We start from the raw sequence: 115,343 nt of genomic DNA, 5'->3' as shown, positions 1-115,343 counted from the left end.
TGTCAAGGCCGAGGAAGCCGTCACCACCGTGCGCGAGACCGCCGAGGCGGAGCGTCGCAAGCAGGTGCGGCTGATCGAGGCCGCGGAGCAGGCCGAAACCCAAGCCGTCGGGGTGACCACCCAGGCCGAGGCCGAGAAACAGGCCGCCGAGGACAGGGCCGAAGCCGTGCGTATCGAAGCCGCCGCGCAAGCCGAGGCGACCCGCGAGACCTCCATGGCCGAAGCCGAGGGCCTGGAAAAAATCAACGAGGCGAAAAACCGCCTGAGCCCCGAGCAGGTCGACCTCCAGGTGCGCCTGGCGCTGATCGAGCGCCTGCCCGAAATCATTCGCGAGACGGTCAAGCCGGCGGAGCAGATCGAGTCCATCAAGATATTCGACGTCAACGGCCTCGGAGCCATTGGCAGCGGCGGCGGAAATGCATCCGGTGGCGGCAACGACGTCGCTGGAGGTATTGTCAACGGCATGTTGAAATACCAGGCAACCCATCCGCTACTGACCCAAATGCTGCGGGAAATGGGCCTGAACGGCGTCGAGGACATCCACTCCCCCGCACTGTCCAAAGCCCTGGGTTACCAGGCAGCGGAGCCCGGGAACGCCGATACTGGCGCTGGGGAAGATGCCCCCGAGAACGACGGGAGCGGGACGGCCTCCACCAACAATCAGCCATGGGAAGAAGGCGAGTCGACCCCGCCGGCGACCTGATTTCCACAAGGTCGCCCCGGCGCCGGCCCGGGGCGGCCATCCACTTCGTCGCAGCGGATTTTTCCAGTGGTTCGCGAATGGCGACCCCGCCAGTGTTTTCGCTATCGAAACGTCTCTGTACAATGAGTTAGCATGTGCAAGTATTGAGCCCACCGTGGTGCTCAGCCAGTTCCAGTGGAGTAATACGTGGCTACAACCAAGACCGGAAAGACCGGAAAGACCGGAAATAAAGGCGATGGCGCAAAAACGGCCTCGACCGCGAATCAGATCGGCCGGCGATTGCGCCAGCTGCGCAAGGATCACGATTGGACACTTGCTGAAGTCGCCCAGCGGACAGGCATCTCGGCCGGGACGCTATCGAAACTCGAACACGGTAAAACCGAACTCAATTTCACCAGTGTCAACAAGCTGGCGAATGGGCTCGGGCTGCCCGTCACCGACCTGACCAACCCCGCCAGCGGCATGCAGGGACGCAGGGCAATCACCCTGGGCGGGCAAGGCGCGGTGTTCGAGGCATCGGACATGGAATACGAAGTGTTGTGCAGTGACGTGTCCAACCACAAACAGGGCTACCTGAAGGCCACAGTCAAATCCCGGAGGTTTGATCCGGAGATGCCCTGGCACCGCCACAACGGCCAGGAGTTCCTCTATGTGCTTAGCGGCAAGCTGGAGCTGTATACCGAACTGTATGAGCCAGTGCAGCTGGACGCGGGAGACAGCATCCTGTTCGATTCCTCCATGGGGCATCAATACGTGTCGCTGGGGCGCAAGGATGCCCAGATTCTGATGAGCATGCTGTTGGAGGGCTACCAGAACGTCTCCGACATTTTCCGCACCTGAGCCATCGGAACCAGCTTTCCCCCGGCAATGCCGGTGGCGCAACTCCCCATACCTCACATGTCCCCTCCTACGGGTAAACAGCGGTAGCGCTTTACCCCGGCGCCGGGTAGTTCACTGTCAACTCCGCGCCCTTCCTTCGGGTCACCGACCTCGCCGTGCTCGATCCTCCTTGTGCCGGACAGATACTGGCCCGATCAATCTTCTGCCTGTCTGAAAAGCTTGCCTTGGCTAACCGGCCCCATACACAACCGACATGACAATATTTCGCTGGATTTAAAAAACTTTCCAAATCGAAAACTCCGTGATAGTGTTGCTCTCGGTCGATACAGTTGATCAACAGATAAGATAAACTGCCGATAGAGAAAGCCTACATGAAACCGTCAACGCTTAAGGTTAAGCACCTCGCCGGTGCTATCGCCCTGATTACCGCCGCCCACCAACCCGCCTTCGCGGAGCGCGCGAAAGGCGCGGTGATCGAAGAAATCACGATTACAGCCTCGCGACTGAAGGAGTCCGGCTACGAGGCCCCGACGCCGGTCACCATGCTGGGAACGGATGATATGGAGGCCCGCGGGGTCACCAATATCGCCGACCTCGTCAACGAGGTGCCGTCGTTCAGCGCCACGCTGAGTACCCAATCCACCACCCTGAATTCCCGCCAGAATGGCGTGAGCGGCCTGGACTTACGCGGACTGGGGGCCAATCGCAACCTCGTGCTGGTCAACGGTCGTCGTCATGTGCCATTTGACGAGAACGGTATCGTGAACGTCGCCGCGATACCAACCGTCATTATCAAGCGGGTTGATATTGTAACGGGGGGTGCATCCGCGGCCTGGGGCACCGATGCCGTGTCAGGCGTCGTCAACATTGTATTCGACGACGAACTGGAGGGCGCCAAGATCGATGTGCAAGGTGGCCAGTCGGCGGAAGGCGACGCCAAGAACGGCCGGATTTCCGCGGCCTTTGGACAGAAATTCGCCGACGATCGCGGGCATTTCATGGTTGCCGCGGACGTGTTCGACAACGACGGCGTGCCGGCCTCCTCCGCGCGGGACTGGTCCAATGAGCATTGGGCGATTCTCAGCAACCCGAACGATACCTCGCCCAACGACGGCATTCCGAGCCGCATTATCCGACCCAATGCCGCACTGTACCTCGCTTCACCCAACGGGGTGACCCTGGGGAACGGCTCGTCGCCCATCGACAACCTGGAATTCCTGCCGGATGGCACGGCAATTCCCCGGGAGCTTGGCGCTTACGCAAGCGGCAGCCACATGCTCGGCGGCAGTGGCTCCTATCTGAGTGACAATACCGCGCTGGATGTCCCCGTGGAGCGCAACGCGCTTTTGGGGTCTGTGCGATTCGACCTGACCGATACCCTGCGGATTTTCGCTGAAGGCAGCTATACCGTATCGGAATCCGATGGCGCGCTGATCAACGCCTTCCGCTTTGGCGACCCGATTATCAAGTCGGGTAATCCCTACCTGCCGGATAGCGTCCAGGCGCTCATGGACGAGAACGGCATCGAGGCCTTCCCCCTGTTCAGAACCTTTGAGGAAATCCCGCCGATTGCCTCGGTTTCCGAAAACAAAAACAAGCGCTTTGTTCTTGGCGCCGAAGGCGACTACGGCGACAGCGGCTGGTGGGAAGCCTATTACCAGTACGGCAATGCCACCTTCAGCAACAAACAACCCTACAACATGCTGGTGCAGAACCTGCGCAACGCGGCCGACGCGGTGATCGACCCCGCCACTGGCGAGATTGTTTGCCGGGCCAATCTCGGCGGCGCCAACGGCGCGCCCGGCTGCGCGCCGGCCAACCTGTTCGGCAAGGGGTCCCTGAGCCCCGAGGCGATCGATTACATCACCGACACCGGCGGGTCGTGGACCAAACTCGACCAGGACGTGTTCTCGATCAGCATGGGTGGCGATGTTTTCGAGGGTTGGGCCGGTCCGATCGTCGCCGCCATCGGCGCCGACTACCGGGAAGAGTCCTTGCGGCGCAAGGTCACCGACAACGACGACAACTCCGCCTTCATTATTGTGAATGCCAAGCCACTCGCCGGCGAGATGGATGTCAAGGAAATCTTCACCGAGTGGGGCGTGCCGCTGATTTCCGGCGAGCAAAGCCTCGACTTCAACGCCGCCGTGCGCTGGGCGGACTACAGCTCCGTGGGATCGGCCACAAGCTGGAAAACGGGCATGGTCTACCAGCCCACCGAGTCGCTGGTCGTGCGCGGCACCGTTTCACAGGATATCCGCGCGCCCAGCATTGGTGAGCAGTTCCTGGAAGCCACGCTGCTGTTCGCCAATATTACCAACCCCTTTACTGGCGATAGCAACGCGATATCTCGACTGCTGACGGGTAACGAGAACCTCGACCAGGAAGAATCGAAAACCAAGACTATTGGCGTTGTGTGGTCGCCAATGGCCGCCGACCTCCAGTTCTCCCTGGACTGGTACGACATCAGCATCACCGATGCCATCGACAGAACCACCGACCAGCAGATCCTCGATCGCTGCTTCGGCGGCGAGAATGAGATGTGCCAGCTGATCTCCTTTGGCGCCAACCAGGAAGTCACCGAGATCGTCAACCCGCTTCTCAACCTCGGCTCCGTGGACGTCGAGGGACTGGACTTCTCCTCCGACTATTCCATGGACCTCGGCGGCGGCACGCTGGGCATCAACCTCCTGGCCAGCTACCTGATCAACAAGGAGTTCGACGCCTCTGGCAACAATCCTGTCGACGTGGTCGGGGAAATGGGCCTGGTCAGCAATTTCGGCGCCCCCGAAACCAAGGCGCGCCTGGGCCTGTCCTACGACCGGGGTCCCTGGGGCATTTACGGCCAGATGCGCTATGTCAGCTCCGGTTACTACAACCCCAACTGGGGGGCAGAGGACATCTCGGCGTCGGATAACAGCATTCCGTCGGTAACCTACTTCGACGTATCGGGCTACTACCGCTTCGACCTCAACGGCATGGATAGATTTGAACTGTACGGCGGGGTTACCAACCTCGGCGATAAAGATCCGCCCGTTGCTCCGCGTGACTTTATCAGCAATATCGCCACCAACCCGGTGCACTACGACGTTATTGGGCAGCGCTTCTACCTGGGCCTGCGGATGACGTTCTAACACGGCAAGCCTCGCCACCGGTCATTTTTTGGCCGGTGGCGCATTTCCTACCTCCACTAAATCGATTCCTCTTTGCGCGAAACCGGCGCGATCAATACAAAATATCCCATCGCGCGGTGAAACTTTACGACCGCCGCGGACTCTGAGTAGGCGGATTTCTGTCAACCGGACCGCGCACGCGCACAAACCATGACTTTTAACGACCAAATTCGCCGTTCCGGTGCCCGCTGGGCACTGCTCGCGTTTGTGCTCGCGTTGTCCTGGTGCTGGCTGAAACCCGTGTTGTCGACGGATGCAAAGGCCGCGTTCTCGGCCGCGCAGCTACAAGAGCTACCGTCAGCAACCGGCGATAGCGTTTGCGATACCGCTAAAAACGCGCTCACTCCGGGGGCCCAGCTGGCGCTGGAGCTCGGCATGGCGGTCATCGCGCTGTATCTGTGGCCGTTGCCGTGGCGTCGGCATACACGCGGTACCCGGCAATACCCGCCGCCGCCCCCCCTCTTCCCCTGCCGTCCGCACCAGCTGCACTGCGTCTTTCTCGAATAGGCCCTCTCCCAGGCCAGGGCTCGCGCCCGCTATTGCCGGAAAATCCCGGCGTTCCCGCCCAACCGGGCCATTTAACTGCAAGGGTCGCCGTTGCGATCCCCAGGGAGAAATTGCATGTATTGTATTGCGCGCCTAAAAAGGGGCGTTCACCTGCTATTGGCGGCCTGCCTGCTCGCACCGGCGGCACTGGCCGGGCCCCCGCCCCCTGACGCCATTAACGACACGGGGTGGCTCACCGCCCCGGAGCACCCGCCGGTGTCGGTGCGGCTCGCCGTGCCTGGCACCACGGACACCCGGGCCGGAACCATTGACGCCGTACTCGCGGTCAATCTGGACAAGGGCTGGAAAACCTACTGGCGTTCACCCGGCGAGGGCGGAATCGCCCCCGCCATGGATTGGTCGGACTCTGAAAACCTCAGCGATATCACCTGGCTCTGGCCGGCACCACAACGCTACCAGATGCAGGGTATCGAAACCGCCGGTTACGAGGGGCTGGTGCGCTTTCCACTGCGTTTGAAATGGAGCGAACCCGACGAACCGGTGCGATTGCGGGCGACGCTGACCCTGCCATCCTGCACCACGATCTGTGTCCTCACGGATTTTGAGCTGGCGCTCGATTTTACCCCCAAACAACTGCGCATTGACGACGATCTTGCCTACCGCTTCAACCAGGCCATGGGCTCGGTACCGCGCGCCCTGCCCGGCGCCGCCGTCAACGATGCCCGTTGGGACGCCCGGCGGGAACTCCTGCAGTTGACTCTACAGCGGGACACTCCCTGGCAATCGCCCCAGGTATTTGTCGACGCTCCGGACGCGCGTCTCGCCGAGCTCAATTACCAGCTGGAACGCCTTGAGGTGGACAACAATACCCTGCGGATTCAACTTAGCCCCAGCCACTGGCTGGAACTTCCCGAGCTGGTGGGCGAACGCATCCGGCTGACTGTCACGGATGGGGCCTTCGCGGCCGAATACGACAGCACGATTCGCGCCGGCGACGTGGCGGTGTCCGCGCAGCGTTCGTTGGGCTGGATACTATTACTGGCGTTGATGGGAGGTCTTGTTCTCAACGTTATGCCCTGCGTGCTACCGGTACTCGGGCTCAAACTGCACGGCCTGGTGGCGGGAACCACCCGCGACGGCAAGCGTATCCGGCGGCAGTTCGCCGCGTCCGCCATGGGCATCGTCATCGCGTTCTGGCTGCTTGCCGCCGGCACCTTGTTGCTACAGTGGTCGGGCGCGGCCGTGGGTTGGGGGGTGCAGTTCCAGAACCCCTGGTTTATCGCCGCGCTGGCGACCGTCACTTTTGTGTTCACACTCAATCTGGCCGGTGTTTTCGAGTGGCGCCTACCCGTTGGCCTCAATACCTGGGCAGCGAAACAGGGCGACAACAGCTACCGTGGCCACGTACTGCAGGGCATGCTGGCAACGCTGCTGGCCACTCCCTGCACCGCGCCCTTCCTGGGCACCGCCGTGGCCTTTGCCCTGGGCGCCAGCCCCGGTGAACTGGTCGCGGTATTCACCGCCCTGGGGGTCGGCATGGCCCTGCCCTGGCTGTTGGTCGCGGCACTGCCCGCCACCGCGTCGCTGCTGCCACGCCCCGGCCCCTGGCTGCATTGGGTCAAACCGCTGTTTGCGCTGATGATGGGCGGCACGTCCCTGTGGTTGTTCGGTCTGCTCAGTCCGCATACCGGCCTGACAGTGGTAGCGCTGGCCTGCGCCACGCTGGTGCTGCTCACCGTTTCCCTGTTATGGCTGCGCGGCGGATCCAGGGCGGGACTGCTGGGTGTCGGCGCCGCCACCCTGGCGGTGGCCGCCGTTCTGGCCCTTGGAGGTATCTCGGGACAGTGGCAATCACCGAACCAACGGCCGCTGTCCTGGCAGCCCCTCGACAGTGACGCCATAGCACGGGCCGTGCAAGGCGGCGAAACCGTGTTTGTGGACGTAACCGCCGACTGGTGCATTACCTGCCAGGCCAACAAAATCGGCGTGCTGTTGCGCGAGCCGGTCTACAGCGCCCTACAGGAAGACGGCATCATTCGCCTGCAGGGCGACTGGACCCGCCCGGCGTCGGATATCAGTGCATACCTCAAGGACAACGGCACTTACGGCGTCCCCTTCAACAAAGTCTACGGCCCCGGGGCGCCAGCGGGCATCGACCTGCCTGTACTGTTGACCGACCAGGCCGTGTTGCGCGCCCTGGAAACCGCGAGGACCGGCCCGTGACCACAAACCAAAAACCATCATCGGGCCTGCGGCGCTGGCACTTGATCCTGTTGTGGTTACTGGCCATGGCCAGTGTGCCCTTGCTGATGGACCAGTGGCGTCACCGGGACACCCCGACCGAGGCGCCGCGGCAGTTGTTGCCTGACCTGGATGGCGCGCACCTGGACATTCGGCGCATGAGCATGGAAACACCGGTACTGGTTTACTTCTGGGCCACCTGGTGCCCGGTATGTCGGCTGGTGTCCCCCTCCGTGAACGCCCTGGACGAGAAGCACCCGGTCGTCGCGATAACCCTGACTTCCGGCCCGCCGGAGCGCATAGCGGCCTATGCCCGGGAACACGCACTCGGTTTCCGTATGGTCAACGACGCCAATGGCCACGTCAGCCGCGCCTGGGGCGTTCGCGCCACGCCGACCATCGCGGTGGTTTATCGCGGTGAAATCCGCTCGATCACCAGCGGCATCACCACCCTGCCCGGCATTATGTTCCGCCTTTGGCTGGCCGAACACATAGCGACACCTACAGAAAGCGACGCCCAAACACTATCCACTACCGAACAGGAATCCACACTATGAAACAACTACTCGCCGTCCTGCTAATTACCCAGATGTGGGCTAGCCAGGCCTGGTCGCAGGTGCTGCGCGAAGCCGCTGGCGAACAACAGCTGCTGGATGAAATCGTCAGTATGTTGCGGGAGCACCCACAACTGATACCGGACCTGCACGCAAACCTGCAGCTATTTATCGCCAACGAGCAGGGACGCGAAGCCGCGCTGGAAACCCATCGCAGCTGGCTGTTCGAGGAAGATGTTCATCCCCGTTTCGGCCCGCGCAACAGTGAGCGCACCCTGGTGGTGTTCACCGATTACAACTGCCCCTACTGCAAGCGCCTGGAACCGGTTCTACAACGGCTGCACAAGCAATACCCCGAGCTCGGTATCGTCAATGTCTATGTACCCCTGCGCCAGGGCGGCGCCCCGGGTACTGACACCGGCTCCGCGCAATATGCGCTGGGAGTCTGGCGCGATCAGCGGGAGGATTTTGCCGACGTGCACGACCTGCTACTGAAGAAAAACGGCCTGCACAGCGGGCAATCCCTCAACCAGATCGCCACGCGTACCGGCACCGACTCGCTGCTGCAAAAGGACGCGGCGGCCGAGGCCGTGATCGCGCGCAACCTGGAGGCCTTTCACGCACTGGGCCTGCGCGGGACGCCGAGCCTGTTGATCGGCGACGAAATCGTTCCCGGTTACCTGCCCTACGAACAGCTACAGCCGATCGTGGAACAGAAATTGGGGGATTGACAGAGCCACGGCAAACGCCGGTGGTATTACCGGCGGACCGCGGCAAAAAGCCCTACACCGCGAGGGTGTAGCCGCCGTCCACCACCAATGTCTGTCCGGTAATGAAACCCGCCTGCTCGCTGCACAGGTAGAGGGCCGCGCCGGCCATGTCCTCGGGCTGTCCCCAGCGCCCGAGCGGCGTGCGCTCGATCACCGCGCGGTCCATTTCCGGCATGTCCTTCACCGGCCGGGTCATGCGCGATTCGGTCATGCCCGCGGCAATGGCATTCGCGCGTATGCCGCGATCGGCCCAGGTCAGGCCCATGGATTTGGCCATCTGTGCAATACCGGCCTTGGCGGCGCCGTAGCCCGGTACCATTTCGTTGGCGAAAAAGGAGGTGAGCGAGGCGATGCCCAGCACAGAGGCGCCGCCGCGCATCTTGCTGGCGGTCAGGTGGTCGAGGCAGGCGCGGGACAGGTGGAAGGCGGATAGCAGATTGAGCTGTACCGAGGCTTCGAAGCCCTCGTGGCTCCATTCATCGCCGGCGGGCATGCTGGCCCCGGCATTGTTGATTAGAATGTCGAGCTGTTCCAGGCCGGCGGCGAAAGCCTTCAGCGCCGCGGTGTCGCGCACATCCAGCGATTGGAATTCGAAGGCCTCCAGGTTTACCCCGGGATAGTCCGCGGCGGTTCCCCGGGTCCCGGTTACGGTCACCCGGGCGCCGGCTTCGGCAAAGGCGCTGGCGATGCCGTGGCCGATACCGCTGGTGCCCCCCGTCACCAGTACGTGGGCGCCGCTGTAATCGAAAATCGCACGGTTGTTCATCCGCTTGCTCCTGTTAGCCCAGTTCCCGCAGGGAGGGATAGGCGTCGTAGTAAAAATCGAAGCGCTGGCGCAGGGTGTCGGGCTCAATACCAAACTGGCCCTTGAGGTCGTAGCGCACCCGGCCATAGTCATTGCGGTGCTCGCGCACAAAAGCCTCCAGCGCGGCGCGGGCCTCGCCGGTCATGGCCAGACCGGCCAAATCATAGATCCCCTGTACAGTGCCCACATCGTCGCGAATCAATTGCCTGAACGGCACATCGAGCGACTGCGTCGCCGGCCACGCCGCGCGGTCGGCCACACAGGCGCGCAGCAGGTGTTCCACCCGATCGGTCCAGTACCGCAGCAGCTCCTGTATGGCCACGCGCTTGCGGTTCATACGCTGGCCATAGGCGAGCATGGTCACCGCGGACTGGATCACGGCAACCGGATCCCGGTGGGTAATGGCGACGGTGGCGTCGGGAAAGACCTCGCGCAGCACCGGCAACTGTTCCAGATGCTGCGGGCACTTCAGGACCCAGCGCCGCCTGTTGCCGCTGTCGCGCTCGCGCTGCTGCCAGGTCAACAGCTTGAGCACATCGCGCATGTACTCGTACTGTGGCGTCTGGTCCTCGCCGTAATAGTGGTCGCGCCAGCGCGGACAGGGACTCAACCACTCGTAGTTGTAGGAACCGAAGTTGGGGCCCATCAGCTCCAACTCCTCGTGAATGTGATCCGGGTGCATCGGGTGCATCGCCGCCAGCAGCGGGGTCATCGCCTGCATGCCCTCCCAGGCCTGCATGCAGCGCTGATAGCGTGGGTCGGTGCCGTCTTCCAACAACCCCTCCCCGGGCCGCGGCACGGGCTCGTAGGATTCCCACAGCGGCAGTGAACGCTGGCGCCGGTCGGCGGCCATCAGGTTGAGCAGGTGGGTGGTACCGGAGCGCGGCAGCCCCGCGACAATGATCGGCGCCTCGATATCAACGTCGAGGATTTCCGGGTGCCGCTTGAACTGGTCCCGTATCAACAGGCGACTGATGGCGTGCTGCACCAGCTTGCCCCGCAGGCTGAGCCGGCCGAGGTTGCGCAAGCCCGTGTCACTGCCCCATTCGTCGCAGAGCAGGTCCAGGCGCGGGCGAAAATCCATCGCGCCCCAGTCATTCAGGCCGGTGGTGGCTTCGGCCTCGGCGATGATGGAATCGCTGCCAAGCTCAACCGATAGCTGATCGGTGTGGGCAATGGCGGCCCGCTGTGCCGCGTTCAGTCGCGGTTGGGCGAGGTCATCAATGATTATATCGTTCACGCGCCCCCCAGCCCTTTGCTCGCCTCTCTATTCGCCTCTCTATTCGTCTCTCTATTCGACATCGAGGGCCTCTGTCTGTCCGCCCCTGAGCAGCTTGACCTGGTTTTCGAGCCAACCGGTGAGCCAGAAATTGCCGGCGCCTTCGCGCAACACCTCGTGCGCCTGGATCGCCAGACCGGTCGCCGCCGCGTGTCCCGGTTCGGTACCCAACACCATATCCAGCAGGTGCAGGGCCTCTTCCGGCCGCCCGTTGGCCAGTTTACTCGATGCCCGCTCCACCAGCGCGTCGGCCCCGGCCAGTTCCACCAGGTCGGCGTGTACGGATTGGGCCGGCACGCTGTACAGCTCGGTGGTCGACTGCTGATGGAACCAGCCCGCGTAGTATTCCCAGATGGCGCGTACACCCCAGGATACCTTGCCATAGCCCTGCCCCACTTCGCACTCGGGCGGCAGGGCGATCTCGCGCATCAGTGTGTGCACATCCCTGCCCGCGTTCATCCCCTTCACCGTCTCCTCGTGCACGTGGTGGATGGCGTCGCGGTAGGCCGCCAGTTCGCTAGCGATTAGCTCCGCCCCCTCGACCGGGGCGTGGTGACCGTAGAGGATCGTCTCGGCACCCAGATCCAGTACGACCTGGGCGGCGGCGGCGCAGGTCAGCGGGTCCCGATAGCGGTCGCCCCGGATCGTACTCAGGTTGGGAAAATGGCCGAAAGGGCAGCCGAACAGGTTGCCGGTCAAGCAGATACGCTGCCGCGGCAGCCAGATCACCAGGGAGTCATTGGTCTCCGCCCCCGGTACGGCGATCAGCTCCAGTTCGAGTCCGCCCAGTTGCAAGCGGTAGCGTTCCTCGAAGGTGATATCCGGCGTCGGCCGGTCCTGCGGATTGATATCGGTATAGCCCTGCGCCGCGTAGTAGGCGAAATCCGCGGCGAAGGCCTCCTGGAAGCGAAAGGCCGAGCGCCGGGCGCGAAAGGCCTGCAGTCGCGCATCGTAGGCCTGGTGCTCGGTGTTGCCGGCCTGGGCAATGTAGCGCAGGCCGGGATTGCGGTCGCGGAAGTACTGCACGCCGCCCACATGGTCGACGTGCCCCTGGGAGGTAATGACGTAGCACAACTGGTCGGCCCGCGCCGACAGCCCCTGGAAGTTGGCGTGATGCACCGGCGCCTCGAAGCCCATGCCGGTATTGACCAGCACGCCGCCCTCCCCCGTCTCGATCAGGTAGCTGTTCGAGCAGCCTTCCGACAACAGGATAAAGTCGTTGATCCGCTCGCCGCCGAAACGCGCGGCGGCGGGCGCGACCGGGCGGTGTTTGTAGATGGGGTCTCTCATGGTTGTCTCGTCCTCTGCCCAGGCATTGCGAATCACCATTGCGGACACTGCCCTATGGTTTCGCGGCTGGTCGAGTACTCAACCACGAAGGACCAGGCAAGGTGCTCAGTTACAGACCTGCATTATTAATTGCCCGGCCATTGACGACGCAACGTTCAGCACCTTCCCGTGCGCGCCGAACCGTGCCTGAGTATAGTTGAGTGAACCCCTATGCCTGGAGAACGCATCTCCTTGAGCCGGGTGCCAAACCTCTGCTCGGCATTCAGGCACGCGCTTTCAACAGTGATGCCAGCTGCTCGACAGCCGCGGAGGTTTCCGCTTCGGTCAGCGCACCGAAGCCGAAACGTATGTGCCCCTGACCGGATCTACCGGACCCAAACTGGCTGCCGTGATTGAAATCGCCGTGCTGCAAGGCCTCCAGTTGCCGCCGCCCCATGCCCTCCCCGACGTTGACCCACAAGGCCATGCCGCCGGCGGGCAGCTCGAATTCAACCCGGTCGTTGAACACCCGCCGAAACGTTTCCGCCGCGAAGTCGCGCCGGGCCCGGTAGAGCTTGCGTACCCGGCGGATATGCTTCTTGACCTCGCCGGACTCCATGAGCCCGGCGACGGCGAGCTCCCCCACGGCGCTGCCCTGCCGGTCGATCAGCAGGATTTCCTGGGCGATGCGGTCGATGAACTGGCTGCCGGCCACCAGGTAACCCAGGCGGAGACCCGGCGCGAACACCTTCGACAGGGAGCCGATATGGATGACATTTTCCGAACCCGGCAGGCTGGCCAAAGGGGGGATCGGCCGGCTTTCATAGTGAAATTCGTGATCGTAGTCGTCCTCGAGTACCGCGAAACCGTACTCCCGTGACAGTTTGAGCAGCATCAGACGGCGCTCCATTGCCATGGTCACCGTGGTGGGATACTGGTGGTGCGCGGTGGTGAACACCGCCGCCACCTTGTGCCGCTTGAGAATGCCCTGTAGCGCGTTGGTATCCAGCCCCTGCGAGTCGAGCTTGCAACGTACAACCCGGAATCCGTTGGCTTCAAAAGCCGCCAGCGCCGGCGGGTAACTCAGTTCTTCCAGCACAATGGCGCCCTGCCTGGGATCGAGCACCCTGGATGCCAGAAAGATGCCCATCTGGCTGCCGCGCACGATGCAAATCTCGTTATCGGCAACGCGCATAAACCGGTCCATCACCAGCATTTTCTGGATCGACTGGCGAAGTTCCACGGTACCACGCGGATCGCCGTAGCCCAGGTGTTGCTGCTTGATCGAGCGAATCAGCGCGCGGCGATAGGCCCGCGACAGCAGTTCGTAGGGAATCAGCCGAACATCGGGGGTGCCGTCGTTGGCCCCCGGGGATTGATCGCTTGCCGACAGTATATTGCTGTACAGGCTGGCCACCAGCGGGCTAGCCGGCCGCATGGCCTGCCCCGCTCGCGCCAGGCGATCGCTATCGCCCGGGAAGTCCCGCTCCGGCAATACATCGGCAACAAAAGTCCCCCGCCGCGGCTGCGATACCAGCCAGCCCTGGGCTTCGAGTTCCTCGTAAACCGCCTGCACGGTCTTTCGGTTCAGGTCCAGTTGCTGTGCCAGCGTCCTCGAACCCGGCATCCAATCACCGGGGGCCAGGCGCCCGCTTTGTATATCCAGGGTCAACTGGTTGACGAGTTTGTCCTGTAGGGAATCGCCCGGGGCGTCACTGAGCCAGAACCGGGTCTGCCAGGGCCTGAGCATGGCGCCTCCAAGCTGGACCATTGTGAATTTGGAAACTGGATGTTTCTGTGGGTCCAGTAGATTCGTAGTCTGTAACCACTGCTTGCTGAAGTCAATTGCAAGCGAACGCGAATCAACGAAGGAGAGCCTCAATGGAAACAGCTTCAATGAGCAAGCAGGCGCTGATGCACAGTGCCGAGCAAAGCATGAGCAGCCTGATTCCGGACATGGACCTGGGCAGCCGGGAAAAACTCGCCCTCACCTGCCGCATCCTGTTCGACCAGGGCCACGATGCCGGGCTGTCCGGCCAGATCACCTGCCGCTCGGAACAGCCCGGCGCATTTATTACCCAGCGCTTCGGCCTGGGCTTTAACGAAATCACCGCCGCTAATCTTCTGGAAGTGAACGAGGACCTGGTGCCGGTGGATGGCGAGGGCATGGCCAACCCCGCCAACCGTTTTCACACCTGGATCTACCGCGAACACCCCGAGGTCAATTGCATCATCCACACCCACCCCACCCACGTCTGCGCGCTGTCGATGTTGCGGGTGCCTTTAATGGTGTCGCAAATGGATATCTGCGCCCTCTACGACGACTGTGCTTTTCTCGCCGACTGGCCAGGCGTCCCCGTTGGCAACGAAGAGGGTGTCATTATATCCGAGGCCCTGGGGCAGAAACGGGCGATCCTGCTGGCCCATCACGGGCAACTGGTTGTCGGTAAAAGTATCGAGGAAGCCTGCAACCTGGCCATCCTGATTGAGCGCGCGGCCAGGCTCCAGCTGCTGGCCATGTCCGCCGGCCAGATTCAGCCCCTGCCCAACGCACTCGCCGCCGAGGCCCACGACTGGGTGACGACGGAGAAACGCAGCCGGGTCAACTTTGCCTACTACGCCAGAAACGCTTTGAAAACCCACCGCGATTGTCTTTAGCCCAAGGAGAACACCATGAACTTATCCGGCATCATTGCCTATCCCATCACACCGTTTTCCGCCGATGGACGCGGTATCAACCTGCCCGTCCTGACGCAATCCCTGGAACTGTTGCTCGCCAGCGGTTGCCACGCCATTGCCCCCCTGGGCAGCACCGGCGAGAGCGCCTACCTGAGCGAGGACGAGTGGCAGCAGGTCGCGGCCCATACGGTAACCACCGTTGCCGGTCGCGTTCCGGTCGTTATCGGGCTGTCGGAACTGACTACCGAGGGCGCAATCGGCAGGGCAAAATTTGCCGAATCCATCGGCGCGGACGCGATCATGGTCATTCCGGTGTCCTACTGGAAACTCACCGACCAAGAGATCCACGCCTACTATCGCGAGATCGCCGCTGCGGTTTCGCTGCCGATCATGGTGTACAACAACCCGGCGACCAGCGGTGTGGATATGTCGCCACGCCTGATCGTTGACATGTTCCGGGACATTCCCAATGTACAGTGGGTCAAGGAGAGCACCGGCGACATCCAGCGCATGCACGCCATCGCCGAGTTATCCGCCGGGGAGCTGCCGTTTTTCAACGGCAGCAATCCGCTGGCATTTGAAGCGCTGTGCGCGGGGGCCAGTGGCTGGTGTACCGCGGCCCCCAATGTGCTTGGCGATCTACCCCGGGCTCTTTACGAGTACGTATACGATGGCAACCTGAAAGCCGCTCGCGACCTCTTCTATCGCCTGCTGCCGATGTTGCGATATGTGGTCGCCGGTGGACTGCCCAAAACGATCAAGGCCGGGCTGGAGCTCCAGTCCATTGCCGCGGGCGCGCCGCGCAAGCCACTGGCAGCGGCGAGCGACGAGGACATCAGTGAACTGCGCCGGCTACTAGCAGCGGTACAGTAGAGCTAACACCCTAATACGCCGTAGTGAATCGGTCCGCTTCACTACGGCGCCCCCTCTTGCCGCTCGGAGTTATCGAAGAGCCCGGTTAAGATCAGCTCCCCAATTTTTCCCGCACCCACGCTATCGCCTTTTCCAGTTGCAGATCGCGACCCGAAAGGAGCATCCCGGGCGTGTTCTCCACACGAATATCGGGCGTTACGCCAATATCGCCGCCGGTTCCCCAGTTGCCGTGCCGATCCTGCACCCGCTGTGGCGGCGCAGATATCCGGCCATTGTTCACCAGCGGCAGGGGCAAGCTCGGCCCAACCAGTCCGCCCCAGGTTCGCGTGCCCAATACCGGGCCGAGCTTTGCCTGCTGGAAAAGAAAGGGGAAACCATCGCCACCCGAATAACTCCAACCGTTGGTCAGGGCAATTTTGGGCCCGCCATTGGCCAACTCCGGTAGGGGATAATTACTGGAGTTTCGAAAATTGAAGTAATTCAGCACAGGACGATTCAGCAACTCGATCAAACGATCGCCGAGAGCACCCCCTGTATTAAAACGGGCATCCACGATCAATGCGGTTTTGTGGCTTTGGGCGCGATACTGCCGCATCAGGTCGTCCTGCCCGTTGCGAGCCGTATTGGTCAGGTAGATGTAGCCCACACGGTCGTCGGTGGCTTCCGCCACCGCGTGGCGATTGCTCTCCACCCACTCGAGCTCACGAAGCCTGCGCTCGGACAGAATTGTCTCGATTTCCACATACCGCAGCCTGCCGCCTCGAGGCCGGTCGCTCACCGTGAGCCGCACCCGTCCGGTCTTGTGCTCCAATGCCCGCCAGGGCGTCATTTGAACGTCGAGCTCCCGGTCATCGACCGCGATGATGTAGTCGCCTTCGGCAATATCTATTCCCGGCCCGGCCAGCGGGGAACGAAGCGAACTCAACCATTGGTTAGCCCGCATAATATGCTCAATGCGATACCCGCCATTGACAAACCTGATGTCGGCGCCAAGCAAGCCAGTGGAATCATTGGACCAGCGCTTGCGAGCGAATGACTCCGTAGCCCAGATGTGCCCGGCCGAAAGCTCGCCACCAACGTCCCGCACCAGTTGGTTGAGGTCATCTTGCGTCACCACTTCGGGAAGCAGATTGGCGTACCGCTGGTAAATCATTGGCCAATCCAGCCCATGCATCTGCGAATCGTAGAAAAAGTCACGCAGGTACCGCCAGGCCTCCCTGAGAATCTGGCGATTTTGCAGTTTCGGCTCAATCCACACATTCAGCTCGGGTAGTGGAAACTCCTTAATCCGGTCATTGCCGTTGAGATTGCGCAGTACGTACTGGTCCCGGTGACGCAACAGCACCCTATTCTCCGCGACGGCAAGGAGTTCACCATCGGCGAGCATGCGCTCTTCCGTCCCTGTTCGCCAGTCATAGCGGTATACGCCCGCGCCTTGGGGGTCCTGCTCGCCGCGCTGGTACAGTAACTGGTGGCCAATACTGCGCAAGCGGAACAGGTCTCCGTCAGGCACGGGAACCTTGACAACCCGGCGGTCGATGACGCCGGATTCAGGTTCGCCCGGAGAATTTTCAAGCATCGCTTCCTGCTGGCCCTGGAAGGGTACCGGGGTAGCGACGTCCAGCGGTATCACATACACCCCTCCAGATCGCGTATAGGTCCACGTGGTGTCGATATCACCGAAAACCGGGTTAAATTCGCGCCGTGACAACATGCAAATGTATGCATTCTCACCACAAAATACGGCTTCGAAATCATCGTGATAGCCCGAACTCAACGCAATGCTTTGCCCTTTGGCGACATCGTGGGCGTAGACAGCCTTATTGCGGTTTTTTCCCCCCACGGTATAGAGTAGCCAGCGGCTGTCGGCAGACCACGACAGCGTTGCATTTTCCAGATCAAAATGCCCGCGCCAGGCTCCCTGGTTCACTTGCCTGTGTTCTCCGTTGGCAACTCGCACAATGAACAGGCGCTGCCGCTGATCGAACAGCGCCAGGTAGCGACTGTCTGGCGACCATTGCGGCGGGTAGAGGAATCCAGGAGCGAAGTCGCCAAGCTGCCGGGAGTCTCCGTCAGGCCCGCGAACATACAACTGATACTCACCGGTCGAGTCCGATACGTAGGCGGTTTGCTCGCCATCGGGAGAAAAACTCGCGTAGCGTTCGGCAACGCCGCTGGTACCGCTCAGATTCTCCAGTAACTGACTTTCGGGCTGGTAGACCAACAGCTCCCCGCCCGGGGAGAGCAGAAGTTTGTCGCCTTCATGCGACAGGTTGACCTGACCGACCTGGTCGTTCACTGAAACATAGCGCGCTTGTTGATGAGGGTGGTTTGCGGGGAGTTCCAGCGGCACCTCCACGAATTGTTCGGATTCCAAATCCAGCAAATACAGCCGGCCCGCCTGGGTAAATACAATCTTGTCCGCGCCGATTGCGGGATGCTTGACGTCGTACTCGCTGAAATTAGTCAACTGCCTCAGATTACCGGTGCGGTGCTCCCGCAGCCACAGATTGGCGCGCTGCTCGGCGCCGCGCTCGGAAAGAAAATAGACCCCCCTCGCTCCCCACATAGGGTCGGTGTCCACGCCCTCATCCGATGTCAACCGGTCCGTGCTATCGTCAGAGAAGCGGTAGCTCCAGATATCCGGCGCGCGGCCACCACGGTAACGCTTCCAGGTTTCATTACCATCCTGGAAGTCCTTCTTGTAGGTGAAGACTATTGACTTTCCGTCTGGCGAAAACCCCGCCTTCTCGCCGTATACCAATGGCTGCTTTTGCGGAAGACCGCCTTCAACAGACAGGCGATAAAACTGATTGAAGTTATGGCGGAAACTTTCCCTCGAAGAGGCTATTAGCACAGCGCTTCCATCGGGATACCAGTCCAGAACACGATCTGGTTCCGGGTGAAAGGTAAGCCTGATTGGGGTGAGAGTATCCAGGTCCAGAGTGTAAACATCCTCGGCGCCCGAGGGCGAAACACCTGTGAAAGCCAGCGAACTGCCGTCCGGAGAAAAGCGGCCGTGAATCTCCCGCCCTTCCAATACCGTCACCCGGCGAGCCTTCCCACCGCCGAGAGGTACTACCCACAAATCGTCGGCATAGCTGAAACTTATCAATGTGCTGGATACATCCGGGTGGTGTACCAGCGCTTGCACTTCGGTTCCCATCAGCGCAATACAGCACCCAATCCAGCAGGCAATTCGTCGCAATGAATCCAGCATTTGCATGGTTTTCCTTAGTGATCAGTCGATTTCGTGAGAGCCGGGTTCCGATCCAAAGGCACGGGTATACCGGCTTTCACCACCATTACGACACGCCTTAAATTACTGACATCGTCCAGAGGGTCCCCATTTACGGCCACAAAGTCAGCCGCCATGCCTGGTTTCAGGCGCCCTACCCTATCCTCCAAGCCGAGTAACCTGGCTCCGCCCACGGTGGCTGCAAAAATGGCGTCCTTCGGGCTCATACCAATCTCCACCATCCATTCGAGTTCCCGGACATTTTCACCGTGAGGCACTACACCGGCGTCTGACCCCATGGCAATTGGTACTCCGGCCTCATAGGCCTGACGCATCACCTTTGGCGTGGTCTTTAAAATCAGGTGTGCGCGCTTTTGAATATACTCCGGTTCATCCTCTCCGAGGTCGCTTAGGTTATCCCTGACACTCAAGGTTGGAACCAGGTAGACCCCTCGTTTGCTCATGGCACGAATAACACCGGAATCGAGGAAGGTGCCGTGCTCGATGGAGTCGACCCCGGCGGCAACCGCCATTTCTATTCCCTTGGTGCCATGGGCGTGCGCTGCAACTTTCCGCTCCATACGGTGGGCCGTGCTAACGATCTCGGACATTTCATCCATGGTGAACTCGGGATCGGCATCCGGCCCACCCTGGGGTTTTCCTCCGCCACCGGTGGCTGTGATTTTGATGACGTCGGCCCCGCGCTTGATTTGATGGCGCACAGCTCGCCGGCAATCGGTTGCCCCGTCACAGCGACTGGCGACATTGTCCGGGCTCCACAGCCCCTGATTCGGCCCAACGTCATCAGAATGTCCGCCGGTTATCGACAGAGAAGCACCGGCCGACAGTACGCGTGGACCGGGAATTCGTCCCGCCGCTATGGCATCGCGAAGATAGAATATGGCGGCGCTATCGGCCCCCAGATCACGCACGGTGGTCACACCGGCTTGTAGCGTGGCGCGGGCATTGGCGGCCCCCGCCAGGGCGAATTCCGCGGCGGTCATTTCGTAGGCGCGCTGTTTACCCTGAAAATCAGACAATAAATGAACATGGGCATCGATAAGGCCCGGCAATACAGATTGTTCGCGCAAATCAACCACCTGAATCGTTCCCGCGATCCCCTTGAGCCTACTATCACCAGGGTCTAGAAAGCCTTTGTGAACCGCGACCACGGAACCGTCGGCGACCAGCAGCGATGCCTCGCTCAGCGGTGCGGCCGCGGGATCCACGAGCAGCTTTCCCGCATGGACCAGTAGAGGCGGCGGGGAGGTGTCCGGTTCGATGTCGCTGCTGGCGAGCCCGGCCGCCAGCGCGGTCCGGGCACCCGCCAGAGCCAGTACGGCCAGGGCCTTCAACGCGCGCAATTGACGAGGTTTGAACATATTTACACTCCACTATTGTGAATCAGAAGCACCAAAGCCTTTGAGGTACACCCGGACAGGCGTCGTCAATAGACACCTGTCCGGGTACTCAAGGGGATTGGGGATAATTCGGGCGTGGCTCGCCCGCGACCTTCATGGCCTAGTTGGTCATGAAGGTCCACTTCAGCAGATAGGTAGTGGGATGCACTCGTACGTGTATGCCCGCGGTTCCCGCGCCGGCGCCAGATACAAAGTCATCGTCTTCGTTGAGGTTATTGACAACCAGGGCGAGCCTTTGCCGATCCCACTCAAGCCCGGCATACAGATTGACGATATAGTAGGAGTCGGCGGTATAGGGGTACTCGCCACGGGTCTCGTCCACTATGGACGCCTGGTTGAACACCGAGTCGCGGTAATTGGTATCGACTCGAATATAGCCGTCTACCGCACCAATCGTATACTGGTATTCCAGATATGCGCTGGCTGTGTTCTCTGGTGCATTCGGCAGCGGATAGCCCGAAAGGTCCACATTTCCGCCATTGAGTACGGCATTTTCAAAATCCACATACTCGGCATCGAGATAGCCATAGCCCAACCCCGCGCGCCAGCTCTCTCCCAGCAGGGTATCGACACTCAGTTCAAAGCCGTCTGACTTTGCGCTGGGTGCGTTCTGAATTCTGTCCAGGGGCACAAACTCGCAGTTTTCATTGCCATCCTGGGGACGCAGTGAGCCATCGGCTTCACGACAGAATGTTTCCCGGGTCGTGGTCTGGAAGTCGTCCCAATCCATGGAGAAAATCGCCGCGGACAGGCGCGTGCGGCCTCCGTTCAATTCAGCCTTAACCCCCAGCTCCATATTGGTGAGTTTTTCCTTGTCGTACACGCTGGAGTTGGCGCCCCCAGAGTCCGGGTTGGCACGCGCGCCAGCGGACTTGTACCCCTGGGACCAAACACCATAAACCGTCCAGTCTTCGTTAACATCCCAGTTCAAGGCGAGGCGCGGAGAAAAATCCGTACTGTCGTTTCCGGCTCGGGTGCCTTCGATCTGGGCCGTGCGCCCGCCGCTTATCCGGCCATCGATTACCGGCAATGGAGTCATCTGGTCGGGCCGCAACGTGCAGCCATCAGCCAGGGCATCGCCTTCGGCACGGTTAGCACAGGCTGCGAATACATTGCTCCATACCTGCTCTTCTTCGTCGGACGAGTATCTGCCACCAATGGTGAGCGTTAGCGCGTCGCTAATGTGCCAGTTGATATCACCAAATAACGCCCACCCCTCCCGTTCAAGATCGATGGTGTTTTCATTGGCATAATCCCCCGCCATCCACGGCCCCAGAAAATCGCGGATGATGATCCTGTTATTCGCGGTCAGTTCATCTTTGTAGACAAGGCCGCCTATTGTCCACTCCAACACCTCGCTGTCGGTACTGAACAGCCGCAATTCCTGGCTGACAGATTCGGCGCTGTAATCGTTTTCGCGATCAACTAGCGGCGTGCCACCTCCGTCGAGATCATTGAGCTGATCCAGCTCACTGGTGGAGCGTCCGGTAATGGACACAAAGCCAAACTCATCGCCGGTGTATCGCAGGCGAAGGTTTAGCACATCGTCTTCAAGATCGGTAAAGCCCGCAGTATCCCGACACGCTTTGTCGTCGGTATTGAAGCTCAGGCCGCAGGTAATGCGTTCGTCATCCAACTGCGAATTGGGTCCAAAGCGTGACTCAATACCCACCGAAACGCGGGGCGGCAGGTCACTGTCTTCGCGGATTCGAGTCGCGGAAAAGTCCGCTTCCCAGTGCTGGGAAATATCCCAATGAAACGCCAATCGAACATTGTCATTGTCATAACTGCTCTCGCCACCACCAGGGCCCACATTCTCAACGGGCCCATCACTGGTGGCCTGCTCCACCGTGAGTCGGGTAAAGAAATTTTCTGTAATTGGTACGTTGAGAACGCCGCCAATTTGGTGGGTTTGGAAGTTTCCAATCCCCAGGTCTACCCGCGCGAACAACTCGTCGCTCGGCTTTTTGGTGGTGATATTTATTGCCCCCCCGGTCGAGTTGCGGCCAAAGTAGGTACCTTGGGGGCCGCGCAGAATCTCCAGGCGCTCAATATCATACAGCTGGGGATTGGGGGTACCACGCGCCGCGGTTCCCACGCTGAATTCATCCACGTAGACGGAAAACGCACTGGTCGCGGACACACGCTCGGCATTTTGCAGGTCTGAAATCCCCCGGATAGATATGTTCAAACCCTTGGGGCCCTGCCCGCCCACCTCTGTGTACGACACGTTCGGTGTTGCCTGAAGATAATCGGTGGCGCTTTGCAAATTCTGTTTTTCGATTTGTGCGGCGCCAAATGCCGTAATACTGATCGGTACATCCTGAAGCGACTGCTCGCGTCGCTGCGCCGTTACAACCACCTCCTCCAGTGCGCCCGGCTCGGCCAAGACCATTGGTGATGCAAACGTAGCCAACGCGGTAGCAACACCCAAGCTAAGCGCATTTGTTCGACCAAGGTTTTTTTGCACGGCTCATTTCCTCCAATCAACGTTTATTCAGTTATTTTCGTCAACCGCCACGGCACGGAGCCCAGCTCGCGCCACAACAAGAGCCCAACATATAACCCGATCTTATTTTTAGCGTCAAATATTTTATATATAAAGACATGCGGCAAAATATATCGTCATTATCGCCTTAATTCGTCTATTTTGCGCTATTTTGCTTACATTATCTGCAATTTACTCGACTTATATGAGGCCATCCGCACTTCAATATTCACATTTAAACCCATTATTTTTTATAGAAACACGCGATGATCGTGTTGAGCTGTCGGGGATGTGAGCAGGTATGCCAGGTACCCACGGCTGTCATCGTCGCGACTGAGACGCGGCTCACGAAGAGGAGAATGCAAAGTTTACGGGCTGCCAGGCTCGCGCTGCCTGGCCGACAGTGCGTTCCACCTATCCTGAAATTACTATGGGCAGCAAAACCGGGAAAGCAGGTCAATCAACCGGAGCCCGACCCCATCATCCGTTGAATCAGCGACCAAGCAGCAATACGTCACCCGTGCGACGCCGCCTGCAAGCGGGCTGAACATCTGGGAGAAGAACAGGAAAAAGCTGGAGAACCACAACAACCGGGTGACATTGCACGCGATTCTTGGGCGAATCGATCCGGGCAAAAGCCCACGGCCAGGACTTCTTGCCCGGATGAAGTGGAAGACTGGGGCCACCAGGCAACGGACACCCTGCCTGAAAGCGGCCCAGCTTACCTGTCGCGGATCACCGCTTCGGGGGCGGCGTTGGCTTGGCGCCCTCCCGGGAGGGCCTTAATCCCCGGGTCGCTCACAGGGCGACGCGCAATGCACGTTTGTCACCGACCCGCCGGCGGCGAGTTCGCGAATCCAGTCCAGCGCGCGGACGCCGCCGCTGCTGCGTGTATAGAGCTCGGGAAAGCGCAACACGGTGTGAAATTCCCCGTCGGCGGTGTAGCCCTGGAAATGGGGGAGCGACGCGGCCAGGTCCTCCCGGTTCGCGTCCAGCCCGGGCAACAGCTCCGCCGGGTGGCCCAGCCGGGCCATGAACAGCTCCTGCACCTGGTCGTAGGCATTGTCGTACTGATGGAAGCGAATATCGGGGAAGGCCCCGGCGGCGACCCGGTACAGGTCCAGCAGACCGGTGTTGTCCATGGTGTGGCGCTCGGCGTCGAACCAGGCCGGCAAGTCGTTGAACACGCCCCAGTTGCGCCACAGCATCACCGGCGGTGGCATGCGGTAGCCGCCACCGCCTCCCGCGAAGTGAATCACTTCGGCTTCGGGAAAATCCACGGCCACTTCCGCCGCCAGGATGGGCGAAGCCACCGCGCCGGCGCTGGCGCCGGAAACCAGGATGTGCCCGGCGTCGCCGAAGTGCTCGCGGGCGTAGTCCAGCACGGCCCGGGCATTGATACGGCCGCGGTGATGTATGGCCACCTCGCTGCCGTCCTCGCGGCGATAGGTTATGTCACGGGTGCCCAGGTGCACGTCCCCGGTGCAATAGGCGGCGAACACCTGGGTCCAGTCACGGAAGGGGTTCTCGGGATTGTCCTGGGCGAAGGCGCCGTCGAGTGTGCGTGGGTCGTTGCCCCACTCCCGGCCAGCCTGCACACGGTAACTGAAGCCGCCCTCGGCGCGATTATTGGCCGGATCGCAGCTGTCGGCGGACCAACAGGCCCCGCCGCCGTTAAAAAACAACATCAGTTTGTCACTGCTGCCCTCGCGCACGTGAAAGGCATAGGGACTGCCGTCGGCGCACAGGGTGTCGCCGCCGGGGTGGACAGTCCGCCAGTCATCTGCCTGCGCGCCAGCGCCCAGCAGCAAGCCGGCGAGCGCCAGATACCGAACAGTGTGAGTCATGGTGTGTCTCCGTAGGCGGCGATACATTCGACCTCCACCCGGCCACCCAGTCCCAGGCCGTTGGTGCCAAAGGCGCTGCGGGCGGGAAAGTGTTTGTCAAAAAAGGTTCGGTAGACCGCGTTGAAACGTTCCCACTCGCCGATATCCGCCAGCATCGCGGTACACTTCACCAAGTCGTCCATGGTCAGGTCGTTCCGCTCCAGTACCGCGCGGATATTCTCCATGGCCTGGCGCGCCTCGCCCTCGATGCCCCCCGGCGCCAGCTCCAGCGTGCCCGGCTTGACGCCCAGCTGGCCCGCGAGGTAGAGCGTATCGTCCACCCGCACGGCCTCGGAAAAGGGCAGTTGCGCATCGATCACCCCGCCGCTGTTGCGGTATTCCACTTCCGCCGTCCAGGCTCCCGCCGGCACCAGGCACAGCGCCGCCAGGGTGTACCGCCATTGTCTTGCTATCATCGTCAACTCCTTCCAGCCCTTCCCGGGCACAGGTAATGGCCGCTCCGGAGAGCGGCCGTGGGTACCTAGTCAGCAGGTCCCGGTCAGCAGGCCCTAGTCAAAGGTATAGGCCAACTCAATTCCGTAGGTCCGGGGGTCCCCGGGAAAGTCCACAATGGTGCCGAAGAAGTCGGACTGGTTGTTGTCGGAATACTCCTCGTCAAGCAGATTGCGTGCCCACAGGTAGACCGACCACTGCCCCGGCGCTTCCAGGCCGATACGGGCGTTGAGAATGTCATAACTGTCGACATAGCCGAAGGGAATGCTGCTGCCCGGGCTGGCGACCTTGACGTTGTCCTCGGTGGTGTAGGTGCCATCGGTGTAGGTCCAGTCCACCCGGGTGACAAACTCCGCGTTCCACGCATCCAGGGGGTGGTTGTACTGGGCGGCGAAGGCCGCGCTCAACTCCGGTGCCAGGGGTAGTTTGTTGCCGCCCAGATCGGCGCCGAGACCCGCCGGGTTGCGGCTGGTGCCGCCGCCGGGGAACTCGTCGAACTCGGCGTCGTTGTAGCCCACCGAGCCCTGCAGCATGAGCGCCGCGCCGGGGTACCAGGTGGCCTCGGCCTCGAAACCTCGCGACTGCACCTTGGCGGCGTTGCGAATGGTGATGGCGGAGAGATTGTTGCCCAGCTCCACGAACTGGTTCAGCTGGTAGTCGTCGAAGTCCATCTGGAAGCCGGCCAGGGCGAAGCGCAGGGAATTGTCCAGCGCGGTGCCCTTGAGCCCGATCTCATAGGCGTCGACGGTTTCGGTGTCGAAATCCAGACCGTCGTCGAATACCGCCTGGGGCACAAAGTCGACGTTGAAGCCGCCGCTCTTGAAGGCGGCGCTGTACTTGGCGTAGATATTGATCGTGTCGGTAATGGCGTAGGTCAGGCTCAGGGTCGGCGAGAAATCGTCATAGGACTTGTCGTCCTCGTACACCGCGGTGGTGCGTCCGTCCACGATCGGACCTTCGGCGACGCCGAAGATCTGTGCCACGGATACCGGAATGGTGCCCAGGACATAGACCACGTCACCCAACATGGTGTAGTCGACGGTCTTTTCCTCCTCGGTGTAACGCGCGCCGAAGCCCAGGGTCAGGCGATCGCTCAACTCGTAGGTACCGTTGATGAATACCGCCCAGCTCTCGGTATCCACCTCGCCGTAGGTATTGAGCTTGGCGCCGGTGAACAGGTCGCTGAAGGGCGCCAGCGGCACGCCCAGCGCACTGAATAGCACGTCGGTCTGCGAGCCCAGGGTGGGAACCCGCTCGCTGGAGGCGCTCTGATCGTAGAGGTACAGCCCGGCCACGTACTGCAGGCGCTCGCCCTCCGGGGAGAAGAACTGGAATTCCTGCGACCACTGCTCGTACTGGTCGGGGTAATCGACCGTGAGGATATCGTTGGCGGAATGGTCGGAATCCTGGATACGCCGCGAATCGGTGTCGCGATAGGCGGTGATCGAGCGCAAGCTGTAGTTGTGTCCCAGGTCGATGTCGGCGGTGGCCGACACGCCCCAGACCTCGCGCTCCTCGTGGTTGTCGATGTTGTTCGAAATGCGATTGCGCTTTGGCGCCAGCGGGTCCGGGGCGACCGTTCCCGACCAGTCGGTCTGGGCTTCGCCGAAGAACGACACCCGTTCGGACTCCAGGTAATCCGCGGCCAGGTTGATATCCAGACGGTCGCCCTGGTAGCGCAACTGCCCGCGATAGGAGGTCCCGTCGCGCTCGTTGAATTCGGTGCCAGTGGTAATGTCGCGGATATAACCGTCGCGGTGATTGTCGCTGACCGAAAAACGCGCGGCGAGACTGTCGGTGATGGGCGCATTGACGATCGCGGCGATGCGGTGGGAGTCGAGATTGCCGTATTCGCCGCGCACCTCGGCCATGAATTCCCGATCCGGCTTGTTGGTGATCAGGTTAATGGCCCCGGCCACGGTATTCTTGCCGAACAGCGTCCCCTGCGGGCCGCGGGCGATTTCCACCCGCTCCAGGTCGAGGATGTCCAGGTTCTGGGCCGGCGACTGGCCGAGGTAGACCCCGTCGAGGTACATGCCCACCCGGGTATCGAAACCGATGTTGCGCGTGGTGGCGCCGACGCCGCGGATACGCACCGCGGTGTTGGTGTCGTTACCCGAGGTCAACGACACATTGGGCACGAACTCCGCCACTTCGCGCATCTGCCGCACGCCGGTCTTATCCATCGCCTCGCCGTTCATAACAGCAATGGATATCGGCACGTCTTCCAGGCTTTCACTGCGCTTCTGCGCGGTGACGATCACTTCTTCGATCATTCCCTGCTGGGCCATGGCATCCAGTGACAGTATCACGGTGGCGATGCCGAGAGACAGGGCGAGGGGTTTCTTCTGCATGGCGTAATGGTCCTTTTTGTCTATTGTTGTGGCTTATTTTCTGGATCGTGCAGGGTACCGGTCGGGTGCGGCACTAACCGCGGCGTCGCCGCCCCTTGGCTGCTCGATATACCGACTCGTCTGACAGCGTGGCACAGTAAAGTATCAAAGTTTGCCAGCCGTGGCACCTGACATTAAGAGACTCAAACACAACATTTGAGGACATTGCGATCGGCAAAATGTCGCCGTATACGGTGGCGACTGACTGAGCCAGCAAATTTCTTCCCATTGAGACGGCGCGCGGGGGGCGACGAGGGAGAAGGACAACTCCGCGTCGATTACTTTGTTGCGAAAATCGATTGGGCCGCTCCCCGGAGCGGCCGCGGTCAATCAGTCAAAAGTATAGGCCAGTTCGATGCCGTAAGTGCGCGGATCCCCGGGGAAATCCACGATGGTACCGAAGAAATCGGACTGACTGTTATCGGTATATTCTTCATCCAGCAGGTTGCGTGCCCACAAGTACACCGACCACTGGCCAGCGGCCTCAACACCGATACGGGCATTGAAAATATCGTAACTTTCAACATAGCCAAAGGGGATGCCGCTGCCGGGGCTGGCGACCTTGACATTGTCTTCTGTAGTGTAGTGACCCTCGGTATAGGTCCAGTCCACGCGGGTGACAAACTCCGCGTTCCACGCGGGCAGAGGATGGTTGTACTGGGCCGCGAAGGCCGCGCTCCACTCCGGCGCCAGGGGCAGCTTGTTTCCGGACAAATCGGCACCAAGGCCGCCAGGATTGCGGCTGGTGCCGCCACCGGGAAACTCGTCGAATTCTGCGTCGTTGTAGCCCAGTGAGCCCTGCAACATCAGCGCCGCGCTCGGATACCATGTGGCCTCGGCCTCGAAACCTCGAGACTGCACCTTGGCCGCATTGCGGATAGTGATGGCGGACAGGTTACTGCCCAGCTTTACGAACTGGTTCAGCTGGTAGTCGTCGAAGTCCATCTGAAACCCGGCCAGGGCAAAACGCAGGGTATTGTCCAGCGCGGTGCCCTTAAGTCCGATTTCGTAGGCATCGACCGTTTCAGTGTCGAAGTCCAGGCCGCTGTCGAGTACTTGCTGGGGCACGAAGTCGACATTGAAACCCCCGCTTTTGAAGGCGGAGCTGTACCTTGCGTAGATATTAACGGTGTCGCTAATCGCATAACTCAAACTCAAGGTAGGCGAGAAATCATCGTAGGACTTTTCGTCCTTGTACACCGCGGTGGAATATCCATCTATGATGGGACCTTCGGCGATACCGAACACCTCAGACAAAGATACCGGAATGCTGCCCAGGATATAGACCACATCGCCCAGCATCGTGTAGTCGACGGACTTCTTCTCCTCGGTGTAGCGAGCCCCAAAACCCAGGGTCAAGCGATCGCCCAGCTCGTAGGTGCCATTGACGAACAGCGCCCAGCTCTCGGTGTCGACCTTCCCGTGGGTACTTAGCCTGGCACCTGTAAACAGATCGCGAAACGGCGCCAGCGGCACGCCCAGGGCATTGAAAAGCACGTCGGTCTGCGAACCCAGGCTGGGAGACCTTTCGCTAATGGCGACCTGGTCGTAGAGGTAGAGCCCCGCTATGTATTGCAGCCGCTCGCCTTCGGGAGAGATAAACTGAATTTCCTGTGACCACTGTTCGTACTGGTCGGGGTAGTCGAGCCTCAGGATATCATTGGCCGATTGATCGGAATCCTGGATGCGCCGCGCATCCGTGTCGCGATAGGCGGTGATCGAGCGCAGACTGTAGTTGTCACCCAGATCGATATCGGCGGTGGCCGAGACGCCCCAGACCTCGCGCTCTTCGTGGTTGTCGATATTGTTGGAGATGCGATTGCGCCCGGGCGCCAACGGATCAGGGTATACCCTGCCAGACCAATCGGTCTGGGGCTCGCCAAAGAAGGATACGCGCTCGGATTCAAGGTAGTCCGCCGCAAGATTCACGTCTATCCGGTCGCCCTGGTAGCGCAATTGGCCCCGGTAGGAGGTACCGTCGCGCTCGTTGAATTCCGTGCCGGTGGTGATGTTCTTGATAAAACCATCACGATGGTTGTCGCTGACCGACAATCGAGCGGCGATACTCTCGGTAAGAGGGGCATTGACGATAGCGGAGATGCGATAGGAATCGAGATTACCGTACTCGCCGCGCACATCGGCCATGAAACTTCGATCCGGTTTGTTGGTGATCATATTAATGGCGCCGGCCACTGTGTTCTTGCCAAACAGCGTCCCCTGCGGGCCTCGGGCGATCTCCACTCGCTCCAGGTCCAGGATATCGAGGTTCTGGGCCGGGGACTGGCCGAGATAGACTCCATCCAGGTACATCCCAACCCGGGTATCAAAACCAATGTTGCGTGTATTGGCTCCAACGCCACGTATACGTACCGCGGTGTTGGTGTCGTTGCCCGCGGTGAGCGACACATTCGGTACGAATTCGGCCACCTCGCGCATCTGTCGGACACCGGTTTTGTCCATCGCTTCGCTACTCATGACAGCGATGGAAATTGGCACGTCTTCCAGGCTTTCGCTGCGTTTTTGCGCAGTGACAATCACTTCTTCAATCAATCCCTGCCGGGCAGAACTGTCCAGGCATACGACCAAAGTGGCGATACCGACAGACAGGGCAAGAGGTTTCTTCTGCATAGCGTGCTGGTCCTTATTGGTTATTTTTCTGGGCTCTTTTTTCAATCTTCAGCTGTAGTAAGCCGTTGCGGATGCCGCTGGTTTTTCCGTATCACCCTCGTAGCAATGTGTGATTCATCGGATCGCCAAGCAGCATCCACGGAAAGTATCTAGGAATGGTCACAAAGACGCTTGACAGCAAGCGACGCTCGTATGACATTAAAAGACCATGGAGATTTTCGGCGTTTTCCACGTTCCGGCGCTCGCAGCAACCGAGGATTCACGTGTCACCTGATAAAACAATGCTAATCAGCAGCGCCATCATGTCCGGCCTGCAAGCCGCCGCAAAGGAACTCAACATCGACCTCGATCCGGCACTTCGATCACGAGGCCTCGACCCTTCCCTATTATCGAGCCCGGAAGGTTTTATATCCCGGCAGGCTTTCAATCAATGCATGGAAAACCTCGCGCGGGAATATCGCTGCCCGCATCTGGCCCTGGTAGTTGCAAAACATGGCAAGTCGATTGGTTCGAGTGTGCTATTGAATCTGGCTAGAGCCTCCGCCACGCTGGGTGACGCGCTTGACAATTGCCATAGGCACATGCGGCTTATTACTGAAACCCGCTGGAGAATACAGCGCGAAGCCGAATTCGTGACCCTGATCCGAACCGTGCCAAACGGAGCCGATGGACACAGCCCTCAGATCCAGACCTTATCGGTAGCAAAACAAGTCAAGTTGCTACGAGAAATTCGCGGCAGTAGCTGGAGCCCGCTATCGGCCTCCTTCACCTTTCCCGCACCACAGGACCGGCAACACTACCAGCGTTTCTTCGGCGCACCCGTTTACTTCGGCCAGGAATACGACGGCATGCGCCTTGCCGCCGCGGAGCTCGAGAGTCCCATAGCCACTCACGACCCCGAAATGCTGGCGGTACTGAAACAGCACTTGGTCAACCGCGGAGCGGTCATCGCCGGCAGCCTGCCCGACAGGGTGAGTACCGTCATCCGGCAGCACCTGGGCCGCGACAGCTGCACTCTGGCACAAGTGGCGTCGGAACTCGGCCTCCACACCAAGACCCTGCAGAGGGCCCTGCGACGGGAAAATTGCTCGTTCAAGAGCCTACTGCTTCAGGTCAGACTGGAGGCCGCGCAATACCATCTGTCCAGCTCGAATATCGAGCTCACGGCGCTGGCGGACCTGCTTGGCTACAGCTGCCCCAGCGCCCTGTCACGCGCCTTCAAGCTGCGTCACGGTCTGTCGCCGCAACAGTGGCGCAACCACAATGCCGCGCCCTCCCTCGCGGCCGTGTAGCTGACCTGGTCGTTCGGGTCGCCCATAGACGTTGAAGGCAAGTAGTTAAACCGGGACACCCTTTTCCCCGGGCGGGCACCGGTGGCCTCCGTGCCGATCACGGTATTGGCTAGAATAGCGCACAGGCATTCTACTTCGGCACACGATAGCAGGCTTGAAATGACCGGCACTTCCCCCTTTACTCCCTTCACCATTGGCCCTCTTACGCTGCGCAATCGCTTTATCAAGTCGGGCGCCAACGAGGCAATGTGCATCGACGGCCTGCCGACCCGGGCGCTGGTCAAGCACCACCGCGAGCTGGCGGCGGGTGGCGTGGGCATGACCACGGTAGCCTATATCGCGGTTTCCCGCGAGGGCCGCACCCTGCCCAATCAAATATGGATGCGGCGCGACGCCCTGCCCCACCTGCGCGCGCTGACCGACGCCGTGCACGGCGAGGGCGCGGCTATCTCGGCGCAAATCACCCACGGCGGTTCCTTCGTCACCGGCATGCACGTCAGGGGGCGCACTCTCAGCTCCTCCGCGGGACTCAATGTCGCGGGATTGTTGAAAGGCAACCTGCTGCAGCGGTCGATGAACGAGGACGACATGGCGCGGGTCACCGCGCAGTTTGTCGACACCGCCAGGCTTGCCGTCGAGGCCGGCTTTGACGCGGTGGAACTGCACATGGGGCATGGTTACCTGCTGAACCAGTTTATATCGCCGTTAAGCAATCGGCGCGTGGACCGCTACGGCGGCACCGCGGACAACCGCGTGCGCTTTCCGGCCCGGGTGCTGGCGGCGGTCAAGGAGGCCGTGGGTGACCGGGTGGCGGTACTGGCCAAGATCAACGTGGCGGACGGGGTGCGCCGCGGGGCCGATGTCGACGACGCAGTGGTTACTGCCCGCGCCCTGGAAGCCGCCGGCGCCGACATGCTGGTGCTGTCCGGCGGCCGCAACGTCGAGTCCACCTGGTTCATGTTCGGCTCCAACATGGACCGTCTGTCGATCAGCAAGGTTCTCAAGGAAAACGGTGACCACCTGACCGCGATGATGATGAAGGCCGCCACGTCCCGCGAACCGCGGGTCGCGTTCAGGGAAATGTACTTCCGCGACTATTCGCTGAAGATTCGCGCGGCCGTGTCGATGCCCCTGGCCTACCTGGGCGGGCTAAAGTCCCTGGACAACGCACAGACCGCCATGGACGACGGCTTCGACTGCGTGGTGGCGGCACGGGCGCTGATTCGCGACCCGGGATTGATCAATAAATTCAGCAACGGCGAGGCGACCGCCTCCGACTGCGACAACTGCAACGCCTGCGTGGCCTATATCTATCACCGCGCCGGCACCTGGTGCATCAAAAACCCGCCCAACGATCCGGACCTGAACAACATCCCGGCGGCAAACATACCCTAGCCACGGGCTTTTGGCCCGGTGTTTACCGGCGCGTGCGTGCCGATCGCATTGCCAGTCTCACAACCGGCTGGCTACCCACCAGCCAGAACCTGGGGTACCATCTGTGCTCAACGTGACAGCTGAACACATTGTCGGCCGCCGGTTGCCGGCGGCACCGGAAAACCCACAAGGAGAGGAAAAAAAACATGTCCAACAGTGTTGTACTGACCGAGATCGAAGACGGCGTCATCACCATTACGCTCAACCGCCCCGAGGCCAAGAACGCGGTCAATAAAGCCGTCGCCGAAGGTGTCGCCGCCGCCATCGACGAGCTGGAAGGCAACCCGGAACTGCGGGTGGGTATCCTTACCGGCGCCGGCGGTACTTTCTGCTCCGGCATGGACCTCAAGGCCTTCGTCTCGGGAGAGCTGCCAATCGTTGAAGGGCGCGGACTGGCCGGCCTGTGCGAGTACACCACCAAGAAACCGCTACTCGCCGCAGTCGAGGGTTACGCCCTGGCCGGTGGTTTTGAAGTTGCCATCAGCTGCGACCTGATCGTTGCCGCGGAGGACGCCAAATTCGGCATCCCCGAGGTCAAACGCGGGCTGGCCGCGGGCGCCGGCGGCCTGGTCAAGTTACCGAAACAGATATCGCCGCGCATCGCCATGGAACTGGCGCTGACTGGCGACTTCATCAGTGCGCAACGGGCCTATGAACTGGGCCTGATCAACAGCGTCGCAGCCCCCGGCGGCGCGCTGGAGGCGGCACGCGGGCTGGCGCAGCGGATCTCCGCCAACGGACCGCTCGCCGTGGCCGCGAGCAAGGCCGTTGTTGACCACGCCCTGGACTGGAGCCGCGAGGAAATGTTCGTGAAACAACAGGATCTCATCCGTCCGGTTTTCACCAGCGAGGATGCTATCGAAGGCGCCACCGCCTTTGCCGAGAAGCGGGCGCCCCAGTGGAAAGGCAAATAATCGGATAAAGGTAACCGGGCAAACGCCGGATAACCGACAGGAGGTACAGCATGTCTGAAGCGTGGATCATCGACGCCTGCCGCACGCCCCGCGGCATCGGCAAGAAAGGCAAGGGCGCTCTCGCCGACCAGCATCCGCAACATCTGGGAGCCACCGTGCTCCGGGCGCTGGCGGAGCGCAATGACCTGAACACCGCGGACGTGGATGACATCGTCTTCGGCACCAGTAGTCAGCGCGGCCAGCAAGGCAGCGACCTGGCGCGCATGGCCGCCCTCGATGCCGGCTACGACGTGCGCTCCTCCGGCGTCACGCTGGACCGATTCTGCGGCTCGGGCATCACTTCGGTGAATATCGCCGCGGCCTCCATCATGTCGGGCATGGAGGACCTGGTGATCGGCGGCGGCTGTGAAATGATGTCCACCTTTGGCCAGGCCGGCGACCAATCACCCTTTATCGACAGCGATAACCTGCGCCTGCGGGAGCGCCATCCACAGCCCCACCAGGGAGTGTGCGCGGATGCCATCGCCACCCTCGAGGGCATTGACCGCAAGGCCCTGGACAGCCTGGCGGTGGAGTCCCAGCGCCGTGCGGCGAGGGCCATCGAAAGCGGCTATTTCAACAATAGCCTGGTGCCGGTGTACCGGCCCGATGGCAGCCTGGCGCTGGACTGCGAGGAGTTCCCGCGGCCCAACACCACCCTGGAAAGCCTGGCGGAACTCAAGCCCGCCTTCGAGGCGATGGCCGACTACCCGCTGGATGAGGCCGGCACCACCTTCCGCGCCCTGGTAAACAAAGTCTACCCCGACCTCGCTATCAAACATGTGCACCACGCCGGCAATTCCTCCGGCGTGGTCGACGGCGCGGCCGCCCTCCTCCTCGCGTCCCCGGACTACGCCAGGGCCCACGGCATGAAACCCAGGGCACGCGTGCGAGCCATGGCCAACATGGGCGATTCGCCAACCCTGATGCTGAACGCGCCCGTGCCGGCGGCGAGAAAAGTGCTGGCCAAGGCCGGCCTTCAGTTGTCGGATATCGACCTGTTCGAGATCAACGAGGCCTTCGCCGTGGTGGCGGAGAAGTTCATCCGCGACCTCGACCTCGATCGTGGCCGGGTGAACGTCAACGGCGGCGCCATGGCGCTGGGGCACCCCATCGGCGCCACCGGCTCCATCCTTATCGGTACGGTGCTGGACGAACTCGAGCGGCGCGATCTTCAGTTCGGCCTGGTCACCATGTGCGCGGCAGGAGGGATGGCGCCGGCGATTATCATCGAGCGCATCTAGCTAACAAGGGAGTGGGGGGACAGGCTGGAGGCCCGCAGACGGCTTCAGGTCGCTCCAATCAGGGACCAGTTGAGGCCTGCGGCCATGCAGTTACTGGCGCGTCGTCGAATGTAAAGGGATAGATTCAAAGCGGTGGAAATCTCGACAGTTCCCTCTCATCACCTTCTTGAACTACTGTCCCTGGCTGAAAGAGGGGGACACTCGCGAGAGCAGCTTATGGCTTCTTGCGACCTGTCCTACTCGCTACTGGAGACCGAAACCGCCCCCATACCCCTGACCAGTTTTATCGCCCTGGCAAACTCGGTCATGATCGCAATGGATGACGAAAGTTGCGGCATGCTACCCAAACCGGTGAAACCCGGCACGTTTGCCCTGCTGTGCCAAAGCTGTATCGATTGCCAAACGCTGGGCCATTTCCTCAGACGGCGCATTAAAGTGCTCAGCCTCGTCAGCGACGGCCTCAAGTTAAACCTCCATCGGCAAGATGAGACCGTATACTACGAAATTGAGTCAACCGACTCCGGCAACCCCCTGAGTCAGCATATTGTTATCGTCATTCTTGCGATAGCCTATAAAATGGGGAGTTGGAGTATCCGCGAACGCATACCGCTCACCTCCGTCTCTGTTTGTGGCGCAAGAAGCAGCCAGGCAAGGGGCTACGATAATTTGTTCGACCTGCCCATTGACTACGGCAGCAACCGGAACCAACTGTGTTTTCCCGCGCACTATTTCGATCGGCCAATCCTCCAGGATGCTGACAGCATGAAGGAGTTGCTAAAGGCTCCTGCACTCTATTTGATGTCGGAATTCGGCGTACAAAAAAGCCTCGCGTACGAAATCAGAAAATACATAGAATGCTGTTCTCCGGAGAACTTCCCTGATCTCGACAGCCTTGCCACCGAATTCAGTCTTAGCGTGGCAACGCTGCGCAGACGCCTTCAGAACGAAGACACCACCTACCAGGAAATCAAGAACGAGGTGCGCCGCGATCGCGCCGTTACGGTATTGGTCCGGGAAGGCAGCGTAAAGGCGGCGGCCTACGCAGCCGGCTTTACCGAACCGACCTCATTCTTCAGGGCATTCAAACGCTGGACAGGTACAACGCCAAAAGCCTATATATCCTGAGGGACGGCGCCTCCCCGTCGTCATGCGACAACGCCACGCCGCGGCGCCCTGCCAACGAGCCGAAACGCACGCGGCAACAAACAACCCCAAGGCCCTAGAATGGCAGGTTGTTGCAGTTTCCCGTTATATCAACGCCAGAGAATGCCGCTTCCACGAAGACCGATGAATCTTCCGTAGACCCATTAACAACACTGGAATGGGTGCCTCTACGATAGAAATGCGCTTCTATCACTGCGCCCGCCGCACAAGCGTCTTTGACCAACGCCTGCTGCATGCGCGCCGGCGTACTGAGATCCTTACCCCCAATGCCGATGAATACCGGCACGGAAAGCGCTAGCGTTGGGTACTCCATGCGCTTGAACGCAGGCTGCAGCACATTGGCGGGCGACTTCTTGAACGCTTTATTGTAGCTGACACCTTCTTTCACAACCCTTTCTTTCAGCTCCGCATAACAGGTGTCGCTAACGGATCTTGCAACGGGAAGCACCTGCTCCGAAACATAGTCTTCCAGCACAAAATCCGGATCAATCAGGCTCAACTTTGAGAGCGCGAGAAAGTTGTATCCCAGCGTCGGATCGACTTCTTCCGTCGGGCGGGTCGCCTGGATGACTGCGAGCCCTTCGGCGCTAAAGTACGGAGCACCAGTGGCAACCACGCCCCTGATATCCAGTTCACCCGCGTAATCCGGTGCATACATCGCCGTGGCAAGCGCGGCGCCGGCGCCCTGTGACTGGCCAATCACCACGACCGCATCGGATACAGGAAAACCCCCTTTACTGACCGCACGGACGATATCCAGATTGCTGTATGCTGAGGGCCGCGTCGATAGATAGGGGTGCGTCCCGCGTGTCCCAAGCCCCTGATAGTCAGAGGCGGCAATCGCATAGCCATTCGCGAGCCAATAGTTGAGATAGGTGCTATCGCGTTGTTGCCTGCCATTCCACGAGGGTGCGCAGACGTCTGCAATACCCACTGTGCCATGAGCCCATACCAACAACGGCCAACCGGCCTCCGGCGGCTCCCCTCGCGGTAGATACAGGGCGCCGGAAACGGCCACGGTTTCACGGGCAAAGAGGCCTTCAGTGGATGTATACAGCAGCCTGATATTTTGCGAAGCACGGGCAAGCGACTGGTGTTGCTCTAACGGCTCCTGTCGCAAGAGCAAGCCAGGCGCTTTTGACGACGCACCATCAAAGCGGTAAAACTCGCCAATATCACTGTCACCCAGCGCCGCCGCCCTCGCGATCGGCAACTGTCCCGCCAGGCCAAGGGCAACGATGACCAATAGTGACAAACCCTGGACGCACTCGATCGCACTCATTCGATGTTTACTCATTGCAAGGACTCCCACAATCACTTGATGACTTTATCTGCCGACGGAGAAGCTGCTGTCAGAACCTGTAGATTGCCTCCACCCCGTACGTTCTCGGCTCGCCTCGAACGGCCAGCAACACACCCGCCACCGAGTCAGATGCCGCGACGAGGTTGCCCTTGTACTCTTCATCCAGGATATTCTTGCCCCAGAACGCCAACTCCCAGTGGCGATTCGCGCTATAGAGTGAAACCCTGCCGTTTAATAGACCGTAGGCATCCTGTATATGATCAGCGTCGGTGTAGCTCTGGTTTACCTGGGTGTTGCGCATAAACTGCTCTGTCTGATACGCGTAAGTGATATTGGCCCGCAACTCGCCGAGATCGTGCAGGTCTATTGCATAGTCAACGGCCATGGTAGTGGCCCAATCCGGAGCCCAGGGCCTTGTTGAACCGCTTTCGATCCTCAACACGCCAGTGGTATCCAGTACATCGTCGGTGTACTCGGCGTTTAGTGCGAGCACGTTGAGCGATAAAGTCAGGGCATTCGCGGCCAGATAGGTTAGCTCGCTGTCCCAGCCGTAGCCGGTAACTTCGGAGGCATTGACAGTTCTCCCCACGGGAGAATTGCCGTCGGCGAGCAGAACCTGAAGGTCCTCGTACAGGTAGTAGAAAATAGAAGAATTGAAGCGCAGGCGCCCATCGAACACATCGGACTTGAATCCAAGTTCGTAGTTGATATTGGTTTCCTCGTCGAATGGCTCGGTACCAAAATCGGGGCTGAAGTATCCATCAGCCGCACTTCCCTCGACCGTCAAACGCGTATTGAAGCCGCCTGACTTGTAACCCTGGCTGACACTGCCGTACAGCATCACATTGTCACTGTACCCGTAGTCAAATCCGACTCGACCGGATACATTGCTCCAATCATTGGCCCATGAGGTTGTGGAAGGATCAGCAAGCTGATCGAAGTTTGGGTACAGAATTCCCTGGTCGTTGAAAGAGTCATTTCCCGCATCAATCAGGCTGTATTCCTTCTCGTCATGGGAGTAGCGAATACCCGCTGTCAGGTTAAGGCGATCGCTTACATGCCATGTCGCATCGGCGAATACCGAGTAACTTTCCGTTTCATTCTGCCCGGCACTGCTTTCAGTAATGCGCATTTCTCGACCGTCCAGGCCAATCCTCTGGAGCGCGACGAGCGAGCTCACATGGGTTGTGATATCCATATCACGATCCTGCTGGTAGTAATTGAAGCCGGCGAGCCAATCCACACTTTCCCATGCCGCATTGATTCGAAGCTCCTGATTGAACTCCCTGGTAGTGCCTAACTCCCATGTATTTGCAAGACCGAGGTCCCCGCCGTCCGCATCGGTGCCTACTTTTGTGTCCACCTTCCGGTAACTACTGATCGATGTCAGCGTAAGATACTCGTTCATATCCCATGTCAGTGTCAGCGCGTTGCCGGCAATCTCTCGATTCTGGATAGCGTCCGGTGGCGTCGCGGCGGGGATTACCGGAATCACAAGACTGCCACCGCCCAGGGAAAGCGTCATTCCTCTGTCCCCGCTGGCGTTGTTCTCGCTCCGCTGATCGTAGAAACTGGCCGGGTTTGCTTGATCCCAGAGCCCCGTGAATGTCGTCGATCCAGGGCGAACACTACTCACGCTTCTGTAACCTGGGTGATCTTTCTGCTGGGTCCAGTCTCCAGCGTACTCAATCTCCAATGCGTGGTTGGCAATCCACAGTGCGCGAACAAACCCTGACATCCGATCCTGAGCGAGCCCGTCTTCATTCGCGGTTATCACGTTGGTTTGCCAGCCATCGCGGTCTCGCGTGGAGAATCCGCCGCGCACCATCAGCACGTCGTCAATTACGGGAACATTCACGACCCCCCGGCTTGTCAGAAGGCCATAGTTTCCAAGGCCGGTACCCAACTCGGCCTCGAATTCGTTTGCCGGCCTGTTTCGCACGATACTTATTGCGCCCCCCGAGGCGTTTCTTCCAAACAATGTACCCTGCGGCCCTTTCAGGACTTCAACACGCTGGATGTCAAGAAGATCGCCTAGCATGTCAAACCCGTTTCCCAGATAAACGCCGTCGAGATAGAAAGGAATACTCTCTTCCAGACCAAAACCAAAAGCGAAACTATTCACCCCGCGCAGAGCCGATATATTGCTGGTTCCCTGGGTGTCGGCCAGCTTGAAACCCGGGGAAATCGATGACAGATCGCTCAACGTACTCACGCCGTTCTGCGCAAGCGTATCGCCCGAAAGCGCCTGAACGGCTAGCGGAACCTGCTGCAGACTCTGGGATCGCTTTTGCGCGGTTACAACCACCTCTTCAAGGACCATTGCTTCATTTGCCTGGACGAATTGCGGTGCGCAAAAACTGGCAAGTGATACTGCAATCGCGATCGTGTTTTTCTCACTATTTCTCATATTTACATCTCCCTGGTCGTACTTATTCTCTGTGTATCAAGGTCACCTGCTACGCGCCGAAAAAACAGCTCCGGCCTACCCACTATCCGGGACAGTGACATTACGCCCAGGCCCCTACAATGATCGGTTCAGGTTAGATTCAACAAGAGCGAGCATTCAATTACCGTATCGCTCAAACGAGTAGTCGGTTCGCTCACGAAGCCGGGCACTCGAACTTTGAGCGATACGGACAGCAATATGCTCAATCGGGACATTGTTCCGACACCTTGCCTAACCTACCTTTTTTACAACACGGATATTCAACCTAGCGAGCATTCACCATGTCACTTACGTTTGATTCAAGCAGACTCAGAAATCCCGACCTGACGGAGGAACATGAAAGCTGGCGGGAACAGCTCCGCCGTTTCATCGACAAGGAAATTTTCCCCTTCGTGGACGAATGGGACGAGAATGGCTGCTTGCCACCGGAGCTTTGGAAGAAGGCTGCCGAAGTCGGGATTATGGGCATCGGCTATCCCGAGGAGTACGGCGGCACTTCGGCGGGCATCGACCTGCACTATCGCAATATTCTCAGCGAAGAGCTGGCGAGAACCAGTCTTGGAGGGCTTCCCAGCACCCTGCTTTCACATGGTATCGGACTTCCGCCCGTCCTGGGTTTCGGCAGCGATGAGCTGAAAAAGACCATCATTCCGCCAGTGATAGCGGGCAATAAGCGTATAGCTCTCGCCATTACGGAACCTTCCGGCGGCTCCGATGTTGCCAACTTGCGGACAACCGCGGTTCGCGACGGCGACCACTACATTGTCAACGGCAGTAAAACCTTTATTTCGGGAGGAATGGGCGCCGACTGGTTCACCACCGGCGTTCGCACCGGTGGTGAAGGAGCGACGGGTATATCCGTACTGGTAATTCCGGGCGATGCCGAGGGAGTAAGTCGCACTCCGCTTGATAGAAAGCAGGGGTGGTGGTGCAGTGATACAGCCACCATCTACTTCGACAACGTAAAGGTACCAGCGGACAACCTGCTTAGCGATGAGGGGCACGGGTTCCTTGTTATCGCCCACAATTTCAACGCCGAGCGACTGTCCATGGCGGTAATGATGGAAGCCAGCTCACGTGTCTGTCTTGAGGAAGCGGTGAGCTGGGCCCGGGAAAGAACAACCTTCGGCAAACGCCTTGCGGATCACCAGGTCATACGACACAAGATTGCGGAGATGAAGCAGAGGATTAACAGTTGCCAGGCCTATATACAACACTGCACACGCGAGGTCATCAACGGAACCGCGGTGTTTGGCGACATTGCCCTACTCAAGGTCCACTGCAGCCAGACGCTTGAATTCTGCGCCAGGGAAGCGATGCAGATACTCGGCGGCATCGGCTACATGCGGGGCAACCGGGTTGAACGGATCTATCGGGAAGTCCGGGTCAATGCGATTGGTGGTGGATCGGAAGAAATCATGAGGGACCTTGCCGCACGCCAATACCAGCTTTAGGTCGCCAGGCACGAACTCATGGCAGCCACCATGGAGGATTGTATGCATCAGATTGACCCAGCCTGCCCTGTTCTCGTCGGACTCGGACAGAACACATGGAGAGACCTGGATGTCACGCGAACGCCCGTGGACGCTCTGGCCGAGGTCGCCGCGGCGGCGCTTGCCGATACGGGAGTGACAGGCATTTCCAAGGCCGTTGACTGCGTTGCCACGGTACGTTTCATAGCGGACACCAATCCCGACGTCGCCGCGTTTTTTCCCCGCGACCCGGGCGCGGCGCTTGCCAGGCGGCTGGCGCTGACGGGCACGGATGTCGTACAGGGCGCTATCGGGGGAAATTCACCCCAGTACATGGTAAATCAACTTGCCAGCAAGCTGGCCGGGGGTGAGTACTCCGTTGTACTGCTGGCCGGCGCGGAACTGCTGAGTACGTTTTTTGGGGCCCTGAAAACCGGAGGCGATGTTTCCGGCTGGGCGGATGGGGCCAGCTTTGCAGGCTCGCGTCTCGGCAAGGACAGGGACGGGCTCAATGAAACCGAAATGTTACATGGACTGTATGAGCCTATCATTACCTACCCGCTGTTTGAAAATGCACTGAGACATCACGAGAAAAGAGGCCTTGACGCCCATCGGCGATACATGGGCGATATCTGTAGCGCATTCTCCCGTGTCGCGGCCAGGAACCCGCTGGCCTGGCGACGCAAGGAGCTCACCTCCGGGGAGATTACCACTGTCGGTGACAACAACCGAATGATCGCTTACCCCTATACCAAACTGATGAGCGCGTTTTTGTCAGTCGACATGGCGGCGGCCATCGTCATGACCACCGCAGGCAGGGCGCGAGACCTAGGAATTGACGAACAGCGCCTGGTATATCTGCGCGCGGGTGTCGATATCGACGAAATCTGGAATATCAGCAGCCGCGAGAGCCTCCACCGATCACCCGGACTTGGTAAAGCCGCGCGGGCCGCACTCGAACACTCGCACATGGATCTGAGCGACATCGACTGCTTCGATATCTATAGCTGCTTCCCCAGCGCTGTCGAAATAGCGTGCAAGGAGATAGGCATCTCGCCTCTCGACCCGCGGGGCGTCACGGTTACCGGTGGACTGCCCTACTTTGGAGGCCCGGGCAATAACTACTCTCTCCATGCGATTGCGGAAATGGTATCAAGGCTGCGCGAAAAGGAAGCAGACAATGGCTTGATTACCGCCAATGGCCTGTATTTGACCAAGCATTCCGTCGGTGTCTACTCGTCTCGGCCAGCGACAGGAAAGTGGACAGCGTTCGATAACAAACCGTTGCAGAGCGCGATCAACCAGGGCACACATATTCATCTGGACGATGGTCACGAGGGCAAGGTATCGATAGAAACCTACACCGTGGCGCACGATAGAGACGGGCCAAAACAAGGGTATATCGTGGCCAGGAACCAGAGTGGACACAGGGTCTTGGCCAATACCGGCCCCAACATGGACACACTTTCCCGGTTACTTGCGGAAGACCCTATCGGCAAAAAGGGCTACGTCGGAAAGGAAAATGGAAAAACGGTCTTCCGATTCTAGTCCGTGCGAACCCATACCGCCGCCCCGCTATCGACATGCGGGTCGGCCAACCTTCAAATAACCAACCCAAGTGCTTTGACATGAACGAACAGCAAATCTCGAGGATGCGAACCGCGCTCGACGCTTTCTACATCAGGGAACACGAGCAAGCCAACGATACCTGTTTTACTCAACCCTTCGCGGATGGATCGATAAGAGAGTACAGCTGGGCCCAGGTTGCGGACAACGCACGACGTGTCGCGGCCTACCTGGTATCGCTCGATCTTGAACCCGGATCACGCATCGCCTTGATGTCAAGCAACTGTGCGTACTGGATCATGGCGGACCTGGCTATCTGGCTAGCGGGCCACATTTCCGTACCCATTTACCCGGTACTAACCGGAAATAGCGTCAAGCAGATTCTGGATCACAGTGGCGCGGAAGCGATGTTTGCCGGAATGCTGGATGATTGGGACAATATTCGCAGCGGTGTTCCCGAACATATTCGCATCATCACTTTTCCCATGGAAAGTTCCGTGCCGCGTGACGCGGGTATAGGCTGGGACGATATATTGAATGCCTATGATCCGATAAGTGAAAGCCCGCGGCCCTCCCTGAACGACCTGGCTACAATTATCTACACTTCCGGCACAACCGGCATGCCAAAGGGCGTCATGCATACCTTCCGTAACCTGGCGATAGTGGGTACGTCCTCCGGCGAGATGTACTCAATTTCCAGCAAGGACCGAAAGCTATCCTATCTTCCCCTCGCGCACGTCGCCGAGCGGGCCGCCGTGGAAATAAATCAGCTGTACTACGGCTACCAGGTATTTTTCTCCTGCTCACTCGACTCCTTCGGAGACGACTTGCGAAGGGCCAGGCCAACCATGTTTTTCGCGGTACCCAGAATCTGGCAGAAATTTCAACAGCAGGTATTAACTCGCATACCCAACCAACGCCTACAGCTGCTTTTGAAACTGCCGCTAGTCTCGAAGCGCATCCGGAAAAAAGTGTTATCCGGGATGGGGCTGGATAACCTGCGAGTCGCGGTCAGCGGCGCCGCCCCGCTCTCGACCGCGCTCATTGATTGGTACGCCACGCTGGGCATTGAGATACTCGAGGGATACGGCATGAGTGAGAATTTCGCCTACTCCCACGCGACCCGAGCCGGACAATCGAGAGTTGGATACGTCGGCAGCCCCTTGCCCGGTGTGGATTGCAAGCTTTCCGAGCAAGGCGAAGTGTTGATCAAGACACCCGCGGCCACGATCGGCTATTACCGGGAGCCGGAGCTCAGCGCTCTACTGTTTGACGAAGATGGCTATATTCGCACTGGTGACAAAGGCGAAATTGACGAGATGGGCCGCTTGCGCATTACCGGACGACTCAAGGAAATTTTCAAGACCAGTAAGGGCAAATACGTTGCTCCGGCGCCTATTGAAGACCGGCTGCTGAGAAATCAGGCCATTGAACAAGTCTGTGTTACCGGAGCGAACTTTCCCCAACCGATCGCCCTGATAACGCTCGGCGAACAGTCACAGGTCTCGAGTAGAACCCCGGAAGATAAAAATCGCATCACTCAGGGCCTCGAGAAAACCTTGCGTTCCGTCAACGCCACATTGGACAAACACGAGAAAATCGCCCGCATGGTTATCGTGGCTGATCAGTGGACAATCGACAACGGCCTGATGACACCGACGCTGAAGGTCAAGCGAACGATTTTGGAGGAGGCCTACGCCGCGCGGTTCCCACAATGGTTGCGGCAGCCGGAACCCGTACTGTGGGCGACACCCGTGCTGTGAACGGTCAAAAACGTGCTTGCCTGCGCAACACCACAATTTTTGCATGTCTGCATCGGAAGCGTCGCCACGCCCTGCCCCGGCTCAATTGACAGGAAATAGACAGACGCTACCAGACACACGCTATCCGGTCAGCGCTTTCCGATATCGGTCACAGTAGTCTCGGGGTGAATACCCCGTGTGCCTGGAAAAGAAACGTGAAAAGTAGGCCGGATCGGAAAAACCCAGTTCAAAGCAAACCTGCGCCACGGGTTTATGCGTGTAAATTAAATGTCTCTTGGCCTCCTGAATGAGGTGGCGATGTATATAGGTAGAAGGGCCGGCACCAGTGAGCGCCTTACAGACACGATTCAACTTGCGCTCATTGATCGACAGTAAACGGCAATAGCCCGAAACCCGCATATGGCCGGTGTAATATGTATCAACCAGTTTCCGGAATGAATCAAATATCTGGACATAGTGGGAGCTATCCCCCGTCATCACTCGCTGTAACTCCAGATTGCGCCCCAGATGGATGAACACCAGTTTCAACAAAGCGGCAACTATCTGTAACCGGCCTGGTGCCGAAAAACGATACTCGCGCTCGATATCCTGCAGGTAAGCAACAAGCGGGGTTTCCTGGGGCAGCGGGCTGGACAGCCGGCAGATGAAAATTTCATCCAGAAGCTTGCTTATCCAGCTCCACTCATCTCCGTCACATGCCTTGCGAAGAAATCCGTCAGCCACCGTGGTAACCAGCCCCCGGGCAGACTCATCATACTGGAAACCATGCACATGGCCCGCGGGAACGACGAGAATACTCGGCGCCTGCAAGGTCAATTGCTGGGTTTCCAGGCGGGTCTCGATGGAGCCGTCCAGCAGCAGGAAGATTTGATGGAGACTGTCGTGCCGGTGGGGTTTGATTTCCCAATTATATTCTTTTATTCGGCTGAACAGCTTGCTGGCATGAACGAATTCCAGCTCTTCGGCGGCTTCTGACTCACCGTACTGGTAAAAGTGGGGAATGTTGTCTTGCATGACCGATGCGTTGCGCGGTTTGTCCGAATTGTACAAGAAAAATGTGCCAAGCATCCATTCTAGACCAGCCGGACTCTTTCTATGATGCGGGAATAACATCCCCCGCTGGTCGCTCATCTACGCGGCCTGACAACCCGAACGACGGAGAATACCATGACAAAGCTGGGCGAGAATACAATTGGCGCATGCGGTTTACCGCCGTTCTTCGAGGTGGCCAATCCCTCCGAGATGGGAATATCCGCGCCGGAGAACAGGAAGGGCGACGCATTGCGTACCTTTATCCACTCTCTCTCGGGTTTTCAAAAGGAAGCCCTCGTCACATCGGCACGCACCGGCGCCACCTGGCGCCTGGTGTCCGATGAGGGCGCCTACCTCAACGGGCACGACGCCGCTCCCTGTCCGCTGGCCTTCCTCACCACGGGGATGATATCGAGCTACATGAATGAAATACTGGCCCTGGCTCGCAAGCAGAACGTCGAGATACGCAAGCTTAAACTCATCCAGGACAACTACTACACCATGAAAGGCTCCATGCTTAAACGTACCATGATAGGCGGTGCCGAGCCGGTGGAACTCACGGTGGAAATAGATTGCGGGCTCGATGACGGCGAGCTAGGCACATTTCTAGCAAATGCGATTCACGCATCGCCACTCAACGGATTGATGCGCGAACAGCTCGATAGCCTCTTCAAGCTGTCTAAAAACGGGCAGGAGCTGCCCACCGCCAGGGTTGCGGAGATGAAAGCCCCTCTGCTGCGAAACCCAGTTGAACTGGTCGATACAGTAGCGGCCAAATTCTCGGATCTGACACTGCTGGAATCCGTCGGACCAACCCCCAAGAAGGACGTTGCCAAGGGCACCTCGGAAAGCGGATCCTCCCTGGCCTCGGAGCAGGATCGCCGCTTGAATATCGGCGCAATCGCCACGCTGCGGGAAGACGGCATCAAGGAGATTCAACAGATGACCTATTCTCCCTACGGGACCAACTTCTGCCTTCTATCGGAAGAGGCGCCTGTCAATGGGGGGCATGGCCGCGCTCCGGATGCCTATACCTACATATCCGCGGGTATTGGCTTTTGTTTCATGACTCAGTTTGGTCGGTTTGTGGAAATACTGAAACTCGACTTGCCGAAATACCAGATTCTTCAAGACACCCATTTCTCGCTGGGAGGCGCATCCGGGGATACTGGCAAGGCAGGAACGGCGGATCCGGTTGAAACGCATGTATATCTGGAAACTTCCGAGCCCGATAGCATGGCCCAGGAGATGTTGGATATATCGGAGCAAACGTGTTTTCTTCACGCGTTGTGTCGAAGTGAGTTGAAAACCAGGCTGAGAGTCAAGAGAGCCTAGCGGGCCAATCTCGATAATACAGGCTCGCTCCAGTACCGTTAGCGAGCCCCTGATTCAGCGGCCGTTCCGCCCGGTGGTTGCGAAACAATCCGGCTGCCGGGCCAGGAAGGGGAAAAACTTGGTGTCCGTATCCAGCAACTTCATGAACCCGGACACGCCCAGGTCCGAAATCAGGTGCAATTGCTCCAGAATCGCGTCCAGGCTGGCGCGAAAGCGCGACTCCTCCGCGGGGTCCAGCAACTGCAGGTAGTTGTGTATCTTGAGGTCGAACTCCAGACTCTCGAAGATGATACAGCCGGTGTGGCTGATGGTGTTCAAAACGGCCAGTTGGTCCAGGATGGGCCGCGGCAGCTCCAGCATTTCATCCGGGTCGTCGCCGTCCTCGAAATAGGAATGGAGTTTACTGCCGGTGCCCTCGGGGGGGAGCTCGCTGACCTCGTAGGGAATGTGCATGCCCGGTGTCACCCGGAAAGGTTCGTCGCGGGCGGCGCGCTCAATGTGCAGGGTATTGCGGGCGTCGAACATGCAGCTCTTGAACACACCGGTTTTACTGATCGCCCGCCCCAGGTGTACCACGTTGTTCACCGCGGAGGTGAAGGCGGGATACAGCTCTGCGTCGTAAAGGTTGAGGTTTGAGTCGATGTGCATGCCCCGCTCGCTCCAGTGAATGGCCAGCCCGCCGACCACGGGGTAATGTCCCAGGTGGCTCACGGCGATCACAAAGGCCTTTTCCGTATCGCCCATGCCCTCCAGGTAGTTTTTGTAATAACGATCGAGCTCCGTCGGGTCCACGTCGGCAACCAGTTTCTCGGGCATTTCCTGGCGCAGGAAGGACTTGCGCGAGCTGTACACCACGCTGTCGATATCACGTGCTCGCGGGGCCTGCCAGACGGGAACCAGTGGCGGCTCCTCGCGCGGCCCCGTACCGCCACCGGGAATCACGATCCGCTTCATGTAGCGCATGTTGTCGAGAAAATAGTCCCCGGCGCGGTCCCGCAGTGCAGGATCCGGAGACAGCAGATTGGCCAGGGTGCGGGCGAACTCCACCGGCAGCCCGAGGCTGGTGGGTGTAATCACCGCGCTGCCAAAACGGCTGGACTGTCCCGAGGCCAGGGCGTACAGGGTGCCGGCCACGCCCTGCTCGTCGAAACGCGGCGATGACAGGCCGCCGCGAAGCTGCTCCTCGCCGATAAAGTAAATGTCGCCCAGTTTGGCGTTGGTTTGCTGCAGGTCCGAGGACAGGGCCACGAGCCCCACCGACCCGGCAAACTGCCGGTTGGCGTCCTGCTGCGCGAACACCGCGGCGCCCCAGTCGATCAGCGCGACTTCCTCACGCTGCTCGTCGAAAACCACGTTGGAGGGTTTGATATCGCCGTGAATGATCGGCGGTCGATCCCGCCGTCGCGCTTGCTCGCGCAGCGACCGGAGAATGTCCGCCAACTGTGTGGCGATTTTCAGCACCAGCCGCGGTTCCACGCGGCCGCGCTTCAGGATGAGTTCCTGCAGGTTGATGCCGCGTGCCCGCTCCATCATCAGGATCGACTGCCCGCGCACCCGCTGGAATTCCAGATAGGCGGGAATGTGCGGCAACGCCACCTGGGAGAGCATATAGGCCTCTTCCTCCAGGCGATCCTGCACATGACGCGGCAGGGTGATACGCGCGAACTTGAATACGTACTGCCGCTCGCCGGTCCTATCGCCGCGTTCGCGGCCGGCGAAGACGAAGCCGTAGGCGCCCTTGCCGATAATCTCGATCGCCTCGTAGCCCAGCAACCGCAGCTGCTCCTCGCACAGCGCCAGCCACTGCTTGAGTTTGCGCGCGTCGCGCTGGCTGAGCAGGTAGATCGACTGCTCTTCGTTGATGTAAAAATGCTGCAGACCACGCCTGCCGCCGCTGCCTGCCACCTCCTGCAAATTCATCTCCGCGACCAGCCTACACCGACACGTTCAGCGCATTGCCGCCAGCATCGTCGAGGGTTCCTCCAGGAAGCCCTTCCAGGCATTGCTGAAACGCGCCATGGTGGCGCCGTCGATGACGCGGTGATCACCCGACCAGCTCGCGGTCATCAACTGCCTGGCCACCACGTCCCCGCGCTCGTCGAATCGCGGCAGGCTCTGGACTTTGCCCAGGGCGACAATCGCCACTTCGGGTTTGTTGATAATCGGCGTGGCCACGGTGCCGCCCACGGCCCCCACATTGGAGATGGTGATGGTGCCATCGCGCAGGTCGGCGGGGTCCACCCGCCCCTCCCGGGCAACGTCGGTCAGGCGGTTGAGCTCACGGGCCAGTTCCAGCAGGGTCAGTTCCTGTACGTTTTTGACATTGGGCACCAGCAGCCCCACCCGGGAGTCCACTGCCATGCCGATGTTGTGACTGGCGATATAGCGCAATTCGGTGCAGTCATCGTTGGGACGGCTGTTGAGTATCGGGAACTCGTGCAAGGCCAGCGACAGGGCTTTCATGAACAGCGGCATCATGGTCAAGCGGACCTCGCGCTCCGCAAAGCGCTCCTTGAGCTGGCCGCGCAGCTGGATCAGTGCCGTAAGATCGATCTCGTCGACATAGGTGAAATGCGGAATGGTCGCCACCGCCTCGGTCATGGCCCGCGCCATCACCGCCCGTGGACCGCGGATCGGCTCCACCCGGTCCTCGGCGGCGCTGGACGACGCAACGCTTTGCGGCGACTCGTCCCGCCGGGACAGGTAGGCCAGTACATCCTCTTTCAGTACCCGGTCGTTCTTGCCGGTGGCGGGAACCTGCGCGAGGTCCAGATCGTGTTCGCGGGCGATGCGCCGCACCGCAGGGGTGGTCAGTACCTTGTCGCCGCGTTTGGCGGGCGCCCGCGCCGCCTCGGGCTCCGCGCTGGTCTCCGCCGGGGCTGTCCCCTCGGCGGGCGCCGTGGCCGGAGCTCCGGAAACTTCCTCGCCGTTGGCGTCGTCCCGCTCCAGGGCAAACAGGGGTTGGTGCACACGGGCAACCTCCCCCTCCGCGTAATAGAGCTTGAGGACTTTGCCGCTGTGCACGGAGGGGATCTCCACCATCGCCTTGTCGGTGCTCACCTCGGCCACCGGCTGGTCCTCGTCGATGTGATCGCCCTCCGCCACCAGCCACTGGACGATCTCGCACTCCACGATGCCCTCGCCGATATCGGGCAGAATAAAATCGGTCTTCATGCCGGCTCTCCGGTTCCCGTTGCGCTCAGTAATTCAGACTGGCCTTGATGGCGTCGAGGATTTTCCACTGGTCGGTCATGTATTCCTTCTCGTTGGCCAGGGGAAAGGGCGTGTCCAGGCCGGTGACACGGGCTATCGGCGCTTCCAGGTGGAGGAAGCAGGTTTCCTGGATACTGGCGCTGATCTCGCCGGCGTAGCCGCCGGTCCGCGGCGCCTCGTGGGCGATCAGCAGGCGTCCGGTCTTGCGCACCGATGCCGCCACCCGGTCCCGGTCCCAGGGCAGCAGGGTGCGCAGGTCGATCACCTCGCAGGCGATGCCCTCCTCCGCCGCCGCCAAGTCCGCCGCCTTGAGCAGGTACTCCATCTGCGCCCCCCAGCCCAGCAGGGTGATGTCCTCGCCCTCGCGGACCAGCTCCGCCTCGCCCAGGGGGAGCGTGTACTCCTCGTCGGGCACCTCCCCCACCGCGGCCCGGTACAGTCGCTTGGGTTCGAAGAACAGCACCGGATTGGGGTCGCGAATCGCCGCGGTCAACAGCCCCTTGGCCTGCCGTGGGCCACTGGGCACCACCACCTTGAGGCCCGGGGTATGGCAAAAATAGGCCTCGGGCGACTGCGAGTGATACAGGCCGCCCGCTATGCCGCCACCGTAGGGCGCGCGAATGGTCAGGCCCGCCACGTCGAACTGGTTGCCCGTGCGGTAGCGGAACTTGGCGGCCTCGTTCACGATCTGGTCAAAGGCGGGAAAGATGTAGTCGGCGAACTGGATCTCCGCCACCGGCACCTTGCCCTGCGCCGCGAGGCCGATGGCGAAGCCGGCGATACCCTGCTCGGTCAGGGGGGTATTGAAGCAGCGCTCCCGGCCATACTTTTCCTGGAGGTGGCTGGTGGCACGGAACACCCCGCCGAAACCGCCCACGTCCTCGCCCAGGCAGATTACCCGCTCGTCCGCCGCCATCGCGGCGTCCAGGGCGGTGTTGACGGCCTGCAACAGATTCATCTCAGCCACGACTCACACTCCCTTGCCGGCGGGATAGTGTTCGGCATGCCGCCGCACATGCTCGCTCAGCGCCTCGATCTGCTCGCGCAGGTGCCATGGCGGCGTGTCGTAGACATCCTCCACCAGCGCCGCGAGCGGCGGCTTGGGCTCTTTCTCCTCCGCCTTGAGTTCACTCAGGACCTCGCCGCGATAGGACTCCAGGGCCGCCTTCTCCTCGCCTTCGCTCCACCAGTCACGGGCGTAGAGCCACAGGCGCATGCGCGCGATCGGATCCATTTCCCGCCAGCGATCCTCCTCCTCCCGGCTGCGATAGCCGCTGGGGTCGTCGGAGGTGGAGTGGGCGCCGAGGCGATAGGACATGGCCTCGATCAGCACCGGCTCGAAAGACTCGACGGCGATGCGCCGCGCCGCCACCGAGGCGGCGTAGACCGCCAGCAGGTCGTTGCCGTCCACGCGGATGGTCTGCATGCCGTAGCCGACCCCGCGAGAGGCTATCCCGTCGCCGGCGTATTGCTCGGCGGTGGGCGTGGAGATGGCGTAGCCGTTGTTGCGGCAGAAAAACACTACGGGGCACTTCAATACCGCCGCCATGTTCATGCCGGCGTGGAAGTCCCCCTCGGAGGCCGCGCCGTCACCGTAGTAACACAGGGTGCAGTGGCTCGCGCCACCACCGGCTTTGCCGGCGTCCAGTCGCTGGCCGTAGGCGTATCCCGCCGCCTGGGGAATCTGTGTCGCCAGGGGGGAACTGATGGTCATGAAATTCAGCTCCCGGGTGCCGTAGTGGACCGGCATTTGCCGCCCCTTGCCGAGGTCGTTGCGGGTGCTGAGCAGTTGGGTCATGAACTGGCGGGCGCTGAAGCCGCGAAAGCGCAGCGCCGCCTGCTCGCGGTACTGGCCCATGATCATGTCGCCCGGATCGAAGGCCGCGACGCTGCCGGCGACCGCCGCCTCCTCGCCGGCGCAGGTCAGGTAGAAACTGAGCCGGCCCTGGCGCTGGGCCGAGGTCATGCGCTCGTCGAGAATGCGCGTAAAGATCATGGTGCGATAGATGCGGACCGCCAGGTCCCGGGACAGCTCCGGTTCCTCGGCGCCCTCGTACAGCGACCCGTCGGCGCGCAGAATCTCCAGCGTGGGAATCGGCAGCTCGCTACCGGAGATAAACTGCGGGCGATGCACGCTGCGCTTGCTGTGCTTCATAGTCAACTCCCTGCTTCGGACCACTGCCGGTGGTCCGCCTCACCATACTATAGTAGCTGAGGAAGGAGTAGTTGAAGCGAGATGCTATCTATCCGCCAAATAGTCGATGATGGCCCGTCGCAGCGCGGGGTCCGCCACGCCCTGGAAGGCCATGTAGTTGCCGGGAACGGTCTCGGCGGGGTTTTCCAGGAAGCGGTCCAGGTTTTCCGTCGTCCACAGGATGTCGGCCCCTCCCAGCGCTGGCGAATACATAAAACCTTCGGCGGAGCCGGCGGAGCGGCCGACGATGCCCGTCAACGACGGACCGATGCCGTGGGCCGTTGGCGCGGATACCGCGTGACAGGCAGCGCAGACGGCGAAGGCCGGGGGCTGGGAGCGCGCGGCCCCGGCACCCGCGGCGAGGGTCGCCAGCAACAGGTATTGGATAATTCTCATGCTCGTATCCTCAATTGGCGGTAAGGGGCGCTGGCTGCGAGTCCCGGTCGGCGTCGATACCGGGGCCGGCCAGGCCATTCACCAGGCGCTGCCGGTGAACAGTGGCGTCCGATAGCGGGGCGCGGCGCGCCCGGGCGATATCGCCGGCCCGATAGGGCCTGAAGTCGGCGGGAATGCCAGCCGGATCGTAGGTGCGCAGGATCCAGTTGAGCACCGCGGCGGTATCGCCATCGCTCAACAACGACTGCGCTACGCCCGGGACCCGCGCCAGGTAATCCCGACCCGACGGTGCCGCCAACAGCCCGCCGATGACGCCCGTAAAGCGCGGTATGAATCCGGGTTGACCGGTGCCATCCGCCTTGTGACAGCCTTCGCAGTGCAGCTGGTAGTTCATCGCCGCACCCAATCCCGACGGCGGCCCCTCCGCGGCGACCGCGGCTAGCGAGACCGCCAGCCAGGCCGCGTGGATCGAAAAAAACAAGCGCAGTGCGCGCATGGTGAACCTCCCCTACTTCGCGACCTCGGCGACGGACATCAGTCGCGACACCGTGCAGTTGTAGGTGCTGGACACGCCGCCGTAGCACCAGGTAATCATGTTGGTCCGCTGAGGCAGGTAGCGGGGCGTGGCGCCTTCGTCCCTGTCGCAGGCACAGCGCCCGCACTGGGCCGCGCCGCAGCAATCGGTATAGGAAATCACATAGTGCTTGCCGTCGGCCGGGTTTCGGCAGGTACCGATCCAGGAAATCGGCGAGGGCTCGGTTCCCGGCGGGCACTTGCTGGATGTACCGCCACAACAGCTGCACAGGTAGCCGTTGGTGCCGCAGTAGGCCCAGTAATCGCATTTTTGCGGGTCGTTCCAGTTCTGGGGTGAGCGGTCTTCGTTGATCGCGGCGCCCTCGGCGAAACGGGCGACCGGCAACAACGGCAGCATCGCCGCCCCGGCCATCCACTGCCCCAGGCGCCCCAGCAGTGAACGGCGTGAGATACGCGAGGCCAGGTCCCGACTCGAGTGTTCCACTGCCCGGTCCATCCAGTTGTTATCGTTCATTGTGATACCTCGTAGTTTGCCGGCTGTCTGGCCTGAGCAGAATCTGCGACCGGCGAGAACTCAGTTACTTTTTGTTGCCCCAGGTATTCCTGAATGGAGGCGACGCCTCTGCGCTTGGCCTCCAGCAGGCTCTCGATGTGCTCGCGGCTGTTGGTCAAGCCCTGGGCAACCAGGACACCGTGCTCGTCCAGCAAGACGCCATAGGGCAATTTGCCCACCTGGAACCGCATGCCCAGTTCCGGTGACAGCACGAAGGAGTACTGCTGCAGGCGCTTCTCACGGCGCAGGCTTTCGTAGTCGCGCTGGCTGCCATCACCGGCGAATAGCACACGCAACCACCGCTCCTCGGCAGCGCCAAGTGCCTTGATCGCGGGAATCAGTCGCTCGCAGACCGGGCAGTCGGGCGAGACAAACATGATCAGGGTGCTGCGACCACCGCTATCGGGAGCACCGACCCGCAGCGACTCGCCATCGGTGGTCAGCAATTCGAGCTCGGGACTTTTCTCGCCCTGGCCCATGCCGCTGCCCAGCATCAACGCGCCTGCCGGGGCGATACGCTGGTGGATTACACCCACCTGGCGGATGATGGCCAGGTTGACCAGGGCCAGTCCCAGCAGCAACACCCACTGCAGTACGACCGCCACAATTACTGCTATTTCCATTCTTATTCCTCCGCCAGGCTGTGGTTTAGGGCCAGCGTCGCGTTGACGACGCTGTAGCCAAGGGCGGCAACCGAGGTCGCCGCAAGAATCGACAAGACATCCAATGCCACCAGCGCGCGGGACGTCACCGGCAGCAACATCGTCAGCGCCGCGATGGCGAGCGCCACATTGCGATAAACCAGGCCCATTGAGATAGCCTGGCGCGCCGCGCCCCAGCTACAACCGCAATCGAGCAGCCTATGCCCCCGCCGGATATTGGCCGCCATTGCCAGGGCGTAAGCAAGAAGCGGCGCGGCCACGGCCACCGCCCTGGGAACTGCCCCCACCGGCAACAGGCAACACAACAGCGCGAGCGTTTCTGCGAGGACCACCAGGCTGGCCAAAGTGTGAACCGCCCATGGCGACCGTATCCCCAAACCGCGCAGGTAGCCGCGCAGGACACCGGTGAAGCGCGGAAAATCCGCCAGTTTGTGTGCGAGTGCCTGTGCGAACAACAGGCCGAAGCACAGCGCCAGTAACGTGTACAGTAGTGGATCCATAGCGACGGCCATCTCCTAGCGCACCGGCTGCAGCTGGATGGGGACACCGGGAATCGACAGCTCCCGCAGCACTTCACCCGACTCCGGATCCATAATCGCCATAACAAACGCCCAGAACGAAGCAACGTACAGGTAGGGTCGTTCTTGCGCCTGGCTTATTGCGATGGTGGTCGCTTCATTGGCCAGCGGCAGGCGCTGCAAGAGCCGCTGCGTGGCAATGTCGAACACCCAGATTTCCGTGCCGCCCTTGCGGTGGAAATCGGCGCCACCACCCTTAATCTCGAGATCCGAGTGATGCATCGCCACATAGAGGCGCTGGGAGCTATCGTGCACCGATACCGGCTGCATGGTGGCACCGGGTATCCACCTGCCGCTTCCGCCCTCGAGATACACCGGCCACGGTTCCAGCGCCCGCGGCTCTTCGCCGCCAATGTCCAGGGTATGGACCATGCCCAAGTGGGACACGAAGTACCAGCGATCGCCGGATCGGGTCCCGGAACCGTGCAGGGGATCCCGGGACACGTCAAAGAATGCGGGGTAACGACGCCGCTGCGACTCCTTACCCTGATCGTTGAGTTCCACCAACAGGGCACTGCCATCCCCGCAGAGAGTGAAGAAACGCCGCGGCCCCGCCGCCATCACATGGTGGCAACCCGCGGTTTCGATCTCTCCGACGTAGTGGCCGTTTTCCATATCCGCCACACCCACCGAGGATGCCGGGGTGGTGAACTGAACCAGCAAAAACCGGTCGTCGTCAGTCAGTGCCGTATGGTTGGGATCGGGCCAGCCCCTGACCGCCTTGGCGGGCACAATTAACTCCGCCAACGGTTGCAGGGTCCTGGCATCGTAAGTGGTAATGGCATCGGTACGATCGCCACGGTAGCCCCGGGACATGTACATGGCGTGGTTGTAGATCACATTGCCACCACGGGGTATGTCGAGTTTAATCCCTTCCCACCCCGTCCCAAGCATACCGAGTAGCTCGCCGGAACCGGCGTTGAACAGCATCGCGCGCCCGTAGTGGCCCTGCTGGAAATCGCCGACCCACAGCCACTGCTCATCCGCGGGTTTATCCTGCAGTACGACGTTTTCCAGCGGTTCGGGCATCGCGGGCAACTCCGCCGCGCCGCTGGTTGTCGACAGTGCCAGGTAAAGCCCCGCCGCCAGTAGACACGCCTGACCGGGCGCTTTCTTGATCCTGTTTGCAATTTGCATAGCTTTTCCGCCTTGTGTTTCGTGGTGGGTCCGGCGTTCACCGATTCGTCAGAACCGGTACCTGAGGTCAAGCCCCGCGGCCCGCGCGGGGCCGCGGTGGGCGTAGTCGAAGTTGAATGACGCCTGCAGGTCCAGGAGGGAAGTCACATACTCCTCGTTGGCGATATTCTTGATCCATGCGCCGAGTTCGAGCTTGTTGCCGCGGGTACTGAACGCCAGGCGGGCGTTTGATACCCAGTAGCCCGCTTGTCGCGCGTGCCGGGAATTGAAGGCGTCGAAGTACTGCTCGTCGCTGTATATCGCATCCACCGTGAGGTCGACATGCCCCGCTTCCAGCTCGGCCAATGTCCAGGCCACTCGCGCATTGAAGGTAAGTTGCGGTGCGTTGATCAACTGGTTGCCGGACAGGTCCTCGCCGCGCAGCTCGATCTGGGTGTACTCAGTATCCAGCAGGCCCAGGCCGATCGAGGCCTGGAGTCTGCTGCCGAAGACCTTGGTAAGCTCCAGTTCGCCGCCAAATACTTCCGCCCTGTCGGCGTTAACCAGGATCTGCAGGAGGTTGGGGGTCACATCCAGGAATTGCTGATCGCTGTACCGATAGTGGAAAATGGCGCCGTTCAGCCGCAGGGAACGCCCAAACCACTCGCTCTTGGCGCCCAGTTCCCAGGCCCCGACCTCCTCCGGTGCTGCGATGGTAATCTCGCCGGGATCGAAGAAGGCCTGACCGTTGAAGGCGCTGTTGCGGTAGCCGGTGGTGTAACTGAGGTATGTGGCGACATCGGCACTCAAGGCGTAGTCGACAACGAAGCGGAAGCTCCACTTCTCGTCGTCCAGCGAATCCCCATAACCGTCGATGGTGGCCAGGGCATTCCTGACTTCAGTCCCTAGAGCGGGGTCGTAGTAGCCGATGGCGGCGCGGTAATTCTCAAGCTCGCTCTTGTCCTGGGTATAGCGCACGCCGAGGGTGAGTGTTGCTTGATCGGTGAGGTCGTAGGTTCCCTGGAAGTAACCTGCATAGCTTTGTTTGTGTTGTGTAAACGCGTTGCTGTTGCGGCAGCCGGTGATGAAGTCCTCCAGGCAGTCATTCACGCCGTTGTCGTTGAAATCCCCGGCATACTGATAGTAAGTCCGGAAAGTGACATCCGCGTCCAGGTCCTCGTCGTAGCCGTACAGCCCGAGTACGAAATTCGCGGGGCCGGAGAACGCGCTCACCAGGCGAAAATCCTGCGATAGTGCCCGCACATCGGAACCGAAATCGGAGTGCAGGATAGCGAAGGGCGAGCCATCGGCATCCTCACGGGTGGTCCAGCGCCCCTCGTCGTAGGAACTCACGGACGCGAGGCTAAGGGATTCCGACAGGTACCAATTGAGGGCCAAAATTACACTCGTATTGTCGATCGACATCTTGCTCTGCCGGTCGAGCTCACTGTCGAAGTAGTCGAGACCGTGGCGATCGTAGCCAGTGACGTAGCCAACACCGCCCGTTCCGATATTGGTCGCCAGCACTTCGTAGCCATTGGGCATGTCGCTGCGCGAGCGACTGTATTTCAGCACCGCGTCCAGGCTGTCGGTGGGGGCGTATTTCAAACTCAAGCGCACTGCGTAGTCCTCGAGTTCGCCCGTGTCGCCGCTACCGGCGAACTCGTTGTCGACCCAGCCTTCGCTCCGGGCGTAGGTGTAGGCCAACCGCGCCCCCAAGGTATCGGGCACCAGGGCCAGATCGATGGCGCCGTCGGATTCAAAGCGGTTGAAAGTGCCGATGCCCGCGGCAATATAGGAAGCCCCCTCGCCCGACAGGTCTGGAGAAGTGGAGAGGATGTTCACCGCGCCACCGGTGGCGTTCTTGCCGTAGAGTGTTCCCTGCGGGCCGCGCAGGACTTCGATACGCTCGAGGTCGAACAGTTGCAGGGCCTGCAGCGCACCGACCCCCTTGTACACCTCGTCCACGTACATGGCGATGGGGCTGGATTGATTCTGGGAAAAGTCGGACATCGAGACACCGCGCACGGAAAACGACGGCTGGCTCTCGGCATACGGCGTGGCAATACTGACATTGGGAATCTGGCCGGCAATGTCGGTGATGTTGTGCATCTTTAGCTTGCGGATATCCGCGCCCGACAACGCGGAAATGGACAGGGGCAAGTCCTGCAGGCCCTCCGCGCGCCGCTGGGCGGTTACGATGACTTCTTCCAGCGCGGCGTTGCTCGCCGGGCTCAAAGTGGGTAAATAGGCGAAACAGCTCGCCACAACAGCTTTGATACAGATATTATTATTCATGGTGCCTCCGAGAACACTCGCGAACCCGCAGTGACTTCGCGGGAAGTCAGAGCTCGACGAGCGCTCGTGTCGATGTACGAAATGCCGCGCGTTTAGCCCGCGTCAGCGACTGAGTTGCATGCGGTTCTCGATAATCCAATCCTCCATTCGCCGGGGGTCGCGTCGGAGCAACTCCCGCACCGTGTCGGTATGCATTCGGTAGTCCAGGTCCTGGTCACGCTCCCAGGCGACGTATTGCAGCAGGGGAACGGCGGCTTCGCCGTGCAGCCGGATAAACAGTTCACTGTCGCCGGAATAGCGGATGTCCCGCCCCAGGTGGGAACTCATCTGCTGCGCGAGTTGCGCGAAGCTGAAACAGTCGTCCCGATGCCCCGTGAGGCCCAGTTCCTCGCCGAGGAAAACCGCCGTGTCCGCGGTGAGCACATGGGCGGCAACATCGGCGATATCTCGGGTATCGATATAGGGCAGTGTGTGATCATGGGGCAGGCAGAAAACGTTCTCCTCCACCACGCCCCGACCCACCAGCCACAACAGGCTCTGCATATACCACGCCCAGGGATTGACGAAGGTGACGGGCAATCCGCTATCCCGCCACAGCTGCCGTCCGCGCCAGTGGACCCAGCAGGGCATGGCCGGATATTGACGGAATGCCGAGGGAATATTCGCGGCCTCCACTTCGGGCACCACACCCAGCAGGCGCACCACCTGGCGGATGGAAGCCTCCTGGCGCACCGCCTCGATCATCGCCACGGTCGAGGCCTCCTCGTCGAGCGCAAAATCCGGGTACATCACAAATACTCGCTCCGCGCCGCGAATCGAGTGGCTGATTTTCCCGCCGTCCGCCAGGTCGGTGAGTTCAACCTCGGCGTCCGGGAACTGGCGGGATAACTCCGCCACCCCCCACTCGCTGCTGGATAATAATCTCAGCGACACGCCCGGCGCCTCGGACAGCGTTCTACACAGATGGCTACCAACGTTGCCGCTGGCGCCAAACACCACAATTTTCAACATCCCGCTCACCTCCTTTCCATACAGATAATGAACACACCCATTTATATGTCACTGACCTATTTTGGAGGCAAAAAAAACCTCGCGAGGCCGGCGACCGATCAAGCGCTATCTGCCGGCCACTTCGGTCGCCAGTTCGGCCAAATCCGCGTAAAGTCGCTCCAGCTGTTTTCTACGATTACTCGCCGAGCCGCTGTGGTTCTGGATCATCGCGCCATCGATCATCGAGGTGATGACCTTGGCCTTGGCCAATAGATCCGTCTTTGACTTGCCCGGATGCACGCCGGCCAACAGGTTGACCAGGTCCTGGTAGAAAGTCTGGTAAATTTCTTCCTTGAGTGCGCGAAAGCGCTCGTCATACAGGCTCCTGAGCGTCAGCATGAGGTAGACCTTGCCCCGGTCGCCCGCCCATGCCTTCATCAGCGAGGCCAGCACCTGGCCGATGCCCTCCAGCGACTCAGCCTCCAATAAAATGGCCTCGTCGCGCTCCCACTCTTCGCGAAAAATCGCTTCAAGCAGATCATCGCGGGTGGGGAAATAATACTGCAGGTGTCCCAGTTTGATATCGATTTGCTTGGCGACCTTGCGCAGGGCCAGGCCGTCCATGCCTTCCTCGAGCAGAATACGCTTTGCCTCCGCCAGTACCCTGGCGCGGCGCTGGCGACCCTTTTCGCTGAGGGACTCCTGTTGCGCGAGATTTTTGTCGATGGCGCTGGTCATTGCACCACTTCCCCGGGCCCGACCGCCGCACCGGCATAGCGTTCGAGAAGTGACCGCCTGACACCGTCGAGCATGTGACCGCGCTCGTCCTGCGTCACGGTGGGCACTTCAAAAAACGGAGTTACCGATACCGGGTCGATACCCACCAGGTTCAATGTGCCCAGGGTCATCGGCGCCACCAGGGCGTCGATCGAGCCAAACGCCTGCTCGATGGAGCCCCTGTCACCGCCAAAGGTAATGAACATCTGGGCCGTCTTGCCAAGCAACAGGGGCTCGAGCCCGGCTCCGTTCTCACGGTAGGCGTAACCGTGGGAAAACACCCGGTCGATCCAGCCCTGAAGCCGCGCGGGGCGGTTGAACCACCAGATCGGATACACAAAAATCAGGTTGTCGGCCCAGTCGATCAACGCCTGTTCGGCGGCAATATCCGCGGGCGTCACACCGGCCTGGAACGACTCGAAATCCCGCGCATCCAGAATCGCCGAAAACTCTTTCGCATACAGGTCGCTGACGCGAACCTGGTGATCGCAATTGGCCAGCGTTTGCGCAATCGTCTCTTTCAGCGCGAAATTGAATGACGCCGGATTCGGATGTGAGAAAACGATAAGGTGCTTCATTGCTGGACCGCCCTTTCCCTCGAATTGAGAACAAGTCTAGGGCATGGCTCAAATATGTCAACGACCTATTTTTGTTTTTTTTGGGGCGAGTAACTACAGGACCAGCTGGTGAGATGGCTTCTTGTGGAAAATACTCCAGCGCCGGCAAGCGCCGCGCCCAGGCTTGGCGGACGCGGTGCCGGTTGCGGTGTCGCTATTGCGCCGCCCGCAAGTGGAGCAAGCGCCCCCGACTATCGCCGTACTCATCCTCGAGTACCCACAAGTCGCCGTCCGCGCCCTCCGCCACGCCGCGGATGCGCGCGCCCATGGGATAGCGCGCCACTTCCTCGGCGCCGGTCTCACCCAGCGCGATGCGTATGATCGCTTGGGACGACAGGCCGGCGACCAGGGCGTTGCCGCGCCAGTCTGGGAACATGGTGCCACGGTAGACCGTCAGGTCCCCCGGCGAGATCACCGGCGTCCAACTGAGGGCTGGAGCCGCGAAGTCTTTCCGGGTGTTGTGATCGGGAATCTCGCGCCCGTCGTAGTGGTCGCCGTTGGATACCACCGGGTAACCGTAATTGGCGCCGCGCTTGATCAGGTTCAACTCGTCGCCGCCGGCGGGGCCCATCTCAATCTCCCACAGGCGCCCCTCCAGGTCGAAGGCAATACCCAATGGGTTGCGATGGCCCAGGGACCAGATTTCGCCGTACACCGCCTCGTCGTCCACCCGGGCGTCGTCGCGGCGGTAGTCCACAAAGGGATTGTCCGCGGGAATGCCGCCGTCGTCGTTCAGGCGCAGCAGCTTGCCCACGTTGGACTGCATATCCTGTGCCGGGGTGAATTTTTGCCGGTCGCCGGAGGACACCCACAGGTAACCCGCCTCGTCGAACAACAGCCGGTGCCCATAGTGGCCGCGACCCAGCAATTTGGGGTACTGTCGCCAGATCACCTCCACAGACGACAGCGAGGGACGCTCGCCCCGCGCATCGAGCACCGCGCGGGCCACCGCCGCGCCGCGGGTGTTGCCCGGCCCGCCCTCGGCATAGCTGAGGTAGACCAGGCCGTTGTCAGCGAAGTCCGGGTGCGGGACCACATCGCCCAGGCCGCCCTGGCCGCCGTAATCCACATCCGGCACACCGCGCACGGGGCGGGACTTGCGGCCCTCGCGATCGACGACAAACAGATTGCCCTTTTGCTCCGTCACCAGCATGCGCCCATCCGGCATCATGGCAATGGCCCAGGGCTCGTCGAAGTCGGCGACGGCCTGGACCTCGAAGGGAAGTTCCCTAGCGCTGGCGGGAAGTGCAACAATCCCGGCCAACACGATACAGAAAGCGGTACTCAGCCTGACAAACATAGTCACCTCGCAAAAAAGGGTTCCCATCCAGTATTGCACAGGCCCGCCGGCCCGTGAACGCTCCGACCGGCTGCCACTCACTGCACGACCCATGCCTTCTGGCACCGCTCCGGCTAAACCTGGAGCTCCGGCAGGTCCCTGTACAAATCCAGCGCCTCGGGGTTGGCCAGGGCGTCGGTGTTTTTTACCGGCTCGCCGTGCACCACCTTGCGCACCGCCAGCTCGACGATCTTGCCGCTGATGGTACGAGGAATATCCGCCACCTGGATGATTTTCGCCGGCACATGGCGCGGCGTGGTGTTCCGGCGAATGGTGCCGCGAATGCGATCCCGCAAGGCGTCATCCAGCCGCACACCTTCGCGCAGCACCACAAACAGCACCACGCGCACGTCGTCCTGCCACTGCTGGCCGATCACAATGCTTTCCAGCACTTCCTCCACCTGCTCCACCTGGCGATAGATCTCCGCGGTACCGATGCGCACGCCGCCCGGATTGAGCACGGCATCGGAGCGGCCGTGGATGACAAAACCTCCGTGCTCGGTGATTTCGCCGTAGTCGCCGTGAGCCCAGACATTGTCAAAACGGTCGAAGTAGGCGCTGTGAAAGCGCGCGCCATCGGGATCGTTCCAGAAACCGATCGGACAGGACGGAAAGGGCTTGGTACACACCAGCTCGCCCTTCTCGCCGCGCAGGGGGTGGCCGTTTTCGTCCCAGATATCCACCGCCATGCCCAGCCCGGGGGCCTGGATTTCGCCCTTGTACACCGGCAGGGTGACGGAGCCAGCGACAAAGCAGGACAGGATATCGGTGCCGCCGGAGATCGAGGACAGGCAGACGTCCGCCTTGAAGTCCCGGTAGACGTAGTCGAAGCTCTCGTGAGCCAGGGGCGAGCCGGTGGACAGGATGCTCTCGAGGCTGTCCAGGCGGTGACTCTGGCGCGGCTTGTGCCCGGCCTTTTCCAGCGCGGCGATGTACTTGGCGCTGGTGCCGAAGATGGTGATGCCCTCCTCGTCGATGCAGTCCAGCAGCAAGGTGCCCTCCCCGGCAAAGGGCGAGCCGTCGTACAACACCAGCGTGGCGCCCGAGGCCAGGCCCGATACCAGCCAGTTCCACATCATCCAGCCGCAGGTGGTGAAGTAGAACAGCACGTCGTCGCGGCCGAGGTCGCACATCAGCTGGTGTTCCTTCAGGTGCTGCAGCAGCGTGCCGCCGGCGCCGTGCAGGATGCACTTGGGCACCCCGGTGGTGCCGGAGGAATACATGATGTACAGCGGGTGGTCGAAGGGCAGTTGGGCGAACGCGATCTCCCCCGCGCTGTCGTGGCGGAAATCGCCGTACAACTGCGCGCCGCCGATGCCCGACAGGTCGGGCGCCTTCGCCACCACCGGCACCACCAGCACGCGCTCCAGACTGTCGATGGCCCGGGCGATGCCGGCCACGCGTTCCAGGGAATCGCAGGTCTTGCCGTTGTAGTAGTAGCCATCGGCGGCGAACAGTACTTTCGGCTCGATCTGGCCGAAGCGGTCCAACACCCCGTTGATGCCAAAGTCCGGCGAGCAGGAGGACCACACGGCCCCGAGGCTGGTGGTGGCGAGCATGGCGATGACGGTTTCGGCGATGTTGGGCATGAAGCCCGCCACCCGGTCGCCCTGCCCCACGCCCGCGGCGGCCAGGGCCGCGGCCACCGCCGCCACTTCCCGGTAGAGCTCGGCGTAGCTCAGGACGCGGCGTTCGCCGTTCTCCAGCCGGCACACCAAAGCGGCGCGCTCGTCGCGGTAGCGCAGCAGGTTTTCCGCGAAATTGAGCCGGGCCCGGGGAAACCAGCGCGCGCCGGGCATGCGGTCGCCGTGTTCGAGCACGGTGTCGCCACCGGTGTCGCCGCGCACCTCGCCGTGCTCCCAGACCGCGCGCCAGAAGGCCTCGGGGTGGTCGATCGCCCAGTCCTGCAGGGCAAAATAGTCCGCGCCATCCAATTGCGGGTGGTTCACCGCCAGTGCACGGGTAAAAGCCGTGAGGCGGGCGCGGTCGATGCGCGCTTGCGGCGGGGTCCAAAGAGGCTGTGTCATGGCGCTGGCTCTCCTGCGGGTGAATTGCCCAGATTGCCGCCGGCAGATATATTTATCAAATTTAATCTATTTATGTTTTCATTAGCTTTTTTTATGAATATTACAATCAAGCAGCTGCGCGCCTTCGAGGCGCTGGCCCGCTGCGGCAGCTTCGCCGAGGCCTGCGAGCAATTGCACCTGTCGCAACCCGCCCTCAGCGTTGCCATCCGCAATATGGAGGACAGCGTCGGCGGCAGGCTGTTCCAGCGTTCGACCCGCCAGCTGGCCCTCACCCCGGAAGGCCGGCAGTTCCTGCCCACGGCCCGCCGCCTGCTCGCCGACTGGGACCGCGCCCTCGACGACCTGGGGCGCAGTTTCGCGCTGCGACAGGGCCGCCTGCGGGTGGCGGCCATGCCCTCTTTCGCGCTGAACATGCTGCCCGCCATTCTGCGCGCCTTCCGCGAGCGCTTCCCCCATATCAATATAGCCGTTGACGACATCGTGATGGAGCTGGTGCTCGACGCGGTGCGGGAGGGGCGCGCCGAACTCGGCATCGCCTTCGAGCCGGAGCAACTGGGCGGGCTGGAATTCACCCCCCTGTTCCGGGACCGCTTTCTGGCCATCGTGCCCGCCGGTTCCGCCCTGGCCAAACGCGCCAGGCTCAGCTGGCGCCAGCTTGCCGCGCAGCCGCTGATCGCCATGAACCGGGGCTCCTGGATGCGCAATACCACCGACGCGGTGCTGTCGGAGGCGGGACTGGTGCCGGCGTCCCTCGCCGAGGCCTCCCAGTTGGCGACCATCGGACGCATGGTTGCCGAGGGTCTCGGAGTCAGCGTGGCGCCCGCCCTGTGCCGGCCACAACTGGAGAACCAGGGCGTGGCCTGCGTGGCGCTCCACGGGCCGGGGATCGAGCGCCGGGTGGGTATTTTTACCCGGCGACGCCACGCCCTGTCGGCCCCGGCCGAAGCGCTGCTGGCGCTGATGCGCGAAACCTACCCCCCAAACTGAGCCAGGCAGGGCTCCCGGAAGATGCACCCGGTTACCGGCTCGGTTATGCTCACCGCCCCTGCCAACGGAGATCGACCTTGCCAAGGACCGCAAGCCCGCGACACCGCTCGTTCGCGCACCTAGTGTTCAGCGCACTGCTGTGGCTGATCCCGACCACGCTCCTGGCGCAGGAACTGCGCATCGCCGTGGCCGCCAACTTTGTCGAGGCGATGCAGCGAATTGCCGCGGATTTTACAGCGCAAACGGGGCACCAGGTGGTGCTGTCCCCGGGTTCCTCGGGACGCATCTACGCCCAGATCACGGCCGGCGCGCCCTACGACCTGTTCTTTTCCGCCGACCAGGCCAAGCCCGCGGCCCTGGAGCAGGCGGGCCTCATCGTTCCCGGCAGCCGGTTTACCTACGCCGTCGGCGGCCTGGCGCTGTGGTCGGCCCGGCCGGGCTTCCTCGACCACGGGCCACGGCCGCTTGAGCGGGGAGATTTCAACAGACTGGCCCTGGCCAACCCCCGGCTCGCCCCCTACGGGCAGGCCGCGACGGAGGTACTTGAACGGCTCGGCCTGACAGCGTCGACCGAGGCAAAGTGGGTGCGTGGCGAGAACATCGCCCACGCCTACCAATACGTCGCCACGGGCAATGCCGATCTCGGTTTCATCGCCCTGTCGCAACTGCGGGGCAGCGGCCATTCCGGCAAGGGCTCGTACTGGGTCGTCCCCCGCGCCCTCTACTCGCCCATTCGCCAGGATGCGGTACAGCTGTTGCGGGCGAGGGCCAAACCCTCGGCCGAGGCATTTCTGCGCCACATGCGCGGCGACGGCGCCGCCGCCATCATGGCCGGACTCGGCTACCAGCGCCCCTGACCCACTCGCCCTTCACCGCTCCCCGCCGCTTAGCTCCGGGCCGGCACGGCCAGTAGGCACGCGGAAAACATAGTCGAACCACCCGCGTGTAAATCACCACCGCAACGCGCTCCGGCTGCCGCCACCGCGATTTCTGTGCCATGTTGCGACTGACGATAACAACAGGAGAGTGACATGCCGCTCAACCAGCGACTGCACAACAGCGCCATCATCGTCGTCGGTGCGGGCACCGGCATCGGCGCCGCCACCGCACGCCGGCTGGCCGACGAGGGCGCCCGGGTATGCGTCGCCGACATCAACGTACCGGCGGCGCAATCGGTGGTGAAGACACTGCGCACCGCCGGCGCCGAGGCGATCGCCGTGGAGGTGGATATCGCCGACGAGGGTTCGGTCGACGCCATGGTGGCGGCCGCGGTCACCCATTTCGGCGGATTGGACGGCGCGCACATCAACGCCGCCGACCTCAAGGTGATCCACGAAGACAGCGACGCCCTGGCGGAGGATCTGGCGGTGTTCGACCGCACATTGGCGGTGAACCTGCGCGGGCATTTGCTGTGCACCCGGGCGGTGCTTCCGCACCTGTTGCGGCGTGGCGGCGGGCCCATCGTATATACCAGCTCCGGGGCCGCCGAGGCGGGAGAAGCGACCCGGCCGGCCTACGCGATGGCCAAGAGCGGCCTCAACGCCCTGATGCGCCATGTCGCCGCGCGCTGGGGCAAGGAGGGCATCCGCGCCAACTGCGTGTCGCCCGGGGTGACCCTCACCCCGGAGATGCGCGCCAGCGGCCTGTTGCCCGCGGATTTCGAGGCGACCATGCTGGCTCACACGCCGCACCGGCGGCTGGGCACGCCGGAGGATATCGCCGCGCTGGTCGCCCTGCTGCTGTCAACGGACGGCGAGTGGATCAATGGCCAGGCCTATCACATCGACGGCGGGGTCATCATGCGCTAGCGCCCTCTGACACCGGGGCCATCCTCAACTAGACTGGAGGCCGGTTTACGGGAGTTACCGGCCTTGGACAACACCGATCACCTTGCCCGCGAGCGGCCGCTGCTGATTTACGACGGCGACTGCGGCTTTTGCCGCTACAGCGTCGACTACGCCCGGGCGGCCACCGGCGACGCGGTCCACTACCGCCCCTTCCAGGCGGTGGGCAATGCCTTCGCGCAATTCAGTACACAGGACTACCGCGACGCCATCCGGCTGGTGGAAGCCGACGGCCGCAGCCACGGCGGCGCCGGGGCCGCCTTCCGCGCGCTGGAACTGGGTGGCCACCTCGCGCTTTGGGCCAGGCTGTACCGCGCCCTGCCACCGTTCGCGGCGGCCTGCGAGTGGGTCTACCGCCTGGTGGCTCGCCACCGGGGCGCCGCCTACACCCTCGGCCGCTGCCTGTTCGGACCGCAGTTGCGCCCGGCGCGCCAGCAACTTACCACCTGGCTGTTCCTGCGCCTGCTGGCCCTGATCTATCTCGCCGCCTTCGGCTCCCTGGCGTGGCAGGCGGCGGGCCTGATCGGCGGCGAGGGCATCCTGCCGGCGGAGGACTTCTTCGCCGCGGTGGACGCCCGCTACGGTCCCCGCAAGTACGCGCTGCTGCCCTCGCTGCTGTGGCTGGACGCCTCCACCGCCAGCATCCAGGCCCTCGGCATCGCCGGCTGCGCGCTCAGCCTGCTGCTACTGTGCAACCGCGGCACGGCCTGGGTGCTGCCGCTGCTGTACCTGTGCTACCTGAGCCTGTACCACGGCGGCCAGCGCTTCACCGCCTACCAGTGGGACATCCTGCTGCTGGAGTGCGGTTTTCTGGCGATCTTCCTGCCCCATGCCCCAACCCTGTTCACCTGGTTGTACCGCTGGCTGCTGCTGCGCTTCCTGCTGCAGTCGGGCCTGGTCAAGTGGTGGAGCGGCGACCCCCACTGGCGCGATTTCAGCGCCCTGGATTTCCACTTCGAGACCCAGCCCCTGCCCAACGCCCTGGCCTGGTACGCACACCAATTGCCCGAGCCGATACTGCGCGCCGGCGTCGCCTTTACCTTCGCGGTGGAACTGCTCGTGCCCTTTTTGATCCTGTTGCCGCGCCGACCGCGCCAGCTGGCGGCGCTGCTGGTCGCCCTGTTCCAACTCGCCATCCTGCTCAGCGGCAGCTACAACTTTTTCAACCTGCTCACCCTGTGCCTGTGCGTGCTGCTACTGGACGACCAGTGCCTGCGGCGCGCACTGCCGCGAGGCCTGCGCGACGGGCCCGGGCGGCGATCGCCGCGCGCCGGCCCGGGCACCGTCGCCATCGCCCTGCTCTACCTCACCCTGAGCACTCTGTGGCTCGGTGCGACGGCGAACCGGGTGCCGCTGGGCGAGCTGCCCCGCGCGCTGCTCTACTGGAGCTCTCCCTGGCACATGGCCAACGGCTACGGGCTGTTTGCGGTAATGACCACCGAGCGGCCGGAAATCGTCTTCGAGGGCTCCCGCGACGGCCGGCAATGGCGGGCCTATGAGCTGCCCTACAAGCCGGGCGACCCGCGGCGCGCGCCGGGCTGGGCCACGCCCCGCCAGCCGCGCCTGGACTGGCAGCTGTGGTTCGCCGCGCTGCAACGGCCCGAGGACAACCGCTGGGTCGGCGCCGTGGTGGCGGGCCTGCTGCAGGGTTCTGAGCCGGTACTCGCGCTGTTCGCCCACAATCCCTTCCCCGACGAACCGCCGCGCTACCTGCGCGCCTCGCTGTACCGCTACCGATTCACCACCTTCTCGGAACGGGCGGAGGACGGCGCCTGGTGGCGACGGGAATACCTGGGGGAGTACTGGCCGGTCACCGCCTGGCAGCTGCCGGTGGAGCGGCGCCACTAGTTTCAGGAAAAGACCACGGTCTTGTTGCCCTGCACCAGGACGCGGTCCTCGAGGTGGTAGCGCAGGCCCCGGGCCAGTACGGTTTTTTCCACTTCCTTGCCCAGCCGCACCAGGTCCTCAACGGTGTCGTGGTGACGGATGCGAATGACATCCTGCTCGATGATCGGACCGGCATCGAGTTCCTCGGTGACATAGTGGCAGGTGGCACCGGTGAGCTTGACACCCCGCTGGAAGGCCTGGTGATAGGGGCGCGCGCCGACGAAGGACGGCAAGAAACTGTGGTGGATATTGATAATCCGGTTGGGATATTCAGCGCACAGCCAGGGCGGCAGGATTTGCATGTATCGAGCCAGGACGATGGTATCGGGGGCCGCCTCGCGGATCAGGCGCGAGGTCTCCTCGAAGGCGGCCTGCTTGCCCTCGCCATCAGGGGGCACCTGCACGCAGTGGTAGGGTACGCCGTGCCATTCCACCAGGGGGCGCAGGTCCTCGTGGTTGGAAATCACGCAGACCGGATCGAAATCGATATCGCCGCTGCGCCACAGGTGCAGCAGGTCGGCCAGGCAGTGGTCCAGCTTGCTCACCATCAGCACCACCCGCTGCGGCCGTCGTGATTCGGTGAGTCGCCAGTCCATGTCGAGGTCCCGCGCCACCGGGGCGAAGGCGGCGCGAAAGTCCTCGGCATCCATATCAAGGCTGCCCGCGTCCACCTCATAGCGCATGTAGAACATGCGGGTCTCGGTGTCCTCGTACTGGTTGGCGCCGATGATCGAGCCGCCCTGTTCGGCGATGAAGCCCGCTATCCGCGCCACGATGCCCACTTTGTCGGGGCAGGTGCCCACCAGCCTGTAACTGCGCAATGCCATGTTGTCTACCCTCGCTCCCCACACCCCGCCGGACCCGCGGGCCCCGGCGCAAAGGCGCTAACACTACCATCACGGCGCCGCCTTGGCAGCCCCGAGGCGAGGTATTTGCGGTCGGGTCGGAACTGTTAGACACTCGCTATACCACTCCACCGGGACAGTCGATGTGGCATCCATCACCAGTTGCGGCAGCCGTTATCACCACGGCGACCTGCGCAAGGCCCTGATCCTGGCCTCGGCGCGCCTGATCGAGGAGGAGGGCCTGCTGGGGTTTTCCATGGTGGCCGCCGCGCGGCGCCTGGGGGTCAGCAATGCCGCCCCCTATCGCCATTTCAAGGACAAGAACGATCTGCTCAATGCGGTCACCGACCTGGCGTTTTTCGCCCTGGGGGAGGAAGTGGAACGCACGGCCCGCGCGCCCGAACACGGCGCCGAGGACTGCATCGTCGCCCTGGGCATGACCTATGTCGACTTCCTGGCGCGACACCAGCCCTTTTATGAACTCATGTGGGGGCGACTGGGCAGGGAGCTGTCCGCGCAGGAGCAGCTGGCGACCCGTGCCTCCGGATTCCGCTTCCTGATCGAAGCCCTCGACCACTGGCGACTACACCACGGCATCCATGACTGCCGGGTGGAATCGATCGCCCTCGCCTTCTGGTCCATGGCGCACGGACTCAGCGTATTGCAGTCGCATCATGCCTTCACCTACTACAGTGCCGACACCGATCTCGAAACCCTGTTGCGGCACAACACCCGCATTTTCCTCCGCGGCCTGGCTTGCGTGAGCGATCCCCAGCCGGGCGCCTAGCGAGCCCCGGCACCGCTTGTTTTCACCGACGTCGGCGGTTATATCGAATGCACTCTGTTTCATTACCGGGCAAGGCCGGCCAGAATAGTCCCCACATCAACAGCGATTGAACATCCAAGGAGCAGCCATGACCGACAACGACATTCTTCCCATCTTCCGCCAGCGCCGCAGTCCCTATGTATTTGATCCGCGGCGGACGGTGGCGCGCGGGGACCTCGATGCGCTGTTTGAAGCCGCGCGCTGGGCCATGTCCTCCTATAACGCCCAGCCCTGGCGCTACATTGTCGGTGTCAAGGCGGACAACGGCGCGCTGTGGCAAGCGATCCACGACGTGCTGGTTGAGGGCAACAAACCCTGGACGGCCTTCGCCCCGGTGCTGGTCCTGGGCATCATTGAAACCACCTTCGAACACAACGGCAAGCCCAACAAGGCCGCCACCCACGACCTGGGCGCCGCCTCGGCGTTCCTGACGATGGAAGCCACTGCCCGCGGGCTCAGCGTGCACCAGATGATCGGTATCGAACCGGAGCAGGCCCATGCCGCCTTCGGCCTGACGGACAGCCAGGAGGCCTATTCCGCCCTGGCCATCGGTTACGAGGGCGAAAACACCGCCCTCGACGCAAAATACGTCGAGCGCGACCGCGGCCCGCGGGAGCGCAAACCGCTGCATGAGATCATCATCCGGCGGTAGTCCCGCCGCGCTCCAGGGGGCGGGCACCGACGCGGTGATGGCGATGGCAATCGCCGGCGCCACCGCGGGGCTGCGCGCCCGCTTTTTTGCGAATAAAGACTAAGGTATCGGCGTCGCCGCGTACCCGACCCCCGCCCCTTTCGACTGTCGAGGACAAAAAAGCGCCACACTGTCGCTCGCGCGACAGAGCCCGGCGAGGCGCCCGCTATAGAGTTTGCACGGTGATGCAGAACCATAGTTATAAAAAATGAGGACCCGCAGCATGAAAAGCCGTTTATTCAAACTTTCCGGCCTCGCCGCCGCCCTGACCGCCGCCCAGGCCTCCCTGGCCCAGCCCGCCCTCGAGGAAGTCGTGGTCACCGCGCAGAAACGCGCCCAGGACATCCAGGACGTACCGATCTCGATCACCGCCTTTTCCGGCGATTACCTGAGCGAGGCCGGGGTCAAGGACATCGGCGACGTGGCCCGCCTGACCCCCAACTTCACCATCTCCAACTCTTCGCAACAGACCAACAACCGCATCGCTATCCGCGGCATCGGATCGGTGGGTAACAACGGTATCGAGCCCAGTGTCGGGGTGTTTATCGACGGCGTGTACTACCCGCGCCCCGGGGCCGTTATCGGCCAGTTGATGGACGTCGAATCCTTCGAGGTCCTGCGCGGTCCGCAGGGTACGCTGTTCGGCCGCAACACGCCGATGGGCGCGCTCAATATCAACACCCGCAAACCCGCGTACGAAACCGAGGGAATGGTCGAGGCCGGCTTTGGCGACTACGACGCCTACGAACTGGGCGCGGTGTTCAATACCGCGTTCAGCGACAACATTGCCGGCCGGGTGGCGATCAAGTACGCGGACCGCGACGGCTACGGCGAGAACATCCTCAGCGGCGGGGAGTTCGGCGAGCGCGACGACCTGAATGTACGCGGCAAGCTGCTGTTCGACTTCGCCGACAACCTGTCCCTGCTGGTTACCGCGGATTATTCCGAGATCAATGCCTCCGGCGGCGCCATCGAAGTCCTCGAGGGGACCGAGGACCCGCGCCTCGACGGCACGCTGAATGCGCTGTATGGCAACGGTGTGAGCACGGGCGATGGCTTCGACCACAAAGTCAGCCAGGAGCACGAGGACGACCTGCAGGACGAGCAGTCCGGCCTGTCTTTCGACATCAACTACGATTTCAGCAATGGCATACGCCTGCGCTCGATCAGTGCCTACCGCGAATGGGAAGCGGACGTCTACGAGAGCGCCCTGCGTATCCCGGCGAATATGGTACAGCGCGACACCTTCTACGAGACCGAGACCCTGTCCCAGGAATTCCAGTTCATCTCCCCCGGCGGCGAGACCATCGACTGGGTCGCGGGCCTGTTCTATTACCAGGAGGAGTACAACATCGACCAGGCCTTCGACGCGGGGGACGACTACTGCACCCCGACCATTGCCGGCCTGGTCGGCCCCGAAGCGGGCGCGGCCTGCGACAGCTTCCAGCAGGACCGCATGGTGGAGAGCGTGTTCCAGCAGGATCTCGACTCCATCGCGGTATTCGGCCAGGGAACCTGGAACATCAGCGAGGCCTTTAGCCTGACTCTTGGCGGTCGCTACACCAAGGATGAAAAAGACGGAGACTTCGACCAGGTGGTCAACAACCCCTTCGGCGCCCTGGTTCGCGTTAACGAGCAGGTCCCGGGGATGGAGCGCGAGGACTCCAAATCCACCTGGTTCGGCAACGCCAACTGGTTCGTCACCCAGGACATCATGCTGTTCGCCACCGCCTCCACCGGTTACAAGTCCGGTGGTTTCAACTCCGAGGGCGGCAGTGTCGCCCTCGGAGAGGAGCGGCGGATTTTCGGCCCGGAACTGGCCACCAACTACGAGCTGGGCGTCAAGAGCACCCTGCTCGATGGCAGCATGACCGCCAATGTCACCGCCTATCGCACCGACCTGGAGGATTTCCAGGATCGCCTGTTCGACGGCCTGTCCTTCGTGGTGGTCAACGCCGGCGAGGTGCGCCAGCAGGGCGTGGAGGCCGACCTGGCTTGGGTGCCGCTGGAGCAACTGTCCCTGCGGGCGGGTATCAGCTACCTGGATTCCGAATACCAGGACTTCAAGGATGCCCCCGGGCTTCCGGGCGGTCCCAACCAGGACCTGACCGGCGAGCGCAAGCCCTACTCCCCCGAGTGGCAGACCTCCCTGTCGGCGGACTGGACCTCCTCGCTTACCGACAGCACCGAGTGGTTCGTGGGCGCCAGCTGGAGCTGGATGGACGAGCAGAACCTGGGAGCGGTATCCAACAACAACCCACAGTCGGTGCAGGATGCCTATTCCCTGGTCAATGCGCGCATCGGCGTACGCGATGTCGCCGGCGATTGGTCGGTCACCCTGTTCGGCAACAACCTGGCCGACGAAGGTTACTGCGTCACCATCTACGATCAGCCCTTCGGTGCCCAACTCGGAGCCCTGAACCCTGTCGCCAATACCATGGTGCAGCGCTGCGTACTGGGAGCGCCGCGCACCTGGAACGTGAAGTTCAACTACCATTTCTGATTGAACACCTGATTCGCCATACCCGCGCGGCTGTCGGCCTTCTGGCCGCGGCCGCTGCCGCGGGGCGACACGACAGGCTATTCGAGGAATACCAATGGACGACAGCCCGGGCCGGCTTTCACGCCGCAGTCTGCTACAGGGTATTGGCGCGGCAACCGCGACGCTTTCCCTGACCCCCGCGAGCCGCGCGTTCGATGACACCGGCGGAGCCTGGTGGCAGGGAGACGTGGCGCATTTGCTACCGCTGGTGGATCACCGGCAGATACTGTTGAAATGCTCGTTCAATTCCGCGCAGTCGGGTATCCCGCACCTGCGGGTCGGAGACCGTGCGGTGGCAGGCCGGCGCAGCGACTCCGCCGGCAGGTTCTGGCGGTTTCATGTCGACAAGCTGGACCCGGGCAAGACGTACCAACTTCAGCTGACTGACGAGCGCGGCAAGGCCCGCACAGACCCCTGGCCCCTGCGCACATTCCCGGCCCCGGACGCGCCGGCCACGCACCTGCGCATCCTGACCTTTACCTGCGCCGGGGGCGACGAGGATATCGCCACCGCCGGCGGCACGCACTTCTTTCTCGCCCTCGCCGCCCGCCAGCGCCTTCTGGAACGGGGCCTGTCGTTTTCCCCCGACGTGGTGATCGCCAATGGCGACCACGTGTACTGGGACCAGGCCACCAGCCAGAACAAGCCCGAGCCCTTCGCCCGCGCGGCCCGCGACATGTTCGCCCGCCACGGCGAGCTGGACCCCACGCGGCCGGCCCTGGGTACCCCCAACGAGGGCGTCCTGACCCGTATCGTGGACGCGCAAATTGCCCGGCTCTACGGCGTGCGACTGCGCTCGACACCATCGTTCTTTATCACCGACGACCACGACCTGTTTGAAAACGACGAGGCGACGGATACCCTGGTCACGCTGCCGCCGGACCAGCGCATGCTCGACCTCGCGCGCAGCGTGCAACACCTGTATTACCCCGAGTTCCTGCCGGACCCCACCCGCCCCGGCTTCCTGCCGGGCAGTGGCGCCCCGGATCGGCTGGCGGATTGCTCCGAAGTCTTCGGCACCCTGCGCTACGGCCGCCTGTTGGAGGCGCTGCTCTACGACACCAAACGCTACAGCACCCTGAAGGGCCCGCAGGCCACCATGATCCCCCCCGCGGTGGAGCGCTGGCTGGGGGCGCGCACGGCGAGCACCGACACCGCGCAACTGCTGCACATGCCCTCGACTCCCATTGGCTGGTCGGCGGGCAAGTGGGGCGAGTGGTATCCGGACGTGTTACAGGCCGATGGCCGTCTCGGCATCGAGCGGGCCAAGGATTACTGGCCTCACGGCTGGTGGTCGCAACACCAGCGGCTGCTGGCGATGCTGCACGCACAATCCGGGCGGCCGCCGGTGATCGTGTCCGGCGACCTGCACGCGTTCAGCAGTGGCCAGATCCTCAAAAGCGGCGGCCTGGACCTCGCCAACAATCCGGTCAATACCCTGTGCGTGGGCCCGCTGGGCAGCGCCGGGCCGGGCTTTCCCTCGTTCATTCGCGGCACGCCGCCGCAGGTACCCTCGCAATTGGTGTTGGATCAGGCCTTCGCGCCATTGGAAAAAAACGGCTTCAGCCTGCTGGATATCACACCGGAGAAAATTGACGTGCGAATGTTCGCCTGGCGGCCGCCGGAATCCGCGGAAAAGATCGGGCATTTGCAGCCCTTTCATCGCTATAGCATCGCCCGGTGATGCCATAGCGCGGCGACGCGCTTCCCCCTAGGGGGTGTACCAGATGGGCGAGGTGTAGGCACGCTCCCGGGTTTTCAACGGTATATTCCCGGGTAAATCGAGACTGAATTTGACCTGGTCGTAGGCAGTCCAGCGCGGGGTGGGTATCTCGATCACCCGCGCGTAGTAAAACGCGCGTTGTTCGGGGTCGAAGGCGGGGTCGCTCCAGATCGCCTCCAGGTTCGCGGCGCCGATGGTATTGGTCCACCCCGGAATCGACAGGTCCACGGTATCTCCGACCGGCGGCAGCTTGCCATCGGCACCGGGCTTGCGCCCACCCGACCAGGCCACGTCGTACACCTTTTCCCGCGACCGGCCGTCCGCGTCCAGCCAGCCCTTGACGATCTGGATACGGTCCAGGTTGGCCCCGTCGGGGTCGCGCAGGGCGTACACCAGGAACCGCGGGGCGCCGGCACCTTCGGCTCGAGGCTTCATATCCGATCCCATGGGCACCCCTTTGGCGTAGCCGGCTCGCGCCCGCTCCGGGAGCAGCAGGTCGCTGTCCTCAAAGTTCCAGCCGGCAAAAAAGCGAACGCTTATGCGCGGCCCGGTGGTCGCGTAGGCCTCGCGCCTGAGCATGGCATCGAACAGGGCCTCGCGGGTGTTCTCCGTCGCCCACAGGGCGGTGAGCCCCGCCGAGGAGTAGACCCAGCCCTGGTAATTCAATCCCGTTTCCTTGTTGTTCCGGGCCCAGTGCGTGGCACGCCCAGGGTTGGGCTCGTAGGCCTTGAACTTGCCGAAGAAGTTATCGTCGTCCACGGTACTGAGCCCGGTGTGGGTGTCGGTCGCCCCGATCATGCCGAACTTAAAGGGGTTGACGCCGAGCGACGACTCCAGCTCCAGGCCCCGCTTCAGGCCGGAGCGGGCATACTCGCCGGGCAACATCCGTGGTGTTTTGGCCTGGCTCAGGTCCAGGTTACCCCAGTCCCAGTTCTCGTAGTCCGCGAACTCGTCATCCGGGGAAAGCCGGGGATGGGATTCGCCATCGCCCTTGAGCTGGGTGACCTCGTACAAGCGCTCCCACTTCTGCCGGGTGGCGGCGTAGTCCTTGTCATAGGATGCCCCCTCGGCAAAGTCGTCCTGCAGGGCGAACATCATGCCATTGGACAGGTTGCCGTTGTGGGGAATGGCCGTGACCCTGCCCCCGGTCTTTTCCTCGTAGGTCGCCAGCCACCGCCACAGGTCCCGCGGATCCCGGCTGCCCACCGGCGGATAGGTGGTATAGGGTTCGATCTGCCCCGCGAGTGCCGGCCCGTCCCGGAAAATCACGTTGCGGTGCAGGTTGTTGCCATCCACCAGTGAGGTCCATTCAAAGCCGATAAAGGTGGTGAAGTCGTGCGGATCGTTATAGTCCTCGGCCGCCTGCATGATCCGCTCCCAAACCGGCCGGTAGGCCGGGTTTCCCGGCTGGTAGATAAGGGCCGGTGGCGTCTGGCCCTGGGAGAACTGCGCGATCAGCTTCATCACCGCCTGCTGCGCCGTCGCCCCGCCCTCAAGGAATGCCTCGTGGTACTCCCGGCCGGCGGGGTCCGCCAGGATATTCGGCGCGCCATTGAGAATGTCGGTGATCAGCCCCATGCCGTCCGAGTGGTCGGTGATCATGAAGAAATCGTAGGGCCGCCGCAGTTTCACCGGCTGGCCGGAGTTGGAGATCACCTGTTCGCCACGGGCGAAGCGGTAGGCGTCCTCGGGCATCAGGCGCGTGCCGCTGCCGCCGGCGTCGGCGGACAGCCCGCTGTGTACGTGGGTGTCGCCAAAGTACACGCGGGTCGGAAAATCCGTACTCGCCCAGGGCGAGTACGGGTGGCCGGCCGTTGGCGTATCGGCGGCAAAGGAGCAGTGAATGGCGAGGGCACTGCCCAGCAACAGCAAAGTTCCTATCGGGTTTTTCACGCTGCGGACCCCTTTTTGGTCTTCTTCTTTTGGTGTCGACGGCCCTCTACTTCCCGCGCCCTGCGCCCTACCAGCCGAGTTCCAGCGGCGGCACGCGCGCATCGATCAGGCAGGGCCCGCGGTGCGCCATGGCGTCGGCCAGTTGTTCGCTGAACTCCTCGGCGGTGGTCGCCACCGTGGCGCGCACGCCCATGCCCGAGGCCATCGCCTGGAAATCCATGTCGGGACTGCCGATGGCCAGGGAGCTGGCCGCCTTGGGCCCGGGTTTGCCGCCGCGGGCACCGGTGCGGGCGAACTCGACTTCCAGTACCGAGTACTTGCGGTTGTTGAACAGCACCACGGTAACATCCAACTGTTCCCGCGCCATGGTCCACAGCGATTGGATCGTATACATCGCGCTGCCGTCGCCCTCGAGGCAGACGACCTTGCGATCAGGCTGGGCAATCGCGGCGCCCACCGCGGCGGGCAGGCCCCAGCCGATGGAGCCGCCGGTGAGATTGAGCCAGTCGTGGGGCCGCGCGCCGGCGGTTACCGGGAAACAGGCCAATCCGGAGGTAATGCCTTCGTCAACCACGATGGCGTCCTCGGGCAGGTGGTGGGCCAGGGCCTGGGCCGCGCTGTTGGCGTCCAGGGCGCCAACCGGGGCCTCGGGCAGCTGGAGCGGCCGCAGTTGCGGCGCGATATCCCCCGCCTGCAATGCCTTGACCAGGGCCGCCAGCGCCCCGTCGATGTCGTCGTCGGGGCCGGCCAGCGGTAACACCTCGCAGTCCGGGGGCGTGAGCACGCTGGGTACATTGGGGTAGGCGAAGAAGGACACCGGGGCATCGGCGCCCAGCAGGATCAGCTGTTCCGTGCCCTTGAGTTCCTCGATGGCGAGCTCCGCCAGGTAGGGCAGGCGCTCAATGGCGGCGGTCCCGGCGCCGCGACGCACCCTGGAGGGGAAGGTTTCGGTCAGCACCCGGGCGCCCGAGGCCTGGGCAATACGGCTGAGCTGCTCCCCCTGGGCGGCGCTCACCTCGCGGCCGCCGATCATGATGACGGTCTGCTTGCCCGAGCGCAGCATGGCTTGCGCCCGCTCAATGCGGTCACTGGCCACCGCCGTGAGCGCGGGCAGTTCGGCGGGCGCCGCGGCGCCGTTCGGGTTGTCCCCCCAGGACACGTCGGCCGGCAGGATCAGGGTCGCGACCTGGCCATGCCCGGCCTGCTGCACGGCGACGGCGGCATCCCGGGCAATATCCTCGGCGGCGGTCGAACTGTACACCCAGTGGGAAACCGGCCCGGCGATGGCCTCGATGTCCGAGGTCAGCGGCGCGTCATATTCCAGGTGGTAGGTGGCGTGGTCGCCGACGATATTCACCACCGGCACGTGCCCTTTCCTGGCGTTGTGCACATTGGCCAGGGCGTTACCCAGACCCGGGCCCAGGTGCAGCAGCGTGGAGGCCGGCTTGCGGGCCATCACCGCGTAGCCGTGCGCGGCGCCGCTGACCACGCCCTCGAACAGGCACAGCACGCAGCGCATGCCCTCGACTTCGTCCAGCGCGGCGACGAAGTGCATTTCGGACGTGCCGGGATTGGTGAAGCAGACCTCGACGCCGCTGTCCACCAGGGTTTTGATTAAGCTCTCTGCGCCATTCATGGGGAAATCCTGTGTTATATCGGAAAAAGTGAACTGATTCGCTACCAGATACAACGCAGTATAGAACCGCCGCGGCGCAAAAGTTTGTCGTCCACGCGATAGTGTGGGCGCGGGGTATGGTGAAAGCGGCCCTGCGCGGGCCCCCTACTCACCGGTATTGGCCAGCTGCTCCAGCGTGGCCAACTGCCGGATCACCAGCGAACCGTAGGCCAGGTTGATCAGCCCGTCGCACTGCCACTGCTTGAGAATCTTGTTCACGGACTGGCGCGACCCGGCCACCAGGCTGCCAATATCCTCCTGGGTGAGGCGGATCTGGAAATGGACACCGTCGTCGCGGTCCTCGCCGATGGAATCCGCGAGCACACAGAGTCGCCGCGCCATGCGCCGGGACAGGGCCGCCAGGCTGACGCCTTCATAAATCTCGTACAGCCGGCGCGTTCGCCGGCACAGCACCAGCGCCACCGCGTGCGACAGCTCCGGTGACTCGCGCCACAAGGCCTGGAAATCCGCGAGTTCCAACACCCGCAGTTTCACGTCGGTCACCGCCTGGGCCATGTGCGGGCGCGGCTGGGCATCGATGAGACTCGACTCGCCGAAGCAAGCGCCGGGGGGCATCAATTCGTAAAGCAGCTCCCTGCCATCGGTGGTCAGGGTATAGATACGGGTGGTGCCCTCGATGACCTGGTAAATCTCGTTGCCGGGCTCCCCCGCGCGGTAGACGAGCTCGCCACGATGGTACTGACGCGTACCCATCAAGCCGTGTACGCGTTCACGCAGTGCCGGGGACAGTGTGTCTATCCAGTTGTGCGCCCCGTCTTTCTCGCCTGTCTGCAAATTCCTATCCACCTGTAAATTGTCGTGCAAGCGACAGAGGTTGTTATGCTCCGGGAATGATACTAAATAAGCGGCTAGGATTCAGTGTCCATCGGGTAGGCCCACATGCTGGACTCCCTAGGCTTTTTATAACGAAAACAATGAGGTACTACGTGCTCGCAACAACACATCGCGCCTTGCGCCCCGCCCTTGCCACCGCCCTGCTATCCCTGCCCTTGCTGGCCGGATGCGGCGACCGTCAATCAACTGCCGCAACCGCGGCGCCCGCGGCGCAAACTGTGGCCGCGGTGGACGGGGCGCGCATACGCGGCGCCGACAGTGAACCCGGCCAGTGGCTGAGCCACGGCCGCGGCTACGACGAACAGCGCTACAGCCCCCTGGCACAGATTCGCCAGGACAACGTCGGTGACCTGGGGCTGGACTGGTACTTTGACTTCCCCACCAAGCGCGGCATGGAAGCGACCCCCATTGCGGTGGACGGCGTGCTCTACGTGACATCCGCCTGGAGCATGGTCTACGCCTTCGACGCGGTCAGCGGCGAGCTGCTGTGGCACTACGACCCCCAGGTACCGAAGGCCTGGATGGTCAACCTGTGCTGCGACGCGGTCAACCGCGGCGTGGCGGTATGGCAAGGCAAGGTCTACGTGGGCACCCTGGACGGCCGCCTGGTGGCCCTGGATGCCACCGATGGCAGCGTGGCCTGGGAGGTGCAGACCACGCCCCGCGACAAGCCCTACTCCATCACCGGCGCGCCGCGGGTGGTCAAGGGCATGGTAATGATCGGCAACGGCGGTTCCGAGCTGGGTGTCAGGGGCTATATCAGCGCCTACGACGCCCAGAACGGCGACATGGCCTGGCGTTTCTACACCGTCCCCGGCGATCCACAGGCGCCCCACGAAAACCCCATCCTCAAACAGGCGGCCGCCACCTGGAGCGGTGACAAGTACTGGGAATACGGCGGGGGCGGCACCGTGTGGGATTCCATGGCCTACGACCCCGAGCTAGACCTGCTCTACTTCGGAGTGGGGAACGGCGCGCCCTGGAACCGCGAAATTCGCAGTCCCGGTGGCGGCGATAACCTGTTCGTTTCGTCCATCGTCGCGGTGCGCCCGGACAGCGGCGAGTACGTGTGGCACTACCAGACAACGCCCGGCGAAAGCTGGGACTACACCGCCACCCAGCACATGATTCTCGCCGACCTCGAGATCGACGGCGAAACCCGCAAAGTCATCATGCAGGCGCCGAAAAACGGCTTCTTCTACGTGCTAGACAGAGCCAACGGCGAACTGATCTCCGCGCAGAAGTACACCACCGTGACCTGGGCCTCCCACGTGGACCTTGATACCGGCCGCCCGGTGGAGGCGGACAATGCCCGCTACGAGGACAAGCCGGCACTCATCTACCCCAACACCCAGGGCGGCCACAACTGGCACCCCATGAGCTACAGTCCCGACACCGGCCTGGTCTATATTCCCGCCCACCAGGGCATCATGGTCTACGCCCAGGACAAGGACTTCGAGTTTACCCCGGGAGCCTGGAATACAGGGCTGGACCTGATGCCCGCGGTGATGCCGGAAGACCCCGAGCTGCGCGCCCAGGCCATGTCCCAGTTCACCGGTTTTATCACCGCATGGGATCCGGTCAAACAGGCGGAAGCCTGGCGCGTGCCCCACAGCACCTTGTGGAACGGCGGCATGCTCAGCACCGCCGGCAACCTGCTGTTCCAGGGCAACGCCGATGGCGAGTTCGTCGCCTACCGGGCCGATACCGGCGACAGGCTCTGGTCCAGCCCGGCCTACACCGGCATTGTCGCGGCCCCCATCACCTACAGTGTCGATGACAAACAGTATGTAGCGGTGGTGGCCGGCTGGGGCGGCGCGCAGGTGGCCTTCGGCGAAATCGCCGACCGCGCCAAAGGCAGCCCCGAGGCGGGCGGCGACAACTACAGCCGCCTGCTGGTATACAGCCTGGATGGTCGGGCACAGCTGCCGGCCCCCGCCCCCTCCGAGCGCAAACTGCCGGCGCCGCCCCCCCTGAACGCCGATGTGGCGACCCTGGCGCGCGGGCACGAGCTCTACATCAACAACTGCCACTTCTGCCATGGCGATCGCGCCATCTCCGGCACCAGCATTCCGGACCTGCGCATGATGAGCCCCGAAACCCACGAACTGTTCAACGCCATCGTGCTCGGCGGCCTGCGCCACGAAAAGGGCATGGCGGGCTTTGCCCAGCGACTGGACGACGACGACGCCGAGGCCATCCACGCGTACGTGATCAAGCGCGCCCACGACCTCCACTCCGAACAGGAGCAAAACCAATGACAACAAAAGGGGTCAGAGCCCTTTTTCATTCCGCCACAAGGGCCACTAAAAGGGCTCTGACCCCATTTTTGACTAAAAGGGCTCTGACCCCATTTTTGGTGGTGGCGCCGCTGTCGGTGGCCGAACCCGGCTACTCGCCCTACGCCGGGGAGGAATTCCCACGGCGGCTGCTATGGGGCGATACCCACCTGCACACCAGCCTGTCCACCGACGCCTTTGGCTTTGGTGTGCGCCTCGATCCGGAGGCGGCTTACCGCTTCGCCTCGGGCGAAACCGTCACCAGCACCTGGGGGCAGCAAGTGCGCCTGGCCCGACCGCTGGATTTCCTGGTGGTGGCGGACCACGCCGAGTCCCTGGGCATGATGAGCCGCGTCCAGGCCGGCGACCCGGCACTGCTTGAAGATCCCTCCGCTGCCGAATGGCACGCCCTGATGACCGGCAGCGACGCGCAGAGACGAACCTTCGACGGCTACATCAAGAACGGCCAGAAACGGCGCGAGATCTTTGGCAAATTGACTGAACTCGGCACCCCGTCCATGACCCGCGACAACTGGCAAGCCACGCTGGCCACTGGCGAGCGCTTCAACCGACCCGGTGAATTCACCGCATTGCTGGGCTATGAGTGGACCTCCGCCCCCGGCGGAAGCAACCTGCACCGTGTGGTGGTGTTCCGCGACGGAGCCGACAAGGTCGGCACGGTGACGCCCTTCTCCAGCTTCGACAGCAAGGCTCCGGAAGATCTTTGGTCCTACCTCGCGAACTACGAACAGAACACCGGCGGTCGCGTGCTGGCCATCCCCCACAACGGCAATCTCAGCAACGGCCTGATGTTCCCGACGGAAACGACCCAGGCCGGCACCCGGGTGGACGCCGACTATGCGCAACAGCGTCAACGCTGGGAGCCCGTCTACGAGGTCACCCAGATCAAGGGCGACGGGGAAACCCACGGCCTGCTGTCACCCGACGACGAATTCGCCGACTACGAAACCTGGGACGCCGGGAATTTTTTTGGCGTACCCAAGACCGAAGCCATGCTGCCCGGAGAGTACGCGCGTTCCGCCCTGAAGCGGGGGCTCGAGCTGGAGCAGCGCACGGGGCAGAATCCCTATCAGTTCGGCATGATCGGCTCCACTGATTCGCATACCGGCCTCGCCACCGCCGCCGAAGAGAATTTTTTCGGTAAACACAGCGGTGTAGAGCCGGACGCCGGGCGCTGGCAGCACGCGGTGGGCAGCGCCGGTGACAAGACCATCCTCGCCTGGGAACAGGCCGCGTCGGGTTACGCCGCGGTATGGGCGCGCGAGAATACACGGGAAGCCGTATGGGATGCACTCAAGCGAAGAGAGGTCTACGCCACCACGGGGCCGCGCATCGCGGCGCGCTTGTTTGGCGGCTGGGCTTTCTCGCCGGAGGACGCCACCCGCCCGGATATCGCGCGACTCGGCTACGCCAACGGCGTGCCCATGGGCGCCGTGCTGCCCGCGGCGAGCCGGGTCGACAAGGCCCCGACTTTCCTGGTGGCCGCAAGCCGGGACCCGATGGGCGCCAATCTCGACCGCATCCAGATCGTCAAGGGCTGGCTGGACGAGGCCGGCACCAGCCACGAGCGCGTATACGATGTGTCATGGAGCCAGCCAGGGCAACGCCAGCCGGGTTCCGATGGCACACTGCCGCCGGTGGGCAACACCGTGGACATCGCCAATGCCACCTGGCGCAACAGTATCGGTGCCGCCGAACTGGCAACCGTATGGCGCGACCCGGACTTTGACCGGGACCGGGCCGCCTTCTACTACGCCCGCGTGCTGGAAATCCCGACCCCCCGGTGGACAGCCTACGACGCCAGGCGATTTGACGTGGAGATGCCCGATGATATCCCAATGATCACCGTCGAACGCGCGTATACTTCACCGATCTGGTATTACCCTGACCGACCGGAGAAGGCACCATGAACATCGTAAGCTCACTGCGGGACCTGCTGGGCGACAACGCCGTACTCGATGCCGCCGACCTCGCCACCCGCTCCGCCGGCTTCCTGCGCCCCGACAACCTGCAAGCCGCCGCCCTGGCCAGGCCCGCGAACACGGAGCAGGTCGCCCAGGTGCTGCGCTGGTGCCGCAACAACGGCGTTGGCGTGGTTGCCCAGGGCGGACTCACCGGCCTCGTGCACGGCGCCGACGCCGACCCCGCGCAGGTGATCCTGTCGCTGGAGCGCATGCGCGACATCGAATCCATCGACCCGCGGCAACGCTGCGCCACGGTCCAGGCCGGGGTCACCCTGCAGGCGCTGCAGGAAGCGGTGGAAGAACACGGCCTCATGTTTCCCCTCGACCTCGGCGCTCGCGGCACCGCCACCGTGGGCGGCAACGCCGCCACCAATGCCGGCGGCAACCGGGTGATCCGCTACGGCATGATGCGCGACATGGTGCTGGGCCTGGAAGCGGTGCTGGCCGACGGCACCGTCATCTCCTCCCTCAACCAGCTGATCAAGAACAATGCCGGCTACGATCTCAAGCAGTTGTTCATCGGCTCCGAGGGCACCCTGGGCGTCATCACCCGGCTGGTCCTGCGCCTGCGCGAATGCCCCACCACGCGCAACATGGCGCTGGTGGGGCTGGAGAGCTTCGACAATATGACCGCCCTGCTCAAGCACATGGACCGCGAGCTGGGTGGCACCCTGTCGGCCTTCGAGGCAATGTGGAACGGTTTCTACCGCCTGGTGACCACCGAGCCCGCCCGCGGTCGTCCGCCGATTTCACAAGACTACCCCTACTACGTGCTCATGGAGAGCCAGGGCGCCGACCCCGAGGGCGACAGCCAGCGCTTTAATGACGCCCTGGCGTCCGCCCTGGAGGCCGGGCTGCTTGCCGACGCCGCCGTGTCCCAGTCGGAGGGCGACTGCCAACGTTTCTGGGCCCTGCGCGACGATGTGGAACAGACTTTCCTCGGTGGCGTACCCTGCGTGTTCGACATTTCACTGCCGATGGCCGAAATGGAGACCTACATCGATGAGCTTCGCGACGCCCTGCCGGGCGCGGTGGGCGAACACAAGCTGTGGGTGTTCGGCCACCTGGGGGACGGCAACCTGCATATCGTCGTGCAGCTGCCACCGGAGCGGGCCGATGCCCTGCGACCGACGGTGGAACAGCGGGTTTACGCGCCGCTGTCCGCCTTCAAGGGCTCGGTATCGGCCGAGCACGGCATCGGCCTGGAAAAGAAAGCCTGGCTCCACGTGTCGCGCTCGGCACAGGAAATCCAGCTGATGCGCACGCTCAAGGCCGCCCTGGACCCGACCGGCACGCTGAACCCCGGCAAAATGTTCTAGGGCCCGCCACTGCCCGGAGACAGGTGCGGGCCCCGGATGGCGCCTACTCCTGGTACAGGGATTCCAGGATTTGGTCCACCGTGAAACTGGCGGGCCGCTGCCGTGGCGGATAGGTCTGCAGGGACCGCACGAACAGGGTTACCGCGACCCTGGCCTTCATCGCCTGCGGTGCAATCTTCTTGTCCCACCAGACGTTGTAGCTGTTGGCGTCGGTGTCCGCGCGCTCGAAGGGGTCCCGGCGCAGGTTGAAGAGTTTGGGGATGCGCAGGGGCACGAAGGGGTCGCGCCAGACATCGAAACGCCGCGCGCGCTGCTCGGCGAAGACCATTTTCCAGTCGCCGATGCGCGTGGCGGTCAACAGGCCGTCGTCGCTGAAGTAGAAGAACTCCTCCCGCGGCCCGCTTTCACTCTCGCCGGTGAGATAGGGCAGGAAATTGTAACCGTCCAGGTGTACCCGGAAACGCTTGTTGCCGGCACGGTGCCCCTCGAGGAGATCCTGCTTGACGCCGTCATCACCCACCGCCGCCATCAGGGTGGGCACCCAATCCAGGTGCGACATGACCTCGTTGCTGATCGCGCCGGAAGGGATGCGGCCGGGCCAACGCACCATGGCCGGCACCCGGAAACCGCCTTCCCAGTTGGTGTTCTTCTCGCCGCGGTAGGGGGTGATGGCGGCGTCCGGCCACTGGTTGTAATGCGGACCGTTATCGGTGGTGTAGATAACGATGGTGTTGTCGCTGACGCCAAGCTCGTCGAGCTTGGCCAGCAACTGCCCCACATGGCCATCGTGTTCCACCATGCCGTCATTGTAGAAACCCTGGCCGCTGGCGCCCAGCTGCTCGTCCTTGACGTGCGTGTAGTAGTGCATGCGCGTGGAGTTGAACCAGACAAAGAAGGGCTTGTCCTCGGCGTGGGCCCTGTCCATGAATTTTAAGGACGCCGCCAGGAATTCCTCGTCCACGGTTTCCATGCGCTTGCGGGTCAACGGACCGCTATCCTCGATGCGTCCGTCGGCGTAGCTGTGGATCACGCCCCGGGGGTCGAAGCGCTCCCGGAAGGCCGGGTCTTGGGGATAGTCGGGGTCTTCCGGGTTTTCCTCCGCGTTCAGGTGGTAGAGGTTGCCGAAAAACTCGTCGAAACCGTGGTTGGTGGGCAGGAATTCGTCCCGGTCACCCAGGTGGTTCTTGCCAAACTGTCCGGTGGCGTAACCGTGGGGCTTGAGCAGTTCCGCCAGCGTGGGGTCCTCGGGTTGCAAACCCAGGTCGGCGCCGGGAATACCCACCTTGGTCAGGCCGGTGCGCAGCGGGTGCTGGCCGGTGATAAAAGCCGAGCGGCCCGCGGTGCAGCTCTGCTCGCCGTAGTAATCGCTGAAAATCATGCCCTCGTTGGCGATACGGTCGATATTCGGTGTCTGGTAACCCATCTGGCCCATGCTGTAGCGGCTGATGTTCCAGATACCAATGTCGTCGCCGAAAATAACCAGGATGTTGGGCTTGTCGGCGGCGACTGCCAGCTGGCAGGCCAGGCACAGCAGCAATGCTGCCGCGCTGCGACCAAGGCGTGTTATTCGGTGCATTATTATTCCCTCGCTCATGTCGATAATGGTATTCAGTGCGTGCCGCCGTCAACGGTAGCGTCACGACCGAACCAACACTGTACAACAGCCGACAGTGTTACGGTTTGGGCGCTAAAAACCAAGCCCGGCGTATCGGGGAGGACAAGCGACATCCGCAAGGAAAAGGGCTCTGACCCCTTTTTAGAAGTTGAAGCCGTTGCCGGTGATCACGGGCACGTTGGTCCACAAGTCGTTGGGGTCGCGGTACCAGCCCGCCGCGGCAAGCGCGCCGCCGTCCAGGTTGAGGGTGGCGCCGGTCATCCAGCTCGACAGGTCCGAGGCCAAAAACAGCGCGCTGCCCGCGGCGTCCTGCGGGCGGCCGAAGCGCTCCAGCGGAATCCAGCGCCGCGTGTGCGCCTGGTGTTCGCTGGCAATCAGCTCCGAGGGCCGCACCTGGGCGGTCTCGGTGGTCTCCGGCGCGATGGCGTTGACGCGGATGCCCTCGGGTCCCAGCTCCAGCGCCAGGCTGCGGGTAAAGCCGGTGATTGCGTGCTTGAAGGCACTGTAGGCGGTGGCCATGGGAATGCCGCGGAAGGCCTCGATTGAGGAAATGGAAATCACCGAGCCCCCCGGCGCGCGCTGGCGCAGCAGGGGGATCGCCGCCCGCGTGACCAGGAAGATCGACTTCAGGTTGCAGGCGTAGAGCCGCTCCAGCTCGTCGTCGTCGTTGTACTCAAAGGGCTTGATCACACCGAGGAAGTCACCGACGTTGTTGACGACCACATCCAGGCCGCCGAAGCGTTCCGCGACCTCGGCCATGAAGGCATCGACGTCCTCGCGGCGGGTGACGTCGCGGCAGCTGACCAGGGCATTCACCCCGCTACCGGCCAGGGCCTCGCGCAATGCCTCGCAGCGGGTTTCATCGATCTCGGCGATCGCCAGTGCCGCGCCGCGGGCGCCGAAAGCTTCGGCAATCGCGCGCCCGATACCGGCGCCGCCACCGGTGACCAGCACTGTCTTGCCACTAAAATCCAGGTCTTGCATATCCAGCTCCACTGTTTATTGGATGGTCAGTCCGCCATCGACCGTCAGGGCGTGGCCCACCACGTAGCTGGCGCTGTCCGAACACAGCCACAGGATGGCCTCGGCGACCTCCGCCGAGGTCGCCAGGCGACCGATGGGATGGTTGGCGCCAATGACGCTTTTATCGACTCCCGGGGGCAGGTTTTCCGCCAGCATGGGCGTATCCACCGCCCCGGGGCACACCGCGTTGATGCGCAGTCCCCGGGGGGCGTACTGCAGGGCCGAGGCCTTGGTCAGCCCCACCACCGCGTGCTTGCTGGCGGTGTAGGCGGGCTTGTTGGCCACACCCACCACGCCCGCCGCGGAGGCCAGATTGACAATGGCACCGCCGCCCTGCTCCAGCATTTGCGCGATCTCGTGCTTCAGGCACAGGAACATGCCCTTGACGTTGATCGCCAGAATGCGCTCCATCACGGCCTCGTCCCACTCGGCCACCGGCGCCACCTCCGGGTCGATGGCGGCGTTGTTCACCGCGATATCAATGCCGCCAAAATGCGCCACCGCGGCGCCGACCGCCGCTGCTACCGACGCCGAATCCTGGATGTCGCACTGCTGGAACAGGGCCTTGCCCCCCTCGGCATTGATCCCGTCGGCGGTGGCCTGGCCGGAGGCGGCCACGTCCACCAACACCACCCGGGCGCCGGCACGCGCCAGGGCCTTTGCCACGACAGCGCCAATGCCACTGCCGGCGCCAGTCACCAGGGCGGTCTTGTTGTCGAATTGCTGCATGCTCTACTCCTTGTTCACTGTGTTGTTCCGGAACCACTGCCCGGCACAAGCCAGTCCGGTGCCGCCGGCACCTCAGCGGACCAATGCGATCTGTTCCCGCAAGGTCTTCGCCACGCCCGTACCTGTCACCCCGTTGGTGTCTTGTCGTTGACGAGACTAGGGCCTGCGGCTTCAACTGGCTTCCCGCATATGGATGAAGCGGGACAGCGGCAGCGTACACCAAGCCCTCGTCGGGTGGCTGCCAGATAGTTGAACCGGGGGAACGTTCCGCAGCCGGGCCTAAACCCGCGCCGGCGACGGGCCGGCAGGAGGCGCGCGAGGTGAGAATCGCCAATGGCGGAATGCACTGCGGCTTAAACACTAGAGCGTTGTTTTTATTATAAAAAATCGGAATCTTTAGAAGTAAATCAACGGTCCGGCAAGACCGGGTAAGGCCCAGGAAGTGCTTTCACCTGACTGTTATTTATTGTTAATATTTGCGCCACATTGGCAAGCCGGGCCGGGACCATGCAAGGCAGCTCACAAGCACACGCAACACGTGCCGAATTCAGCCAGCAGGACCTGATGCGCGCGGCGGTTCGGCGCTACCTGGCAAGGGATCCGGACTTCATCAACCTGGATTGCCTGCGCTGGCGGAATTTCAACCAGCGGCAGCTGGATTCGCTCGCCCGGCAACTCGAGCCGCGCACACGGCGCTAGCGCGCTATTTCACACGCAGGGCCTTGCGCTGTGCCTGCTCGCCGTCGGGCTGCCAGCTAATGCGCAAGCTGAGCCGGTGTTCCCCCTCGTCCTCCGTCGCCGAAACGCGAAAGTTCAACAGGCCCGCCGGCTTCAGCTGGACCTGGTCGTCGTCGTCACTGAAACTGAGTTTTCCCTTGGCCAGGCCCCGGGCAATCGCCTCGAGCATCTCCTGGATACTGTCGGCGTCCTGCAGCGATTCGTGACGAAAACTCTTGCGGCTTTGTCTCATGGATCTGGGCTGTCCTGTGGTTCAGGTAGACGGCGGGCTCGAAAACCTTGGCTCGCGGGTAGTCGGTGCTGACCCCGACGATACGGCCGTCGGGCCGGATGATGGTCGCCCCGGCTCCGTGGCCCTCGAGACCCAGGCGGTAGCGCGAATTGCGGTCCAGGGTCACGTCGCCCTCCAGGTGCAGCATACCGGAACGCAGCGCCAGTCGCTGCCCCCGTTGGCGGCTGCGGTGGCCATGCACCACGAAGTGCAGGCCGCTGCGATAGGCCTGCGCCACGCCCCGCCCGGTCAGGGGCAGGTCCTCGCGGCGGTATTTGGTGCGCAGGGTATTGGCCAGCGGCCCGAAGTAGAAGCGGAACAGGTCGCGGGAGGCGGTTTCGCGGTACTGGCGGTTCAGCCCGGCCACACCTCGGCGCCTGATCAACCCGGCGATTTCATCATCGAGACCCGCGTGCACAAAGAGGAAGGAACCGCTGCGCCAGGCGAGCTGCATATCGCCGAAGAACCAGGCGAATTCACCGCTATCGCCCAGGAACAGGCGACGGGCGCACAGGGCGGTGGCGTACACCTGGCGCGGCGACAGGCCGGCGCGGGCGCAATGCGCTTCAAAGGTATCCGCCTTCTCGCGCACCCGAGCGAGTTCCTTGTCGATGGCCGCGGCGCCAAGATGCGGCGCCGCCAGCCGCGGGAAGCTTTCAAACCAGTCCTCTCCGGGCAGCAGCCGGCGCCGGCACTCCGCCGTGTCCGGCACGTCGCGCATGGCGCGGGCATTGCCCAGCACATGCTCGGAGTGGACCTCGTGCAACAGCGGCACCGCCTTGCTCCCCATTCTGACGAACAGATGATCGGTCAGTGGATTCCCGCGCCGCTCCAGCGAACGCAGCCCCATCAACAGGCGCATGTCGTGGTTGCCGGCCAGCAGTTTGACCCGGGCCCCCAGCCCGCGCAGGCGGGCGATCGCGCGCAGCAGTTCGAGGTTGCTCGGCCCCTTGTCGAGGCAGTCACCGCCGATGACAAAGACGCTGTTCCCGCCCTCCTCGGTCAGGACAAAATCCCCGATCCCCGGCCCGCTCCGGGCCACTCCGCCACCGGCAACGAGGGAGGCGACAAAGGCGCGGGCATCGGCGTGGGCGTCGGAAATAAACAGGACCGGCCGCTTGGGCCAGCACAGCGGCGCGCCGCGGCAGGCCGTGGACAGCACCGACGCCATCGCCGCGGCCGATTCGCACTCGCGGGCGACCGAGTGACCTGCCCCGTCCAGCCAGGCCTCGGCCGCAACGGGCAGACCCAGGCGCGCCCCGTTCACGCCGCGGACGCGCGGTATGTGTCTTTCCAGTCTGTCGCCCCGCATGGAACACCCCTCGCAATGGCTGTCCCACCTTTATATGGCATGAACATGTCGTTCAGGTTACAGGGGCGCCTCCCGGCCTAGTCGGGAGACCGCTCCGCGCCCCGGGCCTTCCATTCGCCGCTGACCCGGCGCCAGCCGGCCGCGCCCCGACACTCGAGAATCACGGGGCGTGCATGGTGCATGCTCACCCGCCCGACTTCCTCCCGGGGCAGCGCGCCGAGATCCGCCGCGGCGTGACGAAACGCCGCTCCGTGGCCGACGAACAACTGCAGGGTGTCCTCGGAGGGCGCCGACGCGCGAAGTGCATCCATGGTTGCGCGCAAGTGCAAAGCCACGCGGGCGCCGGCTTGCCGCAGGGATTCCGCGCCGGTCAGTGGCAGGCGAAAGTCACTGTCGGATTTCCAGCCGGGGGGGAGCGGCAAGCAACGCGGGTCCGCGGCGATAACGTCCGCGATTTGCGCCAGGCTCAGGTTCGCCGCCGCCCCCACGCTGCGCTCCGCCAGCTCGTCGTAAGCGTCGATGCGCGTTTCCAGGCCCGCCGCCGCCAGCGCGCCGGCAAAAATCTCCGCGGTTTGCCAGGCCCGCAGCAGGTTTGAAGCGTGTATGACCGGCGCCACCCGCCAGCCCCGTCCCGCCAGCCAACCGACGAACCGCCGCGCGGCCTCCGCGGCCCGTCGGCGGCCATCGTCGGTCAGGGGATAGGGCTGGTGGGCGCTGGGCGTATCCGAGCGCTGGTGGTACTCACCGTGGCGCACCAGCGCCGCCAGCAGGCGCGCCACGACTCAGGCCCCCAGCCACAGGCGGCAATGTTCCGCCGCCCGCGTGAAGTCAACGGCACCGCGGGCTTCGTATACCGGAACGCCGGCCAGCGCGGCCAGGTAGCGCTCCTCGTCCAATGGCACCCTGTCACCCGGGAATCGCCCGTGGCTGTCGCAATAAAAGGGGCCGGGCGACTTCATGATCGCGGCCAGCAGATCGCGCCGGGAGGCCAGTTCGACCGGCTCGATCTGCGTTGGCTCGCCGCTGCCGTGCCGCCAGTTGAGCACCAGCAGGGCCGCCAGGGGACCGCGCGAGGCGAACCGGTCGCGGCCGTAGATATCGGCAATCGGCACATCGTACTTCTCCTCCAGCTCCCACAACTGCGCGGGGGACAGCGCCTCGCACTCGGCCCGCCGCCGCGGGTCCAGCAAGGCGCGCAGGCGCGGGTTGTTGAGCAGTGTCCCCGGGTTTACCCGCGGCAATTTGGGCACGCCGCGGGCCGCCACACCCGGCTCGTCCCGGCGAATAAACAGGCGGTCGTTGCTGAGAAAACGCATTGACCCCGCCATCAGGTGCAGCATGAGGGTGGACTTGCCGCCGCCGGAAAAACCGGCGAGGGCGAGCGCGCCCCCCTCCCCCACCAGGGCCGCCGCGTGACAGATCAACCAGTCCCGTTGCTGCAGCGCGTTCATGTACTGGTTGATGATGAAGTTGATGACCTGGTTGTCGTTGGCCAGGCAGGGACCGGCGGCAATACGCTGGCCCTGGCTCTGCAGGAAGACCATGCCGGTGCGCACCTTGTGGATCACGCGGCCGTCGGCCAGGTCGGCATAACTGTCCTTGCGTCCCCGCTTTCCGGCTTCGCGCGACCAGTTCGCGAAATCCAGGTCCAGCGTCGGCGCGGGCCGCTCCAGGACCGTCAGCTCCACGGCTTCCGCCGGAGCCGGCGCGCCGCTCGCCACCTGGGTAAAATAGCGGCGCAGCCGCTCCAGCAGCGCCGGGCTGTTGCAGCGTACCCGCAGCGGCCAGTCGTCGATCCGCAGCGACAACTCCCCGTCGCAGGCCGCGGCGCCCTGGTGCAGGATCGCGGCGATGTCCGCTGCGCACCTCATTGGCCCGCGAGCCCTTGCAGGACATAGTCGGCGTAGGCGGCCGCGGCATCGATTCCCGCGCCCTCCCTGGCCCCGCGAAACCCGCCAAAGGCCGACACCTCGAACACCACCGGGCCGTGCTCCGTCTCGGCGATATCAACGGTGGTGAAGTCCAGGGCGAAGGGTGCCTGGGCGCGCCGCCCGAGTTCGATCAATACCGCGCCGGGCTCGCAGGGAGCGTATTTGCCGCCGCTGTGTATGGTGGTATTCCAGGCATCGCCCCGGGAGATCCGGGCGTAGGCGCCGAGGTACTCGCCGCCGAGGTAGACCAGACCGAGATCGCGCCCCGGCAATTCCAGTTTGCGCTGGATATACATCACCGGGTTGTCCTGGTGAAACCGCGCGATATGCTTCTTCAGGCCGCGCTCGCCCTCCGCAAGCGACAGCACGCGCATACCGCGGGCCTTGGTGGAGTACAGCGGCTTGAAAACCGCGCTGCCAAACTCGCGGACCGCGGCCAACGCCTGCCCGGGGCACTCCGTCACCCGGGTCTGGGGCATCGGAATACCGGCATTGCGCAAAGTCACTGTACAGGCCAGGCGGTCGATGAGCCGCAGCATGCTCCCGGCCGGACTGAACACCCGCACACCCTGTTGTTCCAGCAGGCGCAGCAATTCCAGCCGATCCAGGGTGTGGGGGCTGTAATCGCGGCTGATTTTCTTGACCACCACGGCATCCAGCCCGCCCAGTTCGAGGCCATCGCACATTAACGCGGGCCGGTCGAGGTCGGCCACCACCTCGGCCATGTCGATGACCCGGCGAAAGCCCGTGCGCGATTCCAGGGCGTCAGCCAGGGCCTCGGTGGACCATTTGCCGGGGATGCCGATCACGCCGACCTTGAGTTCAGTCAACAAATATCTCCTTGAGTGGAATACGGAATTCGGCCTCGGCGCCCCTGTCGACCCCCAGCGCCAATTCCAACAGGTATCGCGAGCGCAACAGCATACGGCGCGCCATGGACTTGTCCAGGATAAAGCGGGTCGAGGTGGCAAAGGAGCGCGCCAGGCCCAGGGCAAGTCGCCACTCGAAGGTGCTGTCCCCCTGCTTGCCGGCGAAGCGCGCGGCCATCCGGTACAGGTCCAGCGAGGCTCCCATCAGGCGTTGCCGCAGCGGTGTATCGAGGATCTGCAGGCGGTAGTTCGACACCATGAAAACCGAGACATCCTGCACGTAATCCATGTACCGCGAGCGATGGAGATCGATGAAATTGATCCGCCGCTCCAGCGGGTCGAAAATAATGTTGTCGACGTTGAAATCACCGTGGATATACACGGAAAACGGCGCCCCGAGCTTGCGCTCCCGGCGCCCCGCGCGTTGCACCAGGTCGCGAAAGCCCGGCACCTCCAGCCCGCAGATGCGACTGGTGCCCAGGTCGAACTCCGGGTGAATCTTGTAGACGTCCGGCAGCCGCCGCTCCAGCTGGCGCATGAACGCGGCGTTCACGCCGCGCTCGGTGCGGGTCTCGCTCCACACCGTGCGCAGGGTTTTGCCCAACTGCCGCAGCCCGTCGTTCACCGCGGTGTCCGATTCGTTCAGCAGCAATTTGTCGAAGGTCAGCCCGGGCAGGTGTTCGATCAGCAGCGAAGCCGACTCGCCGCGCTTCTTGTAGGAGAGGATACGCGGCGCCAGGCCGGGAAAGATCGCGTGCCAGCTTTTCACGCCCTGCTTTTCCTCCTTTAGCTTGGCGCGCTGGCCGTCCTTGTAGATCGCCAGATAGTCATCGCCGTCGGCACGGGAATCAGCCAGGCCGGCGATGGCGCTGCCCGAGCGCGTCTCGGCCACCTTGGCGACGCGCAGGGACTCCACCCCGGGCAGGTCATCGGTGACCGCTTGCAGGGTTCGGAATCGCTCGAAATTGATCGCCTGTCCCAGGTTGGCGGAGATAACGGACTCGCTGGCGCGCAACAGCGCGGTCCCCATCTGCTTGACCGTGTACGCGGCAAACATCGCCTGAACCAATTCATCGGTGGCGCCGCCCTTTTTCAATCGCACGGTCAGGTCGTTGCGCAGGCGGGCGTAGGCCCGCTCAAGCTTCTGGTCGATGCGACCCACCGCCAGGGCGAGCTGGGTATCGCGGCCCAGCACCGCCGACTCGACATCCCGCACGCCGCGCCGGACCTTGCCCAGCATTGACGCGAAAGCCATGGGGTAGACATTTTCCACGCACTCCAGCTCGGCCAACTGCTCCAGTACATCCCGGCAGCACGCACTGATACGCTCCAGTTGCGCGGCGATCACCGCCAGGCTGTGCAGGGCCAGCTGCCCACTCTCGGTGACGGTGCCCCGCGCCAGTTCACTCGCGCAGCTGTTCTGTATCCTCAGCTGGAGATTGTCGGCATAGCCCCCGCGATCGGCGACGCGACGAGCCAGGGAGGCCGATGGGGTTTTGAAATAGGCGCCGAGGTTGCTGACCTGGGACTCCACTTCCACCACCAGGAAACGCAGGTTGCCCGTCGCCTCTGGCGGGAGGCTATTGCCCATGAAAGGTCCCCGCGTAAACCGGGTTAACTCCCGCTTTGCGAGGCAACAGGTCCAGCAGGTAGCCGGGTATCAGTTCCAGGCCCGGCAACTGCTCAAGGGGCAGCCAGCAAACACCGAGCTGGTGCTTGTCGGGGCGACTCCCGCAGCCCGGGCGATAACCCGCGGGAACGCCACAGTCGAACACGAACTCCACCACGTGACGCCGGCTCGGGGGCGTCGTGTTTCGCCGCTTGAAGTAGTCGCAGCAAAACCGCAGCCCGCCAATCTCCACCCGCGTGCCAATTTCCTCGAGGCACTCGCGCTGCAGGGTGTCCCGCAGGGATTCCCCCACATCCTGGGCGCCACCGGGCAGCGCGAAACGCCGGCCGCGGCCCCGGTCCGTTTTCTCCAGCACCAACACGGCGCCGCCCTCGATAATCAGGGCGCGCACGGCGTTGCGGATATCGGGCTGCAGGTCCGGCAATGGATACCTCTCGGGGATGGAAACCGACGGCGAGCAACCGCCGCGGCGCACGGTGCACAGGTATAGCACACACCGCCGAACCCCATCCACCGCGGGGCCCGCGCAAGGCGCCGGCGGCCCCCCGGCGCGGCTCTATCCCCGCCCCCGTCGCCCGGCCACAGTGCCGGACCGCGCCGGGCGAGCCTAAGCAGGCATTGGAGAAAGATTACACAACATATTGTTTTTTATCGTTTTTATAGCTCCTGACCATTGACCGTGCCGGATACGAATTCGGTATCGGTAAACTCGGAGCGCTCTTTGAGCAAAATGCCGCTCCCCACGCCGTACCACAAGGTCTGCAAGGTTTCGGTGGCGACACCCGATGCATCGGTTTCGACATAGCGCTCTTCAACGCGACAGGTGGAGAACTGGCCCGCGGGTACCGCGATGGTCTCGGTGCCCAGGTAACGCGTGGTGAGGACCACGTCTTTCTCGCTGATGAAACCATCCCGCTCAACCCGGGCGGCATAGTTCTGAACGAACTCCCCACCCGCCGCGAGATCCCAGCGCACCAGTTTATAGGGTGAATAACTGTGCACCGCGTTGATACGCTGGGGACGCGACACCTGGGTGCGCAGGCCATAGTACCTGACTCGATGCCTGTCGCCATTGACTGTAAAGATCATCTCGGACTCCGCCAGGCTACCCGGGTCGCCCTCGGTTTCCTGTACGATCAACGCCCTGCGACCACCGTTGCCATTGAGCATGCCCCGACCACTCACCACCTGGTCATAATTCGTGTACTGGTAGCCCTGGTTGCCGCCGGGTGAACGGTAGCGTGTTTCGAAACCGCCCCCCTCCGCCAGCAGAGCCCGGTTGAAACAGACGCTTCCGTGCTCATTGCCCAGGTCTCCCGGCTCGGTGGACTCAAAGACGGGCTCCAGATAGAACACCTGGTCGCTTTCGAGAATCTGCATCAGGTCGGAATTGTCTTCGAAGCCGGTGGTCGCGAGCCGGCAGGGCGTGGTATTGCCGCCACAGAAGCCCCCGTGGCGTTTGCGCCACCCCGTGAACCGATAGCCCTGCGCGGGTTTGGCGGTGAAGGTTTCATCGAAGGTCGTGTCGTATACGTCAATGACACAGTGCTTGCCCGCCGCGCAATCGTGCGCCCCGGAAGCGGAGATTACCGATCCGCCTTCCGGCACGGTAACCCGGACCTTGCACGCGGACAACGCGAGCAGGGGAAGTAATAACGACACAAGGAGCCTGTTGCCTGGCATAGTCCACATCCACTTAGACAGAGGGAAACGGGAAATTCAGGACAAAGGTATAGCACAACCGCCTTGCGCGGGACAGGCGGCGCCGGCGTTTGGGCCGGCGCCGCTTTCATTTGCGGTGAAGAGGGTTGAAAATTACTCGGCGCCGCGGCTGGCGTCACGTACCGCGCGGAATTCGTCACCCTCGACCCAGTTGGGCCACTGGTCGGTGTTGGCGAGGTCGCGGCCGATCCGGTAGTACAGCTTCAGGTCGGCCATCACGCCGGACCAGTCCCAATCGGGATCGTACTCGTCCTGGGGCCCGTGGTAGCGGTGCTCGGTAAAGTCCTCGGCCGCGGCGCGCCCGGCGGCCACACCGCCCTTGACCAGGTCCTCGCCACCCTCGAAGTACAGCATCGGCACCCCGCGCTTGGCGAAACTGAAGTGATCGGAGCGATAGTAGTACCCCTTCTCCGGTGTGGGCTCGTTCCTGGCCACCCGGCCGTCGGCCGCCACCGCGGCCTCAAGGTAACTGTCCAGCTCGGACTTGCCCTTGCCGATCACCACCACGTCCCGGGCCTGGCCGGTCATGCTGAAGGCGTCCATGTTGATACCACCGGCGGTCCGTGACAGCGGGTAGACCGGATTGGCGGCATAGGATTCGGAGCCCAGCAGGCCCGATTCCTCGGCGGTGACCGCCAGGAACACGATGCTGCGCGCGGTGGGGCCGGCGGCCACATGGGCCTCCGCCAGGGCCACCAGCGCCGCGGTGCCGGTGGCGTTGTCGATGGCGCCGTTGCAGATGTCGTCACCGGTTTCATCGGCGCCGCAGCGGCCCAGGTGATCCCAGTGCGCGGTGTAGAGCACGTATTCGTCGGGTCGCTCATTGCCGGGCAGGACGCCGATCACGTTCTTCGAACGCTGCTTCTCGATCTGGTTGTCGAAGGACAGCGAGGCCTTGAGCCCCAGGTCCACCGACTTGAACCCCGGCTTTTTCGCCGCCGCGGTCAGGGCGTCCAGGTCCTGACCGGCGCTGGCCAGCAGTTCCGCCGCCACGGATTTCTGGATCCAGCCATTGGCGAGGGTCTGGTCCATGTGCCCGTTGGCGGCGTCGGCCACGTGCTGCGGGCCGGTGTTGGAGGACTCCACCACGTTCCAGCCGTAGGCCGCGGGCACGGTGTCGTGCACGATCAGCGCCGCCGCGGCGCCCTGGCGGGCGGCCTCTTCGTACTTGTAGCTCCAGCGGCCGTAGTAGGTCATGGCGCGGCCGTTGAAAGTGCCCTGCAAGTCTTCGGTTTCGTAGTCCGGGTCATTCACCAGGATGACGACGGTCTTGCCCTCGACATCGACACCCTCGTAATCGTTCCAGCCTTTCTCGGGTGCGTTGATGCCGTAGCCGACAAACACCACGTCGCTGTTCTCGATGGCGATTTTCGGTGTCACGCGATAGCTGAATACCACCATCTCCGGGCCGTACTTGTAGCTCAGCTCACGCTCGCCGCCGCTAACCCGGAGGTCGCTGACATTGTCGGCGGTGATCTGCACCAGCGGTACATCCTGGAACCAGCTGCCCTGATTACCGGGCTTGAGGCCCGCCTCGCTGAACTCCTTTTCCAGCAGGGCCAGGGTTTTCTCCTCGCCCACGGTGCCGGGCGCGCGTCCCTCGAAGGCGTCCGAGGACAACTCCTGGGTCACGCTCTTCATGGTTTTCACCGACAGCGCGGGCTCGTCAGCGGCCGCCGTGCCGGCGGTGGCCAGCAACTGCGACGACAGCAGCAGCGACGAGAGGATCAAGGGGTGTTTTCTGGGCATGTTGTAGCTCCCGGTTGGTTTGGGTGGCTGATTGTTACACCGGCAACTACCCAACTCAAGTGGCCTACCCCCGCGGGGAATACCGTGCACCGGCGGTACTACCTAGAATATTGGGCGATGGAGGATACTCATGAACGACAAATTGCATGTACACAGCGAGCGCCGGGCGCTGACTTTCGCGCTCTACGGCGTGGTGTTTTTTGTCGCGCTGGCGCTGGGTTTCGCCCTGCTCACCAACTCCGACGCCATCCTGTTCGATGGCATCTACTCGCTGATCGCCTTCTGCGTGGCCCTGCTCACCCTGCGCGTGGCGAAACTGGCGGAGCGCCCCGACGACGATCGCTTTCACTTCGGCTACACCGCCATGGAGCCCACCCTCAACCTGTTCAAGGCCCTGTTCGTCCTGGTGGCCTGCGTGTACGCCGTCACCGAGGCCGCCAAGCGGCTGCTGGCGGGGGGCAACGAGGCGGAGTACGGCCTGGCGGTGCTCTACGGGCTGCTCGCCACCCTGGGTTGTTTCGCGGTGGCCGCGTTGATGTACCGCAGCAGCCAGCTGCATCGCTCCGACCTGGTCGCGGTGGAGTCGAAAACCTGGTTTGTCGACGGCCTGCTCAGCGCCGCGGTGCTGCTGGGCTTCAGCCTGGCCTGGTGGCTGGAGCAATCCCCCTGGTCGCGCTACGCGCCGCTGGTGGACCCGCTGCTGCTGATCGCCATCGTGCTGTGCGCCCTGCCCATTCCCCTGGGTATCCTGCGCGACAGTCTCCGGGAGATCGTCAATATGGCGCCGCCGGGGCCCCTGGTGAAGGAAATCGAGCGGCGCCTGCTCGCGTCGCTGGCGGCGGTGGACTACGACCACGTGGAGCTGCGCGTCACCAAGCGCGGCCGCAACACCTATATGCTGGTGCACGTGGTGGTGTCGGAGGCCTTTTCGATCCGCACGGTGGCGGAACTGGACGCGATACGGCGGGCCAGCGAGGCGGAACTGGTTGCCTGGAACCCGCAGATCGTCATGGACATGCTGTTCGTGCGCGACGAGAAACTGGCCTGGTAGCGCGCTCCCCGGACGGGTGCGGCAGGCCGCGGCGAACTTTCGCCCGTTCCCGGGCTCTAACTCCCCGCTATTTGACCCCGCGTCGAAGAGGTTTACACTTGAGTGACATGCCCGCGGTATTTACGCTGGCGGCACGATAAGTACACGAGGTGACGCTGTTTTGACCCAGATCCTGACCAAGCTGGCCCGTCGCGGCCTGCCCATCGCGCTTCTCGCCGGCCTGCTGGCGGGCGGCCCGCTCCCGGCGCTGGCGCTGATTGAATACACCGACGAGCAGCGCGAGACCATCGTGGAGATGCTCGAGCAGCTGGAGGAGCGCCACTACGCCAAATTGCGCTACGACGACGCACTCTCCTCGCAACACCTGGACAATTACATCGACAGCCTGGACAGCGGCAAGATGTTCTTCACCGCCGCCGACGTGGCCGAGTTCGAGCGCTACCGCACGTCCATGGACAACGAGCTGCACCGGGGCGGCCTGGACTCGGGTTTCAACATCTTCAACCGCTTCCAGCAACGCCTGGAGGCGCGCTTGTCGCGGGTGGTGGAAGAACTGCCGGACACCGTGGCGGCCATGGACTTCAGCGTGGACGAGGAATACCAGCTCGACACCGACGACCGCCCCTGGGCGAAGGACGACGCCGAGCTCGACGACCGCTGGCGCCGGCACCTGAAAAACCAGGTACTGAGCCTGCGCCTCGCGGAAAAACCCAGTGACGACATTGTCGACACCCTGGGCAAGCGCTATCGCAACCAGCTGCAGCGGGTCAAGCAGTACAACAACCAGGACGTGTTCCAGATCTACGCCAACGCCCTGACCGAGCTCTACGACCCGCACACCAACTACCTCTCCCCGCGCCGCTCGGAAAACTTCAACATCAACATGAGCCTGTCGCTGGAGGGTATCGGCGCGGTCCTGCAGCTCGAGGATGAATACACCAAGGTGGCGCGCCTGGTCCCTGCGGGCCCGGCGGACAAGCAGGGCGACCTCAACCCCTCCGACCGCATCGTGGCGGTGGCCCAGGGCGAGGACGGCGAATTCCAGGACGTGATCGGCTGGCGCCTCGACGAGGTGGTGGAGCTGATCCGCGGCCCCAAGGGCTCCACCGTGCGCCTGCAGGTGCTGCCGGCCAAGTCACCCAACAGCGCCGCGCGCAAGGACATCACCATCGTGCGCAACAAGGTGAAGCTGGAGGAGCAGGCGGCGCAGAAGAAGGTGCTGGAAGTGCCCAACGGCGACGAGACCATCAAGGTCGGGGTCATCGACATTCCCGCCTTCTACATCGACTTCGACGCCATGCGCCGGGGCGAGAAGGACTACAAGAGCACCACCCGCGACGTGCGCAAGCTGCTGGATGAGCTGCAGACCGAGGACCAGGTGGACGGCGTGGTCATCGACCTGCGCAATAACGGCGGAGGCTCGCTGCAGGAAGCCAACGAGCTGACCGGCCTGTTCATCGAATACGGCCCCACGGTGCAGATCCGCCACTCCTCCCGCCGCGTCTGGCGCGACGGCAAGCGGCTGCGCGGCCCCTACTACGACGGTCCGCTGGTGGTGCTGATCAACCGGCTCAGCGCCTCCGCCTCGGAGATTTTCGCCGGCGCCATCCAGGACTACGACCGCGGCCTGATCGTGGGCGACCGCTCCTTCGGCAAGGGCACCGTGCAGACCCTGATCCCGCTCACCGAGGGTCAGCTGAAACTCACCGAATCCAAGTTCTACCGCATCTCCGGCGACAGCACCCAGCACCGCGGCGTGGTGCCCGACATCACCTTCCCGGCCCTCTACGACCACGAGGAAATCGGCGAGAGCGCCCTGGATCACGCCCTGAACTGGGACAAGATCAACCCGGTGCGGCACCGCCGCTACACGGATATCGACAGCGTGCTGCCGGAAATTACCCGCCTGTTCCAGCAACGCAGTGGCAGCAACCCCGACTTTGTCTACCTGGAGGACCAGGTGGCCCTGGCGGAGGAGAGCCGCGATCTCAAGAGCCTGCCACTGAACGAGGACGCCCGTCGCGCCCTGGCCGACGACCAGGACAGCAAGGCCCTGGCAATCGAGAACAAGCGCCGCGCGGCGCGGGGCGAGGAACTGTTGACCTCGCTGGATGACGAGGTCGACGAGGAGGCCGACAGCGAGGAAGCACCCGAGACCGAATCCGAGACTGAGGCCGACAGAGATGACGTGCTGCTGACCGAGGCGGGCAATATTCTCGCGGATACCCTGGTGCTCAGGGAACAGCGCTACGCGGTGCACAGTCCGGGTGGCTCGTCCGACAAGGATTAGCCAGCCCCGCTAAATGGGTCCCGCAATCAAAAAGGGGAAAAAGGGGTCAGAGCCCTTTTATTAAAAGGGCTCTGACCCCTTTTTCCCTTCACCGAACCAGGCCAGTTCCCGGTGCAGGCGCACCACGTCGCCAACGATGATCAGGGTTGGCGCGCGGGGCTGTTCCCGCGCCACTATCCCTTCGATGCTCGCCAGGGTTCCCACCAGCACCCGCTGGTCCTCGGTGGTGCCTCGCTCCACCAATGCCACGGGCGTGTCGGGCGCTCGCCCCACCGCTTGCAACTCGCGGCAGATCACCGGCAGGCCCATCAGGCCCATGTAGAACACCAGGGTCTCGGTGGTGCTGGTGAACTGGCGCCAGTCGTGCTCCACCCGGTCGCCCTTGAGATAGCCGGCCACGAAGCGCACCGACTGGGCGTGATCCCGGTGGGTGAGTGGAATGCCGGCATAGCAGGCGGCGCCGCTGGCGGCGGTGATGCCCGGCACCACCTGGAAAGGTATGCCGTGCTGCGCCAGCAGGGCGATCTCCTCGCCGCCACGGCCGAAGATGAAGGGGTCGCCGCCCTTCAGCCGCACCACCCGCTTGCCCGCCTGTGCCAGTGTCAGTAATTGTTCGTTGATGGCCTGCTGGGGCACCGCGTGATCGGAGCGCGCCTTGCCCACGTAAATCCGCTCCGCGTCCCGCCGGGCCATATCGACAATGGCCGGGGCCACCAGGCGGTCGTAGAGCACCACGTCGGCGCTCTGCAACAAACGCAGGGCCTTGAAGGTCATCAGGTCCGGGTCGCCGGGGCCGGCGCCCACCAGGTAGACCTCACCGCGGTGGCCAGCCGCGCCGTCGCGCAGGCGCTCGCGCATGCGCTGCTCGGCTTCCGCCTCGCGCCCGGCCAGTACCTGCTCGCCGATGGCGCCCTCCACCGCCTGTTCCCAGAACAGGCGCCGGGCAGTGTCGTTGGGCAGCGCGGTTTTGACCCGCTCGCGCCAGCGCCCGGCAAAGGCCGCCAGCCGGCCATAGGCGGCGGGCAGCATGGCCTCCACCTTGCGCCGCACCAGGCGCGCCAGTACCGGGCTGGTGCCGGAACTGCTCACCGCGATCAACAGGGGGTTGCGGTCGATCACCGCGGGAAAGATGAAACTGCACAGGGCGGGAGTATCCACCACATTGACCGGCAGGCCGCGGGCCACCGCGTCGCGGTGCACCCCGGCGTTGACCGCCGCGTCGGGGGTCGCCGCCACCACCAGGGTCTGGCCGTCGAGATCGCCGCCGGTATACGCCGCCCGCCGCCACTGGCCACTGTGCTCTGCCAGCAACTGCTCCAGCTCGGCGGTGATCGCCGGGGCCACCACGGTGAGGCGGGCGCCTGAGCGCAGCAACAGGCGGGCCTTGCGCGTGCCCACCGTGCCGCCCCCCACCAGCAGCATCGGTGCGTCCTGCAGGCGCAGGCAGACCGGCAGGTAGTCCACCTTTTCTAGGCCCCCGGCACGAGTTCGGTGATGCCGCCCATATAGGGCTGCAGGGCCGCGGGCACCGCCACGCTGCCGTCCTCGCGCTGGTAGTTCTCCAGCACCGCCACCAGGGTGCGCCCCACCGCCAGGCCGGAGCCGTTAAGGGTGTGCAGCAGCTCGGGCTTGCCGGTGTCCGGGTTGCGCCAGCGGGCCTGCATGCGCCGGGCCTGGAAATCGCCGAAGCTGCTGCAGCTGGAGATTTCGCGGAAGGTGTCCTGGGCCGGCAGCCAGACCTCCAGGTCGTAGGTCTTGCGCGCCGAGAAGCCGATGTCCCCGCCGCAGAGCACCACCTTGCGGTAGGGCAGCTCCAGCGCGCGCAGCACCGCCTCGGCGTGGCCGGTCAGTGCCTCCAGGGCGGCGTCGGAGTCCGCCGGGCGCACCAGCTGCACCAGCTCCACCTTCTCGAACTGGTGCTGGCGGATCATGCCGCGGGTGTCGCGGCCGTAGCTGCCCGCCTCGCTGCGGAAACAGGGGCTGTGGCAGGTAAAGCGCAGGCCGCGCTCGCCGAGCTCATCGGCCTCGAAAATGCGGTCGCGGCCGACGTTGGTTACCGGCACCTCGGCGGTGGGAATGAGGTAGTACTCGTGATCGCCGGCCAGTTTGAACAGGTCTTCCTCGAACTTCGGCAGCTGCCCGGTGCCGCGCAGGGAGTCCCGGTTGACCAGGTAGGGCACGTAGATCTCGCGGTAGCCGTGCTCGCCGGTGTGCAGGTTGAGCATGAACTGGGTCAGCGCCCGATGCAGCCGCGCCAGGGGGCCGTACATCACGGTAAAGCGCGAGCCGGTGATCTTGCCCGCGGTCTCGGCATCGAGACCGCCCAGGCCCTCGCCGATCTCCACGTGGTCGCGGGGAGTAAAAGCCAGTGCCGGCGGCTCGCCCCAGCGTGCCACCTCGACGTTGTCGTCCTCGCTGGCCCCCTCGGGCACGTCCCCGGCGGGAATGTTGGGCACGCCCAGCAGAAGTTCGTCGAGTTCGCCCTGCACGACGCGGGCCTGTTCGGTGAGGTCATCGATCTGCGCGGCGATCTTCTCCAGGGTTTCGTTGACCTGGGCCTTGGCGTCGTCGACGCTCATCCCCTGGCCGACGAGCTGCCCGATCTTCTTCGACGCGCTCTTGCGCTCGGCGAGCAGGGCCTGGCTGTCCACGTCCGCCTGCTTGCGCCGGGCATCCAGCGCCTGAAAACCGGCGATGTCAAATTCGAATCCGCGTTTGGCCAGTGCCCGGGCAGTCGCCTCGGGGTCTTTCCTGACCGCCTTGATATCCAGCATTGAAAGACTTCCTGTATGTGATCGTTAAAGCGACGCGCTGACCATGCGCGTCAGGTAGATGGCGGAGCCCGCCGCCGCCACGCAGCTGACCACGCTGACCAGCATGTAGCCGAGCGCGTGCGCGCTCTCCCCCGCCTCCAGCAGCGTGATCGCTTCCAGCGAAAAGGTGGAGAAGGTGGTGAAGGCCCCCAGGAACCCCACCATCAGCACGCCGCGCCAGTCGGCGTGGATGTGCTGGCGCTCGATCAGCACGAAGATGATGCCGATGCAAAAGGAGCCCAGCACATTGACCATCAGGGTACCCAGCGGCCAGCGCCCTTCCCACAGGCTGTGCGCCCAACTCGACAGCAAATACCGCGTCACCGCGCCCGAGGCGCCCCCCAGGGCGACGAAGAGGATGAACTTCATGAAGCCACGCGCCCGCTCTCAGTCGTAGCGGCGTATTGTACTGGTTTTGTCCCGCTCGCGCAGAGCCTCCAGCTTGGCGCGGATGCGCTGTTCCAGCCCGCGGTCCACCGGCTGGTAGTACCGGCGCTCGCGCAGGGGCTCGGGGAAGTAGTTCTCGCCGGCGGCATAGGCGTCGGGCTCGTCGTGGGCGTAGCGGTATTCGCTGCCGTAGCCCTCGGCCTTCATCAGCGCGGTGGGCGCGTTGCGCAGGTGCAGGGGCACCTCGTAGCTGGGGCTCCCCTCCACGTCGGCGCGGGCCGCCTTGTAGGCGCTGTACACCGCGTTGCTCTTGGGTGCGCTGGCGAGGTAGGTGATGGCCTGGGCCAGGGCGAGTTCGCCCTCGGGGCTGCCCAGGCGTTCCTGCACCTGCCAGGCATCCAGGCACAAGGTGAGCGCCCGGGGGTCGGCGTTGCCGATATCCTCACTGGCCATGCGCACCACGCGGCGGGCGATGTACAGCGGGTCGCAACCGCCGTCGAGCATGCGGCAGAACCAGTACAGGGCGGCGTCCGGCGCGCTGCCGCGCACCGCCTTGTGCAGGGCGCTGATCTGGTCGTAGAACAAATCGCCGCCCTTGTCGAAGCGGCGCAGGGAAGCCTGGAGCACTTCCTCCAGGGTTTCCCGGGTAATGCGCCGCGCCCCGCCCTCCTCCACCGCCAGGTCGGCCGCCAGCTCCAGCAGGTTGAGGGCGCGGCGGGCGTCGCCGTCGGCCTGGCGCGCGATCAGTTCGAGGCACTCGGGGTCCGCCGCCACCGCCGGCTCCAGCGCTTCAAGCCCCCGCTCCAACACGCCTTCCAGGTCCTCCGGTTCCAGCGCCCGCAACTTGTAGACCCGGGCCCGGGACAGCAGCGCGTTGTTGAGTTCGAAGGACGGGTTCTCGGTGGTGGCGCCGATAAAGATCAGGGTGCCGTCCTCCACATGGGGCAAAAAGGCGTCCTGCTGGGACTTGTTGAAGCGGTGCACCTCGTCCACGAACAACACCGTGTCTCGCCCGCCCGTCCGGTTCTGCTTCGCGCGGGCGATGGCCTCGCGAATTTCCTTCACCCCGGAGAGCACCGCCGAAATCTGCAGGAAGTCGGCGTCGGCATTGGCGGCGACAATACGCGCCAGGGTGGTCTTGCCCACCCCGGGCGGTCCCCAGAACACCATGGAGTGCAGCTGCCGCCGGTCGATGGCCTGGCGCAGGGGCTTGCCGGGGCCCAGGATGTGCGCCTGCCCGGCGTAGCCCGCCAGGTCACCGGGGCGCAGGCGCGCCGCCAGGGGCTGGTAGCCCGCCGCCTGCCGGTCGGCAAACAGGTCGTTGGTCACAACATATAACCGATTTGGTTAGTTTTTGACATTTAAACGTATCTGGTTTATAAATTTAACTAAAACAGTTAGCCGTCTTGTTTTTTACCCATAATGGTTAAATATAGCATGCACGGCTACGGCTGGGGAATGATGCGATGTACTCACTGGCTTTGATTGGCGATATCGTCGACTCGCGGGGGGTCGAGGAACGCGGCGCGCTGCAGCGCTCGCTCAACGCGCTGTTTGACGACCTGAACCGACGATTCGCCGACTCCCTGTTGTCGCCCCTCACCCTGACGCTGGGCGACGAATTCCAGGCGCTGTTTGCGCGCGCCGACGACCTCTGGACAGTCATTACCTGCCTCCAGGCCGCGGTACACCCGGTGCAAGTGCGCTTTGGCCTGGGGTTGGGCGACATCGTCACCGACATCAACCCCCAGGCCGCGCTGGGCATGGACGGCCCCGCGTTTCACCTCGCCCGCGACGCCGTGGAAGCCCTCAAGGACGAAGGGGGCCTCCTCAGGGTGGCGGGCCTGGAAGACGGCGACCTGATCAACCCGACGCTGTTACTGCTGTCGGATGCGCAGACGCGGTGGCGCGGCACCCGGTTCCGCGTGTTTCGCGACTACCTGGGCGACAGGCCGGTCGAGGAGATCGCAAAAGACCTGGATATCAGTAAAGTCGCCGTGTACAAAAACATCAATGACGGCATGCTCGCAACGATCGCGCATGTACTGCGCGCAATCACTGCGCGAATGAACGGGGCCCTGCAACAAGCGCATGGACATTGAATACCAAACCTATCTCAGCCTGCTGTTGATCACCCGCCTGGCGCTACTGCGGCAGGACGGCCCCGTGTCCCTCGGATTCTCGATGGCACTGGGGGCAAGCCAGATACTGCTGGTCGCCCTGGGTTTCGGCCTGTCCGGCGCCGCGCTGCCCGCGATCGCCGCGATCGCGCTGTTCACCCTTCCCGGCGGCATCGCGGAACGCTGGGTTTCCCCGCTCTGGTGGCGCCTGCTATCCCTGTTCGGGCTGGCGGTGACGCCCGCGCTGCTGCAGCCACTGGTGGGCGAACTTGCCTTTAGCGACGCTGCACTGCGCACCGGCGACCTCGCGGACGGGCTCGGTGCGTTGATGGTCGGCGCGGAGCGCTGGGAGAGCGCCCGGATCCTCTCTCCCCTGCTCGCCGTGCTGGTGCTGGCCAACGAGGCCAATATCGCCATGCGGGTGGTGCTCGGCGCCTGCGGCCTGGTGCCGCGAAGGCCCCCCGGTGACACCGACAGCCAAGCGGAAACCGACACCCGGGAATTCAACGCCGGACGGGTAATCGGCATCCTGGAACGCTGGTTGATGTTCGCGGTGATTGCCTATGCCGGCGACTGGAGCGCACTGGGTTTTATCATCGCCGCCAAGGGCTTGGTGCGCTTCAACAAACTCCAGGACCCGATATTCGCGGAGTACCTGCTGGTGGGAACGCTGCTATCGACCCTGTTCGCGATCGTCGTGGCGGCCTGGCTGGGATGAAGCCCGCGGCTCACTGGTCGTAATAAAACAGGTCGGCCCCGGCCGGGGGTGAAAAGCCAAAATCCCGCGGCGCCAGCGGCGCGTTGCGGCGCACCTCGGCGAAACCCACTTCCACGCGCTGCCCCAGGTTGTCGACGATGCCGAGGCCCTTGATATCCACGCCCTCGAAGCGCACCACCAGGGAGCGGAAACCGGCCTCCGCCGCCGCGGGCGTGAGGCGGAAGTCGCCCTCATCCTCCCCCTCAAGCGCCTCCACCCGGTAGCCCTCGCGCAGGGCCGACTCGTCGCCCCCCAATACCTGCAGGGGGCTCATGGCGCCGCTCGCCACCGGCCGGCGGGTGACGGTTTCCAGGTCGCGGTCGTGGTGCCACAGGTACTCGGGGGTGGCCAGTATGAGCTGGCTGTCGGGGGATTCGATTTCCCAGGCGAAATAGCCCGGCCGCAACAGTTTGAAATGGCCGCGGGTGGTAAGGGCTTGATCGCTGCCCTCGGGGTACTGTCGCTGGATGAAGGCGCCCTGCAGGGTTTCCAGGGTGGACAGGCGATCGAGCAATAGGCCGGCGTCATCGGCCCGGGCTGGCAGGGCCGATACGAGGGCGCAAAGGAGTGCGAGGCAGAGGTGGCGGCGGATCATAGCGTCGTTTTCCGGTTGTGGCGGGTTATTTTCGGCGGGTTCGTTGCGCCTGCGGTTGGCCGAATGAACTGCCCGAAAAAGAGGGGCAGGCTCTCGGCCCTACAGGGCGGACCGTGCACCTTGTAGGGCCGAATTCATTCGGCCATTTTTCAGGGTTGGACAGCGGTGGGGGCACACTTACTCCGGTGGCGGCGGCGCCAGCACTTCGCGCTGCCCGTTGCTGCCCATTTCCGACACCACGCCGGCGGACTCCATGGCCTCGATCAGCCGCGCCGCGCGGTTGTAACCAATGCGCAACTTGCGCTGCACCGAGGAGATGGAGGCGCGGCGGCTCTGGGTCACGTAGTGCACCGCCTCGTCGTACAGGGCATCGTCCTCCTCGCCCTCCTCGGCGCCGCCCGCCTGCTGCAACTCGGCGGCGGTGACCGGAGTGCTGCCGCCCTCATCCAACAGACCCTCGATATAGGCCGGCTCGCCGCGCTTCTTCCAGTCGGCCACCACCCGGTGCACCTCCTCGTCCGACACGAAGGCGCCGTGAACCCGGTTGGGCAGGCCCGAGCCCGGCGGCAGGTAGAGCATGTCGCCGTGGCCCAGCAGCTGTTCCGCCCCGCCCTGGTCGAGGATGGTGCGCGAGTCGACCTTCGACGACACCTGGAAGGCGATCCGCGTGGGCACGTTGGCCTTGATCAGGCCGGTGATGACGTCCACCGAGGGCCGCTGGGTGGCCAGGATCAGGTGGATACCCGCCGCACGCGCCTTCTGCGCGATGCGCGCGATCAGCTCCTCCACCTTCTTGCCGACAATCATCATCATGTCGGCGAACTCGTCGATCACCACCACGATCGCCGGCAGCGTCTCCAGGCTCGGCGGGGTCTGCTCCTCGTCGGTCTCGGCGTAGATCGGGTCCGGGCTCCACAGCGGGTCGGCGATCGGGGTGCCCGCCTTCTCGGCCTCCATCACCTTGCGGTTGTAGCCCGCCAGGTTGCGCACGCCCAGCGACGCCATCAGCTTGTAGCGCCGCTCCATTTCCGCCACGCACCAGCGCAAGCCGTTGGCGGCGTCCTTCATGTCGGTGATCACCGGGGTGAGCAGGTGCGGAATGCCGTCGTAGACCGACAGCTCCAGCATCTTCGGGTCCACCATGATCAGCCGCACCTCGTTGGGCGTGGACTTGTACAGCAGGCTGATCAGCATGGCGTTCACGCCCACCGACTTACCGGAACCGGTGGTGCCGGCCACCAGCAGGTGCGGCATCTTCGCCAAGTCCGCCACCACCGGCTCGCCGGAGATGTCGTGACCCAGCGCCAAGGTCAGTGGCGAGCGGGACTGGTCGAAGGCCTTGGCGGAGAGCACCTCGCGGAAGTTGACGATCTCGCGGTCCTCGTTGGGAATCTCGATCCCCACCACCGATTTGCCCGGAATCACCTCCACCACCCGCACGCTGATCACCGCCAGTGAGCGCGCCAGGTCCTTGGCCAGATTGGAGATCCGCGACACCTTGGTGCCCGGCGCCGGCTGGATCTCGAAGCGGGTGATCACCGGCCCGGGGTAAACCGCCACCACTTCGGCCTTGATGTTAAAGTCGGCCAGTTTCAGCTCCAGCAGCTTGGACAGGCCCTCCAGGGCCTCCTTCGAGTAGCCCTTGTCGGGGTCGTGATGGGCTTCGTCCAGCAGGTCCAGGTGCGGCAGCTCGCCGGTCACCGGAGCATCAAACAGGGGTTGCTGCTTCTCCTTCTCCACCCGCTCGCTGGTCTCGGGCTTGGGCTTGAGCGGCTTGATCTTGGGCGGCTTGCGTTTTTTCGATTTCTCCACGTGCTCGTCGATCTGCTGCTTGCGCACCTCCAGGGCTTTTTCCCGGGCCCGGCGGTCGCGCAGGTTGTCGAGCGTACCCACCACCCAGCTGATCGCGCGCCGGCTGCCGCGCAGGGTCCACGCGCCCAGGGTTTCCATCAGCCGCAGCCAGCTGAGATCGGTGAAAATGGTCATGCCGAACAGGAACACCGCCAGCAGGATCAGCCGGCTGCCGATGTCGTTGAAAGCCAGGGTGAAGGCCTCGCCGATGGCCAGCCCGAGAATGCCGCCGGCGCCCTGGGGCAGGCCGGAACCGCCGGGGTCGTTCATCGCCGCCAGCGCGGTGCCGGCGATCATCACCAGTACCAGGCCCAGCGCGCGGATTCCCAGGGTCACCCAGTCGAAGGGCCGGGCGTCGTGGCGCTGGATCAGGATGATCACCGCGCGGTAGGCCAGCAGCAGCGGGAACAGGTAGGCGGCGTAGCCGACCAGGGAGAAGGCCACGTCCGCCAGCCAGGCGCCGGTGGGACCGCCGGCGTTGGCGATCTGGCCGCCGCTGCCGGTGGCGGACCAGCCGGGGTCGCGCGGGCTGTAGGTGAGCAGCGCCAGGAGCAGGTAGAGGCAGATCGCGCTGACGCCAATGAAGGCGCCCTCGCGCAGCCGGGGGCCGAGGAAACTCTGGGTGTTGGTCGCTTCAGGCACGGTTGCTAGCGGATCCTCTGGGTTTCAGTACATTTTGCCACTTTTTTAAGATATTCAGAAGCTTATGTTCAGTTTTTAGAATCGTCCTAGGCTTTGCCCGGTACGCCCCTTTAAATTACCATAATCGACCCAATCATCGGTGGACAGCGCCCGCCCCCGCGCGGCGAGGATGTGCCACCCACTGACCAGGAATTGAGCGACCATGAGCGACGTCCAGCATCACCCCCTGATTATTCTCGGCTCCGGCCCCGCCGGCTATACCGCGGCGGTTTACGCGGCGCGGGCCAACCTCAATCCCGTGGTCATCACCGGGATGCAACAGGGCGGCCAGCTCACCACCACCACCGAAGTGGAAAACTGGCCCGGCGGCCCCGCCGACCTGCAGGGCCCCGCGCTGATGCAGCAGATGCAGGAACACGCCGAGCGCTTCGACACCCAGGTGGTGTTCGACCACATCGAGGAAGTGGACCTGGCGGTGCGCCCCTTCCGTCTGTCCGGCAGCAACAACTACACCTGCGACGCCCTGATCATCGCCACCGGCGCGTCCGCGCAGTACCTCGGCCTGCCCAGCGAGGAAGCCTTCATGGGCAAGGGTGTCAGCGCCTGCGCCACCTGTGACGGCTTTTTCTACCGCAACCAGAAAGTGGCGGTGATCGGCGGCGGCAACACCGCGGTGGAAGAGGCCCTGTACCTGGCCAACATCGCCTCGGAAGTGGTCCTGGTTCACCGCCGCGACGCCCTGCGGGCGGAGAAAGTGCTGCAGGAGCGCCTGTTTGCCCGCGAGAAGGAAGGCAAGGTGACCATCCTGTGGGACCACGTGCTGGACGAGGTCCTGGGCGACGACAGCGGCGTGACCGGCATGCGCGTGAAGTCAGTGAAGGACGACAGCAGTTCCGAGATCGACCTGGCGGGTGTGTTCATTGCCATCGGCCACAAACCCAACACCGACATCTTCGCCGGCCAGCTGGACATGAAGGACGGCTACATCAGCATTCGTAGCGGCACCGAGGGCAACGCCACCGCCACCAGCGTACCCGGCGTATTCGCCGCGGGCGACGTGGGCGACCACATCTACCGACAGGCGGTGACCTCCGCGGGCTTTGGCTGCATGGCGGCCCTGGACGCGGAGAAGTACCTGGACAACCTCAACGGCTAGATACCGGCATGCCCCTGCTCCAGCGCCTGTCCGGCGGCGACGGCTTTCCGCCCACCTCCGAGGCGCTGGACTATCCCAACGGCCTGCTGGCGGTGGGCGGCGACCTCAGCCCGCGGCGACTGGAGGCCGCCTACCGCCGCGGCATCTTTCCCTGGTACCAGGCGCCCGAGCCGGTACTGTGGTGGTCCCCCGATCCGCGCTCGGTACTCTACCCCGAGGAACTCCACGTCTCGCGCTCGCTGCGCAAGACCCTGCGCCGGGACCGCTTCACACTGGCCGCCGACCGGCGTTTTCGCGAGGTCATGGCGGCCTGCGGCGACAGCCGCCGCGACGGCGAGGGCACCTGGATCGACGGCGCCATGGTCGAGGCCTACTGCGAACTACACCGGCGCGGCCGGGCCCACTCCATCGAAGTCTACGGCGACACCGGGGAGCTGGTCGGCGGGCTCTACGGCATCGCCCTGGGGCGGGTGTTTTTCGGTGAATCCATGTTCAGCCGGGTCACCGACGCCTCCAAGGTGGCCCTGGTTGCCCTGGTGTGGGTACTGCGTCGCGCGGGCTTTCGCCTGATCGACTGCCAGGTGGAGAGCGAGCACCTGAACTCGCTCGGCGCGCGCAATATTGCGCGGCTGGACTTCGAGCGCGAGCTTGACCAAACTGTGGCAATCGAGGCCGAGGGCATGGACTGGCGCCCGCCGGCCCGCTGTGGAGGTTTGCTTTGACGTCTTCCCTGCGCGATCTCAAGGTCTACACCACCTACCCCCATAGCTGCAGCTACCTGGAGGGCCAGGAGGCGACCACCCTGTTCATCGACCCCCGGCAGGAGGTCGACCAGCACCTGTACAGCAGCCTGTCGACCCTGGGCTTTCGCCGCAGCGGCAACCACGTGTACCGCCCCCACTGCAGTCACTGCAACGCCTGCGTGCCGGCGCGCATCCCGGTGGCGGACTTTCACCCCAACCGCAGCCAGCGGCGCGCCATCCGCCGCAATCGCGACCTGGGTGTGGAGCGCACCCGCGATATCCGCGATGACGAGGCCTATCTCCTGTACCAACGCTACATCGAGCAGCGCCACGCCGACGGCGATATGTATCCGCCCGATCGGGAGCAATACGAGTCCTTCCTCAACAACGCCTGGGACTGCACCCGCTACTACCGCTTTTACGACCACCAGCGCCTGGCGGCGGTGGCGGTGGTGGACGTGATGTTGGACGGCCTGTCGGCGATCTACACCTTCTTCGACCCGGACCACGAGCACCGCGGCCTGGGCAGTTACGCCATCCTGTGGCAGATCGAACAGGCGCGGGAAATGGGGCTGCAGTACCTCTACCTCGGCTACTGGATCCGCGACTGCCGCAAGATGGCCTACAAGGCCGCCTTCCGGCCCCTGCAGCTGTACCTGAACAACCGCTGGACAACGACCGCCGGCGACGCCTGACCCGCGCCGCTGATTGCGGCATTATTGATATGGCACATCCCCGCCGTTTAAGGCAAAATGCGCCCCTGTTTTTACAGAGGACCTGCCAAGGCATGGCGAAAGAAGACCAAATTGAAATGGAAGGCGAGGTGATCGACACCCTGCCCAACACCACCTTCCGCGTGCAGCTGGAAAATGGCCACGTGGTCACCGCGCACATCTCCGGCAAGATGCGCAAGAACTACATCCGCATCCTCACCGGCGACAAGGTACGTGTGGAGCTCACGCCCTACGACCTGACCAAGGGCCGCATCACTTACCGCGAGCGCTGATTAGCGCCTTCACTCCAGTATTACATGGAGTGCATTCCATGTGCTTGCCAGGGCTAGATTCTGTCGTGCCGCGTTGCAGGCGGAATACAGTGCCCGAGCCCAGCCGTTGTAGGGTCGAATTCATTCGACCGAAAGCGGCGGAATGAATTCCGCCCTACAGGAACCCTTCCCAGCCGTTGTAGGGTCGAATTCATTCGACCGAAAAGCGGCGGAATGAATTCCGCCCTACAGGAACCCTTCCCAGCCGTTGTAGGGTCGAATTTATTCGACCGAAAGCGGCGGAATGAATTCCGCCCTACAGGAACCCTTCCCAGCCGTTGTAGGGTCGAATTCATTCGACCGAAAAGCGGCGGAGTAAACATCTGCGTTCTAAGAACGCAGACTTGCTTTTAGCCCCCTATAAGGGGGCTGTGAAGCCAGCCTTCTTAGAAGGCTGGCCCAAGTTGTGCCATCTTCAGATTATCGACGTAAGTCCATACGGACTTGTTTCT

At 63.0% G+C, this 115,343-nt stretch carries 91 protein-coding genes (1 of these 91 running past the window's edge); 39 read left to right on the top strand and 52 right to left on the bottom strand.

Features of this window, described 5'->3' with window-relative positions; all coding sequences use genetic code 11:
* The 7 genes from JYP50_RS13555 to JYP50_RS13525 form a co-directional block, all read left to right on the top strand.
* Nucleotides 1-703, top strand: partial view of a flotillin family protein gene (locus JYP50_RS13555; protein ID WP_206561082.1) — the 3' portion only. 1,076 nt of this gene lie to the left of the window's left edge; 703 of the gene's 1,779 nt are visible here — the last part of the coding sequence; its start codon lies off the left edge, out of view; its stop codon occupies nucleotides 701-703.
* A 186-nt stretch (nucleotides 704-889) separates the two neighbouring features.
* Nucleotides 890-1,543, top strand: a complete 654-nt coding sequence (locus JYP50_RS22165) for a cupin domain-containing protein (protein ID WP_206561081.1) — start codon at nucleotides 890-892, stop codon at nucleotides 1,541-1,543.
* Nucleotides 1,544-1,914: 371 nt separating this feature from the next.
* Nucleotides 1,915-4,677 carry a TonB-dependent receptor domain-containing protein gene (locus JYP50_RS13545; RefSeq protein WP_206561080.1) on the top strand — a complete coding sequence of 921 codons (2,763 nt, stop codon included), beginning with the start codon at nucleotides 1,915-1,917 and terminating at the stop codon, nucleotides 4,675-4,677.
* Between the two features lie 189 nt (nucleotides 4,678-4,866).
* On the top strand, nucleotides 4,867-5,223 hold the full coding sequence (locus JYP50_RS13540) for a hypothetical protein (protein ID WP_206561079.1): 357 nt from the start codon (nucleotides 4,867-4,869) through the stop codon (nucleotides 5,221-5,223).
* A gap of 114 nt (nucleotides 5,224-5,337) precedes the next feature.
* Nucleotides 5,338-7,446, top strand: a complete 2,109-nt coding sequence (locus JYP50_RS13535; protein WP_206561078.1) for a protein-disulfide reductase DsbD family protein — start codon at nucleotides 5,338-5,340, stop codon at nucleotides 7,444-7,446.
* Complete coding sequence (locus tag JYP50_RS13530; protein ID WP_206561077.1) at nucleotides 7,443-8,021, top strand: redoxin domain-containing protein; 579 nt, start codon at nucleotides 7,443-7,445, stop codon at nucleotides 8,019-8,021. Before JYP50_RS13535 ends, JYP50_RS13530 begins: the two co-directional genes overlap by 4 nt.
* Nucleotides 8,018-8,749, top strand: coding sequence for a DsbA family protein (locus JYP50_RS13525; RefSeq protein WP_206561076.1), 732 nt, complete (start codon nucleotides 8,018-8,020; stop codon nucleotides 8,747-8,749). The genes JYP50_RS13530 and JYP50_RS13525 overlap by 4 nt, the downstream gene beginning before the upstream one ends.
* A 52-nt stretch (nucleotides 8,750-8,801) precedes the next feature.
* On the opposite strand, the gene JYP50_RS13520 is transcribed toward JYP50_RS13525, so the two are convergent.
* From JYP50_RS13520 to JYP50_RS13505, 4 genes are all read right to left on the bottom strand, one after another.
* A complete protein-coding gene (locus tag JYP50_RS13520; RefSeq protein ID WP_206561075.1) occupies nucleotides 8,802-9,554 on the bottom strand; it encodes an SDR family NAD(P)-dependent oxidoreductase in 753 nt (250 codons plus the stop codon).
* A gap of 13 nt (nucleotides 9,555-9,567) precedes the next feature.
* On the bottom strand, nucleotides 9,568-10,833 hold the full coding sequence (locus JYP50_RS13515; RefSeq protein WP_206561074.1) for a sulfotransferase: 1,266 nt from the start codon (nucleotides 10,831-10,833) through the stop codon (nucleotides 9,568-9,570).
* A gap of 51 nt (nucleotides 10,834-10,884) precedes the next feature.
* Nucleotides 10,885-12,162, bottom strand: a complete 1,278-nt coding sequence (locus JYP50_RS13510) for an alkyl sulfatase dimerization domain-containing protein (protein WP_206561073.1) — start codon at nucleotides 12,160-12,162, stop codon at nucleotides 10,885-10,887.
* Between the two features lie 262 nt (nucleotides 12,163-12,424).
* Nucleotides 12,425-13,891 carry a PLP-dependent aminotransferase family protein gene (locus JYP50_RS13505; protein ID WP_206561072.1) on the bottom strand — a complete coding sequence of 489 codons (1,467 nt, stop codon included), beginning with the start codon at nucleotides 13,889-13,891 and terminating at the stop codon, nucleotides 12,425-12,427.
* 131 nt (nucleotides 13,892-14,022) lie between these two features.
* Between JYP50_RS13505 and JYP50_RS13500 the strand changes: the two genes are divergently transcribed.
* Together JYP50_RS13500 and JYP50_RS13495 are read left to right on the top strand one after the other, a co-directional pair.
* Nucleotides 14,023-14,799: an aldolase gene (locus JYP50_RS13500; protein WP_206561071.1), complete on the top strand. Its 777-nt coding sequence runs from the start codon at nucleotides 14,023-14,025 to the stop codon at nucleotides 14,797-14,799.
* A gap of 15 nt (nucleotides 14,800-14,814) precedes the next feature.
* A complete protein-coding gene (locus JYP50_RS13495) occupies nucleotides 14,815-15,693 on the top strand; it encodes a dihydrodipicolinate synthase family protein (RefSeq protein ID WP_206561070.1) in 879 nt (292 codons plus the stop codon).
* 91 nt (nucleotides 15,694-15,784) lie between these two features.
* On the opposite strand, the gene JYP50_RS13490 is transcribed toward JYP50_RS13495, so the two are convergent.
* From JYP50_RS13490 to JYP50_RS13460, 7 genes are all read right to left on the bottom strand, one after another.
* On the bottom strand, nucleotides 15,785-18,919 hold the full coding sequence (locus JYP50_RS13490) for a S41 family peptidase (protein ID WP_206561069.1): 3,135 nt from the start codon (nucleotides 18,917-18,919) through the stop codon (nucleotides 15,785-15,787).
* Between the two features lie 8 nt (nucleotides 18,920-18,927).
* The gene (locus tag JYP50_RS13485; protein ID WP_206561068.1) at nucleotides 18,928-20,313 is read right to left on the bottom strand and encodes a metal-dependent hydrolase family protein; all 1,386 of its coding nucleotides are present in this window, start codon (nucleotides 20,311-20,313) and stop codon (nucleotides 18,928-18,930) included.
* A 139-nt stretch (nucleotides 20,314-20,452) separates the two neighbouring features.
* Nucleotides 20,453-22,822: a TonB-dependent receptor domain-containing protein gene (locus tag JYP50_RS13480; protein ID WP_206561067.1), complete on the bottom strand. Its 2,370-nt coding sequence runs from the start codon at nucleotides 22,820-22,822 to the stop codon at nucleotides 20,453-20,455.
* 800 nt (nucleotides 22,823-23,622) lie between these two features.
* The gene (locus JYP50_RS13475; RefSeq protein WP_206561066.1) at nucleotides 23,623-24,687 is read right to left on the bottom strand and encodes a pectin acetylesterase-family hydrolase; all 1,065 of its coding nucleotides are present in this window, start codon (nucleotides 24,685-24,687) and stop codon (nucleotides 23,623-23,625) included.
* Nucleotides 24,684-25,142, bottom strand: a complete 459-nt coding sequence (locus tag JYP50_RS13470) for a Rid family detoxifying hydrolase (RefSeq protein WP_206561065.1) — start codon at nucleotides 25,140-25,142, stop codon at nucleotides 24,684-24,686. The genes JYP50_RS13475 and JYP50_RS13470 overlap by 4 nt, the downstream gene beginning before the upstream one ends.
* A 93-nt stretch (nucleotides 25,143-25,235) precedes the next feature.
* Nucleotides 25,236-27,533 (bottom strand): TonB-dependent receptor, encoded by a 2,298-nt coding sequence (locus JYP50_RS13465; RefSeq protein WP_206561064.1) that lies wholly within the window; start codon nucleotides 27,531-27,533, stop codon nucleotides 25,236-25,238.
* Nucleotides 27,534-27,902: 369 nt separating this feature from the next.
* Entirely contained in the window at nucleotides 27,903-30,200 is a 2,298-nt protein-coding gene (locus tag JYP50_RS13460; protein ID WP_206561063.1) for a TonB-dependent receptor, read from the bottom strand.
* Between the two features lie 302 nt (nucleotides 30,201-30,502).
* Here JYP50_RS13460 and JYP50_RS13455 point away from each other — a divergent pair, with 302 nt between their 5' ends.
* The 5 genes from JYP50_RS13455 (at nucleotide 30,503) to JYP50_RS13435 (ending at nucleotide 36,248) form a co-directional block, all read left to right on the top strand.
* Complete coding sequence (locus tag JYP50_RS13455; protein WP_206561062.1) at nucleotides 30,503-31,492, top strand: AraC family transcriptional regulator; 990 nt, start codon at nucleotides 30,503-30,505, stop codon at nucleotides 31,490-31,492.
* 159 nt (nucleotides 31,493-31,651) lie between these two features.
* Complete coding sequence (locus JYP50_RS13450) at nucleotides 31,652-32,887, top strand: NADH:flavin oxidoreductase (RefSeq protein WP_206561061.1); 1,236 nt, start codon at nucleotides 31,652-31,654, stop codon at nucleotides 32,885-32,887.
* A 185-nt stretch (nucleotides 32,888-33,072) separates the two neighbouring features.
* Nucleotides 33,073-33,840: a crotonase/enoyl-CoA hydratase family protein gene (locus tag JYP50_RS13445; RefSeq protein WP_206561060.1), complete on the top strand. Its 768-nt coding sequence runs from the start codon at nucleotides 33,073-33,075 to the stop codon at nucleotides 33,838-33,840.
* Nucleotides 33,841-33,890: 50 nt separating this feature from the next.
* Nucleotides 33,891-35,123 (top strand): acetyl-CoA C-acetyltransferase, encoded by a 1,233-nt coding sequence (locus JYP50_RS13440; RefSeq protein ID WP_206561059.1) that lies wholly within the window; start codon nucleotides 33,891-33,893, stop codon nucleotides 35,121-35,123.
* 132 nt (nucleotides 35,124-35,255) lie between these two features.
* The gene (locus JYP50_RS13435) at nucleotides 35,256-36,248 is read left to right on the top strand and encodes an AraC family transcriptional regulator (protein WP_347136791.1); all 993 of its coding nucleotides are present in this window, start codon (nucleotides 35,256-35,258) and stop codon (nucleotides 36,246-36,248) included.
* Nucleotides 36,249-36,342: 94 nt separating this feature from the next.
* On the opposite strand, the gene JYP50_RS13430 is transcribed toward JYP50_RS13435, so the two are convergent.
* Both JYP50_RS13430 and JYP50_RS13425 read right to left on the bottom strand, forming a co-directional pair.
* Complete coding sequence (locus JYP50_RS13430) at nucleotides 36,343-37,569, bottom strand: lipase family protein (protein ID WP_241263134.1); 1,227 nt, start codon at nucleotides 37,567-37,569, stop codon at nucleotides 36,343-36,345.
* A gap of 70 nt (nucleotides 37,570-37,639) precedes the next feature.
* Nucleotides 37,640-40,000, bottom strand: a complete 2,361-nt coding sequence (locus JYP50_RS13425; protein WP_206561056.1) for a TonB-dependent receptor — start codon at nucleotides 39,998-40,000, stop codon at nucleotides 37,640-37,642.
* A 320-nt stretch (nucleotides 40,001-40,320) separates the two neighbouring features.
* Here JYP50_RS13425 and JYP50_RS13420 point away from each other — a divergent pair, with 320 nt between their 5' ends.
* The 3 genes from JYP50_RS13420 to JYP50_RS13410 all read left to right on the top strand — a co-directional run bounded on the left by JYP50_RS13420 (nucleotide 40,321) and on the right by JYP50_RS13410 (nucleotide 44,840).
* Nucleotides 40,321-41,493, top strand: a complete 1,173-nt coding sequence (locus tag JYP50_RS13420) for an acyl-CoA dehydrogenase family protein (protein WP_206561055.1) — start codon at nucleotides 40,321-40,323, stop codon at nucleotides 41,491-41,493.
* Between the two features lie 42 nt (nucleotides 41,494-41,535).
* Complete coding sequence (locus tag JYP50_RS13415) at nucleotides 41,536-43,059, top strand: acetyl-CoA acetyltransferase (protein ID WP_206561054.1); 1,524 nt, start codon at nucleotides 41,536-41,538, stop codon at nucleotides 43,057-43,059.
* A gap of 80 nt (nucleotides 43,060-43,139) precedes the next feature.
* A complete protein-coding gene (locus tag JYP50_RS13410) occupies nucleotides 43,140-44,840 on the top strand; it encodes an AMP-binding protein (RefSeq protein ID WP_206561053.1) in 1,701 nt (566 codons plus the stop codon).
* 120 nt (nucleotides 44,841-44,960) lie between these two features.
* On the opposite strand, the gene JYP50_RS13405 is transcribed toward JYP50_RS13410, so the two are convergent.
* Entirely contained in the window at nucleotides 44,961-45,971 is a 1,011-nt protein-coding gene (locus tag JYP50_RS13405; protein ID WP_206561052.1) for a helix-turn-helix domain-containing protein, read from the bottom strand.
* 36 nt (nucleotides 45,972-46,007) lie between these two features.
* Here JYP50_RS13405 and JYP50_RS13400 point away from each other — a divergent pair, with 36 nt between their 5' ends.
* A complete protein-coding gene (locus JYP50_RS13400; protein ID WP_206561051.1) occupies nucleotides 46,008-47,207 on the top strand; it encodes an OsmC family protein in 1,200 nt (399 codons plus the stop codon).
* A gap of 54 nt (nucleotides 47,208-47,261) precedes the next feature.
* Here the strand turns inward: JYP50_RS13400 and JYP50_RS13395 are convergent, their stop codons facing one another.
* The 16 genes from JYP50_RS13395 to JYP50_RS13320 form a co-directional block, all read right to left on the bottom strand.
* Nucleotides 47,262-49,127, bottom strand: a complete 1,866-nt coding sequence (locus tag JYP50_RS13395; RefSeq protein WP_206561050.1) for a protein kinase domain-containing protein — start codon at nucleotides 49,125-49,127, stop codon at nucleotides 47,262-47,264.
* Nucleotides 49,128-49,154: 27 nt separating this feature from the next.
* The gene (locus JYP50_RS13390; RefSeq protein ID WP_206561049.1) at nucleotides 49,155-50,381 is read right to left on the bottom strand and encodes a 2-oxo acid dehydrogenase subunit E2; all 1,227 of its coding nucleotides are present in this window, start codon (nucleotides 50,379-50,381) and stop codon (nucleotides 49,155-49,157) included.
* Nucleotides 50,382-50,406: 25 nt separating this feature from the next.
* Entirely contained in the window at nucleotides 50,407-51,378 is a 972-nt protein-coding gene (locus tag JYP50_RS13385; RefSeq protein ID WP_241263149.1) for an alpha-ketoacid dehydrogenase subunit beta, read from the bottom strand.
* Nucleotides 51,379-51,390: 12 nt separating this feature from the next.
* Nucleotides 51,391-52,575, bottom strand: coding sequence for a thiamine pyrophosphate-dependent dehydrogenase E1 component subunit alpha (locus JYP50_RS13380; RefSeq protein ID WP_241263133.1), 1,185 nt, complete (start codon nucleotides 52,573-52,575; stop codon nucleotides 51,391-51,393).
* 84 nt (nucleotides 52,576-52,659) lie between these two features.
* Complete coding sequence (locus JYP50_RS13375) at nucleotides 52,660-53,010, bottom strand: c-type cytochrome (RefSeq protein WP_206561046.1); 351 nt, start codon at nucleotides 53,008-53,010, stop codon at nucleotides 52,660-52,662.
* A gap of 10 nt (nucleotides 53,011-53,020) precedes the next feature.
* Complete coding sequence (locus tag JYP50_RS13370) at nucleotides 53,021-53,506, bottom strand: hypothetical protein (RefSeq protein WP_206561045.1); 486 nt, start codon at nucleotides 53,504-53,506, stop codon at nucleotides 53,021-53,023.
* Nucleotides 53,507-53,518: 12 nt separating this feature from the next.
* Nucleotides 53,519-54,058, bottom strand: coding sequence for a methylamine dehydrogenase light chain (locus JYP50_RS13365; RefSeq protein ID WP_206561044.1), 540 nt, complete (start codon nucleotides 54,056-54,058; stop codon nucleotides 53,519-53,521).
* Entirely contained in the window at nucleotides 54,055-54,720 is a 666-nt protein-coding gene (gene mauD, locus JYP50_RS13360) for a methylamine dehydrogenase accessory protein MauD (RefSeq protein WP_206561042.1), read from the bottom strand. The genes JYP50_RS13365 and mauD overlap by 4 nt, the downstream gene beginning before the upstream one ends.
* Nucleotides 54,721-54,722: 2 nt before the next feature.
* Complete coding sequence (locus JYP50_RS13355) at nucleotides 54,723-55,259, bottom strand: MauE/DoxX family redox-associated membrane protein (protein ID WP_206561041.1); 537 nt, start codon at nucleotides 55,257-55,259, stop codon at nucleotides 54,723-54,725.
* A gap of 15 nt (nucleotides 55,260-55,274) precedes the next feature.
* Complete coding sequence (locus JYP50_RS13350) at nucleotides 55,275-56,474, bottom strand: amine dehydrogenase large subunit (RefSeq protein ID WP_206561040.1); 1,200 nt, start codon at nucleotides 56,472-56,474, stop codon at nucleotides 55,275-55,277.
* A 48-nt stretch (nucleotides 56,475-56,522) separates the two neighbouring features.
* Entirely contained in the window at nucleotides 56,523-58,751 is a 2,229-nt protein-coding gene (locus tag JYP50_RS13345; protein ID WP_206561039.1) for a TonB-dependent receptor, read from the bottom strand.
* Between the two features lie 102 nt (nucleotides 58,752-58,853).
* Complete coding sequence (locus tag JYP50_RS13340; protein ID WP_206561038.1) at nucleotides 58,854-59,762, bottom strand: SDR family oxidoreductase; 909 nt, start codon at nucleotides 59,760-59,762, stop codon at nucleotides 58,854-58,856.
* Between the two features lie 105 nt (nucleotides 59,763-59,867).
* Nucleotides 59,868-60,479: a TetR/AcrR family transcriptional regulator gene (locus JYP50_RS13335; RefSeq protein ID WP_206561037.1), complete on the bottom strand. Its 612-nt coding sequence runs from the start codon at nucleotides 60,477-60,479 to the stop codon at nucleotides 59,868-59,870.
* Complete coding sequence (locus JYP50_RS13330) at nucleotides 60,476-61,096, bottom strand: NAD(P)H-dependent oxidoreductase (RefSeq protein ID WP_206561036.1); 621 nt, start codon at nucleotides 61,094-61,096, stop codon at nucleotides 60,476-60,478. Before JYP50_RS13330 ends, JYP50_RS13335 begins: the two co-directional genes overlap by 4 nt.
* A 193-nt stretch (nucleotides 61,097-61,289) precedes the next feature.
* The gene (locus JYP50_RS13325; RefSeq protein ID WP_206561035.1) at nucleotides 61,290-62,435 is read right to left on the bottom strand and encodes a PQQ-dependent sugar dehydrogenase; all 1,146 of its coding nucleotides are present in this window, start codon (nucleotides 62,433-62,435) and stop codon (nucleotides 61,290-61,292) included.
* A 113-nt stretch (nucleotides 62,436-62,548) separates the two neighbouring features.
* Nucleotides 62,549-64,501, bottom strand: coding sequence for an acetoacetate--CoA ligase (locus JYP50_RS13320; RefSeq protein ID WP_206561034.1), 1,953 nt, complete (start codon nucleotides 64,499-64,501; stop codon nucleotides 62,549-62,551).
* Between the two features lie 93 nt (nucleotides 64,502-64,594).
* Between JYP50_RS13320 and JYP50_RS13315 the strand changes: the two genes are divergently transcribed.
* The 4 genes from JYP50_RS13315 (at nucleotide 64,595) to JYP50_RS13300 (ending at nucleotide 69,180) form a co-directional block, all read left to right on the top strand.
* Entirely contained in the window at nucleotides 64,595-65,488 is an 894-nt protein-coding gene (locus JYP50_RS13315; protein WP_206561033.1) for a LysR family transcriptional regulator, read from the top strand.
* Nucleotides 65,489-65,565: 77 nt separating this feature from the next.
* The gene (gene modA, locus JYP50_RS13310) at nucleotides 65,566-66,345 is read left to right on the top strand and encodes a molybdate ABC transporter substrate-binding protein (RefSeq protein WP_206561032.1); all 780 of its coding nucleotides are present in this window, start codon (nucleotides 65,566-65,568) and stop codon (nucleotides 66,343-66,345) included.
* A 174-nt stretch (nucleotides 66,346-66,519) separates the two neighbouring features.
* On the top strand, nucleotides 66,520-67,296 hold the full coding sequence (locus JYP50_RS13305; RefSeq protein ID WP_206561031.1) for an SDR family NAD(P)-dependent oxidoreductase: 777 nt from the start codon (nucleotides 66,520-66,522) through the stop codon (nucleotides 67,294-67,296).
* Between the two features lie 63 nt (nucleotides 67,297-67,359).
* Entirely contained in the window at nucleotides 67,360-69,180 is a 1,821-nt protein-coding gene (locus JYP50_RS13300) for a lipase maturation factor family protein (protein WP_206561030.1), read from the top strand.
* 2 nt (nucleotides 69,181-69,182) lie between these two features.
* Here the strand turns inward: JYP50_RS13300 and purU are convergent, their stop codons facing one another.
* Nucleotides 69,183-70,046, bottom strand: coding sequence for a formyltetrahydrofolate deformylase (purU, locus tag JYP50_RS13295; protein WP_241263132.1), 864 nt, complete (start codon nucleotides 70,044-70,046; stop codon nucleotides 69,183-69,185).
* Between the two features lie 163 nt (nucleotides 70,047-70,209).
* On the opposite strand from purU, the gene JYP50_RS13290 reads away from it, so the two are divergent.
* The 5 genes from JYP50_RS13290 (at nucleotide 70,210) to JYP50_RS13275 (ending at nucleotide 75,807) form a co-directional block, all read left to right on the top strand.
* A complete protein-coding gene (locus JYP50_RS13290) occupies nucleotides 70,210-70,851 on the top strand; it encodes a TetR family transcriptional regulator (protein ID WP_206561029.1) in 642 nt (213 codons plus the stop codon).
* A gap of 127 nt (nucleotides 70,852-70,978) precedes the next feature.
* Nucleotides 70,979-71,542, top strand: a complete 564-nt coding sequence (locus tag JYP50_RS13285) for a nitroreductase family protein (protein WP_206561028.1) — start codon at nucleotides 70,979-70,981, stop codon at nucleotides 71,540-71,542.
* Nucleotides 71,520-71,645, top strand: a complete 126-nt coding sequence (locus JYP50_RS22000; RefSeq protein ID WP_277602483.1) for a hypothetical protein — start codon at nucleotides 71,520-71,522, stop codon at nucleotides 71,643-71,645. The genes JYP50_RS13285 and JYP50_RS22000 overlap by 23 nt, the downstream gene beginning before the upstream one ends.
* Before the next feature lie 159 nt (nucleotides 71,646-71,804).
* A complete protein-coding gene (locus JYP50_RS13280) occupies nucleotides 71,805-74,084 on the top strand; it encodes a TonB-dependent receptor (protein WP_206561027.1) in 2,280 nt (759 codons plus the stop codon).
* A gap of 94 nt (nucleotides 74,085-74,178) precedes the next feature.
* Nucleotides 74,179-75,807, top strand: a complete 1,629-nt coding sequence (locus JYP50_RS13275) for a hypothetical protein (RefSeq protein ID WP_206561026.1) — start codon at nucleotides 74,179-74,181, stop codon at nucleotides 75,805-75,807.
* A gap of 27 nt (nucleotides 75,808-75,834) precedes the next feature.
* Here JYP50_RS13275 and JYP50_RS13270 read toward each other — a convergent pair whose 3' ends face one another.
* The 3 genes from JYP50_RS13270 to JYP50_RS13260 all read right to left on the bottom strand — a co-directional run bounded on the left by JYP50_RS13270 (nucleotide 75,835) and on the right by JYP50_RS13260 (nucleotide 80,221).
* Nucleotides 75,835-77,739 carry a DUF3604 domain-containing protein gene (locus tag JYP50_RS13270; RefSeq protein ID WP_347136790.1) on the bottom strand — a complete coding sequence of 635 codons (1,905 nt, stop codon included), beginning with the start codon at nucleotides 77,737-77,739 and terminating at the stop codon, nucleotides 75,835-75,837.
* Nucleotides 77,740-77,806: 67 nt separating this feature from the next.
* A complete protein-coding gene (locus tag JYP50_RS13265; RefSeq protein ID WP_206561024.1) occupies nucleotides 77,807-79,375 on the bottom strand; it encodes an acetolactate synthase large subunit in 1,569 nt (522 codons plus the stop codon).
* A 144-nt stretch (nucleotides 79,376-79,519) separates the two neighbouring features.
* Entirely contained in the window at nucleotides 79,520-80,221 is a 702-nt protein-coding gene (locus tag JYP50_RS13260; RefSeq protein ID WP_206561023.1) for a cyclic nucleotide-binding domain-containing protein, read from the bottom strand.
* Nucleotides 80,222-80,361: 140 nt separating this feature from the next.
* On the opposite strand from JYP50_RS13260, the gene JYP50_RS13255 reads away from it, so the two are divergent.
* The 3 genes from JYP50_RS13255 (at nucleotide 80,362) to JYP50_RS13245 (ending at nucleotide 85,852) form a co-directional block, all read left to right on the top strand.
* Nucleotides 80,362-82,530: a PQQ-dependent dehydrogenase, methanol/ethanol family gene (locus JYP50_RS13255; protein WP_347136789.1), complete on the top strand. Its 2,169-nt coding sequence runs from the start codon at nucleotides 80,362-80,364 to the stop codon at nucleotides 82,528-82,530.
* A 68-nt stretch (nucleotides 82,531-82,598) separates the two neighbouring features.
* Nucleotides 82,599-84,479 (top strand): DUF3604 domain-containing protein, encoded by a 1,881-nt coding sequence (locus JYP50_RS13250; RefSeq protein WP_241263131.1) that lies wholly within the window; start codon nucleotides 82,599-82,601, stop codon nucleotides 84,477-84,479.
* Nucleotides 84,476-85,852: an FAD-binding oxidoreductase gene (locus tag JYP50_RS13245; protein WP_206561020.1), complete on the top strand. Its 1,377-nt coding sequence runs from the start codon at nucleotides 84,476-84,478 to the stop codon at nucleotides 85,850-85,852. The genes JYP50_RS13250 and JYP50_RS13245 overlap by 4 nt, the downstream gene beginning before the upstream one ends.
* A 43-nt stretch (nucleotides 85,853-85,895) precedes the next feature.
* Here the strand turns inward: JYP50_RS13245 and JYP50_RS13240 are convergent, their stop codons facing one another.
* From JYP50_RS13240 to JYP50_RS13230, 3 genes are all read right to left on the bottom strand, one after another.
* Nucleotides 85,896-87,428, bottom strand: coding sequence for an arylsulfatase (locus tag JYP50_RS13240; protein ID WP_206561019.1), 1,533 nt, complete (start codon nucleotides 87,426-87,428; stop codon nucleotides 85,896-85,898).
* A gap of 180 nt (nucleotides 87,429-87,608) precedes the next feature.
* Nucleotides 87,609-88,451 carry an SDR family NAD(P)-dependent oxidoreductase gene (locus tag JYP50_RS13235; RefSeq protein ID WP_206561018.1) on the bottom strand — a complete coding sequence of 281 codons (843 nt, stop codon included), beginning with the start codon at nucleotides 88,449-88,451 and terminating at the stop codon, nucleotides 87,609-87,611.
* A 15-nt stretch (nucleotides 88,452-88,466) separates the two neighbouring features.
* Entirely contained in the window at nucleotides 88,467-89,219 is a 753-nt protein-coding gene (locus JYP50_RS13230) for an SDR family NAD(P)-dependent oxidoreductase (RefSeq protein WP_206561017.1), read from the bottom strand.
* Between the two features lie 507 nt (nucleotides 89,220-89,726).
* On the opposite strand from JYP50_RS13230, the gene JYP50_RS13225 reads away from it, so the two are divergent.
* Nucleotides 89,727-89,918: a hypothetical protein gene (locus tag JYP50_RS13225; RefSeq protein ID WP_206561016.1), complete on the top strand. Its 192-nt coding sequence runs from the start codon at nucleotides 89,727-89,729 to the stop codon at nucleotides 89,916-89,918.
* A gap of 4 nt (nucleotides 89,919-89,922) precedes the next feature.
* On the opposite strand, the gene JYP50_RS13220 is transcribed toward JYP50_RS13225, so the two are convergent.
* From JYP50_RS13220 to JYP50_RS13180, 9 genes are all read right to left on the bottom strand, one after another.
* Entirely contained in the window at nucleotides 89,923-90,126 is a 204-nt protein-coding gene (locus JYP50_RS13220) for an amphi-Trp domain-containing protein (RefSeq protein WP_241263130.1), read from the bottom strand.
* Nucleotides 90,074-91,540 (bottom strand): metallophosphoesterase family protein, encoded by a 1,467-nt coding sequence (locus JYP50_RS13215; RefSeq protein ID WP_206561014.1) that lies wholly within the window; start codon nucleotides 91,538-91,540, stop codon nucleotides 90,074-90,076. Before JYP50_RS13215 ends, JYP50_RS13220 begins: the two co-directional genes overlap by 53 nt.
* A 77-nt stretch (nucleotides 91,541-91,617) precedes the next feature.
* Nucleotides 91,618-92,319, bottom strand: a complete 702-nt coding sequence (locus tag JYP50_RS13210; protein WP_206561013.1) for a histidine phosphatase family protein — start codon at nucleotides 92,317-92,319, stop codon at nucleotides 91,618-91,620.
* A gap of 3 nt (nucleotides 92,320-92,322) precedes the next feature.
* Nucleotides 92,323-93,411, bottom strand: coding sequence for an HprK-related kinase B (locus JYP50_RS13205; RefSeq protein WP_206561012.1), 1,089 nt, complete (start codon nucleotides 93,409-93,411; stop codon nucleotides 92,323-92,325).
* Complete coding sequence (locus JYP50_RS13200; protein ID WP_206561011.1) at nucleotides 93,408-94,301, bottom strand: GAK system ATP-grasp enzyme; 894 nt, start codon at nucleotides 94,299-94,301, stop codon at nucleotides 93,408-93,410. Before JYP50_RS13200 ends, JYP50_RS13205 begins: the two co-directional genes overlap by 4 nt.
* Nucleotides 94,294-95,931 (bottom strand): aminoglycoside phosphotransferase family protein, encoded by a 1,638-nt coding sequence (locus JYP50_RS13195; protein ID WP_206561010.1) that lies wholly within the window; start codon nucleotides 95,929-95,931, stop codon nucleotides 94,294-94,296. The genes JYP50_RS13200 and JYP50_RS13195 overlap by 8 nt, the downstream gene beginning before the upstream one ends.
* Nucleotides 95,921-96,394 (bottom strand): NUDIX domain-containing protein, encoded by a 474-nt coding sequence (locus tag JYP50_RS13190; protein ID WP_206561009.1) that lies wholly within the window; start codon nucleotides 96,392-96,394, stop codon nucleotides 95,921-95,923. The genes JYP50_RS13195 and JYP50_RS13190 overlap by 11 nt, the downstream gene beginning before the upstream one ends.
* 233 nt (nucleotides 96,395-96,627) lie before the next feature.
* Nucleotides 96,628-97,632, bottom strand: coding sequence for a hypothetical protein (locus JYP50_RS13185; protein ID WP_206561008.1), 1,005 nt, complete (start codon nucleotides 97,630-97,632; stop codon nucleotides 96,628-96,630).
* Between the two features lie 153 nt (nucleotides 97,633-97,785).
* Nucleotides 97,786-99,441, bottom strand: coding sequence for a M28 family metallopeptidase (locus JYP50_RS13180; RefSeq protein WP_206561007.1), 1,656 nt, complete (start codon nucleotides 99,439-99,441; stop codon nucleotides 97,786-97,788).
* Nucleotides 99,442-99,571: 130 nt separating this feature from the next.
* On the opposite strand from JYP50_RS13180, the gene JYP50_RS13175 reads away from it, so the two are divergent.
* A complete protein-coding gene (locus JYP50_RS13175; RefSeq protein ID WP_206561006.1) occupies nucleotides 99,572-100,492 on the top strand; it encodes a cation diffusion facilitator family transporter in 921 nt (306 codons plus the stop codon).
* A 160-nt stretch (nucleotides 100,493-100,652) separates the two neighbouring features.
* Nucleotides 100,653-102,782 carry a carboxy terminal-processing peptidase gene (locus JYP50_RS13170; protein ID WP_241263128.1) on the top strand — a complete coding sequence of 710 codons (2,130 nt, stop codon included), beginning with the start codon at nucleotides 100,653-100,655 and terminating at the stop codon, nucleotides 102,780-102,782.
* Nucleotides 102,783-102,842: 60 nt separating this feature from the next.
* Here the strand turns inward: JYP50_RS13170 and cysG are convergent, their stop codons facing one another.
* Genes cysG through JYP50_RS13150 form a run of 4 tightly spaced genes read right to left on the bottom strand, consistent with a single transcriptional unit; the run spans nucleotide 102,843 to nucleotide 107,311 of the window.
* Nucleotides 102,843-104,246, bottom strand: a complete 1,404-nt coding sequence (gene cysG / locus JYP50_RS13165; RefSeq protein WP_206561005.1) for a siroheme synthase CysG — start codon at nucleotides 104,244-104,246, stop codon at nucleotides 102,843-102,845.
* A 5-nt stretch (nucleotides 104,247-104,251) separates the two neighbouring features.
* Complete coding sequence (serS, locus tag JYP50_RS13160; protein ID WP_206561004.1) at nucleotides 104,252-105,556, bottom strand: serine--tRNA ligase; 1,305 nt, start codon at nucleotides 105,554-105,556, stop codon at nucleotides 104,252-104,254.
* A 24-nt stretch (nucleotides 105,557-105,580) separates the two neighbouring features.
* Nucleotides 105,581-105,964, bottom strand: a complete 384-nt coding sequence (gene crcB, locus JYP50_RS13155) for a fluoride efflux transporter CrcB (protein ID WP_206561003.1) — start codon at nucleotides 105,962-105,964, stop codon at nucleotides 105,581-105,583.
* A gap of 18 nt (nucleotides 105,965-105,982) precedes the next feature.
* Nucleotides 105,983-107,311, bottom strand: a complete 1,329-nt coding sequence (locus JYP50_RS13150; protein ID WP_206561002.1) for an AAA family ATPase — start codon at nucleotides 107,309-107,311, stop codon at nucleotides 105,983-105,985.
* Between the two features lie 137 nt (nucleotides 107,312-107,448).
* On the opposite strand from JYP50_RS13150, the gene JYP50_RS13145 reads away from it, so the two are divergent.
* Both JYP50_RS13145 and JYP50_RS13140 read left to right on the top strand, forming a co-directional pair.
* Nucleotides 107,449-108,084, top strand: a complete 636-nt coding sequence (locus JYP50_RS13145; protein ID WP_206561001.1) for a SatD family protein — start codon at nucleotides 107,449-107,451, stop codon at nucleotides 108,082-108,084.
* Complete coding sequence (locus JYP50_RS13140; RefSeq protein ID WP_206561000.1) at nucleotides 108,074-108,820, top strand: hypothetical protein; 747 nt, start codon at nucleotides 108,074-108,076, stop codon at nucleotides 108,818-108,820. The genes JYP50_RS13145 and JYP50_RS13140 overlap by 11 nt, the downstream gene beginning before the upstream one ends.
* A gap of 10 nt (nucleotides 108,821-108,830) precedes the next feature.
* Here the strand turns inward: JYP50_RS13140 and JYP50_RS13135 are convergent, their stop codons facing one another.
* Nucleotides 108,831-109,454, bottom strand: a complete 624-nt coding sequence (locus JYP50_RS13135; RefSeq protein ID WP_206560999.1) for a LolA family protein — start codon at nucleotides 109,452-109,454, stop codon at nucleotides 108,831-108,833.
* A gap of 177 nt (nucleotides 109,455-109,631) precedes the next feature.
* Nucleotides 109,632-111,947: a DNA translocase FtsK 4TM domain-containing protein gene (locus tag JYP50_RS13130; protein WP_206560998.1), complete on the bottom strand. Its 2,316-nt coding sequence runs from the start codon at nucleotides 111,945-111,947 to the stop codon at nucleotides 109,632-109,634.
* A gap of 202 nt (nucleotides 111,948-112,149) precedes the next feature.
* Between JYP50_RS13130 and trxB the strand changes: the two genes are divergently transcribed.
* The 4 genes from trxB (at nucleotide 112,150) to infA (ending at nucleotide 114,852) form a co-directional block, all read left to right on the top strand.
* Nucleotides 112,150-113,103 carry a thioredoxin-disulfide reductase gene (trxB, locus tag JYP50_RS13125; protein WP_206560997.1) on the top strand — a complete coding sequence of 318 codons (954 nt, stop codon included), beginning with the start codon at nucleotides 112,150-112,152 and terminating at the stop codon, nucleotides 113,101-113,103.
* A gap of 8 nt (nucleotides 113,104-113,111) precedes the next feature.
* Nucleotides 113,112-113,825, top strand: a complete 714-nt coding sequence (aat, locus tag JYP50_RS13120) for a leucyl/phenylalanyl-tRNA--protein transferase (protein ID WP_206560996.1) — start codon at nucleotides 113,112-113,114, stop codon at nucleotides 113,823-113,825.
* The gene (locus tag JYP50_RS13115; RefSeq protein WP_206560995.1) at nucleotides 113,822-114,541 is read left to right on the top strand and encodes an arginyltransferase; all 720 of its coding nucleotides are present in this window, start codon (nucleotides 113,822-113,824) and stop codon (nucleotides 114,539-114,541) included. Before aat ends, JYP50_RS13115 begins: the two co-directional genes overlap by 4 nt.
* A gap of 92 nt (nucleotides 114,542-114,633) precedes the next feature.
* Nucleotides 114,634-114,852 (top strand): translation initiation factor IF-1, encoded by a 219-nt coding sequence (gene infA, locus JYP50_RS13110; RefSeq protein ID WP_027948202.1) that lies wholly within the window; start codon nucleotides 114,634-114,636, stop codon nucleotides 114,850-114,852.
* The last annotated feature ends 491 nt before the right edge of the window (nucleotides 114,853-115,343 follow it).

Source organism: Parahaliea mediterranea (genome assembly GCF_017255185.1).
Lineage (GTDB): Bacteria > Pseudomonadota > Gammaproteobacteria > Pseudomonadales > Halieaceae > JAFKCZ01.
The sequence above is the reverse complement of the archived record's forward strand: the minus strand, read 5'-3'. Positions and strand labels throughout refer to the sequence as shown.

What these genes read in the sequence shown, in the direction of transcription:
- JYP50_RS13545 (WP_206561080.1), top strand. Translation starts at nt 1,915, where the DNA reads ATGAAACCGTCAACGCTTAAGGTTAAGCACCTCGCCGGTGCTATCGCC.
- JYP50_RS13540 (WP_206561079.1), top strand. Translation starts at nt 4,867, where the DNA reads ATGACTTTTAACGACCAAATTCGCCGTTCCGGTGCCCGCTGGGCACTG.
- JYP50_RS13535 (WP_206561078.1), top strand. Translation starts at nt 5,338, where the DNA reads ATGTATTGTATTGCGCGCCTAAAAAGGGGCGTTCACCTGCTATTGGCG.
- JYP50_RS13525 (WP_206561076.1), top strand. Translation starts at nt 8,018, where the DNA reads ATGAAACAACTACTCGCCGTCCTGCTAATTACCCAGATGTGGGCTAGC.
- JYP50_RS13520 (WP_206561075.1), bottom strand. Translation starts at nt 9,554, where the DNA reads ATGAACAACCGTGCGATTTTCGATTACAGCGGCGCCCACGTACTGGTG.
- JYP50_RS13510 (WP_206561073.1), bottom strand. Translation starts at nt 12,162, where the DNA reads ATGAGAGACCCCATCTACAAACACCGCCCGGTCGCGCCCGCCGCCGCG.
- JYP50_RS13505 (WP_206561072.1), bottom strand. Translation starts at nt 13,891, where the DNA reads ATGCTCAGGCCCTGGCAGACCCGGTTCTGGCTCAGTGACGCCCCGGGC.
- JYP50_RS13500 (WP_206561071.1), top strand. Translation starts at nt 14,023, where the DNA reads ATGGAAACAGCTTCAATGAGCAAGCAGGCGCTGATGCACAGTGCCGAG.
- JYP50_RS13495 (WP_206561070.1), top strand. Translation starts at nt 14,815, where the DNA reads ATGAACTTATCCGGCATCATTGCCTATCCCATCACACCGTTTTCCGCC.
- JYP50_RS13490 (WP_206561069.1), bottom strand. Translation starts at nt 18,919, where the DNA reads ATGCAAATGCTGGATTCATTGCGACGAATTGCCTGCTGGATTGGGTGC.
- JYP50_RS13485 (WP_206561068.1), bottom strand. Translation starts at nt 20,313, where the DNA reads ATGTTCAAACCTCGTCAATTGCGCGCGTTGAAGGCCCTGGCCGTACTG.
- JYP50_RS13475 (WP_206561066.1), bottom strand. Translation starts at nt 24,687, where the DNA reads ATGACTCACACTGTTCGGTATCTGGCGCTCGCCGGCTTGCTGCTGGGC.
- JYP50_RS13470 (WP_206561065.1), bottom strand. Translation starts at nt 25,142, where the DNA reads ATGATAGCAAGACAATGGCGGTACACCCTGGCGGCGCTGTGCCTGGTG.
- JYP50_RS13465 (WP_206561064.1), bottom strand. Translation starts at nt 27,533, where the DNA reads ATGCAGAAGAAACCCCTCGCCCTGTCTCTCGGCATCGCCACCGTGATA.
- JYP50_RS13460 (WP_206561063.1), bottom strand. Translation starts at nt 30,200, where the DNA reads ATGCAGAAGAAACCTCTTGCCCTGTCTGTCGGTATCGCCACTTTGGTC.
- JYP50_RS13455 (WP_206561062.1), top strand. Translation starts at nt 30,503, where the DNA reads ATGTCCGGCCTGCAAGCCGCCGCAAAGGAACTCAACATCGACCTCGAT.
- JYP50_RS13450 (WP_206561061.1), top strand. Translation starts at nt 31,652, where the DNA reads ATGACCGGCACTTCCCCCTTTACTCCCTTCACCATTGGCCCTCTTACG.
- JYP50_RS13445 (WP_206561060.1), top strand. Translation starts at nt 33,073, where the DNA reads ATGTCCAACAGTGTTGTACTGACCGAGATCGAAGACGGCGTCATCACC.
- JYP50_RS13440 (WP_206561059.1), top strand. Translation starts at nt 33,891, where the DNA reads ATGTCTGAAGCGTGGATCATCGACGCCTGCCGCACGCCCCGCGGCATC.
- JYP50_RS13430 (WP_241263134.1), bottom strand. Translation starts at nt 37,569, where the DNA reads ATGAGTGCGATCGAGTGCGTCCAGGGTTTGTCACTATTGGTCATCGTT.
- JYP50_RS13425 (WP_206561056.1), bottom strand. Translation starts at nt 40,000, where the DNA reads ATGAGAAATAGTGAGAAAAACACGATCGCGATTGCAGTATCACTTGCC.
- JYP50_RS13420 (WP_206561055.1), top strand. Translation starts at nt 40,321, where the DNA reads ATGTCACTTACGTTTGATTCAAGCAGACTCAGAAATCCCGACCTGACG.
- JYP50_RS13415 (WP_206561054.1), top strand. Translation starts at nt 41,536, where the DNA reads ATGCATCAGATTGACCCAGCCTGCCCTGTTCTCGTCGGACTCGGACAG.
- JYP50_RS13410 (WP_206561053.1), top strand. Translation starts at nt 43,140, where the DNA reads ATGAACGAACAGCAAATCTCGAGGATGCGAACCGCGCTCGACGCTTTC.
- JYP50_RS13405 (WP_206561052.1), bottom strand. Translation starts at nt 45,971, where the DNA reads ATGAGCGACCAGCGGGGGATGTTATTCCCGCATCATAGAAAGAGTCCG.
- JYP50_RS13400 (WP_206561051.1), top strand. Translation starts at nt 46,008, where the DNA reads ATGACAAAGCTGGGCGAGAATACAATTGGCGCATGCGGTTTACCGCCG.
- JYP50_RS13395 (WP_206561050.1), bottom strand. Translation starts at nt 49,127, where the DNA reads ATGAATTTGCAGGAGGTGGCAGGCAGCGGCGGCAGGCGTGGTCTGCAG.
- JYP50_RS13390 (WP_206561049.1), bottom strand. Translation starts at nt 50,381, where the DNA reads ATGAAGACCGATTTTATTCTGCCCGATATCGGCGAGGGCATCGTGGAG.
- JYP50_RS13385 (WP_241263149.1), bottom strand. Translation starts at nt 51,378, where the DNA reads ATGAATCTGTTGCAGGCCGTCAACACCGCCCTGGACGCCGCGATGGCG.
- JYP50_RS13380 (WP_241263133.1), bottom strand. Translation starts at nt 52,575, where the DNA reads ATGAAGCACAGCAAGCGCAGCGTGCATCGCCCGCAGTTTATCTCCGGT.
- JYP50_RS13375 (WP_206561046.1), bottom strand. Translation starts at nt 53,010, where the DNA reads ATGAGAATTATCCAATACCTGTTGCTGGCGACCCTCGCCGCGGGTGCC.
- JYP50_RS13370 (WP_206561045.1), bottom strand. Translation starts at nt 53,506, where the DNA reads ATGCGCGCACTGCGCTTGTTTTTTTCGATCCACGCGGCCTGGCTGGCG.
- JYP50_RS13365 (WP_206561044.1), bottom strand. Translation starts at nt 54,058, where the DNA reads ATGAACGATAACAACTGGATGGACCGGGCAGTGGAACACTCGAGTCGG.
- mauD (WP_206561042.1), bottom strand. Translation starts at nt 54,720, where the DNA reads ATGGAAATAGCAGTAATTGTGGCGGTCGTACTGCAGTGGGTGTTGCTG.
- JYP50_RS13355 (WP_206561041.1), bottom strand. Translation starts at nt 55,259, where the DNA reads ATGGATCCACTACTGTACACGTTACTGGCGCTGTGCTTCGGCCTGTTG.
- JYP50_RS13350 (WP_206561040.1), bottom strand. Translation starts at nt 56,474, where the DNA reads ATGCAAATTGCAAACAGGATCAAGAAAGCGCCCGGTCAGGCGTGTCTA.
- JYP50_RS13345 (WP_206561039.1), bottom strand. Translation starts at nt 58,751, where the DNA reads ATGAATAATAATATCTGTATCAAAGCTGTTGTGGCGAGCTGTTTCGCC.
- JYP50_RS13340 (WP_206561038.1), bottom strand. Translation starts at nt 59,762, where the DNA reads ATGTTGAAAATTGTGGTGTTTGGCGCCAGCGGCAACGTTGGTAGCCAT.
- JYP50_RS13335 (WP_206561037.1), bottom strand. Translation starts at nt 60,479, where the DNA reads ATGACCAGCGCCATCGACAAAAATCTCGCGCAACAGGAGTCCCTCAGC.
- JYP50_RS13330 (WP_206561036.1), bottom strand. Translation starts at nt 61,096, where the DNA reads ATGAAGCACCTTATCGTTTTCTCACATCCGAATCCGGCGTCATTCAAT.
- JYP50_RS13325 (WP_206561035.1), bottom strand. Translation starts at nt 62,435, where the DNA reads ATGTTTGTCAGGCTGAGTACCGCTTTCTGTATCGTGTTGGCCGGGATT.
- JYP50_RS13320 (WP_206561034.1), bottom strand. Translation starts at nt 64,501, where the DNA reads ATGACACAGCCTCTTTGGACCCCGCCGCAAGCGCGCATCGACCGCGCC.
- JYP50_RS13315 (WP_206561033.1), top strand. Translation starts at nt 64,595, where the DNA reads ATGAATATTACAATCAAGCAGCTGCGCGCCTTCGAGGCGCTGGCCCGC.
- JYP50_RS13305 (WP_206561031.1), top strand. Translation starts at nt 66,520, where the DNA reads ATGCCGCTCAACCAGCGACTGCACAACAGCGCCATCATCGTCGTCGGT.
- purU (WP_241263132.1), bottom strand. Translation starts at nt 70,046, where the DNA reads ATGGCATTGCGCAGTTACAGGCTGGTGGGCACCTGCCCCGACAAAGTG.
- JYP50_RS13285 (WP_206561028.1), top strand. Translation starts at nt 70,979, where the DNA reads ATGACCGACAACGACATTCTTCCCATCTTCCGCCAGCGCCGCAGTCCC.
- JYP50_RS22000 (WP_277602483.1), top strand. Translation starts at nt 71,520, where the DNA reads ATGAGATCATCATCCGGCGGTAGTCCCGCCGCGCTCCAGGGGGCGGGC.
- JYP50_RS13280 (WP_206561027.1), top strand. Translation starts at nt 71,805, where the DNA reads ATGAAAAGCCGTTTATTCAAACTTTCCGGCCTCGCCGCCGCCCTGACC.
- JYP50_RS13275 (WP_206561026.1), top strand. Translation starts at nt 74,179, where the DNA reads ATGGACGACAGCCCGGGCCGGCTTTCACGCCGCAGTCTGCTACAGGGT.
- JYP50_RS13265 (WP_206561024.1), bottom strand. Translation starts at nt 79,375, where the DNA reads ATGAATGGCGCAGAGAGCTTAATCAAAACCCTGGTGGACAGCGGCGTC.
- JYP50_RS13245 (WP_206561020.1), top strand. Translation starts at nt 84,476, where the DNA reads ATGAACATCGTAAGCTCACTGCGGGACCTGCTGGGCGACAACGCCGTA.
- JYP50_RS13240 (WP_206561019.1), bottom strand. Translation starts at nt 87,428, where the DNA reads ATGCACCGAATAACACGCCTTGGTCGCAGCGCGGCAGCATTGCTGCTG.
- JYP50_RS13235 (WP_206561018.1), bottom strand. Translation starts at nt 88,451, where the DNA reads ATGCAAGACCTGGATTTTAGTGGCAAGACAGTGCTGGTCACCGGTGGC.
- JYP50_RS13230 (WP_206561017.1), bottom strand. Translation starts at nt 89,219, where the DNA reads ATGCAGCAATTCGACAACAAGACCGCCCTGGTGACTGGCGCCGGCAGT.
- JYP50_RS13225 (WP_206561016.1), top strand. Translation starts at nt 89,727, where the DNA reads ATGCAAGGCAGCTCACAAGCACACGCAACACGTGCCGAATTCAGCCAG.
- JYP50_RS13220 (WP_241263130.1), bottom strand. Translation starts at nt 90,126, where the DNA reads ATGCTCGAGGCGATTGCCCGGGGCCTGGCCAAGGGAAAACTCAGTTTC.
- JYP50_RS13215 (WP_206561014.1), bottom strand. Translation starts at nt 91,540, where the DNA reads ATGCGGGGCGACAGACTGGAAAGACACATACCGCGCGTCCGCGGCGTG.
- JYP50_RS13205 (WP_206561012.1), bottom strand. Translation starts at nt 93,411, where the DNA reads ATGAGGTGCGCAGCGGACATCGCCGCGATCCTGCACCAGGGCGCCGCG.
- JYP50_RS13195 (WP_206561010.1), bottom strand. Translation starts at nt 95,931, where the DNA reads ATGGGCAATAGCCTCCCGCCAGAGGCGACGGGCAACCTGCGTTTCCTG.
- JYP50_RS13180 (WP_206561007.1), bottom strand. Translation starts at nt 99,441, where the DNA reads ATGCCCAGAAAACACCCCTTGATCCTCTCGTCGCTGCTGCTGTCGTCG.
- JYP50_RS13175 (WP_206561006.1), top strand. Translation starts at nt 99,572, where the DNA reads ATGAACGACAAATTGCATGTACACAGCGAGCGCCGGGCGCTGACTTTC.
- serS (WP_206561004.1), bottom strand. Translation starts at nt 105,556, where the DNA reads ATGCTGGATATCAAGGCGGTCAGGAAAGACCCCGAGGCGACTGCCCGG.
- crcB (WP_206561003.1), bottom strand. Translation starts at nt 105,964, where the DNA reads ATGAAGTTCATCCTCTTCGTCGCCCTGGGGGGCGCCTCGGGCGCGGTG.
- JYP50_RS13145 (WP_206561001.1), top strand. Translation starts at nt 107,449, where the DNA reads ATGTACTCACTGGCTTTGATTGGCGATATCGTCGACTCGCGGGGGGTC.
- JYP50_RS13140 (WP_206561000.1), top strand. Translation starts at nt 108,074, where the DNA reads ATGGACATTGAATACCAAACCTATCTCAGCCTGCTGTTGATCACCCGC.
- JYP50_RS13135 (WP_206560999.1), bottom strand. Translation starts at nt 109,454, where the DNA reads ATGATCCGCCGCCACCTCTGCCTCGCACTCCTTTGCGCCCTCGTATCG.
- trxB (WP_206560997.1), top strand. Translation starts at nt 112,150, where the DNA reads ATGAGCGACGTCCAGCATCACCCCCTGATTATTCTCGGCTCCGGCCCC.
- aat (WP_206560996.1), top strand. Translation starts at nt 113,112, where the DNA reads ATGCCCCTGCTCCAGCGCCTGTCCGGCGGCGACGGCTTTCCGCCCACC.
- infA (WP_027948202.1), top strand. Translation starts at nt 114,634, where the DNA reads ATGGCGAAAGAAGACCAAATTGAAATGGAAGGCGAGGTGATCGACACC.